The sequence below is a fragment of the Mycolicibacterium sphagni genome (genome assembly GCF_002250655.1).
GTDB classification, from domain to species: Bacteria; Actinomycetota; Actinomycetes; order Mycobacteriales; family Mycobacteriaceae; genus Mycobacterium; species Mycobacterium sphagni.
On record NZ_NOZR01000013.1, the window covers coordinates 57672 to 149506 of the forward strand.

At 66.1% G+C, this 91835-nt stretch carries 83 protein-coding genes, 2 tRNA genes and 4 pseudogenes (1 of these 89 only partly in view); 49 read left to right on the top strand and 40 right to left on the bottom strand.

Annotated features, from left to right (window positions below; translation table 11 throughout):
- From CG716_RS16275 to CG716_RS16285, 4 genes and pseudogenes are all read right to left on the bottom strand, one after another.
- Nucleotides 1-696 carry the start of an FAD/NAD(P)-binding protein gene (locus tag CG716_RS16275; RefSeq protein WP_234817869.1) on the bottom strand. The gene continues 765 nt to the left of window position 1, outside the view, so 696 of the gene's 1461 nt are visible here — the first part of the coding sequence; its start codon is at nt 694-696; the stop codon falls past the left edge of the window.
- Between the two features lie 47 nt (nt 697-743).
- Nucleotides 744-902, bottom strand: a pseudogene (locus CG716_RS30220) (rhodanese-like domain-containing protein); the annotation flags it as partial.
- Nucleotides 903-916: 14 nt separating this feature from the next.
- On the bottom strand, nt 917-1684 hold the full coding sequence (locus tag CG716_RS16280) for a DUF1684 domain-containing protein (protein WP_094481380.1): 768 nt from the start codon (nt 1682-1684) through the stop codon (nt 917-919).
- Between the two features lie 22 nt (nt 1685-1706).
- On the bottom strand, nt 1707-1973 hold the full coding sequence (locus tag CG716_RS16285; RefSeq protein WP_094481527.1) for an ANTAR domain-containing protein: 267 nt from the start codon (nt 1971-1973) through the stop codon (nt 1707-1709).
- Nucleotides 1974-2098: 125 nt separating this feature from the next.
- On the opposite strand from CG716_RS16285, the gene CG716_RS16290 reads away from it, so the two are divergent.
- From CG716_RS16290 to CG716_RS16310, 5 genes are all read left to right on the top strand, one after another.
- Complete coding sequence (locus tag CG716_RS16290) at nt 2099-3091, top strand: isopenicillin N synthase family dioxygenase (RefSeq protein ID WP_094481529.1); 993 nt, start codon at nt 2099-2101, stop codon at nt 3089-3091.
- 60 nt (nt 3092-3151) lie between these two features.
- Nucleotides 3152-4105, top strand: coding sequence for a LysR family transcriptional regulator (locus CG716_RS16295; RefSeq protein ID WP_094481382.1), 954 nt, complete (start codon nt 3152-3154; stop codon nt 4103-4105).
- A 66-nt stretch (nt 4106-4171) separates the two neighbouring features.
- Nucleotides 4172-5404: an acyl-CoA dehydrogenase family protein gene (locus CG716_RS16300; protein ID WP_094481384.1), complete on the top strand. Its 1233-nt coding sequence runs from the start codon at nt 4172-4174 to the stop codon at nt 5402-5404.
- Nucleotides 5405-5428: 24 nt separating this feature from the next.
- On the top strand, nt 5429-6478 hold the full coding sequence (locus CG716_RS16305; RefSeq protein WP_094481386.1) for a uroporphyrinogen decarboxylase/cobalamine-independent methonine synthase family protein: 1050 nt from the start codon (nt 5429-5431) through the stop codon (nt 6476-6478).
- Between the two features lie 15 nt (nt 6479-6493).
- The gene (locus CG716_RS16310) at nt 6494-7126 is read left to right on the top strand and encodes a GPR1/FUN34/YaaH family transporter (protein ID WP_094481388.1); all 633 of its coding nucleotides are present in this window, start codon (nt 6494-6496) and stop codon (nt 7124-7126) included.
- Here CG716_RS16310 and CG716_RS16315 read toward each other — a convergent pair.
- Nucleotides 7119-8366: a multidrug effflux MFS transporter gene (locus CG716_RS16315; RefSeq protein ID WP_094481390.1), complete on the bottom strand. Its 1248-nt coding sequence runs from the start codon at nt 8364-8366 to the stop codon at nt 7119-7121. The two genes, CG716_RS16310 and CG716_RS16315, sit on opposite strands and share 8 nt — an antisense overlap.
- 69 nt (nt 8367-8435) lie before the next feature.
- Here CG716_RS16315 and CG716_RS16320 point away from each other — a divergent pair, with 69 nt between their 5' ends.
- Nucleotides 8436-8894 (top strand): MarR family winged helix-turn-helix transcriptional regulator, encoded by a 459-nt coding sequence (locus tag CG716_RS16320; RefSeq protein WP_094481392.1) that lies wholly within the window; start codon nt 8436-8438, stop codon nt 8892-8894.
- 9 nt (nt 8895-8903) lie between these two features.
- Here CG716_RS16320 and CG716_RS16325 read toward each other — a convergent pair whose 3' ends face one another.
- Nucleotides 8904-10916 carry a glycoside hydrolase family 15 protein gene (locus CG716_RS16325; protein ID WP_094481394.1) on the bottom strand — a complete coding sequence of 671 codons (2013 nt, stop codon included), beginning with the start codon at nt 10914-10916 and terminating at the stop codon, nt 8904-8906.
- Nucleotides 10917-11026: 110 nt separating this feature from the next.
- On the opposite strand from CG716_RS16325, the gene CG716_RS16330 reads away from it, so the two are divergent.
- The 6 genes from CG716_RS16330 to CG716_RS16350 all read left to right on the top strand — a co-directional run bounded on the left by CG716_RS16330 (nt 11027) and on the right by CG716_RS16350 (nt 15333).
- Entirely contained in the window at nt 11027-11221 is a 195-nt protein-coding gene (locus CG716_RS16330; protein ID WP_094481531.1) for a hypothetical protein, read from the top strand.
- A 127-nt stretch (nt 11222-11348) separates the two neighbouring features.
- Nucleotides 11349-11441: an Ms4533A family Cys-rich leader peptide gene (locus CG716_RS31340; RefSeq protein ID WP_410430799.1), complete on the top strand. Its 93-nt coding sequence runs from the start codon at nt 11349-11351 to the stop codon at nt 11439-11441.
- Nucleotides 11442-11560: 119 nt separating this feature from the next.
- Entirely contained in the window at nt 11561-12601 is a 1041-nt protein-coding gene (locus CG716_RS16335; RefSeq protein WP_094481396.1) for a sulfate ABC transporter substrate-binding protein, read from the top strand.
- Complete coding sequence (gene cysT / locus CG716_RS16340; protein ID WP_094481398.1) at nt 12598-13479, top strand: sulfate ABC transporter permease subunit CysT; 882 nt, start codon at nt 12598-12600, stop codon at nt 13477-13479. Before CG716_RS16335 ends, cysT begins: the two co-directional genes overlap by 4 nt.
- On the top strand, nt 13476-14288 hold the full coding sequence (cysW, locus tag CG716_RS16345; protein WP_094481400.1) for a sulfate ABC transporter permease subunit CysW: 813 nt from the start codon (nt 13476-13478) through the stop codon (nt 14286-14288). The genes cysT and cysW overlap by 4 nt, the downstream gene beginning before the upstream one ends.
- Nucleotides 14289-14310: 22 nt before the next feature.
- Complete coding sequence (locus CG716_RS16350; RefSeq protein WP_094481402.1) at nt 14311-15333, top strand: sulfate/molybdate ABC transporter ATP-binding protein; 1023 nt, start codon at nt 14311-14313, stop codon at nt 15331-15333.
- A gap of 1 nt (nt 15334) precedes the next feature.
- Here CG716_RS16350 and CG716_RS16355 read toward each other — a convergent pair whose 3' ends face one another.
- The 3 genes from CG716_RS16355 to CG716_RS16365 are packed head-to-tail and all read right to left on the bottom strand — an operon-like array spanning nt 15335 to nt 18436.
- Complete coding sequence (locus CG716_RS16355) at nt 15335-16042, bottom strand: sirohydrochlorin chelatase (protein ID WP_094481404.1); 708 nt, start codon at nt 16040-16042, stop codon at nt 15335-15337.
- Entirely contained in the window at nt 16039-16752 is a 714-nt protein-coding gene (locus CG716_RS16360) for a phosphoadenylyl-sulfate reductase (RefSeq protein ID WP_094481406.1), read from the bottom strand. Before CG716_RS16360 ends, CG716_RS16355 begins: the two co-directional genes overlap by 4 nt.
- Before the next feature lie 10 nt (nt 16753-16762).
- Nucleotides 16763-18436: a nitrite/sulfite reductase gene (locus CG716_RS16365; protein WP_094481408.1), complete on the bottom strand. Its 1674-nt coding sequence runs from the start codon at nt 18434-18436 to the stop codon at nt 16763-16765.
- Between the two features lie 304 nt (nt 18437-18740).
- On the opposite strand from CG716_RS16365, the gene hemW reads away from it, so the two are divergent.
- Complete coding sequence (hemW, locus tag CG716_RS16370; protein ID WP_094481410.1) at nt 18741-19916, top strand: radical SAM family heme chaperone HemW; 1176 nt, start codon at nt 18741-18743, stop codon at nt 19914-19916.
- 73 nt (nt 19917-19989) lie between these two features.
- Here the strand turns inward: hemW and CG716_RS16375 are convergent, their stop codons facing one another.
- Together CG716_RS16375 and CG716_RS16380 are read right to left on the bottom strand one after the other, a co-directional pair.
- A complete protein-coding gene (locus CG716_RS16375) occupies nt 19990-20223 on the bottom strand; it encodes a hypothetical protein (protein ID WP_094481412.1) in 234 nt (77 codons plus the stop codon).
- 121 nt (nt 20224-20344) lie between these two features.
- Nucleotides 20345-22615, bottom strand: a complete 2271-nt coding sequence (locus CG716_RS16380) for a SulP family inorganic anion transporter (RefSeq protein WP_420093197.1) — start codon at nt 22613-22615, stop codon at nt 20345-20347.
- A gap of 322 nt (nt 22616-22937) precedes the next feature.
- On the opposite strand from CG716_RS16380, the gene CG716_RS16385 reads away from it, so the two are divergent.
- Together CG716_RS16385 and CG716_RS16390 are read left to right on the top strand one after the other, a co-directional pair.
- Nucleotides 22938-23717: a response regulator transcription factor gene (locus CG716_RS16385; RefSeq protein ID WP_094481416.1), complete on the top strand. Its 780-nt coding sequence runs from the start codon at nt 22938-22940 to the stop codon at nt 23715-23717.
- Nucleotides 23718-23722: 5 nt separating this feature from the next.
- Nucleotides 23723-25258 (top strand): sensor histidine kinase, encoded by a 1536-nt coding sequence (locus CG716_RS16390; protein WP_094481533.1) that lies wholly within the window; start codon nt 23723-23725, stop codon nt 25256-25258.
- Here CG716_RS16390 and CG716_RS16395 read toward each other — a convergent pair.
- Nucleotides 25213-25536: a type II toxin-antitoxin system VapB family antitoxin gene (locus CG716_RS16395; RefSeq protein ID WP_094481418.1), complete on the bottom strand. Its 324-nt coding sequence runs from the start codon at nt 25534-25536 to the stop codon at nt 25213-25215. The two genes, CG716_RS16390 and CG716_RS16395, sit on opposite strands and share 46 nt — an antisense overlap.
- 185 nt (nt 25537-25721) lie before the next feature.
- Here CG716_RS16395 and hrcA point away from each other — a divergent pair, with 185 nt between their 5' ends.
- From hrcA to era, 9 genes and pseudogenes are all read left to right on the top strand, one after another.
- On the top strand, nt 25722-26759 hold the full coding sequence (gene hrcA / locus CG716_RS16400) for a heat-inducible transcriptional repressor HrcA (RefSeq protein WP_094481535.1): 1038 nt from the start codon (nt 25722-25724) through the stop codon (nt 26757-26759).
- A gap of 26 nt (nt 26760-26785) precedes the next feature.
- Nucleotides 26786-27925, top strand: coding sequence for a molecular chaperone DnaJ (dnaJ, locus tag CG716_RS16405; RefSeq protein ID WP_094481420.1), 1140 nt, complete (start codon nt 26786-26788; stop codon nt 27923-27925).
- Between the two features lie 4 nt (nt 27926-27929).
- Nucleotides 27930-28679 (top strand): 16S rRNA (uracil(1498)-N(3))-methyltransferase, encoded by a 750-nt coding sequence (locus CG716_RS16410; RefSeq protein WP_094481422.1) that lies wholly within the window; start codon nt 27930-27932, stop codon nt 28677-28679.
- Between the two features lie 103 nt (nt 28680-28782).
- Nucleotides 28783-28947 (top strand): annotated as a pseudogene (locus tag CG716_RS16415) (nuclear transport factor 2-like protein); the annotation flags it as partial.
- 82 nt (nt 28948-29029) lie between these two features.
- The gene (locus CG716_RS16420; protein ID WP_420093198.1) at nt 29030-30046 is read left to right on the top strand and encodes a PhoH family protein; all 1017 of its coding nucleotides are present in this window, start codon (nt 29030-29032) and stop codon (nt 30044-30046) included.
- Between the two features lie 12 nt (nt 30047-30058).
- A complete protein-coding gene (gene ybeY, locus CG716_RS16425; protein WP_094481424.1) occupies nt 30059-30595 on the top strand; it encodes an rRNA maturation RNase YbeY in 537 nt (178 codons plus the stop codon).
- Nucleotides 30592-31884: a hemolysin family protein gene (locus tag CG716_RS16430; protein ID WP_094481426.1), complete on the top strand. Its 1293-nt coding sequence runs from the start codon at nt 30592-30594 to the stop codon at nt 31882-31884. Before ybeY ends, CG716_RS16430 begins: the two co-directional genes overlap by 4 nt.
- The gene (locus tag CG716_RS16435; RefSeq protein WP_094481428.1) at nt 31877-32197 is read left to right on the top strand and encodes a cytidine deaminase-like protein; all 321 of its coding nucleotides are present in this window, start codon (nt 31877-31879) and stop codon (nt 32195-32197) included. The genes CG716_RS16430 and CG716_RS16435 overlap by 8 nt, the downstream gene beginning before the upstream one ends.
- Nucleotides 32194-33114 (top strand): GTPase Era, encoded by a 921-nt coding sequence (era, locus tag CG716_RS16440; RefSeq protein ID WP_094481430.1) that lies wholly within the window; start codon nt 32194-32196, stop codon nt 33112-33114. Before CG716_RS16435 ends, era begins: the two co-directional genes overlap by 4 nt.
- Here era and CG716_RS16445 read toward each other — a convergent pair.
- Entirely contained in the window at nt 33111-34559 is a 1449-nt protein-coding gene (locus tag CG716_RS16445) for an amidase (protein ID WP_094481432.1), read from the bottom strand. The two genes, era and CG716_RS16445, sit on opposite strands and share 4 nt — an antisense overlap.
- Nucleotides 34560-34622: 63 nt before the next feature.
- On the opposite strand from CG716_RS16445, the gene recO reads away from it, so the two are divergent.
- The 3 genes from recO to CG716_RS16460 are packed head-to-tail and all read left to right on the top strand — an operon-like array spanning nt 34623 to nt 36707.
- The gene (gene recO, locus CG716_RS16450; RefSeq protein WP_094481434.1) at nt 34623-35444 is read left to right on the top strand and encodes a DNA repair protein RecO; all 822 of its coding nucleotides are present in this window, start codon (nt 34623-34625) and stop codon (nt 35442-35444) included.
- Complete coding sequence (locus CG716_RS16455; RefSeq protein WP_207760700.1) at nt 35404-36318, top strand: decaprenyl diphosphate synthase; 915 nt, start codon at nt 35404-35406, stop codon at nt 36316-36318. The genes recO and CG716_RS16455 overlap by 41 nt, the downstream gene beginning before the upstream one ends.
- 2 nt (nt 36319-36320) lie before the next feature.
- On the top strand, nt 36321-36707 hold the full coding sequence (locus CG716_RS16460; protein ID WP_094481436.1) for a hypothetical protein: 387 nt from the start codon (nt 36321-36323) through the stop codon (nt 36705-36707).
- A 3-nt stretch (nt 36708-36710) separates the two neighbouring features.
- Here the strand turns inward: CG716_RS16460 and CG716_RS16465 are convergent, their stop codons facing one another.
- Together CG716_RS16465 and CG716_RS16470 are read right to left on the bottom strand one after the other, a co-directional pair.
- Nucleotides 36711-37133 (bottom strand): Fur family transcriptional regulator, encoded by a 423-nt coding sequence (locus CG716_RS16465; protein ID WP_094481437.1) that lies wholly within the window; start codon nt 37131-37133, stop codon nt 36711-36713.
- On the bottom strand, nt 37130-37462 hold the full coding sequence (locus tag CG716_RS16470; protein WP_094481541.1) for an ArsR/SmtB family transcription factor: 333 nt from the start codon (nt 37460-37462) through the stop codon (nt 37130-37132). Before CG716_RS16470 ends, CG716_RS16465 begins: the two co-directional genes overlap by 4 nt.
- A gap of 144 nt (nt 37463-37606) precedes the next feature.
- Between CG716_RS16470 and CG716_RS16475 the strand changes: the two genes are divergently transcribed.
- Complete coding sequence (locus tag CG716_RS16475) at nt 37607-39001, top strand: glycine--tRNA ligase (RefSeq protein WP_094481543.1); 1395 nt, start codon at nt 37607-37609, stop codon at nt 38999-39001.
- On the opposite strand, the gene CG716_RS16480 is transcribed toward CG716_RS16475, so the two are convergent.
- Nucleotides 38998-41016 (bottom strand): TPM domain-containing protein, encoded by a 2019-nt coding sequence (locus CG716_RS16480; protein WP_094481439.1) that lies wholly within the window; start codon nt 41014-41016, stop codon nt 38998-39000. The genes CG716_RS16475 and CG716_RS16480 overlap by 4 nt on opposite strands.
- Here CG716_RS16480 and CG716_RS16485 point away from each other — a divergent pair.
- Genes CG716_RS16485 through CG716_RS16495 form a run of 3 tightly spaced genes read left to right on the top strand, consistent with a single transcriptional unit; the run spans nt 41015 to nt 44648 of the window.
- Complete coding sequence (locus CG716_RS16485) at nt 41015-42328, top strand: deoxyguanosinetriphosphate triphosphohydrolase (RefSeq protein ID WP_275988074.1); 1314 nt, start codon at nt 41015-41017, stop codon at nt 42326-42328. The two genes, CG716_RS16480 and CG716_RS16485, sit on opposite strands and share 2 nt — an antisense overlap.
- A gap of 9 nt (nt 42329-42337) precedes the next feature.
- Nucleotides 42338-44281 carry a DNA primase gene (dnaG, locus tag CG716_RS16490; RefSeq protein WP_094481545.1) on the top strand — a complete coding sequence of 648 codons (1944 nt, stop codon included), beginning with the start codon at nt 42338-42340 and terminating at the stop codon, nt 44279-44281.
- A 55-nt stretch (nt 44282-44336) separates the two neighbouring features.
- A complete protein-coding gene (locus CG716_RS16495; RefSeq protein WP_094481443.1) occupies nt 44337-44648 on the top strand; it encodes a DUF7155 family protein in 312 nt (103 codons plus the stop codon).
- Nucleotides 44649-44653: 5 nt separating this feature from the next.
- Here CG716_RS16495 and CG716_RS16500 read toward each other — a convergent pair whose 3' ends face one another.
- Entirely contained in the window at nt 44654-44905 is a 252-nt protein-coding gene (locus CG716_RS16500; RefSeq protein ID WP_094481547.1) for a hypothetical protein, read from the bottom strand.
- Nucleotides 44906-45045: 140 nt separating this feature from the next.
- Between CG716_RS16500 and CG716_RS16505 the strand changes: the two genes are divergently transcribed.
- Nucleotides 45046-45118, top strand: a tRNA-Asn gene (locus CG716_RS16505).
- 187 nt (nt 45119-45305) lie between these two features.
- Here the strand turns inward: CG716_RS16505 and CG716_RS16510 are convergent.
- Both CG716_RS16510 and CG716_RS16515 read right to left on the bottom strand, forming a co-directional pair.
- Entirely contained in the window at nt 45306-45995 is a 690-nt protein-coding gene (locus CG716_RS16510) for a hypothetical protein (RefSeq protein WP_133066954.1), read from the bottom strand.
- Between the two features lie 369 nt (nt 45996-46364).
- A complete protein-coding gene (locus CG716_RS16515; RefSeq protein WP_165774177.1) occupies nt 46365-50252 on the bottom strand; it encodes a YncE family protein in 3888 nt (1295 codons plus the stop codon).
- Between the two features lie 34 nt (nt 50253-50286).
- Between CG716_RS16515 and CG716_RS30225 the strand changes: the two genes are divergently transcribed.
- Nucleotides 50287-50469, top strand: coding sequence for a hypothetical protein (locus CG716_RS30225; protein WP_165774178.1), 183 nt, complete (start codon nt 50287-50289; stop codon nt 50467-50469).
- A 270-nt stretch (nt 50470-50739) separates the two neighbouring features.
- On the opposite strand, the gene CG716_RS16520 is transcribed toward CG716_RS30225, so the two are convergent.
- From CG716_RS16520 to CG716_RS16535, 4 genes are all read right to left on the bottom strand, one after another.
- A complete protein-coding gene (locus CG716_RS16520; RefSeq protein WP_094481449.1) occupies nt 50740-51003 on the bottom strand; it encodes a cytochrome C oxidase subunit IV family protein in 264 nt (87 codons plus the stop codon).
- Nucleotides 51003-51590: a cytochrome c oxidase subunit 3 gene (locus CG716_RS16525; RefSeq protein WP_094481451.1), complete on the bottom strand. Its 588-nt coding sequence runs from the start codon at nt 51588-51590 to the stop codon at nt 51003-51005. The genes CG716_RS16520 and CG716_RS16525 overlap by 1 nt, the downstream gene beginning before the upstream one ends.
- Entirely contained in the window at nt 51587-52243 is a 657-nt protein-coding gene (locus CG716_RS16530) for a hypothetical protein (protein ID WP_094481549.1), read from the bottom strand. The genes CG716_RS16525 and CG716_RS16530 overlap by 4 nt, the downstream gene beginning before the upstream one ends.
- Nucleotides 52244-52352: 109 nt before the next feature.
- Nucleotides 52353-54266 carry an acyl-CoA dehydrogenase family protein gene (locus tag CG716_RS16535; RefSeq protein ID WP_094481453.1) on the bottom strand — a complete coding sequence of 638 codons (1914 nt, stop codon included), beginning with the start codon at nt 54264-54266 and terminating at the stop codon, nt 52353-52355.
- Between the two features lie 102 nt (nt 54267-54368).
- On the opposite strand from CG716_RS16535, the gene CG716_RS16540 reads away from it, so the two are divergent.
- A complete protein-coding gene (locus tag CG716_RS16540; protein ID WP_094481551.1) occupies nt 54369-55106 on the top strand; it encodes a VIT1/CCC1 transporter family protein in 738 nt (245 codons plus the stop codon).
- A 24-nt stretch (nt 55107-55130) separates the two neighbouring features.
- Nucleotides 55131-56018 carry a bestrophin family protein gene (locus CG716_RS16545; protein ID WP_094481455.1) on the top strand — a complete coding sequence of 296 codons (888 nt, stop codon included), beginning with the start codon at nt 55131-55133 and terminating at the stop codon, nt 56016-56018.
- Between the two features lie 4 nt (nt 56019-56022).
- On the opposite strand, the gene CG716_RS16550 is transcribed toward CG716_RS16545, so the two are convergent.
- Genes CG716_RS16550 through CG716_RS16560 form a run of 3 tightly spaced genes read right to left on the bottom strand, consistent with a single transcriptional unit; the run spans nt 56023 to nt 58615 of the window.
- Nucleotides 56023-56895: a TIGR03619 family F420-dependent LLM class oxidoreductase gene (locus tag CG716_RS16550; RefSeq protein ID WP_094481457.1), complete on the bottom strand. Its 873-nt coding sequence runs from the start codon at nt 56893-56895 to the stop codon at nt 56023-56025.
- 30 nt (nt 56896-56925) lie between these two features.
- Entirely contained in the window at nt 56926-58137 is a 1212-nt protein-coding gene (locus tag CG716_RS16555) for an MFS transporter (RefSeq protein ID WP_094481459.1), read from the bottom strand.
- A 19-nt stretch (nt 58138-58156) separates the two neighbouring features.
- Nucleotides 58157-58615 (bottom strand): MarR family winged helix-turn-helix transcriptional regulator, encoded by a 459-nt coding sequence (locus CG716_RS16560; protein WP_410430798.1) that lies wholly within the window; start codon nt 58613-58615, stop codon nt 58157-58159.
- Nucleotides 58616-58750: 135 nt separating this feature from the next.
- Here CG716_RS16560 and CG716_RS16565 point away from each other — a divergent pair, with 135 nt between their 5' ends.
- Together CG716_RS16565 and CG716_RS16570 are read left to right on the top strand one after the other, a co-directional pair.
- Nucleotides 58751-60802, top strand: a complete 2052-nt coding sequence (locus CG716_RS16565; RefSeq protein WP_165774179.1) for a DUF2232 domain-containing protein — start codon at nt 58751-58753, stop codon at nt 60800-60802.
- Nucleotides 60799-61623: a CbiQ family ECF transporter T component gene (locus tag CG716_RS16570; RefSeq protein ID WP_094481463.1), complete on the top strand. Its 825-nt coding sequence runs from the start codon at nt 60799-60801 to the stop codon at nt 61621-61623. The genes CG716_RS16565 and CG716_RS16570 overlap by 4 nt, the downstream gene beginning before the upstream one ends.
- Here CG716_RS16570 and CG716_RS16575 read toward each other — a convergent pair.
- The 3 genes from CG716_RS16575 to CG716_RS16585 are packed head-to-tail and all read right to left on the bottom strand — an operon-like array spanning nt 61620 to nt 64571.
- Nucleotides 61620-62894, bottom strand: a complete 1275-nt coding sequence (locus CG716_RS16575) for an ABC transporter substrate-binding protein (protein ID WP_094481465.1) — start codon at nt 62892-62894, stop codon at nt 61620-61622. The two genes, CG716_RS16570 and CG716_RS16575, sit on opposite strands and share 4 nt — an antisense overlap.
- Nucleotides 62891-63703, bottom strand: a complete 813-nt coding sequence (locus CG716_RS16580; RefSeq protein ID WP_165774180.1) for a carbohydrate ABC transporter permease — start codon at nt 63701-63703, stop codon at nt 62891-62893. The genes CG716_RS16575 and CG716_RS16580 overlap by 4 nt, the downstream gene beginning before the upstream one ends.
- The gene (locus CG716_RS16585) at nt 63690-64571 is read right to left on the bottom strand and encodes a carbohydrate ABC transporter permease (protein ID WP_094481467.1); all 882 of its coding nucleotides are present in this window, start codon (nt 64569-64571) and stop codon (nt 63690-63692) included. Before CG716_RS16585 ends, CG716_RS16580 begins: the two co-directional genes overlap by 14 nt.
- A 39-nt stretch (nt 64572-64610) precedes the next feature.
- Between CG716_RS16585 and CG716_RS16590 the strand changes: the two genes are divergently transcribed.
- The 3 genes from CG716_RS16590 to CG716_RS16600 are packed head-to-tail and all read left to right on the top strand — an operon-like array spanning nt 64611 to nt 68389.
- On the top strand, nt 64611-66125 hold the full coding sequence (locus tag CG716_RS16590; protein ID WP_094481469.1) for a TldD/PmbA family protein: 1515 nt from the start codon (nt 64611-64613) through the stop codon (nt 66123-66125).
- 34 nt (nt 66126-66159) lie between these two features.
- Entirely contained in the window at nt 66160-67533 is a 1374-nt protein-coding gene (locus CG716_RS16595) for a metallopeptidase TldD-related protein (protein ID WP_094481471.1), read from the top strand.
- A 7-nt stretch (nt 67534-67540) separates the two neighbouring features.
- Nucleotides 67541-68389, top strand: coding sequence for a carboxymuconolactone decarboxylase family protein (locus CG716_RS16600; protein ID WP_094481473.1), 849 nt, complete (start codon nt 67541-67543; stop codon nt 68387-68389).
- Here the strand turns inward: CG716_RS16600 and CG716_RS16605 are convergent.
- Nucleotides 68386-68949, bottom strand: coding sequence for a histidine phosphatase family protein (locus CG716_RS16605; protein ID WP_094481475.1), 564 nt, complete (start codon nt 68947-68949; stop codon nt 68386-68388). The genes CG716_RS16600 and CG716_RS16605 overlap by 4 nt on opposite strands.
- A gap of 12 nt (nt 68950-68961) precedes the next feature.
- On the bottom strand, nt 68962-70008 hold the full coding sequence (locus CG716_RS16610; RefSeq protein ID WP_094481557.1) for a threonine aldolase family protein: 1047 nt from the start codon (nt 70006-70008) through the stop codon (nt 68962-68964).
- Nucleotides 70009-70111: 103 nt separating this feature from the next.
- Here CG716_RS16610 and CG716_RS16615 point away from each other — a divergent pair, with 103 nt between their 5' ends.
- A complete protein-coding gene (locus CG716_RS16615; protein WP_094481477.1) occupies nt 70112-70741 on the top strand; it encodes a GAF domain-containing protein in 630 nt (209 codons plus the stop codon).
- Here CG716_RS16615 and CG716_RS31345 read toward each other — a convergent pair.
- Nucleotides 70636-70929: pseudogene (locus tag CG716_RS31345) on the bottom strand (phage portal protein); the annotation flags it as partial. The gene CG716_RS16615 and the pseudogene CG716_RS31345 sit on opposite strands and share 106 nt — an antisense overlap.
- Before the next feature lie 374 nt (nt 70930-71303).
- Here CG716_RS31345 and CG716_RS16625 point away from each other — a divergent pair.
- Nucleotides 71304-71623: pseudogene (locus CG716_RS16625) on the top strand (tyrosine-type recombinase/integrase); the annotation flags it as partial.
- Nucleotides 71585-71658, top strand: a tRNA-Ile gene (locus CG716_RS16630). The pseudogene CG716_RS16625 and the gene CG716_RS16630, both read left to right, overlap by 39 nt.
- 126 nt (nt 71659-71784) lie before the next feature.
- Here CG716_RS16630 and CG716_RS16635 read toward each other — a convergent pair.
- Both CG716_RS16635 and CG716_RS16640 read right to left on the bottom strand, forming a co-directional pair.
- Nucleotides 71785-73920: an acyltransferase family protein gene (locus CG716_RS16635; protein WP_234817870.1), complete on the bottom strand. Its 2136-nt coding sequence runs from the start codon at nt 73918-73920 to the stop codon at nt 71785-71787.
- 24 nt (nt 73921-73944) lie between these two features.
- Nucleotides 73945-74325, bottom strand: coding sequence for a pentapeptide repeat-containing protein (locus CG716_RS16640; RefSeq protein WP_094481481.1), 381 nt, complete (start codon nt 74323-74325; stop codon nt 73945-73947).
- A 354-nt stretch (nt 74326-74679) separates the two neighbouring features.
- Between CG716_RS16640 and CG716_RS16645 the strand changes: the two genes are divergently transcribed.
- From CG716_RS16645 to CG716_RS16655, 3 genes are all read left to right on the top strand, one after another.
- On the top strand, nt 74680-75825 hold the full coding sequence (locus tag CG716_RS16645; protein ID WP_094481483.1) for a zinc-binding dehydrogenase: 1146 nt from the start codon (nt 74680-74682) through the stop codon (nt 75823-75825).
- Nucleotides 75826-75924: 99 nt separating this feature from the next.
- Nucleotides 75925-76164 carry a hypothetical protein gene (locus tag CG716_RS29900; RefSeq protein WP_133066955.1) on the top strand — a complete coding sequence of 80 codons (240 nt, stop codon included), beginning with the start codon at nt 75925-75927 and terminating at the stop codon, nt 76162-76164.
- Between the two features lie 46 nt (nt 76165-76210).
- The gene (locus CG716_RS16655; protein WP_133066956.1) at nt 76211-76594 is read left to right on the top strand and encodes a hypothetical protein; all 384 of its coding nucleotides are present in this window, start codon (nt 76211-76213) and stop codon (nt 76592-76594) included.
- 67 nt (nt 76595-76661) lie between these two features.
- Here CG716_RS16655 and CG716_RS16660 read toward each other — a convergent pair whose 3' ends face one another.
- The 3 genes from CG716_RS16660 to CG716_RS16670 are packed head-to-tail and all read right to left on the bottom strand — an operon-like array spanning nt 76662 to nt 82250.
- Complete coding sequence (locus CG716_RS16660) at nt 76662-80060, bottom strand: ATP-binding protein (RefSeq protein ID WP_094481489.1); 3399 nt, start codon at nt 80058-80060, stop codon at nt 76662-76664.
- The gene (locus tag CG716_RS16665) at nt 80053-80769 is read right to left on the bottom strand and encodes a DUF4194 domain-containing protein (protein ID WP_094481491.1); all 717 of its coding nucleotides are present in this window, start codon (nt 80767-80769) and stop codon (nt 80053-80055) included. The genes CG716_RS16660 and CG716_RS16665 overlap by 8 nt, the downstream gene beginning before the upstream one ends.
- A complete protein-coding gene (locus CG716_RS16670; RefSeq protein ID WP_094481493.1) occupies nt 80766-82250 on the bottom strand; it encodes a DUF3375 domain-containing protein in 1485 nt (494 codons plus the stop codon). The genes CG716_RS16665 and CG716_RS16670 overlap by 4 nt, the downstream gene beginning before the upstream one ends.
- An 886-nt stretch (nt 82251-83136) precedes the next feature.
- Between CG716_RS16670 and CG716_RS30230 the strand changes: the two genes are divergently transcribed.
- Together CG716_RS30230 and purU are read left to right on the top strand one after the other, a co-directional pair.
- Nucleotides 83137-84912, top strand: coding sequence for a PE family protein (locus tag CG716_RS30230; protein WP_474626735.1), 1776 nt, complete (start codon nt 83137-83139; stop codon nt 84910-84912).
- Between the two features lie 156 nt (nt 84913-85068).
- The gene (gene purU / locus CG716_RS16680; protein ID WP_094481559.1) at nt 85069-85944 is read left to right on the top strand and encodes a formyltetrahydrofolate deformylase; all 876 of its coding nucleotides are present in this window, start codon (nt 85069-85071) and stop codon (nt 85942-85944) included.
- Nucleotides 85945-85964: 20 nt separating this feature from the next.
- Here the strand turns inward: purU and CG716_RS16685 are convergent, their stop codons facing one another.
- Nucleotides 85965-86405 carry a nitroreductase/quinone reductase family protein gene (locus tag CG716_RS16685; protein ID WP_094481495.1) on the bottom strand — a complete coding sequence of 147 codons (441 nt, stop codon included), beginning with the start codon at nt 86403-86405 and terminating at the stop codon, nt 85965-85967.
- Nucleotides 86406-86499: 94 nt separating this feature from the next.
- Between CG716_RS16685 and CG716_RS16690 the strand changes: the two genes are divergently transcribed.
- On the top strand, nt 86500-87069 hold the full coding sequence (locus CG716_RS16690) for a TetR/AcrR family transcriptional regulator (protein ID WP_094481497.1): 570 nt from the start codon (nt 86500-86502) through the stop codon (nt 87067-87069).
- Here the strand turns inward: CG716_RS16690 and CG716_RS16695 are convergent.
- Nucleotides 87062-89923 carry an MMPL/RND family transporter gene (locus CG716_RS16695; protein ID WP_094481499.1) on the bottom strand — a complete coding sequence of 954 codons (2862 nt, stop codon included), beginning with the start codon at nt 89921-89923 and terminating at the stop codon, nt 87062-87064. The two genes, CG716_RS16690 and CG716_RS16695, sit on opposite strands and share 8 nt — an antisense overlap.
- A 91-nt stretch (nt 89924-90014) precedes the next feature.
- Nucleotides 90015-91835, bottom strand: a 1821-nt coding sequence (locus tag CG716_RS16700) for a family 2A encapsulin nanocompartment cargo protein cysteine desulfurase (RefSeq protein WP_234817871.1), incomplete at its 5' end; no start/stop codon positions are given.

Genomic DNA, 91835 nt, shown 5'->3' on the forward strand with positions numbered 1-91835 from the left:
CCCCAAGGCCCGCAAAGTGATGATCGCGTCGACCGTTGAGAGTCCGGTGCCGAGCAGGACCACGCTCCCGTCGTGTTCCGGACGGCGTTGCTCCCAGGCCTGCCACGGATTTGCCACCCACGCCGGGTGATCGGCCAGTTGCTCTACTCCTGGCAGCGGTGCGGGTGGTTCGTTGCCGGTGGCGAGTACCACGCGGTCGGCATCGATAGCCGTCCCGTCTGCCAGTCGGACACGGCACCCCGCCTCTGCAGGCTCGATATCGACCGCCTCGCCGCTGACCAACTCCGATGTGGCGTAAGCCCCTTCGCCTGGGCTCTGCAGATGGTGTTGTGCGATGGAACGCAGATAGTCGCCGTAGATCTGACGGGCGACGAAGCGCTCCCGCAATTCGATGTCTGGAGTCAGCTCGAATTCTGAACGGGTGCGGAGCCAATCCAGGAAATGGTTGGGCTCGTGAGGAAATGCCGACATGTTCCGCGCGGCCACGTTGAGCAGATACCCCGGCCTTCGCAGGCCGTAGGCGACTCCGCGCCCGACCGGTCCTTGGTCGTTGACCACGCAGACGTGCAGCGGCTGCTCGGTGAGCCTGGCGATGTTGACGGCCGTCATCGTGCCGCTGAAGCCGCCGCCGACGACGACGATGCGGGCCGAGCGCGACCGGCGCGTTGACGAATGCAGGGATCCCCGTGTCGACACCGGGTGATGATAGGCGGATCGGGGCGAGGCTGAGTCGAAGGGCAAGGTCACGTGCCGTTCGCGCGGACGCTCTCCAGGTGGGCAACGATCCGCGAGACATCGCCGGCAGGCGTGCGGTTATAGGGCAGCTTCGACAGTGCCGTGCCCATCGCGCAGGTATTGCTCACAGCCGCATACGTCAGACCCGCGCCGATACCTGCGGCCAAGGACCGACTTATATTCACCTCGGGTTTTTCTCCCCGGCCTCGACGGCAACGGGCAACCGGTTCTCTGCGGGCGCGACCGGGCAGGTCGCGTAATCGGTGAACGCGCAGGGCAGGTTCGACGCCCGGTTGAAGTCGAGGATCACCGCGCCGTCGGCATCAGGTTCGTCGACACCGAGCCCCCTGGCGGCCGGATACGTCGACACACCGCTCGTCGCGTCGGTGAAAAGCACGTGGAGGCTGCCATCCGGGCGGCCGAATGCGACCAGACGCAAAGCCGTGCCGGCCAGTTCGAAATCGATGACGCCGACCGCGGTGTGGTGGTGTTCGAGCCCCTCGACGACGGCCCCCGTAGTGACGACCGACGGCTCCGGATGTGGGGTGAACCTGCCCGGGACGCGCCACCGTTGGTTCGGTGCATAGGCGGGGATGCCCTGATATGTCTTCAGGTGGGGGGACTCCGGGTCGTGGACTCGCAGTGCGACCGACCCCGTTCGGCGAATGACTTCGATACGCCGATCTCCGGCGTCGACGAGGAGTCCCGGCGCACCTTCGACCGGTTGCAGCCTCTCCGTCCCGTCAAGGCCTTCGACGTAGACGGCGTCGGCGTCGGCCCTCCAGCGGCCGGGAAGGTCGGCGACCGAGGCGAATTCGTCGGTGAGCCAATACAAACCGGTCAGACTGACCCAGCCGAGCGGATCGCCGTAGTACTGCTCTCGTTCGCGGTGCCAGTCATGCCACGCGTCCTCGAACGTCGCGGGTGTGGTGTCTTCAGCTGTCGTCATGGCGCTCCCATCCCTGTCGAGATTAGCGCGCGGCGACGGTGACCGTCCGCGTCGCGAGCAGGTCTGCCCAGGCGTCGAACGCCTCTGATTCGAAGGGAACTGAGTCGCCGGGAGATCCGGCGATCGCCACCAGCGCCCGCGCGATGCTGCCCAGGCCGATCCCGGTCCGCTGGACCACCGCGACGAGTTCGGTGAACGCCTCGCGCTCCGAGCATCCGCGCAGGCCCACCAGGATTCCGGTGGCCAGATCGATCACCCGGCGGGACGTGTCGACAGTGTGATAACTCATGTGAATCATGCTCTGCACGAGCGCGACCTCGAACAAGACATCGGTGCAGCGTGATTGCTTCACACCCGTTCAGTTCTGGTGAACGCCCGTGGCGTGCGGCACCGTGCTGCCCCACAATGGGTCTCGTGTTGCCCGTACTCGACTTGGCCGACGCGGACCGAGACCCAGCCGGGTTCCGTTCGCGCCTGCGCGAGGCCGCCCACGATATCGGGTTCTTCTACCTGGTGGGTCACGGGGTGCCGGACGTTCAGATCGACGAGGTGCTGAGGCTGGCACGGTCGTTCTTCGCACTGCCGCTGACCGCGAAGAACGAGATCAGTCAGCTGAAAAGTCCGCAGTTTCGCGGCTACTCCCGCCTCGGTGGTGAACTGACCAACGGCAAAGTGGACTGGCGCGAGCAGATCGACATCGGACCGCAGCGTCCCATCATCGAGGGGGCGACCGGGTACTGGCGCCTGCAGGGACCCAACTTGTGGCCGAGTTCCCCCGCTGGCTTCCGCGCGGCGTTCGAACGCTGGCACGCCAACCTGTCGCAGGTGGGGCTGCGGCTGCTGAGGCACTGGGCGGTCTCTCTCGGTGCCGCCGAGGACACTTTCGATCCCGCGTTCGCCGACAAGCCCGCGACGCTGATCAAGGTGGTCCGTTACCCGGGGCGTGACGACTACGTGCAAGGCGTTGGCGCCCACAAGGATTCCGGCGTGTTGACGCTGCTGTTGCTCGAACAGGGCTCGACCGGGCTGCAGGTGGAGCTGGCCGACGGACAGTGGCTCGACGTCCCGCCGCTGGCGGGCGCGTTCGTCGTCAACATCGGTGAATTGTTCGAGGTGGCCACCGGTGGCTATCTGCGCGCCACCCAGCATCGGGTGCTGGCCCCGCGGCCCGGTACCGACCGGGTGTCCATCCCGTACTTCGTCAATCCGGCTCTGGACGCCACGATCCCGATTATCGATCTGCCGCCCGACCTGGCTGCCCGCTCGCGCGGGGTAGAGGCCGACCCCAACAACCCGATCTTCAACACCTACGGCGAGAACGCCTGGAAGTCACGCACGCGTGCCCATCCCGATGTCGCCGAGTTGCATCACGGCATCAAACCGGCGGGCGCCGCGTCCGCGTATTGATTACTTTCGCCCTGATCACAACCATGGGCAGCGCGGTCGGCTGCACGTAATTTCAACAGGGTGTTCGATGTGCGACGGCTGCGGGTGCTGCAGGAGGTCGCGCGGTGCGGGTCGCTCAGTGGTGCGGCCGCAACGCTGAACTACACGACCTCGGCTGTCTCCCAACAGATCACCGCACTCGAGCGTGACGTCGGCGTCGCTGTTCTGGTTCGCGGACCGTCAGGGGCTCGCCCGACGCCGGCCGGAGCGAGACTACTGGAGCACGCCGAGCGGATCCTCGACGCCATCCTCAGCGCCGAGCAGGATCTCCAACGGCTCGCCACCGCAAGCCCCGACGTCGTCCGGGTGGCGTCGTTCACCAGCGCGGCCGCGGCGATTCTGCCGCCAGCGCTGGCCCGCTTCCGGACCCGGCATCCGCGCACCGAGGTGCAACTCGTCGAGGCCGATCCCGACGATGGGGTGGCGCTGTTGGCCACTGGCGGCGCCGACGCGGCGATCATCACCGAGGTTCCCGGTGAACGCAGTCAATACGCCGATGTCGTGGCGGTGCCGGTCTTCGACGACGAGTTCTTCGTCGTGCTGCCCGCCAATCACCGGCTCGCGTCGGCGGTTGAGGTGCCGCTACCCGCATTGGCGGCCGAGCAGTGGGTCGTCAGCTCGGCCACGGGTACCTGCCCGGATACGAGGGTCTTCCACAATGCTTGTCGCCACGCGGGATTCGCGCCGTCGGTGACATTCCGGGCTGAGGACTACTCGACGGTCCAGGGCTTGGTGGCGGCCAATCTCGGGGTGTCGCTGGTGCCTTCGCTGGCTGCCGCGGGTGCCCGAACGGATGTCGCGGTGCGCCGGGTTGCCGGCCGCCGGCCGGTGCGGCGGATCGCCGTGGCGACCGGTGCCGAGCCGGAAGGCGGTTCCGCCCTGGCCGCGTTGGTCGCGCTCGTGCAGAACGTCGGCTCCCGGCTGACTGCCGACGCCGTGTACAGCGTTCCTGCACGCCCCTTCAGCGTTGCTTGACGCCCGCTTGCCAACCCCAAAGAGCCCCTTACAGTTCGGCGTACACCTTCTCAAGGAGTGAATTGCATGACGACCATCGAAGCCGGTGCCCCGGTGCTGCAGTCGGTTGACCACGCCCTGTCGGTCGCCGCTGAGATCGCCGCTGAGATCGGCGCCGGCGCCGCGCAGCGAGAACTCGAGGGCGTGCTGCCGACCGAACAGCTGCGCGCTGTTTCGGCGTCGGGTCTGCTTGGCATCATCGTGCCGGCCGAACACGGCGGCCCCGATCTGCCACTGTCGACGGCGGTCGAGGTGTTGCGGGTTTTGTCGCGGGCGGACTCGGCTGTCGGCCAGTTGTTGTTGGCTCACTTCGTGCTCAGCGCTGCGATACGTGGACTCGGCCAGAGTGAGCCTGCACCAAGGATTTTCGCCGACGTACTGGCCGGCGCCCAACTGGGTAACGCCACGGTCGAACGCGGCACCAGGACCTCTGTCGAGCGGCTCACGACCGTGCAGCGAAGGGCCGAGGGCGGCTGGGTGCTCAACGGTACGAAGTACTATGCGACGGGCTCGCTCGGAGCGGCGTGGATCGCGGTGGCCGCCCGTATCCCCGGCACCGAACCTGCCCACGGTGCAACGGTGTTCGTCCGGGCTGGCGAAGCGGGTGTCACGCTGAACTTGGAGAAGTGGTCGTCGTTCGGGCAGCGCGGCACGGCCAGCGGTGAGGTGGTGTTCGACAATGTGGTGGTCGACGATGCCTTCGTGATCGACGAGGGGCCCGACCCCGATCCGGTCACCGCTGATCCATCAGTCCTGGGCGCCTTCGACCAGGCTCTGCACGCCGCTGTCGACATCGGCATCGCCAGGGCTGCACTGGAGGACGGCGCGGAGTTCGTCGCCACCAGGAGCAGGCCGTGGTTCGAAGCGGAGGTCGACTCCGCGGCCGATGAACCGCATGTGGTGCGACGCTTCGGTGAGCTCACCGCCCGGCTGTTCGCTCTCGAAGCCCTGCTGGCCCATGGGGCCCAATTGGTCGACAAGGCCTTGGCCGCCCCCGACCTGACCCGGGCGGCCGCGGCGGACGCGTCGCTTCAGGTCGCGGCGGCCAAGGCGCTGGCGCAGGAGTTCGCCGTCGAGATCGCCAGCGGCGTCTTCGAACTCGCAGGCTCCTCGGCCACCGACCGCGGCTTCGCGCTGGACCGGCACTGGCGCAACGTTCGTGTGCATTCCCTGCATGACCCGGCCCGGTGGAAGTACATCCACCTGGGCAACTTCACCCTGCGCGGCACCTTCCCGCCGCGCCTCGGCCTGCTCTTGTAAACCCTTGCGATCATTGGAGTTTCGATGACCACCTTCTATGTGACCGGAAGTATCAACGTCGCGAGCGTTGACGAGGCCTTCCGGCTCGTCGGTTCCCGACTGCAGCCCGGTGTCAGCCGTGTTCCCGACGGCGAGCCGGGGGACCGGGCCAACTGGGTGTTCACCCAGGCCGACCACTTCCAGAAGAATCCGACACTGGAAGTCGTCGGTGACCGGGTCAGGGCCCGGCACGGGGTGCCGTTGGAGTTCGGGCCGGTGGACTACCACAGCACCGCCACCGAGTCCTATGCGAAATTCCGCCGTGCCCGCGACGAGGGTGTGCTGGCGGCGGATTCGCGGTTCCTGGTGTCGATCCCGACTCCGTTCAACGCGGTGAACTCGTTCGTCGAGTTCGCCGACCGTGTGCAGGTGGCATACGCCTATGAACAGGCGTTGCGACACAGCGTCGAGGCGATCCAGGACGCCATCTCGCCCGTCGACCTGGCAATCCAATGGGATCTGCCGACCGAGCTCGCGACTGTCGAGGGCTGGTTCGACAACCCCTACGGCAGCCTGGAACCCATCTTCGCGGCGGCCGGCAGGGTGGGGGACTGGGTCGACCCCGAGGCCGAGCTGACCTTCCATTTGTGCTACGGGGACTCGAAATTCGGTGCCTCGCCATTCATGGGTGAACCGCCGACCGAGGAGGCCGCCGACCGAGGTGGACGCCACATCCTGCCTCGCGACGCCTCGGCGATCGTCGCACTGGCCAACGGTTTGTCACGCCACGTGAATCGACGCATCGATGCGATTCAGGCAGCGACGGTGGCCGCCTGGACCAAACGTGCGCACTGGCAGCCGTTGGCTGATCTGGCACTGGAGCCCGGCACCGAGGTCTATCTCGGCCTGCTGCACGCCCAGGACGGTGCCGAAGGGGCGACGACGCGGGCCGCGTTGGCCGCGGAGTTCCTGCCGGAGTTCGGGGTGTCTACCGAATGTGGACTCGGCAGGCACTCGCCGGAACAGCTAGAAGCCGTTCTGGTTGCGTGGCAAGAGTATTCGGCCGCCTGCGAACCGGCGCTGGCCGGTGGATAGCGACGAGGCCACGTCATGACTGACACCGTCATCGCGCCCGCATTCGAGGCCCTCGTCACCGAACCGTCTCCCCAACAACTCCCGGAGGGCAATCCGGGATTGCTCGGGCTGCCGTTGATCATCGCCGGTGCGCTCGGGTTGGGGTTCACCAACACCGGGATCATCGGCGCCGGCGCGGCAGCGGTGCCAATCCTGTTGTCGGCCACCACCGTCGGTCTGCTTCTGACCACAATCTGGTCGGCGGCGCTGCGGCAGAACGTCAACGCCACCGTGTACGGGGTGTTCTTCGGGTTCTACGGCAGTTACGCGGTGCTGTCACTGGGGCTGACGCACAACTGGTTCGGTATCCCGTCGGGCGCCGTGCAGCAGACCACCGCGCTGTGGCTCGCAAGCTGGCTGCTGACCATCGGTCTGCTCACGGTGCTGACGCTTCGCCTGCCGTGGACGTACCCGCTCCTGCTGGGGATCGTCGACGTCGCCCTGGTTTTGTTGTTGATCGGCACGCTCACCGGCAGTGCAGCGGCGACGCGGACCGGCGGCTGGTTTGTGTTCGCGTTCGTGGCGTTCGTCATCTACTTCTACGTCGCCGCGCTGTGGGAAGAGACCGGCGGGCGCGCATTGCCACTGGGCCGGCCACTGGTCAGCTGACCCGGCGACCCGCGAGGAACGCCGTCAGCGCCAGCACCGCCAGCGTCACCATCACCACCGCCAGCGGCAGAGCGGTGTGTTCCCCACCGAGACCGACCAGCGGGGAGACCGCAGCACCCAGGCCGAACTGCAGGGCGCCCAGACCCGCGGATCCGGAGCCGGCCGCGCGCGGGACCGCGCCCAGCGCAAGTCCGGTGGCATTGCCCAGGATCAGGCCCTGGCAGGCGACGGCCACGAAGATCGGGATCATCATCGTCCACGCAGGTGCGCCGGTGAGGACCAACGCGAGCAGCGCCAGCGTCGCGGCAACCGTCACGCCGAGCCCGAGGCCGAGCAGTGTTGAGGTGGAGATGGTCTGGCTCAGTCGCGATGAGACCGCGCTGACGACGATCATGCCCAGTGCGTTGACACCGAAGGCGATGCCGTACTGCATGGGTGTGAGGCCCACCATCACCTGGTAGACGAACGGTGAGGCCGAGATGTAGGCCATCATCACCGAAAAGCCGAGCCCAAAGGCGAGGGTATTGGCGATGTAGGCGCGTGAGCGCAGCTCGGTCCACGGCGAGATGCCCTGCGCAGCATCGGCTTTCAGCTGAGCGCGACGCTTAGCGGGGTGGGATTCCCGAATCACCGCCACGATCGCGATCAACATGGCCACCGCGATACCGCAGACCACCCAGAGGATGCCGCGCCAGCCCAGTGGCCCGACCAGCACGCCGCCGGCGAACGGCGCGACCACCGGCGCCACGCCGCCGACGATCATCATCAAGCTGAACGCCCGTCCGGCGGTCTTACCACCGGTGAGGTCGGAGATGACCGCGCGACCGATCACCATGCCCGCGGCGCCGGTGAAGCCCTGGGCGAACCGGGCCGCGATCAGGACGCCGACGGTGGGGGCGGTGGCCGCGATAACGCTGGCGACCACGCACAACAGCGCGCCGACGACCAGCGGCCTGAGCCGACCGAGCCGGTCCGACAGCGGGCCGAAGGTCAATTGCCCGAAGGTCAGCCCGAGCAGAAACGCCGTCAGGGTCAGCTGCACCGCGGTGGCGCTGGCGTGCAACTCCGAGGCCATCCCGGGGAAGGCCGGCAGGTAGAGGTCGGTGGCCACCGGTGCGACCGCGCTCAGCAGGGCAAGAACTACCAGCAACCAGGGGGAGATGGCGGCTTCGCGTCGGGGCCGCTCGGCCGGCGACACTGGACCGCGCGATGCGGGGGCGGGCTGCACTCCGGTGCTCATGACGTCCTCGTCCTAGATAGTTATTAAACAATAACTATTAAATCATAACTAGTGCGGTAGAATTTGTCCATGGATAGCGAGCTGGCCGATCTTGCCGAGGCGATTCTTGGCGTGGGACGAGAGCTGCGGATGCGGATGGACGCCGGAGTGGCTGGGCCGGCGACATCCGAGACAGCCGTCGTGCACCTGACCGCATCGGAAGCCCACGTCATGCGGCATATCGATCACCATCCAGGGGTCACGCCGAGCGATGTCGCGCGAGCGACCGGCCTGCAGCGCAGCAACTTGTCCACTGCGCTGCGAGCGCTCGAACAGCGCGGATTCGTCGAGCGGCGTACCGATCCGCACGACGCCAGGGGCGTCAATCTGTTCCCGACCGATCAGGCCGCCGACAACCTCACCCGGCTGCGGCGGCAATGGGCCAGCCAAATGGCGCGCGTACTGGGCGGCGACAGGGAAAGTGCGGCAGCGGCGACCGCACTGCTCCAGCGCGTCGAGGCCGGGCTGGTGGCCGACCGTCTCGGCTGACTACATCATCTACATCGGCGCGTTGGCTGGCTGGAACACTCCGGTGCTGTCGGCTTCCTCTTCAGCGCGGATGACGTGCACGACGGCGTTGATCAGGGCCAGATGGGTGAACGCCTGCGGGAAGTTGCCCAGGTGGCGGCCCGTGCGTGGCTCGATTTCCTCGGCGTAGAGATGCAGCGGGCTGGCGAACGACAACAGCCGCTCACACAGATGCCGGGCCCGGCTCACCTCGCCGATCTCGACCAGCGCTGACACCAGCCAGAACGAGCAGATCGTGAAGCTGCCCTCTTCGCCGGACAGGCCGTCGTCGGTCTCGTCGACGCGGTACCGGAGGACCAACCCGTCTTCGGTGAGCTCGTCGGCGATCGCCAGCACGGTGGCCCGTAATCGCGGGTCGTCCGAGGGCAGGAACCGCACCAGCGGGACCAGCAGCAGCGACGCGTCCAGCGCGTCGTCGCCATAACGCTGGGTGAGCACCCCCCGCTCGTCGACCCCGTTCGCCAGGATGTCGGCCTTGATCTCCTCGGCGATCGCCCGCCACTGCTGGGCGTAGCTCTTCTCGCCGACCAGCTCGGCCAGCTTGGAGCCACGATCCAGCGCCACCCAGCACATCACCTTCGACGAGGTGAAATGCTGCGGCTCGCCGCGCACCTCCCAAATGCCGCGGTCAGGCTCCCGCCAGTGCTTGATGGCCTCTTCGACCTGCTCCTTGAGCACCGGCCAGAGCTGATCGGAGATCTGCTCACGGGACTTGGCATGCAGGTACACCGAGTCGAGCATCGTGCCCCAGATGTCGTGCTGCATCTGGTTGTAGGCGCCGTTGCCGATGCGCACGGGCCGGGCGTTGTCATAGCCGGACAGGTGGCTGAGCTCTTCTTCGACCAGCTCGCGTTCCCCGCCGACGGCGTACATCACCTGAAGGGGATGCCGCTCGCCGTTGTTGGCGCCGGATACGTCGGCGATGAAGGAGAAGAAGTCGTCGGCCTCGCGGTCCAGGCCCAGGGTGTACAGACCCCACAACGCGAATGTCGAGTCGCGCACCCATGCGTAGCGGTAGTCCCAGTTGCGTTCGCCCTGCGGAGTCTCGGGCAGCGAGGTAGTGCTGGCGGCCAGCAGTGCGCCCGTCGGCGAGTACGTCAGGCCCTTCAGGGTCAGCGCACTGCGCTGCAGGTAAGACCGCCACGGATGGTCGGGGAAGTCGCCGATGTTGATCCACTGCCGCCACGCCTCGCTGGTCTGCCACATTTTGTCGGCGGCTTCTTCATACGTCTGCGGTGACGGATGCTTCGACCAGGACAGCGCGACGAAGACGTTGTCGCCTTCCTTGAGACGGGTGCGGGCGCGGGCTTCCCGGCCCTCGAGCCCGATTCGCAGGTTGGTGGTCAGCCGCAGCGTGGGGTGGGCGTCGGGGTCGTTCCTGGCCCGCGCGATCGCCTCGCCATAGGCGTTGGCCGAATACTCCCAGGTGGCGTTGACCCGGCCATAGTCGAACGAGGGCTCGCAGTTCATCAGCACTTCGACAGTCCCACTCACACAGCGCACGGTGCGCAGCAAGATGTGCTCGGCGTCCCAGTCCATCGGGGTGCGCCGGTGCGTTCTCGACCGGGTGTCGATGTCGTGCCAGGGGCCCATCACGAGGGCTTCCCGCACGATGAGCCACCCGGTGTGCGTCTGCCACGTGGTCTCCAGGATGAGGCTGCCGGGCAGGTAGCGGCGGGCGGCGGGCACCGAGACGCCATAGGGTCCCAGCCGGAAATGCCCGGCACCGCGGTCCAGGATCGCCCCGAACACGCTGGGGGAGTCCGGTCGCGGAACGCACAGCCACTCCACTGCGCCCGCCGAAGAGATCAGGCAGGTGTTCTCGCAGTCGGACAGGAAGCCGTAGTCGGCGATCGGCGGGAACGGGTTGCGTAGCGAGGCGGGCGACGCATACGGCACCGGGGCGGTGACGGACAGGGGCGGGACTGACTCGACGGTCACACCGTTAGTGTCCTCGCCCCTTGGCTGGGCTTCCAGAACCATTGGGACATCATCGACCTGCGGGGTGTTTGTCGTCCACTTATGCGGCGATCTGTGCCTTTGCTGTTACCGCCGGTGACAGCGCCGCGACGGCCGCGGCTTACGCTGGTGCGATGCACGGGTTCCTGAGTTGGTGGGACGGCGTCGAACTGTGGCTGTCCGGCCTCGGATTCGTGCTGCAGACGATCATCGTGATGCCCGTGGTTTTATTGCTTGCCTACGTGATCGCCTTGGTCATCGATGCGTTCCTGGGCACCGGCATTCGGGTATTGCGCCGGCTGCGGCACTCTGACCGGCGGCTCCGATGAACGGGATGCCGCGCTCACGTGTGACTTTGGCGCTGGTGGCGCTGCTGATCCTCATCATCGTGGTGTGGCTGATCAATCGTTGACACCCCGGCTGGTTGTCTGGGAAATGTCTGTTAAGCTTCCCGCCATGCAAACGGCGACCGGGTACGGCGAGGGCCATATTTTGGCCCTTATTGCCGTCGGTTCATTGGCCGTTGCTGATGTTGCTTGTTGTCGCTGACACCCTCTGCCCGTCCGCGGTTTGGTGTCGGTGATGGTCGTTGGCATTCGCTTGTCAAACATCGCCATTCCGTTGCGACGGGGCTCGAATCCCCTAACCCGCAATGAGAAAGGCCAGCAATGCCCAAGATTCACTTCCCCGTACGACGGTGGAGCACAGCAGTCGCGCTAGCGACGACCGCAACGGTGCTTGCCGCCTGCGGTGGTGGCGGTTCGAGCGACGTCGCCGGCGGCAGCAGCCAGCCCAAGGCTGACACCACTCTCACCCTGGTTGCCTACGCCGTGCCGGAGCCCGGCTGGAGCAAGATTCTTCCGGCGTTCGCGGCCACCCCGGACGGCAAGGGCGTCGCAGTGACCACCTCCTACGGCGCCTCGGGTGACCAGTCGCGCGCGGTGGTCGACGGCAAGCCGGCCGACATCGTCAACTTCTCGGTGGAGCCGGACGTCACCCGCCTGGTGAAGGCCAACAAGGTTGCCGCCGACTGGAATAAGTCCGTCACCAAGGGCATTCCGTTCGGTTCCGTGGTGTCGCTGGTGGTCCGCAAGGGCAATCCGAAGAACATCCATGACTGGGATGACTTGCTGCAGCCCGGTCTTGAGGTCGTCAGCCCCAGCCCGCTGAGTTCCGGGTCGGCCAAGTGGAACCTGTTGGCGCCCTACGCCGCCAAGAGCAACGGTGGCCAGGACGACGCGGCCGGCATCGACTTCATCAACAAGCTCGTCACCCAGCACATCAAGACCCGCCCGGGTTCCGGCCGCGAGGCCACCGACCTGTTCCTGCAGGGCACCGGGGACGTTCTGATCAGCTACGAGAACGAGGCCATCAACACCGAGCGGCAGGGCAAGCCGGTCGAGCACATCAATCCGCCGCAGACGTTCAAGATCGAGAACCCGGTGGCGGTGGTGACCACCAGCGCCCACCTGGACAAGGCGACCGCGCTGAACAACTACCTGTTCACCCCGGAGGCGCAGAAGATCTGGGCCCAGGCCGGATTCCGTCCGATCGACCCCTCGGTGGCCGCCGATTTCGCCACTGATTTCCCGACACCACAGAAACTGTGGACCATCGCTGACCTCGGTGGCTGGAGCAAGGTGGATCCGGCGCTGTTCGACAAGGACAATGGCTCCATCACCAAGATCTACAAGCAGGCCACTGGATGACAGCAGCCATAGAACCGAATCCGCAGGCGGTCCGGCCCGAGCTCACCGGAGGTGACTCGGGCGGGCCGTCCCGCTCCACAGGCCGCAGGCACGGCACGACCAGCTTGCGGGTCGGGGCGGCGTCGATCTGGCTGAGCGTCATCGTCCTGCTGCCGCTGGCCGCGATTGTGTGGCAGTCGGCCAAGGGCGGCTGGCATCTCTTCTGGCTGGCGGTGAGCTCCAATGCCGCTCTGGAGTCGTTCCGGGTGACGCTCACGATCTCGATCGGCGTCACAGTGGTCAACGCGGTCTTCGGGCTGCTGGTCGCCTGGGTGCTGACCCGCGACGATTTCCCAGGCAAGCGGTTGGTCGATGCGGTGATCGACCTGCCGTTCGCTCTGCCCACCATTGTCGCCAGCCTGGTCATGCTCGCGCTGTACGGCCCGTACAGCCCGATCGACGTGCACCTGCAGCACACCAAATGGGGTGTCGGGGTGGCCCTGCTGTTCGTCACGTTGCCGTTCGTGGTGCGGTCTGTTCAGCCGGTGCTGCTCGAGCTCGACCGCGAGGTCGAGCAGGCGGCCGCATCGCTGGGCGCCAACAACACGATCATCTTCACCAAGGTGGTGCTGCCGGCGTTGCTCCCTTCGCTGTTGTCCGGTGCGGGACTGGCCTTCTCCCGCGCGATCGGCGAGTTCGGCTCGGTGGTGCTCATCGGCGGGGCGGTGCCAGGGGAGACCGAAGTGTCCTCGCAGTGGATCCGGACGCTCATCGAGAATGACGACCGGACCGGCGCGGCCGCGATCTCAATTGTGCTGCTGCTTGTTTCGTTCGTCGTATTGTTCGTCCTGCGCACCATCGGCTCGCGGGCGGCCAAACGTGAGGAGCTGGCGAAGTGACGCCGTCGCCGTTTGTCCGGTACCTCACTCGATACGTCGCACTGGCGTATGTCGCGGTGCTGGTGATCGTGCCCGTCGGGTTGATCCTGTGGCGGGCCTTCGCGCCGGGCATCGGTGCGTTCTTCGCGTCGATCACCACCCCGGCTGCGATCTCGGCACTGCAGCTGTCGCTCGTGGTCGTGGCGATCGTGGTGCCGCTCAACGTGCTCTTCGGGATACCGACGGCATTGGTGTTGGCGCGCAACAAGTTCCGGGGCAAGTCCGCGTTGCAGGCCATCATCGACCTGCCGTTCGCGGTGTCACCGGTGGTCGTCGGTGTGGCACTGATCCTGCTGTGGGGCACCGCAGGGGTGTTCGGGTTCGTCGAGAACAGCCTGGGCTTCAAGATCATCTTCGGGTTTCCCGGGATCGTGCTGGCCAGCATCTTCGTTACCGTGCCGTTCGTGATCCGCGAGGTCGAACCTGTTCTGCACGAGCTCGGAACTGACCAGGAAGAGGCGGCCGCGACCCTGGGATCCAGCTGGTGGCAGACGTTCTGGCGGATCACCCTGCCGTCGATCCGGTGGGGACTCACCTACGGCATCGTGCTGACCATCGCCCGTACGCTCGGCGAGTACGGCGGCGTCATCATGGTGTCCTCCAACCTGCCGGGTACCTCGCAGACCATGACGCTGCTGGTGTCCGACCGCTATAGCCGCGGTGATGAATACGGCGCGTACACCATCTCGACACTGCTGATGGCGGTGGCCGTGATCGTCCTCGTCGTCCAGGTGGTCCTCGATGCTCGACGCGCCAAGGCGAGCGAGTAATGCAACTAGGAGAACGACTTTCATGACCAACGCCATCACCGTCACCGGTGCCAACAAGCGCTACGGCGAGTTCGCCGCGCTGGACAACGTCGATTTCGTGGTGCCCGCCGGGTCGTTGACTGCTCTGCTGGGGCCCAGCGGGTCGGGGAAGTCCACGCTGTTGCGCGCCATCGCCGGCCTGGACCAGCCCGACACCGGCACCATCACCATCAATGGGCGCGACGTCACCAACGTCCCCCCGCAGCGACGGGGCATCGGCTTCGTTTTCCAGCACTATGCCGCCTTCAAGCACCTGACCGTTCGGGACAATGTCGCGTTCGGGCTCAAGATCCGCAAGAAGCCCAAGGCCGAGATCAAGGCCAAGGTTGACGATCTGCTGGAGGTCGTTGGGCTGGCAGGCTTCCAAACCCGTTACCCCAATCAGCTTTCGGGTGGCCAGCGCCAGCGGATGGCGTTGGCTCGGGCGCTGGCCGTGGACCCGGAGGTGCTTCTACTCGACGAGCCGTTCGGTGCGCTGGATGCCAAGGTGCGTGAGGACTTGCGGGCGTGGTTGCGGAGGCTGCACGACGAGGTACATGTCACCACCGTGTTGGTCACCCACGATCAGGCCGAGGCGCTCGATGTCGCCGATCGGATCGCGGTGCTCAACAAGGGCCGCGTCGAGCAGGTGGGCTCGCCGACTGACGTCTACGACAGCCCGTCCAACGCCTTCGTGATGTCGTTCTTGGGCACGGTCTCGGCACTCAACGGGATCCTGGTGCGCCCGCACGACATTCGGGTCGGGCGTAATCCGGAGATGGCGATCGCCGCCGGCGATGGCACCGCGGAGTCGACGGGTGTCACCCGAGCCACCATCGACCGGGTCGTGTATCTGGGGTTCGAAGTGCGTGTCGAGTTGACCAGCGCGACCAATGGTGCGCCGTTCACCGCGCAGATCACCCGTGGTGACGCCGAGGCCCTGGGGCTCAAAGAGGGTGACACGGTGTACGTGCGCGCCACCCGGGTGCCGCCGATCGCCGGCGAAGTGCAGGTCGCGGCGAGCTGAGCTAGGCCGCGGCCGTCCGAGCGGACGCGGCAGCGTCGAAGCGGTCCAGCACCGTCTCGGCCACCTGGCGATGCGCGCCCAATGGCGCCGACATCGGAATGTTGTGTGCAGCAGCGAAGTCCGCGACACGATCGGTGATCCGGCCATGCGCGAGGAACCACGGCGCGATCACCGGCCGGGTCACACCCCGACGGCGGAGCTCCTCGGCGGCGTCGGCCAGGGTCGAATGCGGGCCGGTGGCGAATGCGGTCGTCGCTGTCCACCGCGTCGTCAGTGTCAGCTCATGTGCCACTGTCGCGGTTTGGGCGTTGGCGGCCGGTCGTGATGACCCGACAGCGGTCACGATGACGCCGACGCGGGGATCCAGTCGCGATATTCCTGCGTGCTCCAGGCGCTGCCGCAGCACGTGGATGAGCCGGTCGTCCTCGCCGAGCACATCAGCCTGCCGAGCATCGGCCCCGGATGCCGCGATCATCTTCGGGATGTCGACCCGCGCGTGATAGGCGTCAGCCAACAGCAGGGGGACGACGATCGCGGGCTGGTCGCACAGCGTTGACAGTTCGTCGCGCAGATTGGGGGAGTTTTGTTCGCAGAACGTGATTCGAGCATCCAGGCCTGGGCGCAACCGCCGGATGCACTGCACGATCGAGTGGGCCGTCTCCGCTGAGCGCGGATCGGCACTCCCGTGCGCCGCGAGGAGGAGCCTCACGAAACGTGAAGCCCGCATTCGGTTTTCGACAAACCTTGCCAACGCCCGCTGCGCGGGTCGGCCCCCTCGGCAGGCTTCGCCGTGCACGGCGCGCAGCCGATCGACGGATAGCCTTCCTCGACAAGCGGATTCACCAGCACGCCGTTGGCCTGCATGTAGGCGTCCATATCCTCGTCGGTCCACGCGGCCAGTGGATTGATCTTCACCAGCTTGAATGCCTCGTCGAAGCTGATCAGCGGTGCGCTGGCGCGGGTGGGGGACTCGACGCGGCGAATACCGGTGACCCATGCCGAATACCCTTGTAGCGCCTTGCGCAGCGGCACGACCTTACGCAGCCGGCAGCACTCGGTCGGATTGCTGGCGAACAGGTCCTTGCCCAGCAGCTGGTCTTGCTCAGCGACGCTGTGCTCGGGTGTGACGTTGACGACGTGGATGTCGTAGACGGCCTCGACCGCGTCGCGGGTGCCGATGGTCTCGGCGAAGTGATAGCCGGTGTCCAGGAACAAGACATCGACGCCGGGGCGTACCTTCGCGGCCAGGTCGACCAGGACCGCGTCCTGCATGTTGGAGGCCACCACATACTCGCCGCCGAAATGCTTGTCGGTCCACGCCAGCAGCTCAGCAGCGCTTGCGCCCGCCAGCTCCGTGGCGCCCCGCTCGGCCAGCTCCCGCAGGTCGGCCTCCGTCAATTCACCCACCCCAATACTCATCGCACACCACTCATCGCAGATCGTCTTCTTCCGCTCGTATGACCCACTGAGCGAAACGCTCTCCCGCTTCTCTTTGTTTCACGAAGTTGCGCACCACCCGTTCGATGTAGTCACCGAGCTCGCTGGAGAGCACCTTGTGCTGGCGCAGCTTGCGGCCGAAACCGCTGTCGAGGCCGAGGCTGCCGCCCAGGTGAACCTGGAAGCCTTCCTCTGGGCCGTCGCCCTCGTCGATCATCTGTCCCTTGAAGCCGATGTCGGCGATCTGGATGCGCGCGCACGAGTTGGGGCAGCCGTTGATATTGACCGTGACGGGCACGTCGAGTTCGGAGTTGATGTCCTCGAGGCGCTTCTCCAGGTCCGGCACCAGACTCTGAGCGCGCACCCTGGTCTCGGCGAAGCTGAGCTTGCAGAACTCGATTCCTGTGCAGGCCATCAGGTTTCGACGCCAATGTGACGGGCTCGACGGCAATCCGAGGGCATCGAGCCCGCTGCGAAGCTCGCCCAGCTTTTCATCGGGAACGTCCAGGATGATCAGCTTCTGGTACGGGGTGAACCGGACGCGTTTGGAACCGGCGGCCTCGGCCAGGTCGGCGACTTTCGTCAGGATGGTGCCCGAGACCCGTCCGGCGATCGGTGCCACCCCGACAGCGTTGAGCCCGTTTTTGAGCCGCTGCACACCGACGTGGTCGATTGGGCGGGCAACCGGCTCGGGTGCGGGCCCGTCGATCAGGGGCCGCTTGAGGTACTCGGTCTCCAGGACTTCCCTGAATTTTTCGATGCCCCAGTCCTTGACCAGGAACTTCAGCCGCGCCTTGGCGCGAAGTCGGCGGTAGCCGTAGTCACGGAACACGCTGACCACGCCTTCCCATACGTCGGGCACCTCGTCGAGCGGCACCCAGGCGCCGACCCGCTGGCCCAGCATCGGGTTGGTGGACAACCCGCCGCCGACCCACAGATCGAAGCCGGGGCCGTGTTCAGGGTGGTTGACCCCGATGAATGCGACGTCGTTGACCTCGTGCACCACGTCCTGCAGACCACTGATAGCGGTCTTGAACTTGCGGGGGAGGTTGGAGTACTCCTTCTTGCCGATGTAGCGCTTGACGATCTCGTCGATCGCCGGTGTGCCGTCGATCACCTCGTCGAGCGATTCGCCCGCCAACGGCGAACCCAGCACCACGCGGGGGCAGTCGCCGCAGGCTTCGGTCGTCTGTAGGCCGACCTCGTCGAGGCGGCGCCAGATCTCGGGCATGTCCTCGACCCGGATCCAGTGGTACTGCACGTTCTCGCGGTCGCTGATGTCGGCGGTGTCGCGGGCGAACTCCGTCGAAATGCCGCCCAGCGTGCGCAGCGCCCCGGTGGTCAGCGCGCCGCCGTCGCTGCGCACCCGGAGCATGAAGAACTCGTCCTCGAGCATGTCGGTGTTCTCGTCACCGGTCCAGGTGCCGTCGTAACCGGGCTTGCGCTGGGTGTATAGACCCCACCAGCGGAAACGGCCTCGAAGATCACCCTTGTCGATGCTGTCGAAACCGTTCTTGGCGTAGATGTTCTCGATGCGCTCCCGCACGTTGAGCGGGTTGTCATCCTTCTTGCTCTGCTCGTTTGCGTTCAGCGGCTCGCGGTAACCGAGGGCCCACTGGCCTTCGCCCTTAGGGCGTTTCGGTGCTGCCTTGGTCGGCTGAGTCATGAAATGTGCTCCTCATGTCGAAGGAGCTGGCGTTCGAATCGCGCGCATCCACCGGTGGGCTGTGCCGGCGGCGCAGATCCGGTGGCCAGCTGACGTACAGGTGGACGGGTCTACGACGTCAAGCCGGACAACAACACGTACAGACGCGCTTGAAATCGACGTGCCGCCTCGCTACCAGCGCAGGAGTGCGCAGGGTGTGGGGGGCTGTCATGCGGGCCATTCTGCCACGAACGGCGTCAATAGCTCTAACCGGGCTACATTTTGGCTCGGCGTGAGTAAAAGTCGGTTCTGGGACACTAAAGGCATGTCGGTCCGTCCCGCGCTGGCCGCCCTGCCGGAACTCGTCGTGGCTCCCGGCCCGGCGTTCGGCATTTATGTCCATGTGCCGTTCTGTGCCACCCGTTGCGGGTACTGCGACTTCAACACCTACACCGCCGCCGAGCTCGGCGGCGCGTCCCCGCATGGCTGGCTGACCGCGTTGCGCACCGAGCTCGAATTGGCCGCTGACCGGCTGGGCGCGGTGCCGGTCGACACGGTGTTCGTCGGCGGCGGAACTCCGTCACTGCTGGGCGGTGCGGGGCTGGCCGAAGTGCTCGACGCGGTGCGAGGCACCTTCGCCCTAGCCGCTGGCGCGGAGGTGACCACCGAGGCCAACCCGGAGTCGACGTCGGCGCCGTTCTTCGAGCAGATTCGCGCCGCCGGCTACACCCGGGTGTCGCTGGGCATGCAGTCGACTGCGCCGCGGGTGCTGGCGGTGCTGGACCGGACCCATTCGCCGGGCCGGGCCCTGCAGGCCGCCGACGAGGCGGCCGCCGCCGGGTTCGAGCACCTCAACATCGACCTGATTTACGGCACGCCGGGGGAGTCCGACGATGATCTGCTGCGTTCGGTCGACGCCGCGCTCGCCGCCGGCGTGGACCACGTCTCGGCGTACGCGCTGGTGGTCGAGGCGGGCACCGCGCTGGCCCGCCGAGTGCGCCGCGGCGATATCGACCCACCCGACGACGACGTGCTCGCCCACCGCTACGAACTGCTCGACCAGCGGCTCGCTGATGCCGGCCTGAGTTGGTATGAGGTGTCGAACTGGAGCCGGCCCGGAGGCGAGTGCCGGCACAACGTCGGCTACTGGAACGGCGGGCAGTGGTGGGGTGCCGGTCCGGGCGCGCACGGGTTCGTCGCCGACACACGTTGGTGGAATATCAAGCACCCCAGCGCATACGCGCAGCAGCTGGCCGATGGGCAACTGCCGATCGCTGAGTTCGAACGCCTCGACGGCCACGCCCGGCACATCGAGGATGTGCTGCTGCAGATCCGGTTGCGGACCGGGCTGCCGATCGCGACGCTGACGGAGTCCGAGCAGCTGCGCGCCGGCGATGCGGTGGACCGGGGGCTGCTCATTCGCGCCGATGACCGGTTGGTGCTCACCGACCGCGGGCGATTGTTGGCCGACGCCGTGGTACGCGACCTGCTCGACGACTGACCAGACGTGGCAAGGCCGCGGGGAAGCCTTGGGGGTAAGCACTTCCCGCGGCCTTGCGCGGCGGACCTGCCGGCTAGCCCAGCACCCACATCGGGATGCCGTTGAACCCGAATGCCTGCTGGGGCGAGGTGACAGGCGGTGCGGTGTGAATGCGGGCGTGGCCCTGCTTCTGGCACATGGTCGCCCCGCCCCTGTCCTGGCAGTCGATCGGATTGGGCGCTGCTGCAGCGCTCGGCGCAAGGCCGAGGGCCAATGCCGCTGCGCCGGCGGCGACGACGGGGGCGAGGTGGCGGAGTGTGATCATCATTGATCGTCCTTTCTTCTGTCGGCCAGAGAAACCCATTGGGGGGGTGCAGGTTTCGTGACATCTGCCCGATACCTCCAAGCTAGGCGGCAGATGGACCCTAGTCACGGTATTCATATCCCGATCAAATATGTTGAGGGCCAAATGAACTCAATGATGCGGCGGCGGTGGGCTCGATGTGCAGCACCCTTGCACTGGCAATGTCATAGAACAAGCCGACGACCTTTAGCCGGCCCTCCTCGTACAGTTCGCGCACCAGCGGGTGTCGCACCAGAGTGTCCACCTGGACTGCAACGCTGACCATGCTGAGCTGGTCCACGGTGTTGAATCCCTGATCTCCAGCCGATATCGCGATTGGATGACGGCCTTCGTCGAAGGCGTCCAATGCGGGCCTGGCGTGCGTGAGCCAGGACCGCAGATATTCCTCGCCCGGTCTGTGCTGCGCCGCGACGCCTTGCTCGCGCAAGGCGGCATGCATTGCGCCGCAGGCGGAATGGCCGCACACCACGATCGAGGAAACCCGCAGCCTGCCGACCGCGTACGCGATCGCCGCTTCCACGGAATGGTCGAGCTGGTCGGCGGGCACCAGATTGCCGACGTTGCGCACCGTGAAGAGGTCGCCGGGCCCGCTGCTGGTGATGGCGTTGGGCACTATCCGGGCGTCGGTGCAGGTGATGAACAGCGTCTCGGCCTGATGGGAGTGCGCCAATTTCGCCATGTGCGGGCGTATCTGGGGTGCAGTCCTGCGGTGATAGACCTCGAGACCGTCGAGAACCGCTTGCGGCGGGGTGTCGCGCCGCTCGTGGCCGTTCTTGGTATGCGGGTCCTGCCACGAACTCCACGGCACCACGCCGAGCCGTTTGTCGGTCAGACCGAACGCGCGTTGCGGCGGCCCGGCGAGCGCGCTACTGAGTTCGACGGAGCCGACTTCCTGCACGAGCACGCTGCCGCCGGAGGCCTCGTGTTGCCGTTGCCAGTCTTCGATGACCTGGTGTGCGGCGTGGTCGATGAAATCCACCGACATCTCCAACGTGACGCGGACACCGGACGGCACGGACGCCAGCGACTTGTGCAGTTGAGGCAGGGACAAGAACGTGCATGATCCTTCGACCGCGACGTGCCAGTCGTCGTTGTCGGCATGCTCGGCGGGTTGGGCGTGGATCCTGGCGCGTGCCACCCGCCATACCGTCAGCGCGATCGCCAGCGCCAGTCCGAGCAGGACGCCTTCGAGCAGGTTGAGGAAGACGACACCGGTGATCGTCACCAGGTAGACCGCGATGTCGCCGGTGCGCCGCGCAGTCTTGATATGGGTGAGCTTGACCAGCTGGATACCTATCACGATGAGCAGCCCGGCCAGCGCCGCGGTCGGGATCTGCTGGGCCAGGCCGGCGAACGGCAGAGCGAACACCAGCACCCACAGGCCGTGCAGGATCGACGATGCGCGGGTCTTGGCGCCGGCCGTCACGTTCGCCGAACTGCGCACGATCACACCCGTGATCGGCAGCCCGCCGACTGCGCCCGACACCACATTGGCTGCGCCCTGGCCCACCAGTTCACGGTTCAGGTTCGACCGTGGACCGTCCTGCATACGATCCACGGCGACGGCCGTGAGGAGGCTTTCCACGCTGGCGATGAGCGCGACGGTGATGACGCCCGTCGCGAACGCCCCCCAATTCCCTTGGGGCAAGCCAGGTGGCGCCAGGGCGTCGAGCAGGGACCCGTTGAGCTGGATGCGGGGCACATCCAAGGCGAAGAGCGCCGATACTGCGCTGGCGACGACGATGGCGACCAGCGGGCCGGGCACTTTGCGAATCCGTGCGGGCACCCAGCGCCATGCCACCAGGATTCCGATGACCAGCAGGCCGACGGCGAGCCCCGCGTGATCCGCAGCGACCAACTGGCCGGGCAGTTCGGTGATGTTGCGCCAGGCCGAACTCTCGGAGCTGCCACCCAGCAGCACGTGGACCTGTTGCAGCGCGATCGTCACACCGATGCCGGCCAGCATGGCGTGCACCACCATCGGCGAGATTGCCAGTGCCGCCCGGCCGACCCGGCTCACCCCGAGCAGTACTTGCAGCAGGCCGGCGCAGACGGTGATGGCGCAGGTCACCGCCCAGCCGAACTCGGCGATCAGCCCAGCGACGATGACAGTCAGCCCGGCCGCCGGTCCACTGACCTGCAGTGGTGACCCGCCCAGGGCGCCGGCTACCACGCCGCCGACGATGGCCGCGATCAGCCCGGCCAGCACCGGCGCGTCGGAGGCGATGGCGATCCCCAGCGAAAGGGGCAACGCCACCAGGAAGACCACCAATGAGGCGGGCAGATCATTGCGCAGGAACGTGGACACCCTGCCCGGGTCTTCGGTACCCGTAGTCGGTTCGGTTGAGGGCTGCAAGGCCAGACTCCTGTCTTCGTAAGCGAGATCGTTTCGGTGACAGCCGATTCACGCATCGCGCCGTCAATGCGGCACGAATTCACTAGCGCGACAGTAGGTGTGGCTTCGAAGGTTGTTCAAGGAATCCATATCGGATCCATATCTGCATCCGCTGAAACGGACTGTCAGCGTGACCAAACTGTGTTCCGAATAACAGGTCACCACGGAAAACTATGGCGGCGAAGGCAATACGGCAGTGCGTGTGGTGGTTGGGTGACCGGCCAAGATATGAAACAGATATGGGCTCCATGACAGATTCCTGTGTTTTCTACAGAATCGAAGTATGGCTCTACCGGTAGCACCCACTTCATCCCGTCCACATCAGCCGCGTCAGGCGATTCTCGGCCAGCTGCCCCGCATCTCACGGATTGACGGATCGCCGATCCGTGTTCTGCTCGTCGACGACGAGCCGGCGTTGACCAATCTGGTCAAGATGGCACTGCACTACGAGGGCTGGGACGTGGAGACGGCAGGCGATGGGCGCGACGCTTTGGCGAAGTTTCAAGACTTCGAGCCAGACCTCCTGGTCCTGGACATCATGCTGCCCGATATCGACGGCCTGCAGATTCTGAAGATGACCAGAGAGTCGGAGGGTTACACACCGACGCTGTTCCTGACCGCGCGCGATTCGGTGATGGACCGGGTCACGGGTCTTACAGCAGGCGGCGACGACTACTTGACCAAACCGTTCAGCCTGGAGGAGCTGGTGGCCCGGTTGCGTGGCCTGTTGCGCCGGGCCAAGGCCACCATGGCGCCCGAGGACGAGGTGCTCAAGGTGGGCGATCTGGTGCTTGACGGCGCGAGCCGCGATGTCCGCCGGGCCGGTGAACGGATCTCGCTGACTACGACGGAGTTCGAGTTGCTGCGCTTTATGATGCGCAACCCGCGGCGCGCCGTCACTCGCGCGGAGATCCTGGACCGGGTCTGGAACTACGGTTTCGGCGGACGGTCCAGCATCGTCGATCTCTACATCTCTTACCTGCGCCGAAAGATCGACGCCAACCGCGAGCCGATGATCCACACCGTGCGAGGGGTCGGCTACATGCTGCGGCCGCATCAGTGATTTCCATGTGGCGGTGCCGAAGGCCGCGCTCGCTGCGCCGCCGGCTGGTGCTGTGGGTGTCGGCGATCGTCAGCGTAGCTCTGGTGGGGGTCGGCGCGGTGGCGGTAATGAGCCTGCGAGACGAAGCGGCCAGCCTGGCCAACAGCCAGGTATCCAATTCCTTGGCGGCGTTCAGTTACTCCTATGCCAAGGCCAAGCGCCATCAGATGGACCCGCCGGCTTCGGATGATGCCTCGCACGACGGTTTGGTCGACTTCCCGGGTCAGGCCCCGGGCACTGTCATCGCGATGTTGCACGACGGTGTCGCCGTTTACGGCACGGTGTTCACCGACGGCGAACCCGTGCCGGCATCAGCCGCGGTCCTGCGTTCACTGGAGAGCATCGACTGGCGCTACGGTGACCCACAGACCGTGGGACTGCCCGGGCTGGGTTCGCACCGGGTCGGCCACAGCGACTTTGCCGGCGGCGAACGGCTGATCTCGGCGGTGTCCCTCGACCAAGCGAACAAGACCGTCGGCGGCAAGGTGCTGACCATCGCGGGCCTGGTGGTCCTGACGATCCTCGTCGCCGCGCTGGGCACCGTCGTCGTGGTCAACTATGCACTGCGACCGCTACGCCGGGTCGCGGCTGTCGCCGGCCAGGTGGCCGCGATGCCGCTGGACAGCACGGACTATCGCATCAGCACTCGGGTAGGCCCTGACGACACCGATCCCGGAAGTGAGATTGGGGTCGTCGGCCATACGCTGAACCGACTGCTGGCCAACGTGGACGCGGCGCTCAACGAGATCGCCGGAGCCGACCGGCGGACCCGGCAATTCCTCACCGACGCGAGCCACGAGCTGCGCACTCCGCTGGCCGCGATCCTGGGTTATGCCGAACTGACCCGTCAGGACAGCGAAATCCTGCCGCCCACCACCGAATACGCGCTGGCGCGCATCGAAGCCGAGTCCCGGCGGATGACGTCATTGGTGGCCGACCTGCTGCTGCTTTCGCGCCTCGACGAGGGGCTTGACCTCGAGCTTGAGGAACTCGACCTGTGCGACGTCGTTGCCGATGCCGTCAATGACGTGTCGGTCACCGCGCCGGATCATCGTTTCGTCACCGAGTTGCCGGACCACGCAGTGTGGGTGCGGGGCGATCGTGCCCGGCTCCATCAGCTGCTGGGCAACCTGCTGAGCAACGCACGAGTGCACACCCCGGCCGGCGTGACGGTTACGACGTCACTGTCGACCTGCGTCGACGGCACCGGCACAGCGGTCGAGCTGGTGGTGGGCGATGACGGGCCCGGGATCCCCGACGACATCATGCCCAATCTGTTTGGCCGGTTCGTGCGAGCCGATAAGTCGCGTTCGCGTGAACTGGGCTGCAGTGGCCTCGGGCTGGCGATCGTTCTGTCGATCGTGGAGGCGCATAGCGGTACGGTCTGCGCCGAATCTCGCCCCGGCAGAACAGTATTCACCGTGCAGTTACCCGCGGTGCCGGCGACGACGTCCGGTCAGCTCGGCGAAAATTGGCCGTCCGTGGTGGGGTCCATGTCATAGACCCGTGCGTGCAGCACGGTGCGATTGCGCAGCGCCGCCCGCACCGCCCGGTGCAGGCCGTCTTCGAGGTAGACGACCCCGCGCCACCTGACCGCATGCGGAAACAGGTCGCCGTAAAAGGTGGAGTCCTCGGACAGCAGACGGTCCAACGCGAGCACCGTAGTCGTGGTGACCAACTCGTCGAGGCGGATCTGCCGAGGGGGGATCTGCGACCAGTCTCGGTAGGTCAGGCCATGCTCGGGATACGGCTTGCCCTCCCGAACGCCCTTGAAGATCATCGGGTCGTTGCCTTGCGCGCAGCCCCCCGACCCCGCATCACCATTTGAGCAAGGCTAGTCGCTGGTGGCCGGAACGCCAGCGGAGGGCGCACCTGGGTCCATGGCGCGCGGTGGCACTCGACGCGCGTGGGTGCTAATTGTGCTGATGCTGCCCGTAAAATAAAGGCAACGTGGAGGTGGACCAGATGGGAAGTGCCGACGACCGTCGCTTTGAGGTGCTTCGTGCGATCGTGGCCGACTTCGTCGCGACCAAGGAGCCGATCGGCTCCAAGGCGCTCGTCGACCGCCACAACCTCGGCGTATCCAGTGCCACGGTCCGCAATGACATGGCCGTGCTGGAAGCCGAGGGCTACATCACCCAGCCCCACACCAGCTCGGGTCGAGTGCCCACCGAGAAGGGCTACCGGGAGTTCGTCAACCGCATCGACGATGTCAAACCCCTGTCGTCGGCGGAACGCCGCGCGATCCTCCAGTTCCTGGAATCAGGGGTCGACCTCGACGACGTGTTACGCCGTGCGGTGAAATTGCTGGCCCAACTGACCCGACAGGTCGCGATCGTCCAATACCCGACGCTGTCCACCTCGACGGTGCGCCACCTGGAGATCGTCGCGATCACGCCTGCGCGGCTGCTGATGGTCGTCATCACCGACTCGGGCCGTGTCGACCAGCGCATCGTCGAGCTGGGCGACACCATCGACGATCAGCAGCTGTCCCAGCTCCGCGAACTGCTTGGGCAGGCGCTGGAGGGCAAGCGGCTGGCAGCGGCCTCGGCCGCAGTCGCCGACCTGGCAGCCCGGCTCGACGGCTCCGGCGGGCTGGGCGACGCCGTCGGTCGCTCGGCGACGGTGTTGCTGGAATCGCTGGTCGAACACAACGAGGAACGGCTGTTGATGGGCGGCACCGCCAACTTGACCCGCAACACCGCCGACTTCGGCGGGTCGCTGCGGTCGATCCTCGAAGCACTTGAGGAACAGGTCGTCGTGCTTCGGCTGCTGGCCGCCCAGCAGGAAGCGGGTAAGGTCACGGTGCGCATCGGCCATGAGACCGAGGCCGAGCAGATGGTCGGGACATCGGTGGTGGCCACGACGTACGGAAGCTCGGGCACCGTCTACGGCGGCATGGGTGTCTTGGGGCCCACCAGAATGGACTATCCGGGAACTATTGCCAACGTCGCGGCGGTTGCGATGTACATCGGCGATGTTCTAGGACACCGAGCCGGATAACCGGCAGGGACTTCGAAAGGTCAAGCGTGGCACGGGACTACTACGGCTTGCTCGGGGTGAGCAAGGGCGCCAGTGATCAGGAGATCAAGCGCGCCTACCGAAAGCTGGCCCGCGAGTTGCATCCGGACGTCAACCCCGACGAGGCTGCCCAGCACCAGTTCAAGGAGATCAGCGCCGCCTACGAGGTGCTCTCGGACCCGGAGAAGCGCCGCATCGTCGACCTCGGCGGTGATCCGCTGGAGAACGCCGCCTCGGCTGGCGGGTTCAGTGGCTTTGGTGGTCTGGGTGACGTGTTCGAGGCCTTCTTCGGCGGCGGCGGCGCATCGCGCGGCCCGATCGGCCGAGTGCGCGCGGGCTCCGATTCGCTGCTGCGGATGCGGTTGGACCTGACCGAGTGTGCGACGGGTGTGACAAAGCAGGTAACCGTCGACACCGCCGTCCTGTGCGACGTGTGCCAGGGCAAGGGAACTCATGGTGATTCCAGCCCGGTCAGCTGCGACACCTGCGGGGGACGCGGCGAGGTGCAGACGGTGCAGCGCTCCCTGCTCGGGCAGGTCATGACGGCCCGCCCCTGTCCGACGTGCCGCGGAGTCGGCGAGGTCATCCCCGACCCGTGTCACCGCTGCGGCGGCGACGGCCGGGTGCGTGCCCGTCGCGACATCAGCGTGAAGATCCCGGCCGGTGTCGGCGACGGCATGCGGGTCCGGCTGGCCGCCCAGGGTGAGGTCGGCCCGGGCGGCGGTCCGGCGGGCGACCTCTACGTCGAGGTTCACGAGCAGCAGCACGACATCTTCATCCGCGACGGCGACGACCTGCACTGCACGGTTTCGGTGCCGATGGTCGACGCCGCGCTGGGCACTTCGGTCACCGTCGAGGGCATCCTCGACGGACTGACCGAGATCACCATCTCGCCCGGCACCCAGCCCGGCTCGGTGACCACGCTGCGCGGGCAGGGCATGCCGCACTTGCGCTCCGGTGTCCGCGGCGACCTGCACGCCCACATCGAGGTGACCGTGCCCGGCAAGCTCGACGCCCGCGCCAGAGAGCTTCTCGGCGAATTCAAGACACGCAGCCACGCCGAACCCGAGGTCAAGTCCACGCATGCCGGCACCGCCAATACCGGCGGGCTGTTCAACCGCCTGCGCGATACCTTCAGCGGCCGCTGAGGCGTTGGCCGACACCCTGTTCTACGCCGACGCCATCCCGGCGGTCGGACAGCGTGCCGTGGTCGAGGGCGACGAAGGCTTCCACGCCGCCACAGTGCGGCGTATCCGTGCGGGTGAGGTGCTGGTGCTCTCCGACGGCGCGGGCACACAAGCCCGCTGTGAGGTCGAGGACACCAGCAAGCGCGGGTTCTCAGCCCGGGTGCTGCAGTCCTGGACCACGCCTCCCGTCAGCCCGACAGTGACTGTCGCACAGGGTATTCCGAAATCGGAGCGTTCGGAGCTGGCAGTCGAACTGGCCACCGAGGCCGGCGCCGACGACTTCATCGCCTGGCAGGCCGACCGTTGTGTCGCGCGCTGGGATGGGGAGCGCGCCGAGAAGGGCCTGCGTCGCTGGCGTGCGGTGGCACGCTCGGCCGCGCGGCAGTCGCGGCGCGCCTACATCCCGGGTATCGGCGGCCCGGTAACCACCACTGCGTTGGTGGCGCAGGTCGCCGACCGGGTCGGTGCCGGTGGCCTGGTGCTCGCGTTGCACGAATCCGCCGATCGCCCGTTGGCTGAACTCCCGGTGGCGCATGCGAATTCGATCCTGCTGATCGTTGGACCCGAAGGCGGGATCAGCGACGGCGAGCTCGACGCGCTGGCGTCCGCCGGCGCCACCGCGGTCCGGCTGGGTCCGACGGTGTTGCGCACTACGACCGCCGCCGCCGTGGCGTTAGGGGCGTTGGGTGTTCTGACGCCGCGCTGGTCGTCTTAGGATCGGGCCGGGCCGCCAACCGCGCCGCTGGCTCGCCTGGAGGTGTTCGCGGTGGTCAACGCGCTGCTCGACCGCTATTCGGTGACCTGCAAACGGCGACTAGCTTGCTGTGTGGGGCCACCAGAAATTCCTCCGGACGGTCACCGGGCACACCTGGGAGTCGGAGTTCGCGCACATCATCACGCTGCGCGACGGCAAGTGGTTGCACTTCCGGGACTTCATGAACTCGGCGCTGACCCATGATGCGTTCACCCGGGGTGGGGAGTAACTGCTGGGAGGTATCCCGCCGGGGCGGTAAACTGGGGTCTCGGATCTGACCGGAAACCCAGGAAGCAGGCATCGAAGACCACGTGACGCCCCGCGAGACGACCGCTGCCTCGCAAGTGCGCAGCAGCATGACTGTTCCGCCCGACCTCGTCATGGGCCTGCTGGGCTCCGCCGACGAAAATCTGCGGGCGCTCGAACGCAGCCTCTCCGCCGACGTGCACGTGCGGGGAAACACCATCAGCCTGTCCGGTGAAGCCGCCGACATCGCGATGGCCGAGCGAGTGATCTCCGAACTCACCGCGATCGTGGCCGGTGGCCAAACCCTGTCCCCGGATGCGGTGCGCCGCAGCGTCAGCATGGTCGCGGGCACCGACAACGAGTCACCGGCCGAGGTGCTGACGCTGGACATCCTGTCCCGGCGCGGCAAGACAATCCGGCCCAAGACGCTCAACCAGAAACGCTATGTCGACGCCATCGACGCCCACACCATCGTGTTCGGCATCGGTCCGGCGGGCACCGGCAAGACTTACCTGGCCATGGCCAAGGCCGTCAACGCGCTGCAGACCAAACAGGTCACTCGGATCATCCTGACCCGCCCCGCGGTGGAAGCCGGTGAGCGCCTTGGCTTTCTGCCGGGCACGCTGACGGAAAAGATCGACCCGTATCTGCGGCCCCTGTATGACGCGCTGCACGACATGATGGACCCCGCCGCCATCCCCAACCTGTTGGCCTCTGGCGTGATCGAGGTCGCGCCGCTGGCCTTCATGCGGGGCCGCTCGCTCAACGACGCATTCATCATTCTCGACGAGGCGCAGAACACCACCGCCGAACAGATGAAAATGTTCCTTACCCGGCTGGGGTTCGGATCCAAGATCGTGGTCACCGGTGATATCACCCAGGTCGATCTGCCCGGCGGCGCCAAATCTGGTCTGCGCGCGGCCATGGACATCCTCGACGGCATCGACGACATCCACTTCTCCGAGCTCACCAGTGCCGACGTAGTGCGCCACCGGCTGGTTTCGGAGATTGTGGACGCCTACGCCAAGGCCGAGCAGCCGGCATCGATGAACCGCTCCCAACGTCGCACGACGCGGCGTTAGGGGCGAACTGAGATGACTATCGAGGTTTCCAACGAATCCGGCCTCGACGTTTCCGAAGAGGAACTGATCAGCGTCGCGCGCTTCGTGATTCGCCGTATGGACGTCAACCCCGCCGCCGAATTGTCGATGGTGCTGCTCGACGTCAGCGCGATGGCCGATCTGCACATGCGCTGGATGGACCTGCCCGGCCCCACCGACGTGATGAGCTTCCCGATGGACGAGCTCGAGCCCGGCGGTCGCCCTGATGCGCCCGAGCCAGGGCCCTCCATGCTCGGCGACATCGTGCTGTGCCCGCAGTTCGCCGCCGACCAGGCCACTGCGGCCGGGCACAGTCTCGGTCAGGAGCTGGCCCTGCTGACCGTGCATGGTGTGCTGCACCTGCTCGGATACGACCACGCCGAACCTGACGAGGAAAAGGAAATGTTCGACCTGCAGCGCAAGCTGCTCGAGGAATGGGTCGCCGAGCAGGTCGAGGCCTACCACCAGGACCGGCAGAACGAGAAGGACCGCCGGCTGCTCGACAAGTCTCAATTCTTCGACGAATCGTGACGGGCTGGTCAGCGCTACTGGGTGCGATCGCTCTCATTGCGCTCGGCGGTATGTTCGCCGCGATCGACGCGGCTATCAGCACGGTGTCGATCGCGCGGGTGGAAGAACTGGTGCGCGACGAACGGCCCGGTGCCCTGCGGTTGGCCCGGATCATGGCCGAACGGCCGCGCTACATCAATCTTGTTGTGCTGCTGCGCATTGCGTGCGAAGCGGCCGCGACGGTGCTGCTGGTTGCCTTCCTATGGGATGACCTGGGGCTGACATGGGGACTGGTCGCGGCGGCCGCGATCATGACGGTCGCCAGCTTCGTGGCCATGGGGGTAGGGCCGCGCACCATCGGCCGGCAGAACGCCTACACCATCGCACTCACGGCGGCCGTTCCGCTGCAGGCGATCTCGGTGCTGCTGGCGCCGATCAGCCGGTTGCTCATCGTGATCGGCAACGCGCTGACCCCGGGCCGCGGTTTCCGCAACGGGCCGTTCGCGTCCGAGATCGAACTGCGCGAAGTGGTGGATCTGGCTCAGCAGCGCGGCGTGGTGGCCGACGACGAACGCCGGATGATCCAGTCGGTGTTCGAACTCGGCGACACCGCGGCGCGCGAGGTGATGGTGCCGCGCACCGAGATGGTGTGGATCGAAAGTGACAAGACCGCAAGCCAAGCGACGTCGCTGGCAGTGCGCAGCGGCTACTCCCGCATCCCGGTGATCGGGGAGAACGTCGATGACGTTGTCGGCGTCGTCTATCTCAAAGACCTGGTGCAGCGCACCTATTACTCGTCCGACAAAGGCCGCAGCACCGCGGTGTCCGAGATCATGCGGCCGGCGGTCTTCGTGCCCGACTCCAAGCCGCTCGACGAGCTGCTGCGGGAGATGCAACGCCATCGCAATCACATGGCCCTGCTCGTCGACGAGTACGGCGCGATCGCCGGCCTGGTCACCATCGAGGACGTGCTGGAAGAGATCGTCGGCGAGATTGCCGACGAGTACGACCACGGTGAGGTCGCACCGGTGGAGGAATTGGGCGACAACAAGTTTCGGGTGTCGGCCAGGTTGCCGATCGCGGACGTCGGCGAGCTCTATGACGTCGAGTTCGAAGAGGACCTCGATGTCGACACCGTCGGCGGATTGCTGGCCCTCGAACTCGGCAGGGTGCCGCTGCCCGGGGCCGAGGTGGTGTCGCACGGGCTGCGACTGCAGGCCGAGGGCGGCCGGGATCACCGCGGCCGACTGCGCATCGGCACCGTGCTGGTGAGCCGGGCTGCGCGAGAGGAAGACGACGACGATGAGTAAGCCGCTGGAAGCCGAAGACGCCAAGCTGGTGGTGCTGGCACGCGGCGCGATGGCACGCGCGGACGCAGGAGAGGGGGCCGCGGTGCGCGACCTTGACGGGCGTACCTACGCCGGCGCGCCAGTCACCCTGTCGGCCTTGCGGCTGACCGGCCTTCAGGCGGCCGTGGCCGCCGCGGTGTCCAGTGGTGCAACGGGTTTCGAGGCCGCCGTACTGATCGGCGGATCCAATGAGGATGACGGGGTGGCCGCGGTGAAAGAACTATCGCCGGAGGCCGCCATCATCGTGACCGACCGATCGGGGACACCGCAATGACCGCAACGAATGAGTTCCGGTCCGGCTTCGTCTGTCTGGTCGGCCGGCCTAACACCGGCAAGTCGACCCTGACCAACGCGCTGGTCGGCACCAAGGTGGCGATCACCTCCAGCCGGCCGCAGACCACCCGGCACACCATCCGCGGCATCGTGCACCGTCCGGATTTCCAGATCGTCCTCGTTGACACCCCGGGGCTACACCGCCCACGCACGCTGCTGGGCAAGCGGCTCAACGATCTGGTGCGCGACACCTACTCCGAAGTCGACGTCATCGGGTGGTGCGTCCCCGCCGACGAGACGATCGGGCCCGGGGACCGCTGGATCTACGAACAGATCCGCGAGGTGGCGCCCAGGACCACCCTCGTCGTGATCGTCACCAAGATCGACAAGGTGGCCAAGGAGCGGGTGGCCGAACAGCTGATGGCAGTGCACGAATTGGTTGGCGACACCGCCGCTGAGATCGTGCCGGTGTCGGCGACCAGGGGCGACCAGATAGACGTCCTCATCGAACTGCTGGCCGGTCAGTTGCCGCCAGGGCCGGCCTTTTATCCCGACGGTGAGCTCACCGACGAGCCCGAAGAAGTGCTGATGGCCGAGCTCATCCGGGAGGCTGCGCTGGAAGGTGTGCGCGATGAGCTGCCGCACTCGCTGGCGGTGGTGATCGAGGAGATCGAAGAACGGTCGGGGCGTCCGGCGGATGATCCCTTGATCAACGTGCACGCCGTGCTCTACGTCGAGCGGGACAGCCAGAAGGGCATTGTCATCGGCAAGGGCGGCGCGCGCCTCAAAGAGGTGGGAACGGTGGCCCGCACGCAGATCGAGAAGCTGCTCGGCACCAAGGTGTACCTGGACCTGCGCGTCAAGATCGCCAAGAACTGGCAGCGTGACCCCAAACAGCTTGGCCGGCTTGGCTTTTAGCCTTCGGGCTGCGGTGTGTTCCACCAGATTTCGGGCTGTTTGTTGGCCCAGCCGTTGATGGCCTCCAGCTCGGCGGCCAGGGAGATCAGCAGCGGCTCGCTGTTGGCCGGGCCCATCAGCTGCACACCGATTGGCAGGCCGTTGGCGGTGAAACCTGCCGGGACGTTGATCGACGGCCAGCCCAGCACGTTCCATGGAAAGGTCACCGGGCAGGCGGCGATCATCGCGCGGTCGGTCGCGGTCGGGCCGAGGTTGTCGAACTTGCGGGCCGGCGGTGGCGGCTGTGCGGTGGTCGGGGCCAGTACGACGTCGACGGAGCGGAAGATCGCCCCGACGCGGCGGTGCAAGATCGGCTCACTGGCTTTGGCCCGGCGTAACAAGGCCCCCGAGAGCAGCCGGCCCATCCGCATGTTCGCCTCGGTCCGGGGGTCGAGCATGACGTCGTCGCCGAGCCGGTCGGCCCATTCCAAAAGCCCGGCGGTGGAGCGGGGCAGAAAACTCATCGGCAGCCGCAGCCCGTAGTTGGGATTTCCCTCCATCACGGTGTGGCCCAGCATTCCGAGTTGTTCGGCGACGCCGTGGAGTGCCACCCGGATCTCGGGGTGCAGCTTGGCGGGGAAGATCGTGAATGGAAACCGGATGGAAACAGCGATTTTCAGCGGTCCCGGGGCCACGCCGACATGGTCGGACATCCGCACCGGCGGCGGCTTGTGCGGGTCGTCGTCCACATTGCCCGACGCGGCGTCGAGCACTAGGGCGGCGTCGGCCACTGTGCGGGCCAACACTCCGTTGACGGTGATGCCGTTGAACGGGTCGCGGATCGGCCAGGTCGAGATACGCCCCCGCTGCGGCTTGATGCCGACGAGGTGGGTCCAGGCGGCGGGTACCCGCACACTGCCTGCGCCGTCGGAACCGATGGCGGCGGCCACCAGGCCGGCAGCGACCGCGGCCGCGCTGCCACCCGATGAGCCGCCCGGGGTGTGCTTGCGCGACCAAGGATTTCGCGTGTGGCCGAACGCTGGGCCACTGGTGAACGGCCATTGGCCTAGTTCGCAGCAGTTCGTCTTACCGACGATCACGGCACCCGCTGCGCGGAGCCGGCGCACCACCTCGGAGTCCTCGGTGGCCGGCCGGATGGGCCCGGCGGCGCCGAACGACGTCGGCACCCCGGCGACGTCGACATCGTCCTTGACGGCGATGGGGATGCCCAGCAGTGGCGCCTGCTCTCCGGCCGCGCGACGGCGGTCGGCTTCGGCGGCTTCGGCCAGCGCCGATTCGGTGAGCACCACCCGGAACGCGTTGAGAGTGGACTGGCTGGCCACGATCGCGCGCAGCGACTGGCGGACCAGCTCGGTGGAGGTCACCGCGCCGCTGGCCAGTTGATAGAGCTGCTCACCGATGGTGGGAAACCGCGGCGGCCTGCTCAAACGCCCGTGAGCTGTCATGGCGAGTCGAGATTATCGGCGCGCGTCCGCGGTTATGTCGCATTGCGATGGGAAACTTTCCGGATGCGGTTGTATCGGGATCGGGCTGTTGTGGTGCGCCAGCACAAGCTCGGTGAAGCAGACCGCATCGTCACCCTCCTGACCCGCGACCATGGTCTGGTCCGCGCGGTGGCCAAGGGAGTGCGCCGTACCCGCAGTAAGTTCGGGTCCCGGCTGGAGCCGTTCGCGCATATCGACGTCCAGCTGCATCCCGGCCGCAACCTCGACATCGTCACCCAGGTGGTCTCCATCGACGCCTTCGCCGCCGACATCGTCAGCGACTACGGCCGCTACACCAGCGCCTGCGCGGTCCTGGAAACCGCTGAGCGGCTGGCCGGGGAGGAGCGCGCCCCCGCGACCGCGCTGCACCGGCTCACCGTCGGTGCGCTGCGGGCGGTCGCCGACGGCACGCGATCGCGTGAGCTGGTCTTGGACGCTTACCTGCTGCGGGCTATGGGTATCGCAGGCTGGGCGCCCTCGCTGATCGAGTGCGCCCGCTGTGCGGCGCCGGGCCCGCACCGCGCCTTCCACATCGCCGCTGGTGGCAGTGTCTGCATGCACTGTCGTCCGTCGGGTTCGACCACTCCGCCGCAGGCGGTGATCGACCTGATGTCGGCGCTGCACGACGGCGACTGGGAGGCCGCGGAGGCGTCGTCGTCGGCGCACCGTAGCCATGCCAGCGGTTTGGTGGCCGCGCACCTGCAGTGGCATCTGGAACGCCAGCTGCGGACGCTGCCGCTGGTGGAGCGTGTCTACCGGCAGCCCGCCAATCACGTTAAGGAGATGTTCAGGCAGGATGAGGCCTATGGCGATGAACCGGGTGACCAGCTCGTGGCGGGGGGCTGACCGCAAGCGGAAAGAGCAATTTCCGCAGCTGCCCCCGGCGCCCGACGACTACCCGATGTTTCCCGACACCTCGGTGTGGCCGGTGGTGTTCCCCGAGCTGCCGCCCTCGCCCGACGGCGGGCCGCGCCGCCCGCCCCAGCACACCTCTAAGGCCGTGCCGCCGGCCATCCCGGCCGACCAGATGCCCAAGCACGTTGCCGTCGTGATGGACGGCAACGGCCGCTGGGCCACCCAGCGCGGGTTGAGCCGCACCGAAGGCCACAAGATGGGCGAGGCGGTGCTGATCGACATCACCTGCGGAGCCATCGAGATCGGCGTTCAGCATCTGACGGTCTATGCGTTCTCCACCGAAAACTGGCGGCGCAGTGCCGAAGAGGTGCGCTTCCTGATGGGCTTCAACCGCGAGGTGGTGCGCCGGCGGCGCGAGAACCTCGACGCCATGGGTGTGCGGATGCGCTGGGTGGGGTCGCGCGCGCGGATGTGGCGCAGCGTCATCAAAGAATTCGACATCGCCGAGAACATGACGGTGGGCAACAACGTCATCACCGTCAACTACTGCGTCAACTACGGCGGCCGGGCCGAAATCGCCGAGGCGGCAAGGAATATCGCCCGTGACGCGGTGGCCGGGCGGGTCGATCCGGAACGGGTGAACGAGGCCACGATCACCGAGTATCTGCACCGGCCCGACATTCCCGACGTCGACCTGTTCATCCGGACGTCGGGGGAGCAGCGCTCGAGCAACTTCATGCTGTGGCAGGCCGCTTACGCCGAATACGTGTTCCAGGACAAGCTTTGGCCCGACTACGATCGGCGTGACCTGTGGGCGGCGTGCGAGGAGTACGCCGAGCGCAACCGGCGCTTCGGCCGGGCCTGATCGTGGAGTCCGGGGTTCGGCTGGCCGAGGCGCTCACCGCGGTGATACCCGTCGAGGTGGAACCCGATGGCGCGCTGACCTTGCGCTACGAGGGCACGTTCGCCTCACTGCGGACGGTGACCATCGCCGAGGACATCGAGATGGTGTCGGTGACGCAGGTACTGGCATGGGATCTGCCGCTGAACGCCGATCTACGTAAACGTGTTGCGGCACAAGCATCCTCGACGATGCTCGGCACCGTGACGCTGGCGGAGCAAACCGGCAAGCGCGGGGATGTGATGCTGCGCTACAACTTTCCCGGCGAGGGGCTCACGGACCAGGCGCTGCAGACGCTGGTGCTGATGGTGCTGGCCGGCGGTGCCGATGCCCGCCGCGCCCTCACCGACTAGCGCTCAGCTGAGGCACTGCGCGCAGGTGCCGAACAGCTCAATGGTGTGGCTCACATCCGAAAACCCATGCTCCTGAGCCACTTCGGCGGCCCAGGCTTCGACCTCACGTCCGCTGACCTCGACGGCCGCGCCGCAGGTGCGGCACACCAGATGGTGGTGATGGTCATCGCCTTCGCAGCGCCGGTAGACCGACTCTCCAGTGTCGGTGCGGACCATGTCCACCAGATCGGCCGCCGACAGTGACTGCAATGTCCGGTACACGGTGGTGAGCCCGATGTTCTCGCCGCGGCGGCGCAGTTCGTCGTGCAGCTCCTGGGCCGAGCGGAATTCGTCGACGGTGTCGAGCAGCGCGATGATCGCCGCGCGCTGACGGGTGGCGCGCACTCCGGTGGCAGCTGCGCGGGGGCGAACCTCAGCGCCGGTCATTGTCGCTCCTCGCTGGCGTGGCTGATCGCGGCGACGATGATCTCTGCCAGGTGGTCGTCCACCAGCCGGTACATCACCTCGCGCCCCGAGCGTTCCCCGGCTACCACTCCGGCGGCCTTCAGGATCCGCAGATGCTGGCTGACCAGGGGCTGCGGCACGTCGAGGGCGTCGACGAGCTCGTGCACGCACCGCTGCGACTCCCGCAGCTGCAGCACGATCGCGATGCGGACCGGTGCCGCTAGCGCGCGTAGCAACTCACCGGCATGTTCCAGGATGTCGGCTCGCGGCGACGACAGGTCGTCGACTCGGCCATGGGTGGGTGCGGACATCTCACCACCTCCCGGCTTATTGGAAACGATTTCCACTTGACGCTCCACTTTTCCATGCACGATCACGCATGTCAAAACCAGTGTGTGCGTGTCGTTAGGCTGTATGGCTGTTATCCCCATACAACCCAAGGAGTGGCACCCAACGTGGCGTCCGTCATCGATTCCGTCGTCAACCTGGCCAAGCGTCGTGGCTTGGTCTACCCCGCCGGCGAGATCTACGGCGGGACCAAGTCGGCCTGGGATTACGGCCCACTGGGTGTCGAGCTGAAGGAGAACATCAAGCGCCAGTGGTGGCGATCGGTGGTGACCGGCCGCGACGACGTCGTCGGCCTGGACTCCTCGATCATCCTGCCGCGCGAGGTGTGGGTCGCCTCCGGCCACGTCGAGGTGTTCAACGACCCGCTCATCGAGTGCCTCAACTGCCACAAGCGTCATCGCCAGGATCACCTTCAGGAGGCCTTCTTCGAAAAGGGGGGCGAGAAGAAGGGCTATGCCAGCCCGGACGCGGTGCCGATGACCGAAATCGTCTGCCCGGACTGCGGCACCAAGGGTCAGTGGACTGAGCCCCGCGAATTCAACATGATGCTCAAGACGTACCTCGGGCCGATCGAATCCGAGGAGGGCCTGCACTACCTCCGCCCGGAGACCGCGCAGGGCATCTTCGTGAACTTCGCCAACGTGGTGACCACGTCGCGCAAGAAGCCGCCGTTCGGTATCGGCCAGATCGGCAAGAGCTTCCGCAACGAGATCACCCCGGGCAACTTCATCTTCCGCACCCGCGAGTTCGAGCAGATGGAGATGGAATTCTTCGTCGAGCCCGACACCGCACCCGAGTGGCACAAGTACTGGATCGACACTCGTCTGCAGTGGTACGTCGACCTCGGCATCAACCGCGACAACCTGCGGCTCTACGAGCATCCGCTGGAGAAGCTGTCGCACTACTCGGCGGGCACCACCGACATCGAGTACAAGTTCGGCTTCCAGGGCAACCCGTGGGGTGAGCTGGAGGGCATCGCCAACCGCACCGACTTCGACCTCAAGACCCACTCGGAGCATTCCGGTACCGACCTGTCGTTCTACGACCAGGCAGCCGACACCCGCTACATCCCCTACGTTATCGAACCCGCAGCGGGACTTACCCGTTCGTTCATGGCGTTCCTGGTCGACGCCTACGCCGAGGATGAGGCCCCCAACGCCAAGGGTGGGGTGGACAAGCGTACGGTGCTGCGGCTGGACCCGCGGTTGGCACCGGTCAAGGCAGCCGTGCTGCCGCTGTCGCGGCACGCCGACCTGACGCCGAAGGCCAAGGACCTGGCCGCCGAGCTACGCAAGTACTGGAACATCGAGTTCGACGACGCCGGCGCGATCGGCCGTCGCTACCGCCGCCAGGACGAGATCGGCACGCCGTATTGCGTGACGGTCGATTTCGACACGCTCGAGGATCACGCGGTCACGGTGCGCGAGCGTGATCAGATGACCCAGGAACGCATCGGGATCGACTCGGTGGTCGACTACCTCTCGACGCGCCTGCGCGGCTAGAAGCGCCCGCCGCCGCCGAACATGTCGCCGCCTGCGGCGGGTCCCTGCGATCCGCCGTAGGTGCTCGACGTCCAGCCGCCGCCACCTCCGAGTCCGCCGCGCACGCCGCCGGACAGGATGTTCCCGAGGATGAGCCCGCCGATCACCGCGCCCATGTTCGACGAACCGCCCACTCCACCATGGTGATTCATGTACGTCCGCTGGGCGGACTGCACATCGCTGTTGGCCAGCTGTTGGGCCTGTGCGGTCAGCATCGACGCGCCATTGGCGTGCGCAATGGCCTCGGTGACATTGGTCTTCTGCTTGGCCTGGGCGGCTTCCAGCTGGCGCACGGCCTCGTTGAGGCGGGTCCGTGCCTCGGGTCCGACGCTGCCGCGGCGGGTGTCGATGTAGTCCGACACGGAACGCACCCGCGATTGGGCGGTGAACAGCGCCTGGTCGAACGACCGGCCTAGCCGCTCGGCGGTGTCACGCTCCTCGGCGGCACCGGCCAGTAGCCGGTCGAGGTCCGCGTCGGCCTGGGTCAGCTGGGTGAATGCCCCCAGCGGGTCGGAGGTTCCGTCAGTCTGTGCCGCCGTCACGGCGGCGACCGCGGCGTCGCGCGCCGCTGTCAGCTCGTCGGTGTTGGACAGCCCGCCCTGGGTGAGCTGCGCTACCGCCTGGTTGATGCCCTGCTGGGTGTCGGCGATCGCCGACGGCAGGGTGGCCACCGCGTGCCGGATATCGCTGGCCGCACTGTCAACCGCGTCGAGCATCGAACCGGCTTGCTGCAGAGCCGATTCGGCGGAGCGCACGCTGTCGACGAGTTCGCCCTGTTCGCCGGACACAGGTTTGGCTGCCAATTCGCGGGCGCGGCTGATCGAGTGGTCGGCGAAGTCCAGCCGCTCCTTGGCGGCGGCGACGTTGCGGGCCACCGAAGCCAGTGCGGTGTCGGCGAACTCGGTGTGCAGCTGGGTCAGCGTGGCCTGGGCGGGATCGATGCGGGCGCTGACATCCACCAGCTTCTGGGTCAGCCCGTCGAGCCGGTCGGGCGCGTTGAGCACGAGGTCTCGGAGTTCATGGAACGCCTCGGTCTGGGCGTCCAGTTCCCGGTTGGCCTGCGCGGCCGCGACCACCACCCGGGTGAGCAGATCCCGGCGCTGGGCCGGAGTTTCGGGAATCGCGTCGTCGAGTTGCTGGCGTACGTTGAACGCCTGCTGCAAGGTGACTTTCGCATTCTCGACGGCCCTGTTGAACCGGTCGGCCTGCTGCTGACCGAAATCCTCAGCAGCCAAGGCCAATTCGTTGGTGCTGGTGCGCACGGCGTTGTCCACATCGACGACGATCGACCGAGACAGCTCGTCGAGGGCATCGAGCGGGACCGATGCCAGCGCATTGGGATCGGTCGGATCCACCCGCTTGGCGGCTGCCACCTCGGCTTCGTGCCGCTTTTGGCGGCGCCGGCGGCTCCACAGCAACAGCACCACGACCGCCAGCACGATCAGCCCCGCGATGATTACCAGCGGAATCAACGCCGATACGCCGGACCCACCGGTCTTGGTGGCGCTGAGCCCCGCAAGCCCGTTGGCCGCCGCGATCGCCGCACCCGTCCAGTCGCCGTTGTGCAACGCCGGCTCGACCTGGTTCAGGCGCACGTTGTCGACCTGGGCCGAGGTGGCCCCACCTGCGGCCGCCGACGGCACCAGGAACGCATAGGAGCGTTGCTTGGTCGCGATCGCCAGGATGGCGTCCTGGTCGCTCAGATCACTGGCGCGCCGGGTCTCCTCGGTCCAGCTCACCGCCGTCTTGGGGGCGAAGGAGTCGACGTAGACCACCCACAGCCGGACGTGCCGGTCGCGGTAAAGCGCGTCGACCGCATGCTGCACGTTCGCGAGCTGTCCGTCGTCCAGGACGCCGGCGTTGTCAGTGACGTAGTCCGGGAGTCGGAAGGGTGGTTCGGCCGCCGCGACGGGTGCCACCAGAGTGACGGCGGTCAGAATGGCCGCAAGGAGGCTGAGCACACGAGCGAGGCGCATGAGCTTCCAATGTAGTAGGACGGTGCTGGCAGACTGTGCTTCGGTGACAACGAATGAGCACGGCCAGTACGACGCGGCCGACCGTGAGCGGGTGGTGCACGAACCCCCGAAGAGTGCCGGGCTGCCTGGCACGTCGACCGAGCACCGCACCGACTTCGCCCGCGACCGCGCTCGCGTCCTGCACTGTGCGGCCCTCCGCCGGCTGGCCGACAAGACCCAGGTGGTCGGGCCGCGGGAGAGCGAGAACCCCCGCACCCGGTTGACCCACTCCCTCGAGGTCGCCCAGATCGGGCGGGGCATGGCGGTACCGCTGGGCTGCGATCCTGACCTGGTCGACATGGCGGGGTTGGCCCACGACATCGGTCATCCGCCGTACGGCCACAACGGGGAACGCGCGCTCGACGAGTTCGCGGCCGCCTGCGGCGGCTTCGAGGGCAACGCCCAGAACTTCCGGATCCTCACCCGAATTGAGCCGAAAGTGCTTGATGCGCAAGGTCGTAGCGTAGGTCTGAACCTGACCCGCGCCGGCCTTGATGCCGTCACCAAATACCCGTGGTTCCGCGGCGAACGCGGTCGCAAATTCGGCTTCTATGAAGACGACCGCCAACTCGCCGACTGGGTGCGCGGCGGCAAGCCGGCGTACCGCCCCTGCCTGGAGTCCCAGGTGATGGATTGGGCCGACGACGTGGCCTACTCGGTGCACGACGTCGAGGACGGCGTGGTGTCGGGCCGCATCGACCTGCGGGTGCTGGCCGACGACGACGCCGCTGCGGCGCTGGGGAGGCTGGGGCAGTCGGAGGGTCTGAGCGCTGACGAGCTGGAGGCCGCGGCGCAGCGGCTGTCTCAGCTGCCGGTGGTCGCCGGAGTCGGCAAGTACGACGGAACTCTGTCGGCGTCGGTGGCACTCAAGCGGCTGACCAGCGAGCTGGTCGGGCGGTTCGCCTCGGCGGCGGTGCGGTTGACCCACGAGGTGGCCGGGCCCCAACCGCTGGTCCGCTACCAGGCGGATCTGCAGGTGCCGGCCACGGTCCGCGCCGAGGTCGCGCTGCTCAAGACGCTGGCGCTGCAGTTCATCATGTCCGACCCGCGGCATCTCGAACTGCAGGCGCGACAGCGGGAACGCATCCACGAGGTGGCGCACTGGCTGCTCGACGGTGCGCCCGCGACACTGGATCCGATCTTCGCCCCGGAGTTCAATGCCGCCGTCGACGACGCGGCCCGGATGCGAGTGGTCGTCGACCAGATCGCGTCATTCACCGAGGGCAGGTTGGAGCGCATCGACGCGCACAGCACCCGCGTCCGCGAGCTCTAGACTGTGCCGATGGCTGCAGCGTTGGGCGGGGGCGGGGACCGGAAGGGTCGGATCCCCGAACGCGATATCGCCGCAATCCGTGACCAGGTCCGTATCGAAGACGTCGTCGGCGACTACGTACAGTTGCGCCGGGCGGGCGCCGATTCGCTGAAGGGCCTGTGCCCGTTCCACGACGAGAAGTCACCGTCGTTCCATGTGCGGCCTAACCACGGTCACTTCCACTGCTTCGGTTGCGGGGAAGGCGGCGATGTCTATGCCTTCATCCTGAAGATCGAACACGTCAGCTTCGTCGAAGCCGTGGAGATGCTGGCCGACCGCGTCGGTTACAGCGTGACCTACAGCGGCGGCGGCACCAGTGTGCAGCGCGACCGCGGCAGTCGCAGCCGGCTGACCGCAGCCAACGCCGCCGCACAGGAGTTCTACGCTGCCGCACTGGAATCCGAGGAGGCCGCGCCGGCCAGGAAGTACCTCACCGAGCGCAATTTCGATGCCGCCGCGGCTCGCCAGTTCGGCTGTGGCTTCGCCCCATCGGGCTGGGATTCGCTGACCAAGCATCTGATCCGAAAAGGCTTCGAGTTCAAGGAACTCGAAGCCGCCGGGCTGTCCCGTGAGGGTCGGCGCGGCCCGATGGACCGCTTCCACCGCAGGCTGCTGTGGCCGATCCGCAGCGCGAGCGGTGAGACCGTCGGCTTCGGGGCGCGCCGGATTTTCGACGACGACCAGATGGAAGCCAAGTACGTCAACACCCCCGAGACCGTGCTGTACAAGAAGTCCAACGTCTTGTTCGGCATCGACCTGGCCAAGCGCGATATCGCCAAAGGACATCAGGCCGTCGTCGTCGAGGGCTACACCGACGTGATGGCGATGCATCTCGCCGGCGTCACCACGGCGGTGGCCTCGTGCGGCACCGCGTTCGGCGACGAACATCTCTCGATGCTGCGGCGACTGATGATGGACGACAAGTTCTTTCGCGGCGAGCTGATCTACGTGTTCGACGGCGACGCCGCCGGGCGTGCGGCCGCGCTCAAGGCGTTCGCGGGCGAACAGAACCTGGCGGGCCAGAGCTTCGTGGCTGTGGCCTCGGACGAGAAGTTGGCCGGGATGGATCCGTGCGACGTCAGGCTTCATTTCGGCGATACCGCGCTGCGGGATCTGGTGGCCCGGCGCACGCCGCTGTTCGAGTTCGCCATCCGCACCGCGCTGGCCGAGCACGATCTCGATGCGGCCGAAGGCCGGGTGGCGGCCCTGCGCCGCTGCGTGCCAATGGTCGCCCAGATCAAGGATCCGACGCTGCGCGACGAGTACGCCCGCCAGCTGGCCGGCTGGGTCGGCTGGGACGACGTCGCCCAGGTGATCGGGCGAGTCCGCGCGGAGGCTGGGCACAAGCCCGGGGCGCGCGGTGACAATCGGCGCGCGGCGCCCGCGCGTCTGAGCGCGGCCGAGGTCGGTGCCCGCAGGCCCGACCCTCGCGATCCGACGCTGTGGCCGCAGCGCGAAGCGCTCAAGGCGGCACTGCAGTACCCGGCGTTGGCCGGCCCGGTCTTCGATTCGCTGACCGTGGAGAGCTTCACCCATCCCGGCTACGCCGCGGTGCGCACCGCCATCGAGACCGCCGGCGGTACGTCGTCGGGTGTGATCGGTGCCCGGTGGATCGACAAGGTGCGGGAGCAGACAAGTGCCGCGGCGACGGCAGGCCTGATCACCGAGCTGGGCGTCGAGGCGATCCGGGTTGAGGACGAGGAGAGACTGCCACGCTATATCGGTGGGGTGCTGGCCCGCCTTCAGGAGGTTTGGGTGGGTCGGCAGGTCGCCGAGGTCAAGTCCAAGCTGCAGCGGATGTCCCCGGTGGAGCAGGGAGACGAATATCACGCCCTGTTCGGCGACCTGGTGGCGTTGGAGGCGTATCGGCGCAGCCTGCTCGAACAGGCCAGCGGCGACGACCTTACTGCGTGATAGCTGTCAGCAGGCTATGGTTAACGGACTGCCTGTCTGGAGCGAAAGGTCAGATATGACTACCGCGAACACCCGTGCCCGGCGTATAGCCGCTGCTGGCGCGCTTGCCGTGGCTGCTGCTGCCGTGCCGGCTCTGGCTGAGCTGACCGCCCCGACCGCTTCGGCGTCTCCTGGTGGCACTTGCCTGGCGTGGTTCGGCTCCCGTGGCGACGGACAGTGCCTGAGCTACTCGAACAACAACGTCAGCGTGGGCACCCCGCAGCTCGGCGTTTACGGTCCCAACGCCGGCTCAATGCCCGGCGGCGGTATCGGCGTGAGCACCGGCCCGCTGCTGCCGGGTCAGACCATCAGCATTCCGCTGGGCTGAATCTTTTACTGAGATTCCGACCGCCGTGGTTCCACCACGGTGGTTTCGGCGTCGATCTGGGTCAGCTGGACCATCTTCGGATCCGGGTCCGGTGACACCCGGTCGGCAAGCTTGCGGCGCCCGGCGTCGATCACGGATTTGGTGGCGGGGTTGTCGGTGAGCGCGCGGTAGGTGCCGACGATCTGCTCGTAGCGCTTACGGCCGGCCTTGGTGCCCAACACATAACCGACGCCAAGCACGGCCAGATACTGAATCACAGCGTTCCCTTCCTCAAACCTCGCCTCACCATCCTGCCTGACGCGGCTGGGTTCGCGCCCGTCCACCCGTTTTGGCGTCGAAGGTCCCCGGTAAGCTAGAGTCACTCTCCGGCCCGCACAGCGCAAGCGCGGGAAGGTAGTCCCCTGTAGCTCAATTGGCAGAGCTTCCGACTGTTAATCGGACGGTTCTTGGTTCGAGTCCAAGCGGGGGAGCAGGATTGCCGAGGTGAGTCATCACAGGTGCAGCTGGTTTCGCCGGATGTGAAGATCTCCAGCCGGCACCGGCGCACCGCACCATCTGATTTCGCGGCTGCTGCAATCAGCTTGTCCCACGGATGGGACTGATCAAAGAGCAAACACCGTCTGCAGCCTCGCGCCGAAGTCGGTGTCTCCGGTTGGATTATTTCCTGCCGCTTCTGCCTTGACCAGTGGCCGCCGCTGGAGCTGCGGTCTTCTTGGTCGTCGGCACTGCCACGGTGGCGGTGTTCTTAGGGTGGCCGGCCCCCGCAGCCAGGAGAGCGGGCGTCGCAACGATTGGGGTATCAGCGACGTGTTTGGGTTTCGCCGAATCAGCCTGCATGCCCGGATTGTTCGGCTTGACGACACTGCTGGCCGCATTGACCGGCAAGACGGCAGCCACCCCCTGGATGACCTTCGCCACCCAGGATTCAAGCTGGACCACCCAGGAGGGTAGCTGCCCGTCGGGGCCGAGTAGCGGGAGGAAGAGCAGATCGTAGACCGCAATGAAGCCGAGGAAGGAAACAAACGCTATCTCCCCAACCACGCCCACCACAAACGACCGCAGCTGTTGTGTCAACGACTGCAGCCCCTGCGCCACCGAGGTGAGCGGGTTGGTCGTGGGCGTCACCGCGGCAACAGCGGAGATCGCGGCGGCTGATGCTGGGCGAACTCCGGCGGCCACAGGGGGGACCTGGGCGGCGACGGCGGCGTCGAGCTGCATGACGCGGGCCTCGATCTGAGACGACACACCGTGAAGTGCCGGAGGTGGGGCAAGGGTAAGGCCCAGGGCGACGATCATTGTGCTGGCGGCAGCCAGACCCGTTGGGTAAGAGCGAACAGACAGATCCATGGTGACCCCCGCAAGGGATGCTGATGACCGATCTTTGTCGGTCAGGTGATGAGGTGAATCATCGCACCAGTCGCAGCGGCGGGGACGAGTACTGGACTACTCGAAACCGAAGACCCGGTGATCCGGGCGCAAACTCGGTCGCGCCGCCAGGCGTAAAGATAGCGGGGACCGGCTGACTTATGGCCCAGCATTCGTTGTGTCACGAGCTGTGACCCGGGGAACTGCCGCTGCGAGCGGCTCTTGGTGGGGATTGACGAGAGCCTTTGCAGCTCAGGCATTTTCGGTGCGATCTGACAACGACGCACCTCGCCGGACGACCACGAGCCTTTTGTCGCCAACCGGTGGGTGACGTGTGACAACCTCGATTCCCTAGGTGATCTTGAGAAGTGTCGCGGTCATCGTCCCGCCGTTCGCCGTGGGCGACGAATACGTGCCGATGAAGGCCGGGTCGCCTTGGTAGTTATAGGACACCCAGTCGCCGATGCCGCCGGTGATCGCGTAGGTGGTGCCGATCTGTGCTCCGGTGGCGACGTTGATCACCACGAGCCGGGTGGTGTAGCTGCCGTCGGCGTTGCTAGCGGTGGTGGTGATGAAGGCGAGGGTGTTGGCGACGTTCTCATATGCCGATATGAGGTTGCCGGGCAGGGCGAACGTGGAGCCGACCTGTGCGCCGGTGGAGGTGCTGACCACTGCGAGCTGAGTGGTGTAACCGCCGGTGGCGGCTTGGGCGGTTGTCGTGACCACAACGTTGCCGGTGCTCTCGCTGAACAGCGGCGAAGGCGCCGACACAGGCTGTTCTCCGGGCAGCGTCACAGTCGTTCCGAGCTGGGCGCTTGTCGCGCCGTTGATCACCGAGATGTGGGTGGTGTAGCTACCTGTGGTCGTATTCTCTGTGTAGGTGGTGAGAACGGCGTTGGAGGCGTTGGACGCGTTGGAGTTGTACGTCTGACTGGTGAATCCCGCCAGTCCTGTCTGGCTGAATGTGGTGCCGATCTGGATGCCGGTGGCAGCGTTGATCTCCGAGTCGCGGAAGGTCTGGCTGCCGTCGGCATTGTGGGCGAAAGTGCCCACGAAGATCCGGGAGTTGTCGGTGCTGAATGTCGGACCCCCGAACGCCTGACCGGTCTGGGTGAACGTGCTGCCGATCTGGGCGCCGGTCGCGGTGTTGATCACGGCCACATGGGTGGTGTAAATGCCGCTGGTTGCGTTCTGGGAGTAGGTGGCGACGAGCAGGCGGCTGCTATCTGCTCCGGCGGTCGCCCAGCTGAACGACGACCCGTCTCGTTCGCCGGGCACCGCGAGCGTCGTGCCGATCTGGGTTCCGGTAGTGGGGTCGATGACCACGACCTGGGTGGCCGCGGTGGTCGGATCGAACCCAGAGCTGGTGACGACGAAGCGGGTTTGGTCCGGACTGATAGCTCCTGTCCCCGACCCGGACAGGGTCAGGGTGGTGCCGACCTGCGCGCCGGTGGCGGTGTTGAGCACCAGAACTTGTGTGGTGTACGTGCCGGTGGCTGCGTTCTGCGTTTGGTCGGTGATGAGGGCCCGGGTGCCGTTGGGCTCGACGGTCGACTCCCCTTCAGTCGGACCTGTACCGGTCAGAGTGAGTGTGGTGCCGATCTGGGCGCCGGTGACGGCGTTTACCACAGCGAACCGGAAGGTCGAGGTATTCGTCGTAACGTTAAAGCTGTTGGTGCTGACGTAAATACGGGTGTCGTCGGAACTGATCTCGGCGTACCCGATACCGGGGAGGGCGAACGTTTTGCCGACTTGGACACCGGTGGCGGTGTTGAGCACTGCAACCTGCGTGTTGTCAATCGGAGTACCCGTACCACTGTTGGTCAGGTCGCTGACGAGCAAGCGGGTGCTGTCTTGACTGAACTGTGCACTCTCGCTGCTGCCGGGCAGGCTGAACGTGCTGCCGACCTGTGCGCCGGTTACAGGGTTGAGCAACGTCGCTGACACGATTTGGCTGCCGGTGGCCGCGTCCACCGGCTGGCTGGTATAGACCACGTGGGTGCCGTCGTAGCTGAATAGTCCCTCCCCGAGGCCGGTCACGGTGATTGTCTTGCCGATCTGGCTGCCGGTGGCAGTGTTCATCAGTGCGAGTTGTGTGCTGAGGACTTCCCGAGTGACCGTGCTCGAGGTGTGTGCAATGACGATTGCGCGGGTGCCATCGGGACTGACTTCCCCGTAACCCTGGTAGTAGCTGTCGCCGTTCAGGGTGATCGCGCCAACGGTGCTCACAGTGCCCGTGGCAGCAACGGGTGCGATCGGAACGGTGACGGTTTCGGTGGTGGAGGCAGTCCCGTTGCTGGCGGTGACGGTGAAGGTGTCGGTGGTGGTGGAGGTGGCCTTCTGGCGGGCCGCGGTGGTCGGGGTGTAGGTGTAGGAGCCCGCGGTGCTGACGGTGACCGCTCCATCGACGGGGGCGGTGGTGACGCTGTAGGTCAGAGGTTTACCGGCTGGCTCGGTGAACCCCAGAGTGCCGGTGACCACCCCGGTGGTCGGATTGGGAGTGCCCACGGTTGGGGTGCCCGCGATTGGCTTGTCCACGAGCGGGGAAACCGTCACGGTGACGGTCTCGGAGGTGGAGGCGACCCCGTCGCTGGCGGTGACGGTGAAGGTGTCAGTGACCCGGGTGGTGGTGGTGCCTGCTTTCAGCCGCGCCGCGGTGGTGGGAGCGTAGGTGAACGCTCCGACCGAATTGATCGTCACGGTTCCTTTGGTGGGGCTGGTGCTGACCGTGTAGGTCAGCGGCAGGTTGCCAGGCTCGGTGAAACCCACTGTGCCGGTTACGATCCCGGTGGTCGGATTGGGAGTGCCCACGGTGGGGGTGCCCGCGACGGGCTGTGGATTGGTATTGATCACCGATACCGTGTTGCTGCCCTCGTTGGTGACGTAGGCCACGGTGCCGGTGGGGCTTATTGTCACGTCTGCTGGTGCGGTGCCGACAGCGATGCTCGCGATGACGTTGTTGGTGGCGGTGTTGATCACCGACACCGTTCCAGCGCTGGAGCCGTTGCCGTCGTTCGTGACGTAGGCAAGCGTGCCGGCCGGGTTGAAAGCCACCGCACCGGCGATGCTGCCTACCGGGATGCTCGTGCTGACGTTGTTGGTGGCGGTGTTGATGACCGACACCGTTCCGGCACTGGAGCCATCACCCTGGTTGACGACATATAGCTGGTTGCCCTTCGGGCTGACCGCAGCATCGACGGGGGCGATACCGACCGTGATGGTGTTGGTGACTTTGTTGGTGGCGGTGTTGATGACCGACACCGTTCCGGCACTGGAGCCATCGCCGTAGTTCGTGACGAAGAGAAGCTTGCCGTTGGGGCTGACCGCCACCCCCTCGGGTCCGTCGCCCACGGTGATGGTGTTGGTGACTTTGTTGGTGGCGGTGTTGATCACTGACACCGTTCCCGCGCTGGAGCCATCACCTAGATTGGCGACGTAGAGATGGCTGCCGTCGGGGCTGACAGCCACCCCAGCTGGGCCAACACCCACGGTGATGGTGGTGGTGACTTTGTTGGTGGCGGTGTTGATCACTGACACCGTTCCCGCGCTGGAGCCATCACCGAGATTGGCGACGTAGAGATGGCTGCCGGTGGGGCTGACCGCCACCGCGAACGGTGCGACGCCCACCGTGATGGTGGTGGTGACTTTGTTGGTGGCGGTGTTGATCACTGACACCGTTCCCGCGCTGGAGCCATCACCCAAATTTGCGACGTAGAGCAGCTTGCCATTGGGGCTGATCGCGTCTCCGGCCGGCGTGCTGCCCACACCGATGGTGGTGATCACAGGACTGCTCGCGTTGACCGGGCTGGCGGCTGCGCTGCCGGCCACATTGCCGGCGCCGGTCGAAGCATCCTTGTACGAAATGGTTTTCGCGGTTTCGATATCCCGGAAGAATCCCCACAGCAGCGCGCCGAGTTGGTTGGTGGGTGCACTCGGGGCGTTGGCCCCGAACAACGACAACACCCCCGCCAACAAACTCACCAAAGGGTTGGCCGGTGCTGCGGGAGAGGCGGCCGGGGTCACCGATGTGGCGGCTCCACCGGCGGTCCCAGTCGCCGTGGCGGTCGCGGCGTGAGCAACTGCCACGACGGGGATGTTCGCGGTACTGTCGGCGGCTGTGGGCGACCCGGCGTGCGGTGAGGTGTTGTCGGTGCCGGCAGCCGGGCGCGGATAGCGCTTCGGGGCGCGCGTGCTCGCGCCGGCGGCGTTGGTGTTAGAAGTGTTGGCGGCAGACGCCACCTTGAAGGCGCCACTCGTCGCAGGGGGTGCTGCCTTGCCTGACGGATTGCCGGCCGCCGATCTGGACGTCGAAGACGCGGGGCTGCCGTTATGGCTCGACAACAAGGAACCGCCCGTCCCGGTGGTGTCAGCGTGGGCCACCCCGGACCCGGCGAGGGCGGCACCCACACCCAGCGTCAGGGCAGCCGTGCCCAACCAGGCATACGGCTCACGGTGATATGAGGCCGCGCGGTGCCGCCCCCTCTTGCCTCTCGCCCTGGTCTTTGCTGCCGTTGTCGCCCGCTGCCCAGCCGCCATGTCCGCCCCCGCACCATGAGTTTCGTTAAGCCGACACCCTGCACGGCCTAAAAAATAGACGCGGACGACAATTGGCAGAAAATTCACAGATGGGGGTATTCATGCAGCTTGCCGCATTAGAACGAGGTCCACCTGCGCTTTGCTAAAGCCGCTGCGCGGCGTCAAAAACGCATACCGCGGAGACCACGCGTCAGAGCCACAAATACAGGCCGGACAGCAGCGCCCACAACGCCACGCAGTACACCTCGAACGCCAGCCGCAGCGGGATCGGGGAGAGGCGCAATTCCATGAAGTCGAGGCCCACCAGACGCACCTTGATCGCGGCGATGGCCAAGACGCCTACGGCCACCAGTGAACCCATGCCGTGGTCGTGGCCCAGGGCCCACGACGCCAGCGTCGCGCCCACCAGAATCAGCCAGCTGACGCCGGCACGGTTGCGTATCAACGCCCACATCAGCTCACCAGGTACAGGAGTGGGAACAGGACGATCCACAACAGATCGACCAGGTGCCAGAAGCAGCCGCCGCCTTCGATGACCGCGAGCCGGGTGGCCGACAGCCCGGTCCGCCGCGTCTGGGTCAGCAGCAACACCAGCACGACGATCCCGATACAGACGTGCAGCAGGTGCAGCCCGGTGAGGATGAAGTAGTACAGGTAGAAGTGGTTGGCGCCCGCGGTGTGCCCCGCGCCCACCAGCAAGACGTATTCGGTGACCTTCAGCGCCACGAACACCACACCGCAGCCGATCGCGATCAGCAGCGCTCTGGCGGCGATGGTGCGGGCGCGGGTGCGCAGACCGCCGATCGCCGCCACCACAAACAGCGAGCTGGTCAGCAGCACCAGCGTGTTGACCAGGCCGATGTTGACATGCAGCGTCTTGCGTGCGGCGTCGAAAACCTCTGGCGCCTTTGATCGTTCGACCATGAACGTGGCGAAGAAAGCCGCGAACACCAGCATGTCGCCGAACAGGAATACCCAGGTGCCCTGTTCGCCGGGGATGCGTCGCGCGTTAGCTGGTGCCGGTTCGCCGACTGCCGTCATGACGCTTCGGCACGCTGCTGAGCCTTGATCCCGCGGTCCAGCACAATCGTGGTCGAAATCAGCCAGATCACCAGCGCCAGGCCGGGGACGTAGAACGCGAACACCCCGTGCCAGGCCAGCGGTCCGTCGTTGAAAACCACGACCACGCAGCCGGGCAGTGACAGCAGCGCCACCCACAGATTCAGGTAGCCATACCAGCGGGGGAACGTCTGCGGCTCGGTCTTGTCGATGAACGACGCAATAGCCAGCGTGATGTTCTGCACGATGATCGTGCCGACGATGCCGATGAACATCAGCCAGAACACGTCGTCGAGTGCCTGCGTGATCTCCGGCGGCCTGGACTCTGGCCGAAACGATGCCGCGGCCAACACGAGGAACGGAAACAGCAGGGCGGGAACGAAAATCGTCGCCGCGAACAGCTGGGTCACCGTCAGCATGCCCCACTGCCCTTCGACCCGGCGGATCCGCAGCACGATGGTGGCCAGGAACGGCAACGCGATCACCGATGTCAGCAGGCAGCCGGCGATGCCGATGCGGATCCAGATCTTGTGGTCGACGAAGAACTCGGCGACCTCGGTCGGCGACCAGACTGGCGATATGGGCGGGAACAGCCGAGCCAATCCCGACATGCACGTGCCGTACAGCAGGATCATGATCGTTCCGCACCATGCGCCGATGCGTTGCAGCCTCAATTCCACGGCCGCGACGTTACTGCGTCAGCCCACCTGTTTTGTCAAAATTGTCAAAACGATGGGCTAGGCATTAGTTCAGATTCTCGGGATGCAGCATCTCCGCGTAGCGCAACTGCTCAGGGATTCCGAAGCCGTCGACCAGTAACTCCGCGTACGGCCGCAGCGCCCGGCATCGATCATTGATAGCGCGGATCACGGCCTTGGCCCGCTCGGTGGACAGGTAGCGGTGTTCGATGAACCAGGCCTTGTCGTCCTCGATCACCGACAGCGCGTACAGGTCGCACACCAGGCCCAGAATGCGGCGCGCCTCGGTGTCCTCGCAGGCATCGACGCCGGCGACGAACGCCTCGAGCACGATCCGGTCGATATGCGCCTTGGCGGTGTGCAGCACGTGATCCTGCACGGCGTTGAAGGCGTCGAACGCGCTCATCTCCTTGGCCTTGCCCTGGAGCCGGCGCGCCACCGAGGACAGCAGATACTGCTCGCGGTCCTCGAACATCTTGACCTGCGTGCCGCGGTTGAAGAGGCTGCCTTCCTCCTCGCTGTCCTGCCGCGAGTCGACGATCGTCTGCATGATCGCTTCGGCCGCAGTCCTTTTCAGCACCCGGTCGCCGGCGAAGTTGGCCGCAAAGCGCACCCACTCCACCGGGCTCATGCCCTTGACGTCGTCGGCGTAGGCGGTCAGAAGCTCCTTGGCCACCAGCTGCGTCAGCACGTGATTGTCACCCTCGAACGTGGTGAACACGTCGGTGTCGGCACGCAGGGCGATCAGCCGGTTCTCAGCGAGATAGCCTGCACCGCCGCAGGCTTCGCGAGCCTCCTGGATCGCGGCGCTGGCGTGCCAGGTATTGGCGGCCTTCAGGCCGGCCGCCCGGGATTCCAGCTCGCGCTGCTCTTCGGCGTCGGGGTTGTCCGAGGTCTGCACCTCGTGCAGCTTGGCCACCAACTCGTTCTGGGCGAACTGCAGCGCATACGAGCGGGCGATCAGCGGGAACAACCGGCGTTGATGCACCAGGTAGTCCATGATCAGCACTTCGCCTTCGCCATCGGGCGCGCTGAACTGCTTGCGCTCCAAGGCATACCGCACGGCGATGTCAAGGGCCACCCGCGCTGCGGCGCCCGCGCTACCGCCGACGGTGACCCGCCCACGGATCAGTGTGCCCAGCATGGTGAAGAAACGCCGGTTGGGGTTCTCGATCGGGGAGGAGTAGGTGCCATCCGGCGCGACGTCGGCGTACTTGTTGAGTAGGTTCTCCCGCGGAACGCGGACGTTGTCGAACATGATCCGGCCGTTGTCGACACCGGGCAGCCCACCCTTGTAGAGGCAATCCGATGTGGTAACGCCCGGCAGGTCGTTGCCGTCCTCGTCGCGGATCGGCACCACGAAACAGTGCACCCCGTGTGATTCGCCGCCGGTGATGAGCTGAGCGAAAACGGCTGACACTCGGGCTGTTTCGGCCGCACCGCCGATGTAGTCCTTGCGGGAGCTCGGGGTGGGCGAGTTGATCACGAATTCTTCGGTCGCCGGGTCGTAGGTGGCCGTCGTCTCGAGCGACTGCACGTCGCTGCCGTGGCCGGTCTCGGTCATCCCGAAGCAGCCCACCAGGTCCAGGTCGATGATGCGCTGCACATAGGCCTTGTGGTGGCGCTCGGTGCCCAGGTTCTCGATGGCCCCACCGAACAATCCCCACTGCACGCCTGCCTTGACCATCAGCGACAGGTCGGACATCGCGAGCATCTCGATGCGGGTGACCGCGGCACCCGCGTCGCCGTTGCCGCCGTGCTCTTTTCGGAACCCGTCCTCCGCGGCGCCGGCGGCAGCCATGATCTTCATCTGCTCGGCGACCTTCGCGCGCGCGATCGCCGTGTTGGGGGTGTAGTGCGGTTTGAAGATCTCGGTGGAGAGTTCGGTGCGGACGGCGTTCTTGACGTCTCGCCAGCGGCCGTCGAGCGCGTTACGGAGATGTTCCGCAGTGGTGGTCATCCACCGAAAGTATCCCCGCGGCCACTTCTGTAAACGCGGATGTGGCAAACACAGGCAAACCTGAGTCGATGTGAGTCTCTCGCATGGCGTTCAATGGGCGACATGTCGGACTCCGGCGGGGACATCACGCGCAGGCAAAAAGTCGTGTTGCCGCACGACATTGACCATCGCCATGCCGACGTCACCGGTGGCTGGCTGCGTGCTGCGACGTTCGGTGCGATGGATGGATTGGTCAGTAACAGCGCTCTCATCGCCGGGGTGGCGGCCGGGGCGGGCGCCCACACGGTGGTGCTCAGCGGTGTGGCCGGACTGCTCGCGGGTGCGTTCTCGATGGCGCTCGGCGAATTCACATCCGTCTCGACGGCCAACGAGCAGATCGACTCCGAGGTGCGCGTCGAACGGCGCTCCTTCGAACGTCATCCGCAGGCCGAGCGCACCGAACTGGTCGCGATGCTGATGGAGATGGGGATGACGGAGGCCACGGCACGCACGGCCACCGAGGAGATCCACCGCGACGAGGAACGGGCGGTGAACTTCCACCTCGTGCAGGAGTTGGGCGTCGATCCGCGGGAGAAGCCCTCGCCGGTGGTCGCCGCTGTCTCGTCGTTCCTGATGTTCGCGGTTGGCGCGATCGTGCCGCTGCTGCCGTATCTGCTGGGCTCGCAGTCACTGTGGGTGGGCCTCGCGTGTAGCAGCGTCGGGTTATTGGTGGCCGGCGCGGTGGCCGCCCGATTCACCAAAGGCTCGATGTGGTTCGGCGGCGGACGACAGCTGGTATTCGGGGCCATCGCGATCGCCGCGACGTATGCGGTCGGAAATCTTGTCGACGCGCTGCTCTGAGGCGGCGGGTAATACTCTGACGCGGTGATTCGCAGTGTCGGGAAGCTAGGGCCGCTCAAGGTCTGCTGGTTGCTCTGCAAGCGGATGCGTTGGGATCTGCTGGCGATCGTGGTGGTGGCCGCCATCCTGATCCCGATTCCCGATCCCACCCAGATCGACTACGCCTCGGCCGTGCTGTCCGTGCTCGGTATCGGTGCCTCGGTGTTCATCGGCTTTCGCAACACCACCGCCTACAACCGCTGGTGGGAAGCCCGCACGCTGTGGGGCAATGTCATCATCAACTCCCGCGCCACCCACAACACCCTGTATTCGGTCGACACCGGGGCACCCGAGATGGCCCCCATCCTGGATCGGATGCGCCGTCGCCAGGTCCGCTACGCCTGGCAGCTCGCCGCGGATCTGCGGGGGGTCACCGCGGTCCCGGGGGTCGCCGACCTGACGCCGGAAGATTCCATCGACATCACAGCTACCGACTTGCTGACCCGCCAGGCCGTCGATATCCAGACGTTGTCCGCCGCGGGCAATATCGACGACCAGGCCCGCGTGATGCTGATGGGCGTCAACACCGCTCTGGTCACTGCCCAGAGCGGTCTGGAACGCATTCGCAATGAGCCGATCCCGCTGCAGTACGAAATCTTCATCCGGGCGCTGGCCTGGTTCTTCTCCGTCATGGCCTTCAGCCGGCTGGACGGCTCGTCTCACCCCTATGCCGGCGTGGGGATCGGCCTGCTGCTGATGGTCGTGTTCATCGGCGCCGAACGCCTCGGGCACTTCATCGAGCAGCCGATGAACAACAGCATCTTCGACATCGCGATGTTTCGGTTCTGCACCATCATCACCGGCAACCTGTTGGGCGCCGGCCACCTGCTGGCTCAGCCCAGGGAGAGCGCGAATGCCGCCGTCTGGATGTGAACGCTCAACGGCTTTGGGCGATAACGGTTTCGGCGAACCGCTCAATCGGGCCGCGGAAGCGTTCGACATCGCCGCCGGCGGCGACGGAGGGATCCGTCATCCACGGGGCGCACATCACCGCGGTGATCCCGATGTCTTCGGCCCGCTTGTACAGATCCGGTGACGGCGGATCCATGAGCGCCAGCATGATCTCGAAAGGTTGATCAGCGCGGCCGAATTCGCGGCGCAGCGCGTCAAGCTTGGCGATGTAGGCCTCCGCGGCGTCCCAGGTGTAGGCCGTGCCGATCCACCCGTCGCACAACGAGGCTGCGCGGCGCAGTGCGGCGTCGGATTCGCCGCCGCAGAGGATGGGCACCGGCTGCGGTGGATGCGGCTCGATCATCATCTCCGGCACCTGGTAGTACCGGCCGCTCCATGACACCCAACCGCCCTGCCACAGCGCCCGCAGCGCGGGGATCATCTCGTCTAGCCGTTTACCGCGGTTCCCGAACTCTTGCCCCAGCAGCTCGTATTCCTCACGCATCCAACCGATTCCCACGCCGAGCGATACTCGGCCCTCGGACAGCGCCGCCGCCGTCGCCACCTGCTTGGCGACCTCCACCAGGGGACGGGCCGGCGCGATGTAGACGGCGTTGGAGAACCGCAGCTGCGTGGTAACCGCGGCCATCGCCCCGATCAGCACCCAGGTATCAGGCCATGCGGTCTCGGGCGACCAGCCCGGCCGTCCTGACGGCGACGGATACGGCGAGCGCAGATCGCGCGGGTAGATCAGGTGATCGGCGCAGATCATGCCGTCGTAGCCGGCTTCGTCGATCATGCGCGCCACCGCGACCGCTTCGGTCGGCTTCATGAAGGGGGTGCCGCACCAGAACTGCATCGTTCTCCTCGGGGTCGGCCCCCGCCCCGCTCAGCTGTCGCTGCCGATGGTCACCGCGGTGGCCTGGTCGGTGATCTCCTCGAGCTCATCCTCCGGTGTGTCAATACCGCTCAGATACCGGGCCGTCACTGCGAGAACACCCGCCCCGGCCAGCACCGCACCAGCGCCCACCCAGAACGGCAAGTGCACGCTGACCCGCTCGCCCAGCACCCCGGCCAGCCACGGTGCGACGGCCGCGCCGCTGAATCGCATGAAGCTGTAGGCCGCTGAGGCCACGCCGCGTTCGACGGGTGCCGCCTTCATGACGGTTTCGGTGATCAGCGTGTTGTTGACGCCGATGAACAGGCCGGCCACCACCACGCAGGCGGCCAGAACCGCCCTGTTCTCGGTGAGTAGGGCCATCACCGCCAGCAGCGTGGAGAAGCACAGCAGGTTCACCAGCAGTACTCGTACGGTGCCGAACCGGTGTTGCAGCCACGGGGCGACGACCACCGACGTGAGCGCCAAGCACAGGCCCCAGCCGAAGAAGATCAGTCCGATTTCGTGGGCCGACATGTTGAGCGGAAAGGGAGTGAACGCCAACAGGGTGAAGAACCCGAAGTTGTACAGCAGTGCGGTGATGGATACCCCGAGCAGGCCCCGGTGACGCAGCGCCCGGAATGGATCGGCGAGCGTCGTAACCCGTTGCGGGCGTGGTGTTTCGGGCAACAGTAACGCCGTAACCACCAGCGCGACGGCCATCAGCGCCGACACCCCGAAGAACGGCCCGCGCCACGAGATTCCGCCGAGCACGCCGCCGACCAGCGGGCCGACCGCGATGCCCAACCCCAGCGCCGCCTCGTAGAGGATGATGGCCTGGGCCACCGAGCCGCGGGCGGAGTTGACGATGGTGGCCAGCGCGGTCGCGATGAACAGGGCATTGCCCAATCCCCACAGGGCGCGCCAGCCAACGATGCCCATCACGGTGTCGCTCATCCCGGCCAGGCCGGCACCGGCGATGATGATCACCAGGCCCACCAGCAGTGTGCGTTTCGGGCCGATGCGGCTGGACACTACGCCGGTGATCAGCATCGCCACGCCCATGACCGCCATGTAGCTGGTGAACAGCAGCGACACCTGTGACGGTGTGGCGTTGAGGTTGTCGGCGATGGGTTTCAGGATCGGGTCGACGAGACCGATGCCCATAAAGGCCACGACGGATGCGAACGCGACGGCCCAGACGGCCTTGGGTTGGCGCCACATGCGTGGCTCACTCCTTTGACTAGTAGGTGTCGAGGTCGTCGAGCAGACGATGCAGTGCTCCGACGGCCGCCGACAGAATTTCGTGATCCGCTTCGGAAAGCCGCTCGATGCGCGGGTCGATGACCGCGGCGCGGTCCGCGCGGACCTGGGCCAGGATCGTCTGGCCCTTGGGGGTGATGCGGATGCGGACGGCGCGCGCATCGTCGGGATCGGGGGTGCGGGCCACCAGGCCGGCGTCTTCCAGGCGACGGACCTGGGTGGTCATCGTCGGCTGGGAGCAGTGGTCCAGTTCGGCCAGATCGGAGATGCGGGCTTCGCCCTGGTCATCGATAGTGCCGAGCAGCCGCGCCTGCGCCCAGGGCAGGGGGAGCCGGATTCGCTGGGTGGCCAGCCGGTTGAGCCTCGCGACGACGGTCAGCAACTCGGACCCCAGAGCGGGTGGAGCGCCGGGTCGTTCCTGGGTGGGCGTCGGACTCATGCGTTCCATATTTACATAGAAATCCTATGTTGTCGCCCGAGGACTTGGTGGCATTCCTCACAGCATGTCCACAGGAGGGCTCGTGGCGGCAGGTCGAACCGACTGCCCGGCGGCAACGGCTGGCAGAATCGGATGATGACCGCGACGAGACCGGAGGCGCCGGCGAAGCCACCCTCCGGACCGACGGTCGATCTGCGCCCCGGGCGCTCGCTATCACCGGTCGAGATGGCCCAGGCGTCCGTGATGGCCGCCCTGGCCGCCGCCCTGTCGATCATTTCGGTCGTCATCCCGTTTGCCGGGGGACTGTCACTGCTGACCACAGTCCCGATGGGACTGCTGGGCTACCGCTATCGCCTGCGCGTCCTGCTGGCCTCGACGGTCGCGGCGAGCGTCACCGCGTTCCTGATCGCCGGTGTCTCCGGGCTGATGGTGGTGGTCAACTGCGCCTACGTCGGCGGCCTGGCGGGCATCATGAAACGCCGCGGGCGCGGCACCCCGACCGTCGTCGCCGTCGGCCTGCTGGCCGGGGTGGTCTTCGGCCTGTTCATCATCGCCGCGCTGACCGTGCTGGTGCGGCTGCGCACCCTGACCTTCGAGGCGATGACCGCCAACTTCGACGGCGTCGTCTCGGTGATGTCGCATATCGAGCCGTTCCGGGCGGGAGCCCAGGACGCCAGGCGCATCTTCGGACTCGGCCTGCAGTACTGGCCGGTGCTGCTGATGGTCTATGCGATCTTCTCGATCATGGTGGTGACGCTGGTCGGCTGGTGGGCACTGTCGCGGGTGCTGGGCCGGCTCAGTGGCATCCCCGATGTGCACAAGCTCGAGACACTCGATGAATCCGGGCCCATCGCACCGGTTCCCGTGCGCCTCATCGATGCCCGGTTCCGCTACCCGAAGGCCGCACACGACGCGTTGCGGCCGCTGACCCTGACCATCGAGGCCGGGGAAGACGTGGCGATCACCGGCGCCAACGGCTCTGGCAAGACCACGTTGATGCTGCTGCTATCCGGACGCGAACCCACCTCCGGATCCATCGAGCGCCCCGGCGCGGTCGGGCTGGGTCTGCTGGGCGGCACCGCGGTGATCATGCAGCACCCCGAAAGTCAGGTGCTGGGAACGCGAGTCGCCGACGACGTCGTGTGGGGCCTGCCGCCGGGAACGCAGACCGACGTCGCCGGACTGCTCGCCGAGGTCGGCCTGGCCGGCATGGAGGAGCGCGACACCGGCGGGTTGTCCGGGGGTGAGCTACAACGATTGGCGGTGGCCGCCGCGCTCGCGCGTCAGCCGTCCATGCTGATCGCCGATGAGGTCACCAGCATGGTTGATCAGCGCGGGCGGGAGGCGCTGCTGGCTGTTCTGTCCCGACTCACTGAACAGCACCAGATGGCGCTGGTGCAGATCACGCATTACAACAACGAGGCCGAGACCGCTGACCGGATCGTGAAACTCAGTGAGTCGCAGGACAACACTCACATGGTCGAGAGCGCCGCGGCGCCCACGCCGACGGTGAGTGTGACACCGCGCGCGGCCGAGGCGGTCCTGCAGCTCGAACACGTCGGCCACGAATACGCCAGCGGCACACCGTGGGCCAAGAACGCGCTGACCGATGTGGGCTTCACCGTCCACGACGGCGAAGGAGTGCTGATCCACGGCGGCAACGGGTCCGGTAAATCCACCCTGGCCTGGATCATGGCAGGTCTGACCACACCGACGACGGGCTCCTGCCTGGTGCGCGGACGCCCCGCCACGGAGTGTGTCGGCGAGGTGGCGATCGCGTTCCAGGCCGCACGGTTACAGCTGATGCGCAGCAGGGTGGATCTGGAAGTTGCATCCGCGGCTGGTTTTTCGCCCCACGATCGCGCTCGGGTGACCGCCGCACTGGCGAAGGTCGGCCTGGACGCGTCGCTTGCGGGCCGCCGCATCGACCAGCTCTCCGGCGGGCAGATGCGCCGGGTGGTGATCGCCGGGCTGCTGGCGCGCTCGCCGCAGGCGCTGATCCTCGACGAGCCGCTGGCCGGGCTGGACGCCGCCAGCCAACAGGGCCTGCTGCGGCTGTTGAGCGATCTGCGGCGCAACAGCGGGCTGACCGTCGTGGTGATCTCGCACGACTTCGTCGGGCTCGAGGAGCTGTGCCCGCGCACCCTGAATCTGCGCGACGGTGTATTGGCCGAGGGGCTGTCATGACGACTGCCCGTCAGCCGCGTCCGGTGGTGCTGTTGCGCCCTGTCCCCGGCACGTCGGCGATCCACGAGTTGTGGGCCGGCACCAAGATTCTCGTGGTCCTCGGCTTTTCGGCCCTGCTGGCGTTCTACCCGGACTGGTTGCCGCTGGCTCTGGTCGCGATCGGCATCGGCATCGCGATCCGGTTGGCGCACATTTCGCGTGGCGCCTTGCCGACCGTGCCCCGGTGGCTGTGGATTCTGCTGCTGATCGGTGCGGTCACCGCGGCACTCGGCGGTGGTACTCCGGAGCTGCATCTGGGGTCGTACGACATCGCGTTCGGCGGCCTGCTGAAGTTCCTGCGCGCTACGGTGGTGGCCGTCGTGCTGTTGGCGCTGGGCATGTTGGTGTCCTGGACGACGAACGTCGCCGACGTCGCGCCCGCGGTGGTGAAGCTCGGCCGGCCGCTGAAGGCGTTCCGGATCCCGGTCGACGACTGGGCGGTCGCCCTTGCCTTGTCGCTGCGGGCTTTTCCGATGCTGCTCGATGAGTTCCGATTGCTCTACGCCGCGCGGCGGTTGCGGCCGCGGCCGGTGCTGACCAGCCGGCGGGCTCGGCGCCGTCGCTGGGCCATCGAGATGGTGGACCTCATGGCGGCCGGTATCACGGTGGCACTGCGCCGCGCCGACGAGATGGGCGATGCCATCACCGCGCGCGGTGGGACCGGCCTGATTTCGGCGGCACCGTCGGGGCCGCGACGAGCCGACTGGGTGGTGCTGACGATCTCAGCGGTGGTGATTGTGGGGTCGGTGGTCCTGCAGGCGACGGTGCTGGCCGGAATCTAGCGCGCAGCGGCGGCGTTGGCCGCCTGCTGGGCGGCGCTCAGCGCGTCAGCGACGGGCGTTCTGCCCAGGAACATCTCGTCGAAGTACGGCTTGATGGCCTGATAGCCGGCGGCGAACCCACGCCCGCCCGGTGCGGCGATGTGGGGGCCGTCGAGCACCGAGAAGAAGGGTGCGACGTCCACTCCCTTGGCTGACCAGTAGCCGAAGTACGCCGCCTGGGCGGGCAGCACCGCGGGGATGGCTGCGCCTTGGCGGCCGACGTACTGGTTGCCACGGGTGCTGCCCAGCCAGCCCAGCACCTCACGTACCGCCTCGGGATGTCGGCTGGCCGGATTACCCGCGGCAACAATGCCGTTGGTGACACTGACCCGCCCCGCGGGCCCGGCCGGCAGCAGCGCCACACCCCAGCGGAATGGGGCGCGTTCGGCCACCTGAGCCAGGTTGTAGGTGCCCGACTGGAACAGCGCCATCCGCCCGGACAAGAACTGGTTGCGGGAGAAGTCGCCGTTGTCGTTGGTGTCCGATGCCGGCGGAGCGACCTGATCCGTATTGATCAGGCCGATCACGTACCGGAACGCGGTGGCGGCCTGCGGGTTGTCGAACGCAAACCGGTCGCCGTCGGAGAACACCCCGCCGGCCGAACCGATGTAGTTGAGGTAAATGGCCTGTAAGTCGTTGGCGGCGTTGTATCCCCACTGCCTGCCGTGAGTGAGACGCTTCAGGAGGCGCCGCAGGGTGTCGACGCTTCCGTCCGGATCCCAGCGCAGCGTGTTCAGCTCGGCCGGGTCGACACCGTCGGCGGCCAGCAGATCGGCGTTGTAGTACAGGGCGATTCCGGCATCGGTCAGCTGCGGAACGCCCCACAGCGTGCCGTTGCGGGTGAATTGGGCGACCACCGACGGCTCCCAGTCCGGGCTGGCCTCGATCGCCATGAGCCGGTTGTTGTCCGCGTACTCGGCGAAGCTGGCGTTGTTGATCCAGAAGATGTCGTCGGCGCCGCCACCGGCCACATCGGTGCGCAGGGTGTCGAAATAGCTGGCGTAGGCGACGATGTCGGTGCGCACCTCGATGTCGGGGTGGGTGCGGCTGAATTCTTTGAACGAATCTGCGTAGGCGGCCGCCACCGCCGGGTCCCACAGCCGCACGGTGATCACGGTCTTGCCGGACGGCTCGTCGGGGCGGCCCAGCACCAACGCACCAGCCACCAACAGCAGTGCCACCGTGATCAGCGCGGCCAGCATCCTGGTGGAGTACCGAGGGGGCCAGCTCATTTCAGTCCCGTGACGACGATCGAGCGCACGATGTGGCGCTGGAACACCAGGAACAGCGCGATCAGCGGAACGATCGCCACCGTCGTCGCCGCCATCACCAGCGTCCACTGCGCGTTGTACTGGGTCTGCAACCCGGCCGTCGCGACCGTCAGCACCCGCCAGGTTCCGCCGCTGGTGATCACCAACGGCCACATGAACGAATTCCATTGACTGACAACAGTGATCAACGTCAGCGTCACCAGAATCGGCTTGCTGGCCGGCAGCACCACGTGCACCAGCACGTCAAGAGTGTTGGCCCCGTCCAGGCGGGCGGCGTTGACCAGGTCGGCGGGGATGCCGCGAAAGTACTCGCGCAGCAGGAAGATCGCGTAAGGCGAGCCGAACAGGAACGGCAACAACAACGCCCAGAACGTGTTCCGCAATCCCAGCTCGGCCATCATCAGATAGAGCGGGACGACGGTGACGGTGCCCGGCACCATCAGGGTGGCGATGTAGATCCAGAACAACACGTCCCGGCCGGTGAACTCCAGACGGGCGAACGCGTAACCCGCCAGCACCGAGAACGTCAGCTGCGCCAGCGTGATCGTCGCCGTCATCAATGCGGTGACCGCCAAGGCCCGGCCGAATCCGGCATCGCCTAGCGCGGCGTAGTTGGCCAGTGTGGGCGGGTTGGGCAGCGACAGTGGGGTGCCGGTGGCGAACTGTTGGGCGGAGGTGATCGACGTCAGCAGGCTCAGCCCGAACGGGGCCAGGGTGATCACAGCACCGGCCAGCAGTCCGAAGTAGATCAGCGCGTTACGTGAGGTCATAGCTGATCCGCCGGCGAAAGTAGAGATGCTGGACGACGGTCGCGCCCACCAGGATGACGAACAGCACCAAGGCCATCACCGCTGCCCGCCCGATCGCCGCGGCGCCGAACGCCTCGGCGTAGATGCGGTGAGCCACCAGGTCGGTGTGCCCGGCAGGCCCGCCGCCGGTCAGCGCGTACACGGTGTCGAACACCTGGGCCGCGCTGACGATGCCGGTGACCGAGACGAAGAACAACGTCGGGCGCAGCATCGGCAGGGTGATGTGCCAGAACCGCTGCCAGCTCGTCGCGCCGTCGAGCCGGGCCGCGGCGTGGATCTGCGGCGGGATCGCCAGGATGCCGGCCAGGAAGAACAGCGTCACGTAGCCGACGTTGGTCCACACCGTCACTGCTGACACCACCGGTAACGCCAGCCCGGGATCGGTCAGCCATTCGATGCGACGGCCTGCCAGGGTGCTGACGGCGCCGTCAGTGGGGGCCAGGATCCAGTGCCACAGCACCGCGACGGCCAGCGGTGAACACACCCACGGCAGCACGTACACGGTTCGGAAGACACCGCTGCCCGGCAGCGCGCGAGCCAGGAGTGCCGCCGCGGCCAACCCGAGGACGATCTGGGCGGGCACCACGATCGCGATAAACAGCAGGGTCACCAACAACGAGTTGCCGAAGCTGGCGTCGGTCAGCACCGAACGCCAATTGTCCAGCCCCACATAGCGGATGGGGCCCAGCAGATCCCAGCGGTGCAGGCTCAGCCACAGCACCACCAGCATGGGCAGCAGCAGGAAGCACACCACTCCGAACAGGCTCGGCGCCAGCAGCGCATACCCGAGGAGGGTGGAGCGCACACGCCGAGTGGTCACCTTGGCCATTAAAGCGGGTTCACCGAGCCGGCCGTTACGGTGTAGCACGTGAGTCCACGTGATGTTGACGCCGACTTCCTGGCTCTGCCGCGCCATGCGCTGGCCGACGCCGCGTTGTCGGCCGCCCGGGCAGCCGGCGCCAGCTACGCCGACCTGCGTATCCACGGCATCACCAATGAGGTGGTGCAGCTGCGCGACGGTGAGCTGCAGAGTGCGGTCACCGACCGCGGGATCGGGTTGGCGGTGCGGGTGATCGTCGACGGCACCTGGGGGTTTGCCTCGCACGCCGAGCTGGCGCCCGAGGTCGCTGCCGACACGGCCCGGCGCGCGGTGGCGGTGGCCACCTCATTGGCCGCGCTGAACGCCGAACGCATCGAGCTGGCGCCCGAGCCTGTCTATGCGGACGCGACCTGGGTGTCGCCCTACCTCATCGATCCGTTCACAGTGTCGACCGCAGATAAGATCGCCCTGCTGGGCGAGTACAGCGGCCGGCTCATGGCGTCCGACGGGGTGGACCACGTCTCGGCGATGGTCAACACGGTCAAGGAGCAGACGTTCTATGCCGACACGTTCGGCTCGTCGATCACCCAGCAGCGGGTGCGGGTGATGCCGGCGCTGGAGGCGGTGGCCGTCGACGCCGCCGCGGGCAGCTTCGAGTCGATGCGCACCCTGGCCCCGCCGATGGCACGCGGATGGGAGGCGCTGAGCGGTGACGACGTGTGGAACTGGAGCACCGAACTGGCCGAGCTGCCCATCCTGCTGGCAGAGAAGACCAAGGCGCCCAGCGTGATTGCCGGCCCGACCGACCTGGTGATCGACCCGACCAACCTGTGGCTGACCATTCACGAATCCATCGGACACGCCACTGAATACGATCGTGCGATCGGCTACGAGGCGGCGTACGCGGGCACCTCGTTCGCCACCCCGGACAAGCTGAACACCATGCGCTACGGCTCACCGGTGATGAACGTGACCGCCGACCGCACCGTCGAATACGGTTTGGCGACAATCGGATACGACGACGAAGGGGTGGCCGCCCAGAGCTGGGATCTGGTGCGGGACGGCATCTTCGTCGGCTACCAATTGGACCGGGTCTTCGCACCGCGGCTGGGTCAGGCCCGCTCCAACGGTTGCTCGTACGCCGACTCGCCGCATCACGTCCCGATTCAGCGGATGGCCAACGTCTCGCTGCAACCGGGCACCGACAACGTGAGCACCGACGACCTGATCAGCAGGGTCGACGACGGCATCTACATCGTGGGGGACAAGTCCTGGTCGATTGACATGCAGCGCTACAACTTCCAGTTCACCGGGCAGCGGTTCTACCGGATCCGGTACGGCCGGATAGAGGGCCAGCTGCGCGACATCGCCTATCAGGCGACCACCACCGACTTCTGGAATTCGATGGAAGCCGTTGGAGGACCGTCGACCTGGCGTCTCGGCGGGGCGTTCAACTGCGGTAAGGCGCAGCCCGGTCAGGTGGCCGCGGTCAGTCACGGCTGCCCGTCGGCGTTGTTCCGCGGGGTGAACGTGCTGAATACCCGTGAGGAGGCCGGTCGATGAGCGCCAGCGAAGAGGCCAAATCGAGGTTGCGCCGATGATCCCCGCACAGCAGGTCGTCGAGCTGGCGCTGCAGGCCGCCAGCCAGTCAAGGCGGGTCGACGAGACCATCGTCATCGTGACCGACCGCGCTGAGGCGTCGCTGCGGTGGGCCGGCAATTCGATGACCACCAACGGCGTCTCGACAACCCGCTCGACCACGGTGATTTCCGTTGTGCGTAAAGGAGATACCTCGCACACCGGGGCGATCCGCACCAGCGACGTCGACCCGGCGGCGATCGGTGCGCTGGTGGCCGCGGCCGAGCAGGCCGCGCATGCCGCTCCTGAAGCGCGTGACAGCGCACCGCTGCTGACGGGCAGCGGCACCCCCGACGACTGGAACGCGGCGGTGCCAGAGACCGGCGTCGAAGTGTTCGCCGATGTCGCCGGATCGCTGTCGGGTGGGTTCGGCCGATCCGACCGGCTGTACGGCTACGCCCATCACGTCGTCGAGACGACGTTCCTGGCCACCTCCACCGGAATCCGGCGGCGCTTCACCCAGCCGACCGGAACGGCGGAGATCAACGCCAAACGCGACGGAGCCAGCGCGTGGGCGGGGGTGAGCACGCCGTGGTTCGTCGAGGTGCCGACCGATGCGCTGCTCGACGACCTGGCGCTGCGGCTGGGCTGGGCGGAGCGCACCGTCGAGCTGCCCGCGGGCCGCTACGAGACCTTGATGCCGCCGTCGACGGTGGCCGACATGATGATCTACCTGGGCTGGTCGATGGACGGCCGCGGCGCCGAAGAAGGCCGTACGGCGTTGTCGGCGCCGGGCGGTGGAACCCGGGTGGGCGAGAAGCTGACCGCGCTGCCGCTGACCATGTACTCCGATCCGTTCGCGCCGGGCTTGCAGTGCGCGCCGTTCGTCGCGGCGACAAGCAGCTCGGAGACGATCTCGGTGTTCGACAACGGCCTGGATATCGGGCGGGTGGACTGGATCCGCGATGGCACCATCAACGCACTGGCCTATCCGCGGGCGGCGGCCACCGAGTTCGGGACATCTCCGGCGGTGCCGGCCGACAACCTGCTGATGACCGGCGGCAGCGCCGAGCTGGCCGACATGGTGGCGTCCACCGAGCGTGGTCTGCTGCTGACCACGCTGTGGTACATCCGCACGGTAGATCCGACGACGCTGCTGCTGACCGGCCTGACACGCGACGGGGTGTACCTCATCGAAGACGGCGAAGTCACCGCGGCGGTCAACAACTTCCGCTTCAACGAAAGCCCGCTGGATCTGCTGCGGCGGGCCACCGAAGCCGGCATCGCCGAGCCGACGTTGCCCCGCGAGTGGGGCGACTGGGCGACCCGCGCGGTGATGCCGACACTGCGAATCCCCGACTTCCACATGTCGTCGGTCAGCCAAGCGCAATAATCCAAAGATGGCTGACGATCTTGACGCAGTACTGACCGAACTCGTGGTGCAGTCACCGGCCGACCAGCAGCGGTTGGTGGGACTGATCCGTGCGATCTGCGGTGACACGTTGTCGCTGACGCCACTGCCGGCCCAAACCCCGGTGAGTGCGCCGGGGTCGGACGCCGAGAAGGTGGTGGCCGAGTTTGCCGAACAGTTCAGCGTCGACGTGTCGGCGATCTCCGATCGCCAGCGGGAGGCACTGACCACGGTGCTGGGGGCCGGGACGTTCGGGGCCGTCGCGCAGATGTTCTTCGCCGACTTCCTCCCGCGGGTGCGCAACGGGTTGGAGATCCTGGGGCTGCCGGTGAGCTGGGTGCCCGATGAGCCGGTGTGGGACCCAGACATCGACGCCGCCGACGTGCTGTTCAATCAGCTGCTGCCGGGGGTGGCACGGCTGCGGTCGCTGGATCCGGTGACCACCGAGGTGGTGCGGCTGCGTGGCGCGGTCGCGCACAACTGCCGGCTGTGCAAGTCGCTGCGGGAAAGCAACGCTCTAGATGCCGGTGGCAGCGAATCGATGTACGACGACATCGAGCACTTCGAGTCTTCCGAGCTGCTGAGCGACGCGCACAAGGCCGCGCTGCGCTATGCCGACGCGCTGATCTGGTCACCGGGGCGGATCAGCCCGGCGGTGGCTGCCGGTGTGCGGGAGCACTTCTCGCACGAGCAGGCCCGTGAGCTGACGCTGGATGTGATGCGCAACGCGAGCAACAAGATCGCGGTGTCGTTGAAGGCCGATCAGGCCCGCGTCGCGGAGGGCACCGACCGCTATGTCATCGATGCCGACGGCCAGACGGTCTTCGCCGAACTTTAGTCCGGCTTCTGGTCGTATTCGTCGACGCGCCAAATCCCGTCGACGCGACTGAGTTTGTTCCAGCACGCCGTGCGCTGCGGAGCGTCGGTCAGGGTGGGGTCGAGCTGGCCGAGCAGCGCGCGGTTGAAGGCGTCATGGGAGACGAGAACCAAAGGGCCGCCGTCATGTTCGTTCACCAGAGCGGTGAACGCGGCCAGGGCTCGCTGGCGCACGGCCTCCGGCGGCTCGACGCCCGGGGCGTTGTCGATGCTGCCGTAGCGTGCGATGACCTCGGCGCGCTTGGCACCGGTGTGCGGGCCGTAGTCCCGGTCATTGAGCCGGATGTCGACCCTAGCCGGCACTCCGGCGGCGTCTGCGATGGACTGCGCGGTGGCGACCGCGCGCTGTAGCGGACTGCTGATCACGGCGGCCGGTTGTTTGTCGGCCAGGGCCGCGGCCAGCTTGTGGGCCTCGTCCAGGCCGACCTCATCCAATGGCGGGTCGCTCAGACCCCGCATGCGGTCCTCGGCATTGAACGCCGTGCGGCCGTGGCGGGCGAGATACACCGTGCTGACGGACATCCTGTCGCTCCTCTAGATGATGCGATCGTGGGCCTTCGACAATTCTCGTAGTGCCGCATCGACGTCGTTGTCGGTGGTGGCCCACGAGCAGACGAACCTGGCCGCCGGCTTGTGTGGGTCGGGGACGTGCACGATGAAATGTTGCCGCACGGCGGTCAGGGCTTCGACGGGGAGGTCGACGAACACCTCGTTGGCCTCGGTGGGGGAGGCCAGATGCAGGCCGAGGAGGGTCAGGCCGGCACTGAGCCGGGCGGCCATGGCGTTGGCGTGGGCGGCCGCCCGAAGCCAGGTGCCGTCGGTCAGCATGGCGTCGAATTGTGCTGAGACGTAACGGTGTTTGCTGGCTAGATGACCGATCTGTTTCTGCACGAACTCGATGCCGGTGAAGTGCTCGGGACGACGGACCAGGATCGCGTCGCCGAACAGCATGCCGTTCTTGGTGCCGCCGATGGTGACGATGTCGGCGTCGGCGATGGCCTGTGCCGGTGGGACATCAAGGGCGGCAATGGCATTGGCGACTCGCGAGCCGTCGACGTGGACCAGCAGGTCGAGCTCGTGGGCGTGGTCGATGAACTCGGCAAGGGCCTCAGGCTGCCACACGCGCCCGTTCTCGGTGGACTGGGTGATGGTGACGATCCGCGGCTGGGAGTGGTGGACGTCGCCGCGCCGGGTGATGCGACGGTCCAACAGTGCAGGGTCGATGATGCCGTCGTCGCTGGGCAGCGCGAGGAGGCTGGCGCCGGAGACCAGGACCGGACCGCCCGCCTCGTCGAGCAGGCTGTGGGCGATGTCGCTGCAGAGGATCTCGTGCCAGGGCCGCACCGCTGAGGCCAGCGCGATGATGTTGGCGCCGGTGCCGGTGAACGCGAACAGGACCTCGGCATTGGGGGAGTCGAAAGTCTCTCGCATGCGCGCGGTGGCGAGCGCGGTGAACGGATCGGCGCCGTAGGACGGGGTGGTGCCGTCGTTGGCGGCCAGGATCGCTTCGAGGGCCTTCGGGTGCGCGGGGGCGGCGTTGTCGGAGGCGAAAGCGCTGGAGGGGGCGGGCACAGTAACCATCGTGACACCGCGAACCATCGTGACACCGCGAACCATCGTGACACCGCGCTTGGGGTGAGCGAAACGGTTGCCGCCTGCTCAGGGCCGCCGGGAGAATTCAGACATGTCTGATGCCGAACCCCACAAGACGGACACTACGGCGGGGCTCGCGCCCTTGGCCGGCCAGCTCGAGAAGATCGCGGAGCAGCTGGGGGTCAAGTCGGTCCTCGTGATGCGTTCCGAACCTGATTCGATGGTGGTTTCTGCCACCGCAGGGGAAGCCACGCAGCAATACACCGTCGGTGCGGCCGGCAGGAAAGCCCTGGAAGACAAGTCGAGGGTGCCGCTGTACTGCGAGCAGGTGGTCGACTCCGATAGCGCGTTGTTCGTCCGTGATTCCCGGAACGACGCCACCTTCGCCGGTAACGAGGATGAGGTGGAATTCGGTCTGCACAACTACTTGGGCCTCCCGGTACACGACGGTTCGGGAAAGGTCGTCGGGACGGTCTGCGTGCTCGACGACAGCGCGCGGGAGTACACCGACAAGGAGCGTGCGCAGCTGTCGGCGTTCGCCGGTGAAGTGGACATGGCCTTGTGCATCTCGGCAATGCCGGTACCCCAACTCGATTGCTTCTCAGACAGGCCAACGAGACTGTCGAGGACACCGATCCACGTTGCTATTTCTGACTTCTGGAAGGCCCGCGACTCTAGCCACTGGCTATCCTCGTTGCTGATCATGAACGGATGGATCTGAATGTTGCGGTTGATGAACCCGATTCGGCCGGCGTTGGCTGGACCGGTCAGGCCCCGGCCCATCTGGGCGGCCAGCTCGTGCGTATCCTCGGCGGTGGTGGACTCATCGAATGAAGCAATGGCACTGATCGTTGGGCCGTTGCCCTGGAAGTTCGCGGCGCCCTGATCCGCTGCCCAACCGGACGACAACGCATCACATGGCTTCGTGCCCGGTCCTGACCAGTCGGTTCATGTTGTTGATCTCACTGACGACCTTGCGGCGATCCGCGATGTCGAGAGCTCCACGCGAAGTTGGAGACGTTCCTCAAGAAGGGCAAGTAAGCCAGAGCGGGCCAGCCCGGTCACTCAGACACACCAACTCATGGGTGCGGTGCTGAAGAACGCCGTGCGGACGGGGCGGCTGACGAAGAACGTCGCGCTCGAAATCGACCCGAATCAGGATCTGCCCGAGGACCCTGAAAAGGAGCGCGTCTACCTGACCCACGCCGAGTTGCTCACCCTGGCACAGGCCTGCGGTCGATACGAGGTCGTCACCCTGATTCTCGGCTACATCACTGCGGCGCGAGGAGTATCGCCGTGCGTTCGACGCGGCGCGCGACGCCACGGGGCTGCCGGAAGGTCTCACCCCGCACGGGTTAAGGCATTCCTGCGCGTCGTTGGCGATCTCGGCGGGGGCCAACGTCAAAGTTGTTCAACGGATGTTGGGACACGCTTCGGCGGCAATGACGTCGACCTCTACGGCCATCTGTTTGATGACGACCTTGAGAAGGTGGCCGACGCGCTGGGCAAGGCCATCGATGCCACGGCCCGCTCGCGGCCAGCTAAGATACGGGCTGGTCGACCGGGGGCGGTAGCTCAGTCGGTTAGAGCCGGGCACTCATAATGCTCTGGTCGCGGGTTCGAGCCCCGCCCGCCCCACTTCTCAATGTGTGTGACCTCGGCTGATGGTTGACGTTGTGTCTTCGGGTGATGGGTGACAGTGTTTGGCTGATGCTTTACGGCTACTTCGGTTGATCCTTGACACCGGGGAGGGATGCCGGGTGCTCAGTGGGGCTGCTGCAGTCCGCTGGCCAACGCCTGCCTGATCCCATCCTGGATGGCCGGCGCGAGCGTCTTCGCGAACGTCGCGGTCAGGTGTGAGTTGACGCCGTCCTTGAGATCGCGGTAGACGATCGCGTTGCCGATAACGGAGGGGCAACGATCGGCATTGCAATAGAAGCGCGTCAGGTCGAGCAGCGTCGCACCCGGAACTGCTTGCGCCGCTGCAGGAAGCGTCTGATTCTCAGGGAAGGCCTGCGCTATCGGCGTGCCGCATTCGCCGGTGTGATCGCCGTCCAAACTGACTCGCGTGAGGCAGGCAAGTGCGTCGGCTGAGGTGGCCGGATTATCCCGCAAGACAAGGAAGCGACTTCCCGCCTTGGCGACAGGTGTCCACGCCGCCAGATAGTTGTTGACCGGCAGCCCGTAGTCGAAATTGGCGATTATCACCAGGTCATACGGGTGCGCAACCAGGTCGCTTTCAGTCTGGGCTAGCGCATCGTGGCACATCTTCCCTGGGGCCGGTGGATTTGACAGGATGCAGTCGGTCCCGACATAAGCAGTTAGTGACCACTTGTTGGCCTGCAACGTCGAGCGCAACGCTGGCAAAATAGCTTGCGCGTGCGAATCTCCCACCAGTGCGATGCGGAGCGCCCCATCACCGTCATAGCCGTAGTGGCAGGCGCCCGACGTCGCCGCGATGTTGCAATTCAGCTGCCCCTGCGTGTCGCGGGCGAACGTATCAACGGATGGCCGCAGCGGGACATCGGGGTTGCGCAGAGCACACCCGGGAGTCACCATCGCGGGCGCACCAAAGCACGGGTCGACCTTCTGGGCCGGCGCAGCGAATTGCGTCGGCTGCGGGTCGTCTTGGCCGCGGGCGAGTTCCTGCGTGACGGCGGCATCGTCTGCGGTCTGAATGACGAGGATCGAGATCACGACCAAACTGGCCGCCACGAGGCCAGAAAGTCCCCACACCGCTGGCCGCGTCCTGCGGTCGCGCTTGCTGGTGCGGGGGAGCAACCACTGGGACTTTCGGAGGGGGTCTTCATAGAAGTGGTAGGTGACGGCGGTCAACCCCAACGACAGTGCGATCGCAATGCTGTAGAACAGCCAGCCTCTTGGGAGAATCGCGTACAGCAGCGTGATCACCGGCCAGTGCCATAGGTAGAGCGTGTAGCTGGTGTCGCCGAACCACCGCGCAGCTCGGTTAGTGAGAGGCAACAAAAGGCGGGGTATCGGTGCGCCGTGGTACGAGGCGACCACCAACGCTGTGGCCAGCACTGGGAGCGCGGCCCACGGCGCCGGGAATCGTACCGTCGGACTGATCAGAAACAGGGACGCCGCGACGCCGGCCAACCCCAGGTAGGCCAGTACCGGCCGCAGATGTGAGGGGATTCGCTCGAGCATCGGACCCGCGATAGCCAGCATCGCGCCGACTCCGAGCTCCCAGACTCGGGTGAAGGTGGAGAAGTAGGCGGCGTTCGGGTCGACCGCTGATAAATACATCGCCCACGCGAAGGATGCGGCCACGACGGTGAACATGACCGCCGACAGGGCCCACTCGCGCGCTCGCCGGTTTGCCCGCCGGCGGATGCTCCTGGTCGCGGCGAAGACCAGAGCGATCAGGAATGGCCACACGAAATAGAACTGCTCCTCGATCGACAGCGACCAGTAATGCTGGATCGGTGACGGCGGCCGGGCGGATTGGAAGTAGTCGGCTCCGACGGCCTCGAAGTGCCAGTTCGACGCGAACACTGCGGCGTAGAGCGCATCGACGAGTGTGTCCTTGGCCCGGGTCGCGGTGAACAGGAGATAGGCGCCGCCTACGGTAACGGTCAGCACCAGGACGGCTGATGGGATGATGCGCTTCACCCGGCGGGTGTAGAAGTTCTGGAACGACAGGTGTCTCGTGGTTTTGCGTTCGCGGATCAGCAGGCCGGTGATGAAGAACCCGCTGAGGACGAAGAACACGTCGACGCCGACGAATCCGCCTGATGGCCAGTTGAATAGGTGGTTCGCGAACACCGTCAGGACGGCCACGGCGCGCATGCCTTGGAGGTCAGGGCGGCGATAGTCCGTCGATGATGGCCGCGTGATGCTGTCTGCCTGCACGTCGGCCGGGGATGAACGTGTGCTCACAAAGACCCCCCCGGATCTCGATGTTCAGTCAGAATCTACTTCAAACACACTGCGCATGCGACAGGTCAGTCGACGACAACATGTCTCGATATGTCTGCGCCGGGCATACTGCCCGCTGTTGGTCAGGTTGGCGTTGCTGAGGTTCGCGTCGGTGAGGCTGTCCCCGCTCAGGTCCTCGCGTTGCAAATCCGCACCGGAGAGGCTCTTGCCCGAGCAGTCCTTTGCAGCCACACACGCCGCCGTCCCCCACAACCCCACGTCACAACCGACCGGGAACAAGGTCCCGCGCAGCGGCCACAGCCCCCCGGTAAGAAGATCGGTAATCGGATTGGCCGGGAAAGTCGACAGCCACGTCCCGACTCTGTCCATGAATTGTTCGATGGTGCTACCGGCGGTCGCGACCACTTCACCAAAGGGTGTCGGTGTCACTGACGCCGCCGGGGTGGGAGTACCGGCCGTCGCAACTGCCGACTCGCTCGCTGGCTGGCCACGCCGTCGGTTGCCGCGGCCGCGGCTATCTGACTTTCTTCCACAGCGTGAATCGCTGAGGCAGGACCAGAGACCTGCCGGGACAATTCGACGTAGGCCGTTGTCCCACAGGGCGAACGGGTATTGCGTGGCATCTTCGGCGACCGCTCGGGCCGAATCTGTTGGTCGTGGGTTCGAGCCCCGCCCGCCCTGTGAGTTGGGAACATTTCCTTCGGCACCGGTAGTTCGTATGGTTGAGCATCAGCCGCAATCAGGAACGAGGCGTCAGCCATGGCCGCAGATCTGCCCGAAAAGGCCCTTGAATTGCGGTCGTTGGTGACCTCCACCGGCACGCTCGAACTCTCACTGCACGAGGTCGACGTACCGAAGCCAGCCGATAACGAGGTGCTGGTGCGGGTCGAGGCCTCGCCGATCAACCCATCGGACCTCGGACTGCTCGTCTCCACCGCGGACATGAGCGCCGCGACAGTCTCGGGCACGCCGGAACGCCCGGTCGTCACCGCGCCCATCAAGCAAGAAGCTCTGAAAACACTCACGGCGCGGCTCGACCAATCACTGCCAGTGGGCAACGAGGGCGCGGGCACTGTTGTCGCCGCGGGCTCATCCGAAGCCGCCCAGGCCCTCATCGGCACGATGGTCGGGATCGCCGGCGGGGCGATGTATTCCCAGTACCGCGCCGTCGATGCGCGGGCATGTCTGGTCCTCCCTGACGGCGCGTCGGCGCGAGACGGGGCATCGTCGTTCGTCAACCCGCTGACCGCACTCGGTATGACGGAAACCATGCGCCGCGAAGGACATTCAGCCCTCGTGCACACTGCCGCCGCCTCGAACCTCGGCCAGATGCTGGTCAAGCTCTGCCAGAAGGACGGCATACCGCTGGTCAATATCGTCCGCAAGACTGAGCAGGAGAAAATCCTGAAGTCCCTGGGCGCCGCTCACGTTGTGAACTCGACGTCTTCGTCGTTCGAGGCCGATCTCGTCGAGGCCCTGAAAGCGACCAAGGCGACGCTCGCGTTCGACGCCATCGGCGGCGGCACGCTGGCAAGCCAGATCCTCAACGGCATGGAACAGGCGGCCAGCGCGACCGCGGCGGAATACTCGCGTTATGGATCGACCGTGCACAAACAGGTGTACATCTACGGCGGACTCGACACCAGTCCAACCATTCTCACCAGAAATTTCGGCATGGCCTGGGGCATCGGTGGATGGTTACTGACGCCATTTCTGGCGGGTGCGGGTGCCGAGACCATCGGTCGGTTGCGCGCTCGGGTGGCAGACGAGCTCACCACGACATTCGCCAGTAGCTACACCCGAGAGGTGTCACTGGCCGGAATGCTCAACCACGACGCCTTCACCGAATACGTCAAACGCGCGACGGGTGAAAAGTTCCTCGTCACGCCGCAGGCCGCCCCTTAGATCGGAAATACGTATTTCGGCAACAAATCCGTCGATTAAATAGAGTGGACTGTCTCACTCGTTTAGGCTGCATTCGGCCCTCCAGCGGGGGGTGGCCAGATGGGAGCGCGCCACTATGGATCCTGCACGCACGCGAGCAATCGTCCGAGTCACGGCGGCCGCCGTCGCGCTTGGGTTGGTCGTGGCCGGCTGCGACAAGGACAGCTCGTCGACGCCGACGAGCACTTCGACTTCGACATCCACGTCGACCTCGACTTCGACATCGACCACCACGAGCGTCGAGGCGTCAGCGCCGACGGGCACACCGGATTACGCCTCGCTGCTGGTGAAGGCATCTGACATTCCTCAGGTCGGGCAAACCCCGTGGACGGGTGACGCGCCGAAGGTGACCACCACCCCCGCGCCCCCGGACGTGTCCCAGACATTCTCGTCGGGCACTGACGCCATCAACGTCTCGGTCATCATCGCCGACGACGCCGCCCAGGCTGCGACGGCTCTGACCGGCGCCTCGCAGAGCGTTCCGTCTCAGGTGACGGGTACGGCTGCGCCGCTGCCCAGCGTGGCCACCGACGCGACGGTCACCATCGGCACCTCGCCTGACGGCAAGTCCGCGATGGCGGCTCTGCTGTTCACCGTCGACCGGACCGTCTCGGTGCTGGTGTTCGGTAGTGCGCCGGGCGACACCAACCCGGTCCCGAAGGAATTCATCGAGGCCGTCGGTAAGGCCCAGGCCGCCGCGGTCGCCGCAGGCCTGCCCAACCTCAAGTAACGACGAAAAAGGCCAGGGGCTTGGTGCCCCTGGCCTTTTTTGTGCCGTGGTTCCGGACTGAGCCGCACTACACCGTCGCCGGCACGCGTTCCCGCGCCGCAGAATTGCGCATCTCGGCCCGCAACGAGGTGAAGTCGGAGATCGTCTTGGCTGCCACGGTGGCGACCGGGCGTGCGTTGCGGCTGGTGGCTTCCGTCTTGGACACCATGATCACGCTGTCGATGTAGGGCTGAATTGTGGTCGCGTTCTGCACGGTCGCCACGATGACGAGCTGGAAACCGAATTTCCGGAACGCCTGCAGCGCCTGCTGGGCGAACTGCGGGTCCGATTTGGAGAACGCCTCGTCGAGCATCAACTGAGCGAAAACCGGCTTGTTGTCGGCATTTTCGGCGGTAGCCGAAAACTCGGACTGCGCGGGGCTGGCGAGGTTGAAGCTCAGGGCGCCGGCCAGGCAGAAGGCCATCAGCTTCTCCTGCTCGCCACCGGAGTTGTCGCCGGCGTTGCTGTGCGTGCGGATCAGCTCCTCGGTGCTGACATCCCATTCGGCGCAATCGAACGTGAAGCGGTTGCGGACATCCAGCGCGTCGCGGGTCCAGGCCTTGTCCTCGGGCGCGGTCGACGCCAGCCGGTTGCGCAACCGCAGAATGTCGGCGTACTGATCCAGAATCGCCTGCTTGTCACCCATGCCCACCTCGGCAATGCGCCGGGAGATCGCGCGGACGATCTCGGTGAGCTCGGCGACCGCGGTCAGGTTGCGGGGCGTGGCGCGCAGCGTCAGCCGGGTTCCGTTGTTGAACTCGACGGCACCAAGTCCGGTGTTGACGCGGTCGATCTGCTCGCTGATCCGGCGCGTCTCCTGTTCGGCGACCCGGTGCAGGGTGAGGATGGCGTCGGGCGCCTGCTCGGTGACCAGCCGCATCATCCGCTCGTAGGCCTCGGGTAGTTCTCGCTCGTCGATGTGCCGGCACAGCGCCACGTAGTCGTGCACCCGCTCGTCGAAAACATCACTGTCGTTCGGGATCGCGTCGGGGAATGCCGTATCGAAGGTGTTGAGGATGCGGGCCAGCTCATCGTAAGAGCGCCTGCGGCTTTCGCGCAGCTGCTCACGTTCGCGGCGGATCGCGTTGAACACTGCCTCGCGGTGCGGCTCGGGGTTGAGCACCTCCAGCGTGACCGGTACGTCGGCGGCGTAGCGGTTCAGCAGCTCGGTCAGCGGCTCGGAGACGAACGCCGGCGCCAACCGGTCTTGCAGTTCGAGCAGCTGGGTACGACGGCCGTCCAGATCGTCGCGGCGGGTCTGGATGGCACCGCGTCGCGTCATCAGCGTCTGGATGTCCTCCCAGACTTCATCGGCGCGCGCGTTGAGCGCCTCGATGTCCGGATTGTCGGCCAGGAGCAGTTCGTACTGCTCCCGCAGCCGGTCGGCGTGCCCGTCGGCAGTGTCGATGTCGACCTGATTCCACTGCGGGAACTGCTCGCAGATCGCCTTGCAGGCTGCTGACCGGTCGCGCCACCGTTGACGTTGCGCCGCAATTTCATCGGCGGCCCGCCGCGCCTGCTGGTATGCCTCTTCGGCATTGGCGAGGTCGACAGTCAGAGCGTCGATCTTGGCCCGCACGTCACCTTGGTAGATATAGTCCGACTGCTTGAGCGGACGCCGGTCGTCCTTGATGGCCAGCCGCTCGGAATCCTTGTACAGCCCGGCGTCGGTGACCGCACGCCGGAAGCGGGAGAACACATCTGGGGTGTCGACGCAGATATGGTCGCCGGCGGCGGCGACGACATCGGCGGCCTCAGCGGCGCACGGATGGGTGGGGTCGACGACGAACAGCTTGCCGGCCAATGTATTCGGCTCGGCGTCCGCCGGGGCAGCGCCGACGAGACTCGCGCGCACATGGTGCAGTTGCAGCCGTCCGCCCATGTTGGTCTCGTTGACGAAGCGCAGCACCGCGGCATACTGATCGTCGGGCACCAGCAGGCGCAAGCCCACCCCGCGCAGTACCTTCTCGACCGCCACCCGCCAGCGGCTCTGCTCGGGTCGCAGGTCCATCAGCTCGGCGATGTAGGGCAGCTCGCTGGCGTCGACACCGACTGCGGCGCAGATGTGTTCGCGCATGGTGATCGCGAATTCGGGCAGTGCCGAGCCGACGTGCTCGACCCGCTTGAGCTCCTTGGCGGCGTCGTCACGGGCGATCCGCGCGGCCTTCTGCGCGTATTCGGCGTCGGTCGATGCTTCGCGGCCGCGGTCCAGCTTGGCCAGCAGTTCGGTGACCTCGCCTGACAGCTCCTCGCGCAGATTCCAGAAGTCGTCGGCGCTGTCGGGTACGTCGATGTCCTGGGTGTTCAGCATCGACTCGTAGGCAGCGCGGCGCCGTGACACCTGCTCGGCCTGCGCCTCGGCACCGGCCACCTGCGACTGCAGCGGGCCCAGGTTGGCGCTGGATCCACTGATCTGGGCGTTGAGTGAATCCCCTTCAGCCTTAGCCAGATTGAGCTGGCGGGTGACGTCCTCGTACTCGTTGCCGAGCTGGTCGATCGTGGCGTCCAGCGACTCGATCTGCGGCCCGCACTGCGCCAGCCGGACGTGATCGGTGTAGGCGCGCACCATCGGCTGGTCCACCAGGTCGATGATGCCCAGGTCCGAGGACTCCGAGGCGTAGCGCTGCTGGATCTTTTCGATATCGCCGAGGATCTTACGTTTGCGCTGCGCGACGGCCAGCAGTTCGCGAGCCTCCACCAGCGGGTCGATCTGCTTGAGCGCATCGGGTAGGCGGGTGAGGCTGCTGGGTTCGTCGAGCATGAACTCGCGAACGAACTGTTCCAGTCCACCAACGCTTTTCAGCGATTTCGCCTTGCCGAGCAGCTGCTGGGCGGCATCCGATGCTCGGATACCGATGGTGGCGTACAACTGGGCGAGGTACTGTGATTCGACCTTGGTGGAGAACCGCCATTCGTCGTCCTTGAACACCCCGGAGTCGAATCGCCCGGCCGCCCAACGGTTGCAGACGTCCTCGATGTCGCGGTCGCCGTCGGCCAGCACGAAGCGGCTCGACGAGTCCGACCGGGATTCTCCGGTCAGCCATTTCAGCACCAGGCCGGTGACGGTGCGCCCGGTGTTGCTGGTGTAGCTGACGGCTACCGCCGACCAGGCGGTGCCGTCGCCACGCAGGTACATCACCTTGCTGGCGCCTGCGTCGCTGCGCTGCCCCCAGGCGCCGCGCACGTACTTGTCGACGGTGCGCCGGCCCGCGTTGGACCCGGCAGCCGAATTATCGCCGGAGGCGTTGAAATTACGCCGGTTGAACGGTAGGAACCCGAGCGAAATCGCATCGAGCAGTGAGGATTTCCCGCTGCCGGAAGCGCCTGCGATCAGCGCGCCGCCGTCGCTGAACGGGATGTCGTGGTATCCGTCGAACACACCCCAGTTGATGATCTGCAGCCGCGACAAGTGGAACTGTTCACCCATCGAGCTGGGCCTCCTGTTCGTCACGCTCCGGTGCTGCGCCGCCGGACAGCAGGAGTTCGAACTGCTGCTGCAATTCGGCGATCACCGATGCGGTCATCACGGCGTTGATCACCGGGCTGATGATGTAGCTGTCTTCGTCGTCGCGCGTCCTGCGCAAGATCTCCAACCCTGCCAGCCTGGCGATGGCTCCGTCGACACGGGCGGTGAAGGTGACGGTGTCGCGATCGACATCGTTGAGCACGCCGGAGAACAGCCCATGCACTTCCTCGCGGCTGATCAGCACGGCCTGCCCACCGGAAGCGCGCATCATCTGCGCCAGGTGCAACGCCAGGATGGAGTCGTAGGTGCCCAGCGGCTCGCGGCGCAAAAGCTTGACACCCCTGGCTGATTCGTAGCGGGCCTGTTCGACGAATGCCACTCCACCTGATTCATACCCGACGTCTGTGACCCGCAACATCAGGTCGAGTTCGGATAGTCGCACGCAGAGCTGCGCCCGGTATTCCAGCACCCAGCTGTACAGGTCGGCATCGGCCTCGGCACTGATGTAGCGGCGGGTCAGCAGCTGCTGCAGCGCCCAGCAGGCCCGGTCGGGCAGCTCGCTGACGTCGCCGTCGAAACGCGGACGCCGTTGATGCGGGGTACGGGCGGTCTGGTCGACCTGGGGCAGCGCACTGAGACCCGTGATGTCGATGTCGGAGATATCCGTCATGCGCCGGCCCCCAACATGCTCGAGATCGGTTCGGTGAACACCAAGTGCGGAACCTCCATCTCGCGGTCACGGCCGTCCAGCGACTGGAACCGGACGGTGACCGACTTCTGCGCGGCTGTGTCTGTTTGTGATGGCTGCTTGAGCGCCCAAGACCACAGCACGATGACGTGACCCAGATACGGCGCGTCGAGCATCTCCAGCGCCTCGGGCAGGGTCAGGCGCCCGCCGCCGTCCAGTGCGGTGTTGATCATCTCCGACATCGCGGGTGCGTCGACCTGGGTGGTCAGCGCCGCGAAGCTGGACAGGTCGAGCTCGCCTTCCGCGACGTGGGCGGGCTTGGGATTCGACAGCTCACCGATCCGAAAGCTCAGTGCGCCAACCGAACTGATGGCGTGGCGGGCTAAGGGAAGTTCGATGTCGATGCGCGAGTCGGTCAGCGAGCTCTTGAGTAGCGCGCGTGCGGCGCCGATCGCGTCGTTGAGCTGGCGCGCCACCCCGCGGCTCTGCTCCAAGGTGCCGAATGCGGTGAACCGTTTGACCCGCTGGGCGCAGCGTTGCTGGATGCGTTCCACCTCGTCGATCTGCTGACCGACGAGTTCGAAGAAACCGGCCATCACCTTGCGCAGCGCCGGGTCCAAGGCGGGCAGTGAGTGGGCGACGGCGGCGACGTCGGCCTCGAACTCGGCGCGCTGGTCGGGGTCGTTGATCATCCGAAGGAAGGCGCGGTGACTGTCGCGTCCCTGGGAGTCCCAGGCGGTCTGGTAGTCGGCGTACATCTGACGCTGCCGGTCGCGGTAGGCCAGGTTGCTGTCGATCGGCTCGTCGAGCGCTGCGGTGGCACGCTCGATCATGGTGCCGTACTGGCCGATGTCGGTGATCAGCCGTTCCATCTGCAGGGCGATGGCGTGGGCCTCGTCGTACATGTCGGTCATATCGACGTCGGCGGTCCGGCCGCCCAGGTCCTCGCCGCGCTCCAGCGCATCGAGTTCTGCGGTCAGCGCGTTGATTTCGGCTTTGATGCCGGCGCGGATGCGCACCGGGTCGTTGCCGACGCGCAGGGCGATCTGCTTGAGGCGTGAGGCGATGCCGTTGATGGATCCGCCGGTGGCGATGGTGTCCTGGCGTCGCAGTCCGCGCAGGAAGTCCAGGGCCCGGCGGGCGTCCTGGGTCAGGTAGCAGAGATTGCGTTCCACGCCGGTGCGCTGGTCGGCCACCCGGTGCAGCCAGCCCTGACTGGCCCAGCTCTTGATCAAGCCCAGGCCGGATTGCTCGCCGCCGGGGCGGCCGAGCTCGTCGAGATCGCGTTCGAGCCGGACCACGAGTTCGGTCTCGCTGATTACGCCGGCGCTGAGGTGGCGTTCCATCAGGGTGGCGTAACCGCCCAGATTGAGGGTGGCCAGCAGGCGGATCGTGGGGGAGCCCTGGATGTCGCGATTGATTTCGAGGAGGTCGGCGGCCGACAAGGTGGTGTCGTCGTCCACGCCGTTTCTCCCTCGATGTAGTTGGTCGGACGCTCCAAGATAGGCCACCGCGCTGACATCGGACGGCCCCGTCCGCGGGTGTCGGCCGCGTATTCAGGAAGGTCTGCCCCAGGTGCCTCAGGAGTCAATACGCGCCTCGCTTGTCACACGGGTGGGTGGCAAGGATTGCCGCCTACATGTCCCCGCCAACGGCGATACGGGCGGCATAACGGCTCGAGTGGGTTTGCTGCGATTCACGCATCTGCGCGGATCTAGCTACGTCCAAAATGCCGTAATCGGCACTAGCGCCGGTGATTAGAATTTTATAGCAGCAATCGGTGCGGCCACTTCTACACGATTTGCTGGTTGATTTCTATGTGACAGTTGACACATCTTGGGTGACGAGCCTAGGGTTGGCACTAATCAGATTTTTGAGGATCGCATTAGGTCAGCTGTCGCGAGGAAATCAGACAGCTCACAAAGGATCTGCAAATGACGGCGAAAAAGCCATCAAGCGTAATCAGGCATTCCGTGCTTTCTGCTGCTCAGCGACAGGTCTGGTCGCAGCTTTAATCTCGCCGGCATCGCGGCGTTGGTTGTGAGGATGCCAACCATATCTGCAGCATAACGCCGGTGATTGGATCCGCCGCACAGCGCCTTAGCGTGTTGCGCATTGGGCGCGATCGACATCTAACTTCAACATAATTTTGGGTCAGTCTCAGACTGGCCTATCCAGCTTTGCGTTTGAAATACGTTTCAATGCGTGAAGAACGTCCAGTGGGGTGGTGTTCTTCCGGGGGGAGCTCGCCAAAAACAATAGGACCTGGGAAATCCTAATCTGCAGTCCATTAATTTTGCGAGCCTGAAATAAGGCTCAACATCAGTAACTCAAAACAGGAGCAAGACAATGAGAAAATACATCTATCCATGTGCAACGGGAATCGCGATGGTCGGAGCGGGTGCCTCCTTGGCGTTCGGCGCCGGTGCCGCGCAGGCCGCGCCTGCGCTCGCCCCGCCTCTGTCACCAGCGTCAAGCGCTGAGGCATCGACCGGGCTTCAATGCCTCATGGTGGGATCCGGATGTTCGGCCAGTAGCGCTCTTCAGGCCAACGCCTCTGCGGTCACCCTGAACTCACCCACCCCGAATATGCTGGCCGCCCAGCTATTCAGCCCAGCTGGTGTGAATGAACCTCTCTACGGCCTCATTGGGCTCGCCGGGCAGATCCCGATCGTGAATATCTTCATCGCCAACGGCACCAATGGTGCGGCGGGCTCGGGCGTCAATGGTGGGAATGCCGGTCTCTTGATCGGCTACGGCGGTATCGGTGGCTCCGGGTCAGCGGGACTGACCGGCGGCAACGGCGGCAACGGCGGCCTGTTCTTCGGCAGTGGTGGTGGCGGCGGAGCCGGCGGAACCAGTGCGGCAGGCGGCAATGGCGGGAATGCCGGCTCTTTGGCGTTGTTCGGTCACGGCGGTAACGGCGGGACCGGCGGCAACGGCACGCTCGGTACGACCGGCGGCGCAGGTACCGGCACGGCTGCTAACGGCGTGACCGGCACGGCTGGCACGACGACGGGCACAACGGGTGCCGACGGTGTGAACCCGACTCCGAGCGGTGCTCCGGGCGTCGAGGGCATGGCGGGTGCGACCAGCACCGTGACCGGCGGTAACGGCGTCGCCGGCACCGACGGCAACGGCGGCGGCCAAGGTGGCGCTGGCGGTGCCGTGGCGGGCGCAGCGCCCCTTGCGACCGGCGGTAACGGCGCGGCCGGCGGCAATGGAACTGCTGGATCCAACGGTGGCGCAGGCGGCGCAGGCGGCGCCTCGTCCACCACCGCGACAGGTGGGCTGGCTGTCGGGGGTAACGGTGCCAACGGTGGCAACGGTGGAACCGGTAACACCAATGGTGGCGCTGGGGGCGCCGGCGGAGCTGCGGTCAGCACCACGGGTGTCGGTACTGGCGGAACCGGCGGTAACGGCGGTAACGGTGGAACCGGTGTCGCAGGCCAGGCCGGCGGAACCGGAAGTGCTGGCGGAGCCGGCACCAACGGTGCCAACGGGACCAACGTCGGAGGCAACGGCACTGCGGGTGGACCCGCAGGCGTCGGTGGCAACGGTGGCACAGGTGGCCTCCTCGGTAGCGGAGGTGCGGCGGGTAACGGCGGCACCGGCGGCACCGGCGGCACCGGCGGTGCAGGCCAGGCCGGCGGTAACGGCGGCGCAGGTGGAACCGGCGCTGCGGGCGGGACCGGCGGAGCCGGTGCCGCTGGTGGTAACGGCGGCGTCGGCGGTGCCGGCGGAGCTGGCACGGGCGCTGGTGGAACCGGCGTCGGTGGCACAGGTGGACTCGGTGGTTCGGGTGCAACAGGCGGTTCGGGCGGTGCTGGTGGAACCGGCGGCGCAGGTGGGACCGGTGGAACCGGTGGCACCGGCGCTGCAGGTGGGACCGGCGGAACCGGTGGCAGCGGCGCTGCAGCCGGAACCCCGGGTCACGGCGGGCTGCTCGGCCACACCGGTCATACCGGCACGGCCGGTAGCAACGGCGCGACCGGCACCACCGGAGCGACCGGCGCGACCGGAACAACCGGGGTGAAGGGCAACACCGGTGCAACCGGTGCAACCGGTGCCACTGGCGCCAACGGCACCAACGGCGCTCACGGCGCTCACGGCGCCTCGTCATAACTGATACGGCGGCGGCCCCGATCAGAGGCTGCTGCTGTTAGGGCACTTGGGGCGTCGGCTACCGCCGGCGCCCTGAGTGCTTGAGTATGAAGGATTCTGAGAGACATGGCATTTCGCAATGGCGCCCAGGCCCCGGCGAACGGGCGGTACCCCCAGATGATTCCGGGGGCGCCGGCGAAAGCGGACGTCGGCCGATTGCTGCTGCACTGTGCCGACCGTCCGGGGTTGGTGGCGGCCGTCAGTGCATTCCTCGCTCGGGCCGGTGCCAATATCGTGTCGCTGGATCAGCATTCGACTCAGTATTCGGGCGGAAAATTCATGCAGCGCACAATCTTTCACCTCCCTGAATTGTCGACTGTGCGCGCCGCTCTGGAGCGAGACTTCGCTGAACAGGTGGCTTCACAGTTCGATATGGACTTCGCATTCACTGAGGCCGCCCAACCCAAGCGGGTGGCGATCATGGCGTCGACGGCTGACCATTGTCTTCTGGACCTGCTGTGGCGCAACCGCCGTGGTGAGCTGGACATGTCGGTGGTGATGGTGATTTCGAACCACCCCCACCTGGCCGATCAGGTGCGCCCGTTCGGTATCCCGTTCGTCCACGTGCCCGCTACCAAAGACCTTCGGGCACAAGCCGAACAACATCAACTCGAGATGCTGCGCGGCAACATCGACCTTGTGGTACTGGCCCGCTACATGCAGATCCTCTCGCCGCATTTCCTCGCCGAGGTCGGTTGCCCTCTGATCAACATTCATCACTCATTCCTGCCAAGTTTCGTCGGCGCCGCACCGTATCGCCAGGCGAAGGACCGCGGCGTCAAACTCGTCGGGGCGACAGCGCACTACGTGACCGAAACACTCGACGAAGGACCCATCATCGAACAAGACGTCGTGCGAGTCGACCACCGCCATGATGTCGGCGACCTGACCCGCCTCGGTGCGGATGTCGAACGCGCTGTGCTGTCCCGCGCGGTGCTGTGGCACTGTCAGGACCGCATCATCCGACATGGCAACCAGACAATCGTCTTCTGAGGAACTCCCCCAGGTCGGCATCAGTCCACGAAGTCGATACGAACGCTGATCGGATCGGATTGCAGCGCCTTGAACGTGGCGATCACCAGCGGCGACAGCAGCGCCGACGTCGCAAAGGTTCGAACTCGCGCCAGCGGGTCGTCATCGGGCACGAAATGCGCAGTACCGCTTCGCCATCGATGCCCCTGCCGGATACGGACATTCGGATCGTCGGCGACATTGAGTGCCCACCCGGACCGATGCCCATGCTGGGAAATCACCCACGCACCGGTCGCGTCGAAACCCGCGGAAACGGGGACCGAGCGCCATTGCCCCGACTTGCGGCCCATCGTCTGCAGCTCCGTCGCGAACGTGGTGCGGACACCGATGCGCCGAAACAGTGTCACCGCTGGATTGGCGACGTACCGGCCCACGATGCGTTCTCGGCGGAATTTCCGTAATGCTTGATTGGCCGTACTCATCACGGCCCCCTTCCTTGCAGTTGTAGACCGATCGATCTACTAAGCTTCATGCGATAGTAGACTGATTGGTCTAGTGCAATGGACGGAGGGCGCGATGTCAGCCAGGCAACGCTTGATCGACACCACGATCGCGCTGGTGCGCCGGCGTGGAGTGGGTAGCGCGAGCGTTTCGCAGATCCTCGAACACAGTGGCTTGGCGCGTCGCACGCTCTACCTGAATTTTCCGGATGGCAAGCCCGAATTAGTCGCCGCGGCAACCGAATCCGCTGCCGCGGGGTTCGCGGCGATGCTCGAGGGAATCGTCGTTGAAGGCGACCCGATTGCATCGGTCCAGGCATTCGTGCTGGCCTGGGAGGCTGCGCTGGCCGACAGCGACTACGGGGCCGGCTGTCCGATTGTGGCGGCCACGCTGGGCAGGTCTGAGGCGCCGGCGGCGGCGGCGGCGGCTGCCGCCGACGCCTTCACGCGATGGGTGCGACTCATCGCGCGGCCCGTCGAGGCGGCCGGACTCGACCCCAGCTCCGCAGAAGATCTCGCGACCACCGTCGTCGCGACCATCGAGGGCGCCGTGATCATGTCGATGGCGGCTCGATCGTCGGTCCCGCTACAGCGGGCTGGTCGTGATCTGGCAACGCTGATCCGGGCGAAGCTCGGAGCTACCTGAGTAGCTGACCGTGCGGCCGCTTGGATAGAGGTTTGGGCCGCACGGTTTGCGGCCACCAGAACCACGGCCCCATTATCGCGGCGATCGCCGGCGTCATGAACGCACGCACCACCAGGGTGTCGAACAGCAGGCCGAGCCCGATCGTCGTGCCCACCTGAGCGACCACCACCATCGCGCTGACCGACATCGAGATCATGGTGAACGCGAACACCAGGCCCGCCGCCGTCACCACCGAACCGCTGCCGCCCATCGCGCGGATGATGCCGGTATTGATTCCGGCGGGTATCTCCTCTTTCATCCGAGACACCAACAGCAGGTTGTAGTCGGCACCGACCGCCAACAAGATGATGACCGCCATGGCCATCACCATGAATTGCAGCTCCATGCCCAATATGTGCTGCCACAACAGAACTGAGAGCCCGAACGACGCCCCGAGCGAGAGCACCACCGTGCCGACGATCACCGCCGCAGCGACGATGGCGCGGGTGATGATCAGCATGATGATGAAGATCAGCGACAACGCGGCCACTCCGGCGATCAGCAGGTCGTACTCGTTGCCCTCCTGCAAGTCCTTGAAGGCGGACGCGGTACCGCCCAGGTAGATCCTCGAGCCCTCCAGAGGCGTGCCCTTGATGGCCTCGAAAGCAGCGTTCTTGATCGCGTCGATGCGCTTGATGCCGTCGGCCGACAACGGGTCTTCCTCGTGGGAGATGATGAACCGGATCGCGTGGCCGTTGGGGGAGATGAAATTCTTTATGCCGCGCTTGAATTCGTCGTTGTCGAAGATCTCCGGCGGTAAATAGAACGTGTCGTCGTTGAGCGAGTCGTTGAACGCCGCACCCATGGCGGATTGGTTCTGGCTCAGCGCGGCCTGCTGATCCTGCTGGCTGGCCTGGGTGGCCTGCTGGGTCAGCATCATGATCCGCATCCGCTTCATCGATTCGATGGTCGGGCGCATCAGCGAAACCATTTGCGGCATCAGGGCATCCAGCCGGTGCATGTCCGGGAGCAGCGATTGGATGTCGTCGACCATGGTGTCGACGCCGTCAAGGGTGTCGAACACCGATCGGATAGACCAGCACATCGGGATGTCGTAGCAGTGCGGTTCCCAGTAGAGGTAACTGCGGATCGGACGGAAGAAGTCGTCGAATTCCGCGATGTGATCCCGCAGCGCGGCGATGTCCAGCGTCATGGTGTCCATCTTGGCCACCATGTCGTGCATCATGTTGCTCATCTCTTCCATCAAGTCGATCATCTGCGTCATCGTGTTGATGGTCTGCTGCATCTGCTCGCCCTGAACCAGCATGTCCTTCATGCGGTCTTCCATGTACGAGCGGTTCATCGTCTGGTTGGTGCCGCCCATGCTGATCTGGGCCGGAATCGTGCTGTACTTCAACGGCTTCCCGGCTGGGCGGGTGATCGACTGCACCCGGCCGATGCCGGGGACCTTGGAGATGGCCTTGCTGATCCGCTCTATCACCAAGAAGTCCGCTGAGTTGCGGACGTCGTGATCGGTCTCGATCAAGAGCATTTCGGGGTTCATCCGGGCGATCGGGAAGTGGCGCTCGGCCGCCGCGAAGCCCTCGTTGGCCGGCAGGTCGGCAGGCAGGTACTTGCGGTCGTTGTAGCTCGGTTGATAGCCCGGCAGAGTGATCAACCCGATCAGGGCGATCATGATCGTCGCAAGCAGAATGCCGGCGGGCCAGCGCACCACCAGCGCGCCCAGCTTTCGCCAGAACCGAATTCGCATCGCGCGCTTGGGCTCCAGCAGCCCGAAGCGGCTGGCGACGGTGATGATCGCCGCGCCGAGCGTCAACGCGGAGATCACGGCAACCACCATGCCCACGGCCAGTGGCACACCCAGCGACTTGAAATACGGCAGCCGGGTGAAGGACAGGCAGAACGTCGCCCCGGCGATGGTCATGCCCGAGGCCAGCACCACGTGAGCGGTGCCGTGGTACATCGTGTAGTAAGCGGATTCTTTGTCCTCGCCGAGCGCCCGGGCCTCTTGATATCGCCCGATCAGGAAGATCGCGTAGTCGGTTGTCGCGGCTATCGCCAGCGTCACGAGCAACTGGGTCGCGAAGGGCGACAGCCCGATCAGGTTGTGATAGCCCAGGAACGCCACCGCGCCGCGGGTCACCGACAGGCCGAGCACCAGCATCACCAGCACGAGGATGACGGTGACGACCGACCGGTAGAAGAACAGCAGCATCACCAGGATGACGGTGATGGTGGTGAGCTCGATCAGCCTGATGCTGGCGTCGCCGGCCTGCTGCTGATCAGCCTGCAACGCCGGGCCGCCGGTCACGAACACCTTCACACCCGGTGGCGGCGACAAGCCCTTGACGATTTTCTGGACGGCTTCGACCGAGTCGTTACCGAGCGTCTCGCCCATGTTCCCGGCGAGCGCCACCTGCACGTAGACGGCCTTGCTGTCCGCGCTCAGCGCACCGGCCTCGGTGAGTGGATCACCCCAGAAATCCTGGATGTGCTGCACGTGCGTGGTGTCGGCACGCAGCTTGGCGACCATCTCGTTGTAGAAGTGGTGCGCGGCATCGCCCAGAGGCTGGTCGCCCTCGAGGACGATCATCGCCGAGCTGTCCGAGTCGGACTCTTCGAAGACCTTGCCTGAACGCATCATCGCGATCACCGATGGCGCGTCTTTGGGGGACATCGAGACCGCACGCAGCCGACCCACTTCGTCCAGCTGCGGGACGACCGTGTTCAAGACGACGATCAGGCCGACCCAGCCGAGGATGATGGGCACCGCCAGGCGGCGGATCCATTTGGCCAAGGCTGGTCGGTGAGGCTGCTCAGCAGCGACCACGCGCTCTTCGGTCGGGGCGCTCACCAGGCCCAAGTCCTCCCCGTTACGGCAATTTACTTAGACAGTCATACCAGACGTCGGGGGGTGTGGGTGAGGTAGGTAACGCGGTTCTCCTCTAACCGGTGTTCGCGCCGCCGTCGGCGATGCGTCGTACCGCGTTGATGAAGACGTCGATTTCGTCGTAGGTGTTGTAGAAGGCGAATGATGGGCGAACGGTGGCTTCGATGCCCATTCGTCGCAGGATGGGTTGTGCGCAGTGATGTCCGGCGCGTACCGCGATGCCTTCGGTGTTGAGGGCTTTGCCGACTTCGAGCGGCTCGTGGCCGGCGAGCACGAAGGACAGCACGCTGGCCTTTTCGTCGGCGGTGCCGATCAGGCGGACTCCGTTGATAGCGGCTAGTCGGGGTGTGGCGTAGTCCAGTAGTGCGTGTTCGTAGGCGGCGATGCGGTCGATGCCTATCTTCTCGACGTAGCGCAGGGCTTCTCCGAGTCCGACGGCGTCGGCGATGTTGCCGGTGCCGGCTTCGAACTTGTTGGGCAGGCCCTGATACAGCGAGCGTTCGAAGGTGACGTCGGCGATCATGTTGCCGCCGCCCTGCCATGGTGGGGTTTCGGCTAGGGCCTGCTCGGTGCCGTAGAGCACGCCGATGCCGGTGGGTCCGAAGATCTTGTGTCCGGAGAACACGAGGAAGTCGGCGCCGGTCTTGTTGACGTTGATCGGGATGTGGGGGATCGATTGGGCGGCGTCGATGAGGACTCGGGCGCCGTAGCGGTGGCCGAGTTCGACGATTTTGTCCACCGGTGTGATTGTGCCCAGCGCGTTGGACACCTGGGTTGCGGCTACTAGTTTGGTTCGCGGGCCGAGCAGGTCCTCGAACTCGCCGAGTAGCAGGTTGCCGGCGTCGTCGACGGGCGCCACCTTGAGGATGGCGCCGGTCTTCTGTGAGATCATTTGCCAGGGAACGATATTGGCGTGGTGTTCGAGGTGGGTGATGAGGATCTCGTCGCCCGGCTTGAGGTGTTTGCCGCCCCAGGCATTGGCTACCAGGTTGATGGCTTCGGTGGTGCCGCGCACGAAGATGATCTGTTCGGATTTTGGTGCTCCGATGAAGCGCCGAACGGTTTCTCGGGCTTCTTCGTAGGCGTCGGTGGCGCGGGCGGCCAATTCGTGTGCGGCGCGGTGGATGTTGGAGTTCTCGTGGGCGTAGAAATAGGCCAGGCGGTCGATCACGGCCTGGGGCTTTTGGGTGGTGGCCGCGTTGTCGAACCAGATCAGCGGTTTGCCGTTGACGGTTTCGCGCAGGATCGGGAAATCGGCCCGGATCGCGTCGACGTCGAAAATCTCGTGACGGTCCGGATACTGCGGCACCGGTTCGGGCAGCGCCGGTGCGCCGGAGATGAAGTAGTAGTTCGACTCGTCACCGGTTGGCGTGAGCGTGGCAATAGGGATGTCGGGGATCGCGGGAATCTCCGTCGGCCACCCGGGCGTCGAACCGCGGGGCGCCACCGGCGCGCTGGGCGTCGGTCGGGCCAGCACTCCCGGCACCGTGGGCACGATGCCAGTCGGCACGGCGAATTCCTCGAGATGTGGCGGGGTGTAGATGTCGCCCACCCCGGCCACCGCATGCCCGGCTGACGGAGCGGTGGTGACATCTGGTGCGTTTCCGCGCGGGGCAACCGGCACCGTCTGCGGTGGAACCGGTTCGGGCCCAGGCGAACTCGGAGGCGGCAACGTCATCCCAGGGGCTTCGGTGAACACCGCGGGCGGTGAGACCGGCTGCGCTCCCGCGCCGGCCGCGCCGTAGGACGCGGCAGCCGATGTCGTGTCGGGGACTGAGCCGCGCGGAGCGGGCGCAGTCGTCTGGGGCGGGCTGTCGTTACCGGGCCGGAAGCTGGCGGCGAACAGCTGGTTGGCCATTGCGGCTAGTTCGGCCTC

What these genes read in the sequence shown, in the direction of transcription:
- CG716_RS16285 (WP_094481527.1), bottom strand. Translation starts at nt 1,973, where the DNA reads ATGAGTTATCACACTGTCGACACGTCCCGCCGGGTGATCGATCTGGCC.
- CG716_RS16530 (WP_094481549.1), bottom strand. Translation starts at nt 52,243, where the DNA reads ATGATCCTGCTGTACGGCACGTGCATGTCGGGATTGGCTCGGCTGTTC.
- CG716_RS16485 (WP_275988074.1), top strand. Translation starts at nt 41,015, where the DNA reads ATGAGCTTCCAATGTAGTAGGACGGTGCTGGCAGACTGTGCTTCGGTG.
- hemW (WP_094481410.1), top strand. Translation starts at nt 18,741, where the DNA reads ATGTCGGTCCGTCCCGCGCTGGCCGCCCTGCCGGAACTCGTCGTGGCT.
- CG716_RS16525 (WP_094481451.1), bottom strand. Translation starts at nt 51,590, where the DNA reads ATGACGGCAGTCGGCGAACCGGCACCAGCTAACGCGCGACGCATCCCC.
- cysT (WP_094481398.1), top strand. Translation starts at nt 12,598, where the DNA reads ATGACAGCAGCCATAGAACCGAATCCGCAGGCGGTCCGGCCCGAGCTC.
- CG716_RS16585 (WP_094481467.1), bottom strand. Translation starts at nt 64,571, where the DNA reads ATGGCCAAGGTGACCACTCGGCGTGTGCGCTCCACCCTCCTCGGGTAT.
- CG716_RS16480 (WP_094481439.1), bottom strand. Translation starts at nt 41,016, where the DNA reads ATGCGCCTCGCTCGTGTGCTCAGCCTCCTTGCGGCCATTCTGACCGCC.
- CG716_RS16310 (WP_094481388.1), top strand. Translation starts at nt 6,494, where the DNA reads ATGACTGACACCGTCATCGCGCCCGCATTCGAGGCCCTCGTCACCGAA.
- CG716_RS29900 (WP_133066955.1), top strand. Translation starts at nt 75,925, where the DNA reads ATGGGAGCGCGCCACTATGGATCCTGCACGCACGCGAGCAATCGTCCG.
- CG716_RS16320 (WP_094481392.1), top strand. Translation starts at nt 8,436, where the DNA reads ATGGATAGCGAGCTGGCCGATCTTGCCGAGGCGATTCTTGGCGTGGGA.
- CG716_RS31340 (WP_410430799.1), top strand. Translation starts at nt 11,349, where the DNA reads ATGCAAACGGCGACCGGGTACGGCGAGGGCCATATTTTGGCCCTTATT.
- CG716_RS16665 (WP_094481491.1), bottom strand. Translation starts at nt 80,769, where the DNA reads ATGACGGATATCTCCGACATCGACATCACGGGTCTCAGTGCGCTGCCC.
- CG716_RS16395 (WP_094481418.1), bottom strand. Translation starts at nt 25,536, where the DNA reads ATGATCTTCAAGGGCGTTCGGGAGGGCAAGCCGTATCCCGAGCATGGC.
- CG716_RS16595 (WP_094481471.1), top strand. Translation starts at nt 66,160, where the DNA reads ATGATCCCCGCACAGCAGGTCGTCGAGCTGGCGCTGCAGGCCGCCAGC.
- recO (WP_094481434.1), top strand. Translation starts at nt 34,623, where the DNA reads ATGCGGTTGTATCGGGATCGGGCTGTTGTGGTGCGCCAGCACAAGCTC.
- CG716_RS16520 (WP_094481449.1), bottom strand. Translation starts at nt 51,003, where the DNA reads ATGTGGGCGTTGATACGCAACCGTGCCGGCGTCAGCTGGCTGATTCTG.
- CG716_RS16600 (WP_094481473.1), top strand. Translation starts at nt 67,541, where the DNA reads ATGGCTGACGATCTTGACGCAGTACTGACCGAACTCGTGGTGCAGTCA.
- CG716_RS16365 (WP_094481408.1), bottom strand. Translation starts at nt 18,436, where the DNA reads ATGACTCAGCCGACCAAGGCAGCACCGAAACGCCCTAAGGGCGAAGGC.
- CG716_RS16535 (WP_094481453.1), bottom strand. Translation starts at nt 54,266, where the DNA reads ATGACCACCACTGCGGAACATCTCCGTAACGCGCTCGACGGCCGCTGG.
- CG716_RS16555 (WP_094481459.1), bottom strand. Translation starts at nt 58,137, where the DNA reads ATGTGGCGCCAACCCAAGGCCGTCTGGGCCGTCGCGTTCGCATCCGTC.
- dnaG (WP_094481545.1), top strand. Translation starts at nt 42,338, where the DNA reads ATGGCTGCAGCGTTGGGCGGGGGCGGGGACCGGAAGGGTCGGATCCCC.
- era (WP_094481430.1), top strand. Translation starts at nt 32,194, where the DNA reads ATGACCGCAACGAATGAGTTCCGGTCCGGCTTCGTCTGTCTGGTCGGC.
- CG716_RS16685 (WP_094481495.1), bottom strand. Translation starts at nt 86,405, where the DNA reads ATGAGTACGGCCAATCAAGCATTACGGAAATTCCGCCGAGAACGCATC.
- CG716_RS16280 (WP_094481380.1), bottom strand. Translation starts at nt 1,684, where the DNA reads ATGACGACAGCTGAAGACACCACACCCGCGACGTTCGAGGACGCGTGG.
- CG716_RS16445 (WP_094481432.1), bottom strand. Translation starts at nt 34,559, where the DNA reads ATGACAGCTCACGGGCGTTTGAGCAGGCCGCCGCGGTTTCCCACCATC.
- CG716_RS16495 (WP_094481443.1), top strand. Translation starts at nt 44,337, where the DNA reads ATGACTACCGCGAACACCCGTGCCCGGCGTATAGCCGCTGCTGGCGCG.
- CG716_RS16455 (WP_207760700.1), top strand. Translation starts at nt 35,404, where the DNA reads ATGGCGATGAACCGGGTGACCAGCTCGTGGCGGGGGGCTGACCGCAAG.
- CG716_RS16550 (WP_094481457.1), bottom strand. Translation starts at nt 56,895, where the DNA reads ATGCAGTTCTGGTGCGGCACCCCCTTCATGAAGCCGACCGAAGCGGTC.
- CG716_RS16335 (WP_094481396.1), top strand. Translation starts at nt 11,561, where the DNA reads ATGCCCAAGATTCACTTCCCCGTACGACGGTGGAGCACAGCAGTCGCG.
- CG716_RS16375 (WP_094481412.1), bottom strand. Translation starts at nt 20,223, where the DNA reads ATGATGATCACACTCCGCCACCTCGCCCCCGTCGTCGCCGCCGGCGCA.
- CG716_RS16390 (WP_094481533.1), top strand. Translation starts at nt 23,723, where the DNA reads ATGTGGCGGTGCCGAAGGCCGCGCTCGCTGCGCCGCCGGCTGGTGCTG.
- CG716_RS30230 (WP_474626735.1), top strand. Translation starts at nt 83,137, where the DNA reads ATGAGAAAATACATCTATCCATGTGCAACGGGAATCGCGATGGTCGGA.
- CG716_RS16645 (WP_094481483.1), top strand. Translation starts at nt 74,680, where the DNA reads ATGGCCGCAGATCTGCCCGAAAAGGCCCTTGAATTGCGGTCGTTGGTG.
- CG716_RS16385 (WP_094481416.1), top strand. Translation starts at nt 22,938, where the DNA reads ATGGCTCTACCGGTAGCACCCACTTCATCCCGTCCACATCAGCCGCGT.
- CG716_RS16575 (WP_094481465.1), bottom strand. Translation starts at nt 62,894, where the DNA reads ATGAGCTGGCCCCCTCGGTACTCCACCAGGATGCTGGCCGCGCTGATC.
- CG716_RS16305 (WP_094481386.1), top strand. Translation starts at nt 5,429, where the DNA reads ATGACCACCTTCTATGTGACCGGAAGTATCAACGTCGCGAGCGTTGAC.
- CG716_RS16300 (WP_094481384.1), top strand. Translation starts at nt 4,172, where the DNA reads ATGACGACCATCGAAGCCGGTGCCCCGGTGCTGCAGTCGGTTGACCAC.
- CG716_RS16660 (WP_094481489.1), bottom strand. Translation starts at nt 80,060, where the DNA reads ATGGGTGAACAGTTCCACTTGTCGCGGCTGCAGATCATCAACTGGGGT.
- CG716_RS16435 (WP_094481428.1), top strand. Translation starts at nt 31,877, where the DNA reads ATGAGTAAGCCGCTGGAAGCCGAAGACGCCAAGCTGGTGGTGCTGGCA.
- CG716_RS16565 (WP_165774179.1), top strand. Translation starts at nt 58,751, where the DNA reads ATGACCGCGACGAGACCGGAGGCGCCGGCGAAGCCACCCTCCGGACCG.
- CG716_RS16330 (WP_094481531.1), top strand. Translation starts at nt 11,027, where the DNA reads ATGCACGGGTTCCTGAGTTGGTGGGACGGCGTCGAACTGTGGCTGTCC.
- CG716_RS16470 (WP_094481541.1), bottom strand. Translation starts at nt 37,462, where the DNA reads ATGTCCGCACCCACCCATGGCCGAGTCGACGACCTGTCGTCGCCGCGA.
- purU (WP_094481559.1), top strand. Translation starts at nt 85,069, where the DNA reads ATGATTCCGGGGGCGCCGGCGAAAGCGGACGTCGGCCGATTGCTGCTG.
- CG716_RS16580 (WP_165774180.1), bottom strand. Translation starts at nt 63,703, where the DNA reads ATGACCTCACGTAACGCGCTGATCTACTTCGGACTGCTGGCCGGTGCT.
- hrcA (WP_094481535.1), top strand. Translation starts at nt 25,722, where the DNA reads ATGGGAAGTGCCGACGACCGTCGCTTTGAGGTGCTTCGTGCGATCGTG.
- CG716_RS16540 (WP_094481551.1), top strand. Translation starts at nt 54,369, where the DNA reads ATGTCGGACTCCGGCGGGGACATCACGCGCAGGCAAAAAGTCGTGTTG.
- CG716_RS16510 (WP_133066954.1), bottom strand. Translation starts at nt 45,995, where the DNA reads ATGGATCTGTCTGTTCGCTCTTACCCAACGGGTCTGGCTGCCGCCAGC.
- CG716_RS16570 (WP_094481463.1), top strand. Translation starts at nt 60,799, where the DNA reads ATGACGACTGCCCGTCAGCCGCGTCCGGTGGTGCTGTTGCGCCCTGTC.
- CG716_RS16315 (WP_094481390.1), bottom strand. Translation starts at nt 8,366, where the DNA reads ATGAGCACCGGAGTGCAGCCCGCCCCCGCATCGCGCGGTCCAGTGTCG.
- CG716_RS16350 (WP_094481402.1), top strand. Translation starts at nt 14,311, where the DNA reads ATGACCAACGCCATCACCGTCACCGGTGCCAACAAGCGCTACGGCGAG.
- CG716_RS16465 (WP_094481437.1), bottom strand. Translation starts at nt 37,133, where the DNA reads ATGACCGGCGCTGAGGTTCGCCCCCGCGCAGCTGCCACCGGAGTGCGC.
- CG716_RS16610 (WP_094481557.1), bottom strand. Translation starts at nt 70,008, where the DNA reads ATGGTTACTGTGCCCGCCCCCTCCAGCGCTTTCGCCTCCGACAACGCC.
- ybeY (WP_094481424.1), top strand. Translation starts at nt 30,059, where the DNA reads ATGACTATCGAGGTTTCCAACGAATCCGGCCTCGACGTTTCCGAAGAG.
- CG716_RS16560 (WP_410430798.1), bottom strand. Translation starts at nt 58,615, where the DNA reads ATGAGTCCGACGCCCACCCAGGAACGACCCGGCGCTCCACCCGCTCTG.
- CG716_RS16360 (WP_094481406.1), bottom strand. Translation starts at nt 16,752, where the DNA reads ATGAGTATTGGGGTGGGTGAATTGACGGAGGCCGACCTGCGGGAGCTG.
- CG716_RS16605 (WP_094481475.1), bottom strand. Translation starts at nt 68,949, where the DNA reads ATGTCCGTCAGCACGGTGTATCTCGCCCGCCACGGCCGCACGGCGTTC.
- CG716_RS16690 (WP_094481497.1), top strand. Translation starts at nt 86,500, where the DNA reads ATGTCAGCCAGGCAACGCTTGATCGACACCACGATCGCGCTGGTGCGC.
- CG716_RS16325 (WP_094481394.1), bottom strand. Translation starts at nt 10,916, where the DNA reads ATGGTTCTGGAAGCCCAGCCAAGGGGCGAGGACACTAACGGTGTGACC.
- CG716_RS16615 (WP_094481477.1), top strand. Translation starts at nt 70,112, where the DNA reads ATGTCTGATGCCGAACCCCACAAGACGGACACTACGGCGGGGCTCGCG.